The sequence below is a fragment of the Marinomonas piezotolerans genome, assembly GCF_003362755.1.
Taxonomy (GTDB): domain Bacteria; phylum Pseudomonadota; class Gammaproteobacteria; order Pseudomonadales; family Marinomonadaceae; genus Marinomonas; species Marinomonas piezotolerans.
This window is the reverse complement of sequence record NZ_QKRA01000001.1, coordinates 576,714-692,056: the sequence shown is the minus strand read 5'-3', so window position 1 is coordinate 692,056 and position 115,343 is coordinate 576,714. Positions and strand designations below refer to the sequence as shown.

Sequence of the window (115,343 nt, the reverse complement as noted above, 5' to 3'; positions counted from 1 at the left end):
TGCATTTCAATGCTATGAGCTGCCGACTTGTTGAGCTCATCCAGAGAAGATTGTGTAGTCAGAAGGAAAGGGTAACCATCAGCGAATTTGACTGGATGTTCTGGTCGTCGGCTTGTTACGCGTGTTGACTCGGAGCCAAAATGAACCAGTGTGACGTCTTCACCTAGTAGCTCGCTAAACCATTGATCCGCAGAAGAGTGGGTTCTTTGCGCGGATACGGTATTTTCCCATATGTCTACATTAAAATATTCGTTTGAAAAGTCTTGTTCAACAAGCTCTAGTGCTGGTTTGTTGAAATCAGATGACACGCTCCACCCATACTTCGTTTGTGTAACACCTACGAGAGTTAGCTTTGGATGGCTCCGACCAGTTACGAATGCACCCGCCTGATCTACAAGCATAAAACGGCGGTCATTCTTTAGTCCGCTGAAAAGTACTTCAGACTCTGATAATTGTATAGGTTGAGTGGATTTAATGGGATAAATGGAAAGGGAAGACAGAGTAAGGGGCACAGTAATAACTCCAGCGATATGTGTTTCCACATCGTATCAAAAATAAAGGGGCGACTGAGCCCCTTTTCTTTGAATTGCAGAGTGTTAAATGTAGTAAGAAGCTAATGGAGGAAAACCATTAAATTCTACTGCACTGTAGGTCGTTGTATATGCACCAGTCGATAGCCAGTACAGGCGATCACCGATAGCTAAGTTGAGTGGCAGTCCGTATTTGTAGTGTTCGTACATGATATCAGCACTGTCACAGGTTGGACCTGCGATAATAACTTCTTCCAACTCTCCAGTTTTTTCAACATGGATGGGGTACTTGATGGATTCATCTAATGTTTCAATTAGCCCGGAGAACTTTCCTACATCAGTGTAAACCCAGCGATTTAGAGCAGTGTGTGATTTTCGGGAAATTAACACCACTTCACTCACTAAAATGCCTGCGTTAGAGATCAAAGAACGCCCCGGTTCTAGAATGATTCGCGGCATATTATCGCCAAAATCCTCTTCAAGAAAACGGGTAATCTCTTCAGCATAGGTAGCCAAATCGTTTGTCCGGCTAATGTAATTAGCAGGGAATCCACCACCCATATTGATCATTTGAAGCTCTATACCATCTTCATTTTTTAGACGTTCGAAGATAAAACGAACGCTGGCAATTGCCGCATCCCATGCGCCAATATCACGTTGCTGAGAGCCTACATGAAACGACACTCCATACGGCTCAAGTCCTAATTCTTTTGCGAGAATGAGTAGGTCCATCGCCATATCTGGGCGACAACCAAACTTGCGTGATAGAGGCCAATCAGCCGATACCGTCCCTTCAGTTAATATACGTACGTATATACGAGAGCCAGGTGCAGCTTTAGCGATGTTTCGTAAGTCTGCTTCAGAGTCTGTCGCGAACATACGTACACCTTTCTCATAGAAATAGCGCACGTCTGCGGCTTTTTTAATGGTGTTACCATAGCTGACACGGTCAGGGCTAACATCACCAATCGCAAAAAGTTTATCTAATTCATAGCGTGACGCGACGTCAAAATTAGAGCCGCGATCTCGCAGCATCGTTAATATTTCTGGTGCAGGGTTTGCTTTAATCGCATAAAAAATATCTGCAATTGGAAAGCCTTTCTTAAGTTCAGAGTAGGCGTCATCAATCATCTTGGTGTCGATGACGACGAAAGGGGTTTCCTTGGTATCCGCTAGTGCTTTAAGGCGGTTGAATTGATCAGGTGTGTAAAAAGAATGAACGTCTATAGACATAGCGCATTGCTCCTAGTTTTTTGAAAACATAATCCGAAATAAGGCACGTCTTTACCTCCCTCCATCCTACTTTTGGCTGTTACTTATCCGGTCTAAGACCTTAAGCGACTAGCGCAGCAGTTGAAGCGGTGCGGAATATGTTCAGCAACGACGCGAGGCGAAATTTAAGATGCATTCTTATCTACGTCAAGAACTATTTGTAGAATTTTTAAGACATAAAAAAACGGCCCCGAAGAGCCGTTACTATAACGCGTACTAATTTGATTTTCGATGGTTCTGAAAGTGAAATAATGCGGAACCTGCGACAAGAGCTGCCATGAAGTAGGCCCCTTCACTGGGGTTGTTGACAAGTGCAGTAAGTCCAGGGCCAGGGCAATAGCCACTCAATCCCCAACCAATACCAAATAGAGAAGCTCCAATGACTAAGTTATGATCAATGTCTCGTCTAGTGGGGATATACCACTTGTCGGCTAGCCAAGGCTTCTCACGCTTAGAGCGTATCAAGTAACCAACCATGCCTACCAAAACAGCGCCACCCATGACAAAAATAAGTGATGGATTCCAATCTCCGAAAATATCGAGAAAACCGAGTACGACTGCAGGGTTAGTCATCTCAGAAACAGCCAGTCCCAAACCAAATGCTAATCCAGTAATAAATGTTATTAATGCTCGCATAACTTTGCCCCTACTTAGTGATAAATACAGTTAATATCGCCATCGTCATGAAAATCCCTGTGGCGACAAGAGAGCGAGGGGATAGTCTTGAAATACCACATACACCATGGCCACTGGTGCAACCACTGCCTAGGCGTGTTCCGTAGCCTACTAGTAACCCCGATATAATTAAAAGAATGGGGCTTCTCATTTCAGGAAATGGGACCGTCTGCTGTGTGAGCACACCGTAAGCACTGCCTCCAATAATTAAACCGAGTATAAACAGAAATGGTAGATATCGGTCTTTACTGAACAGTGCTTGAGCCAAGATGCCGCTGATACCAATCACTTTTCCGGTAAGCAGTAGGTATGCAGCTGCCGTTAAACCTATTATGATGCCGCCAGATAGCGGATTAACTAAAGATTCCATATGATCCTCTCGTTATCAAATCTATTATATAAGAATACACTAATATAGTTATAAGAATATATCTATTTGTGATTAAAAGGTGAAAAAGTGTTTTATGCTAGCAAGTCAAATGAACACAAAGACAATGACATTCTTGCTACCCAATAGACCGACCTTGCCTCAGGGTGTTGCGAGCTATGATGCCGTTCCTGCTAGCGTGGTTATTGAGTTGAATGGAAATCACTGGCGGAAAATTCTCACAATTATTGCGAAGTTGGTCACAGTTGCTGAGGAAGATTGGCGTATAGTGAGGGATCAATTCCTTTGGGATAGAGTAAAATTAATCTTTGATCCTGATGAAGCAAGTGAAGGGTGGTTGGTCATTGTCAGTAAACAGTTTCATGACGATTTCCCCATCCCTGCAGAGGCTGAGGCAATAGGTGCGAGGCATACAGCGCACATACATCAAAAGCGTATCTGGTGTCCTTATCTAGATTATCGTCAGTTTCCAAATGTGTTGGTAGATGAATTGGTGACCAGAATTAGAAAGTAGGTGGTTTATGATTAATATTCTAAAAAAAATGTTTAGTAATGAAGAAGTGTGCGCCGAGCCAATTAGTTACCAAAGGGCTGTCGCTGCGCTTCTGTTAGAGATAATCATCGCTGATGATGAAATTCATCCTGATGAAGAGCTCAAAGCAAAAGACGCGATAAAATCAGTGAGTCAACTCGGCGATGACGTTGACTCATTATTTGATGAAGTGAAAGCTGGCATCCATGATGTTAATGATTCTTACCAATTTACTAAAGTGATTAATGCCAATGCCTCGGTCGAGCAGAAGCTTGAATTACTAAAAGATTTGTGGCGTGTGGCTTTTGCAGACGGAGATCTTGATGCCTATGAAGATCATCGGATACGCAAAATTAGTGAGCTATTATTTATGCCTCACTCGGAATTTATTCAAACTAAGATTGCGGTGCAAGAAGAGTACAAGCAAAATTCGCAATAATAGCAGCGTGATAGTGGGCATTAGACTGCCCACTTTTAATCAGTTGTAGGTATTATTGTTGCGAGTTGTCGGCATTCTTTTTAGCCTCATGGCTCATGCCGTCGTTTAATCCTGCCTCTCTGTCTACTGCTGCTAGTACACCACGTAGAATGCCAAGTTCCTGTTTTTCTGGTCTAGATCTATTAAAGAATCGTTTTAGCTTGTCGAGTACTTTTCCGGGGTGATTTCGGACTATAAAGTTAATGCCGTATAGAGTTTCTTCTAAGTGCTCGTAAAACAGGTCCATTTCTTTCTTACGTGGATATTCTGGCGTCGACTTTATCTGTACTGATTCATTTTGATGGGCCATCCATATTTCGTAAGCAACGATTTGTACCGCTTGAGAAATGTTTAAAACCGGGTACTCATCATTAGCGTCTATGTACACTTGCCGATGGCACTGAGCAATTTCTTCATTTAGCAATCCCATTGTCTCTCGGCCAAACAAAATGGCAATGTTATGGTCTTTTGCTTCAGGGATCACCGCTTCAGCACATTCGCGTGCGTTCATTATTGGTAGTTGAAACGTTCGGTGTCGAGCACTGGTGCCAATTACTAGGCTGCAATCAGCAATGGCGTCTTCAAGTGAGCTCACGACAGTAGCGTTCTCTAGAAGATCGACTGCGCCAGCGGCACGACTTGTCGCCTCATCAGATGGATAATCGTTAGGGTCGACCAAATAAAGGTTGCTAAGCCCCATATTTTTCATGGCACGTGCAATAGCGCCAATATTACCTGGATGGAAAGTGTTGATAAGAACGATGCGGACATTGCTGAGCATGTGGTTAAAGACTCATATACAAGGGTTATGGATTTACTAAATTCCGAAGCGTGAGGGACTGCTCTGTACTGGCGAAATCGACTTTGTCCAATAGCACCCTAGACTGCTCGTTAAACAGGAATTTGTGGCAGGCGGAATGATACAGCGAACCGCTTTCTAACACCAATCTATAGCTCCCTCTTGGGATGGAATTGGCAGCAAGAGGTTGGCCGGCTTGTAGATAAATAGAAAAGGGGGGCTGGCCGTCAAGTGATTGGAATACTAGCAGTGAAGGCGTAGAGAGTTGATTTAGAATTCTAAGACGGCTACTGCCTTGGACGTTGCCAATAAGCGTCCCATGTCGAGGCGCTAGGCCAGGTTGTCCAATACAACCTGTTTGTTTTGCATGTAGGGCGCTTCCAAAGCCTAAATTTTCTGCCTTGGCCCAGCCTGTCGTATTGTTGTAGGAGAGCGTGAGCCAATCGCTTTCTATTGTCACAACTGTTACATCGGTCATTTTTGGAATGCTGGTTTTTATTGTTGATGTGATGCTGGGCTCTGTGAACAGTCTGGTTTGTTCTAGGGTGTAGCCAGTGCCTTGGCGGAACTGTGGATATAGGCCGCTTATATAGGAAATGGAAGGTTTTGCTGAATTACTGACGGTATCGAAATAATTGGCTGAGTATATGCCTGCTGCAAACACAGTCAAATAGCTACAGGCAACAAATGCTGCTTTGGCTGCGTAAAGTCGATAGGGGCGCGTTGCTGGATGGTCTTCGGTATTCTGTTGTGCATTGCTTGGTCCAGTCTCTCCCGTATCGTATTGGAAATGATGTGCGTGATCGAAGTTGTCAGAAGATGCTTGCGTAAACTCTGTAGGTTGTTCGCGGGCGATTTGGCTATCCGCTTTTCTCATTTCCTCGTACAGAGCTTTCATTCTCCTTTCGTGCAGAGTATTTCTAGCTTTATTAAGCGCTTCCTCTTTGGCTCGTTCTTGCTCTGCATTGCTGCGCTTCATATCCTGATAAGCACGTTGTTGTTCTTTTACATACGCTCGTTGTTTTGCGTCACTTTTGAATTCGAAGCCAGACTCGGAATTCGGGCTAGGTGTCACATGCTCTGTAAAGGAGTAGGGTTGCCAGCTTTGGCCATTTGAGCGCTTAATGGCTTGCAGTACATTTTGATAGGCATCATGAATTCGTTGGAAATGCTCAGTCGTATCAAGGTTAGGATTTTTATCGGGATGATAGCGTCGCGCTAAACGACGGTAAGCAGCCTTTGCTTCCTGCTCGGTAGCATTGGTAGATAATTCTAAAACGTTAAAGTCGTCAATAATGCTCATAGAGAGTTGTCGCATGCATCCATATTAAAGGCATTATGCCCGTTAACCTATTTAATGACAAAGCGGGCTGTTTTAACGGTTTGATTTCAGCGACTGTTTTGCGATTATAGGACCTTTTATAACTGGGTGTTGACGATAATGAGTGAGTCTTTTACGCATTTGGATGATCAAGGTCATGCGCATATGGTCGATGTGAGTGCCAAGCAGGTGACAAAACGAACGGCCACAGCACGATCCTTGGTGGTGATGCAGCCTGAAACATTAACGAAGTTGATGGAGGGAGGGTTGCCGAAAGGAGACGTGCTCGCTACCGCTCGTATCGCAGGAATTCAAGCAGCTAAGAAGACATCTGATTTGATCCCCCTTTGTCATCCGTTGATGCTCACCAAAGTGAGTGTTGATATTAATGTAGTGGATAAGGTTTCTATTGAAATATTGTGTACGTGCTCATTAAAAGGTGTGACCGGAGTCGAAATGGAGGCGTTAACGGGTGTAACCGTGGCTGCGTTGACGCTTTATGACATGTGTAAGGCTGTAGATAAAGGTATTGTGATACAGAATACCCAGCTGTTGGAAAAACATGGTGGAAAAAGCGGTTCTTGGAGTAGTGCAGATGTCGATCGTTAATGTGGTTTTTTTTGGGGCCTTGAAAGATTCAATAGGTCTGCCCAGTGCTAAGTGTGAAGTGCAGAGTGTTTTAACAGTTGCCCAGCTAAAACAATTGTTAGCGGATCAATTGAGCGCTCCACAATTGTTAGAACCTAATATCAAATCATCGATTGATTTCGAGTTTGCGCGTGACACAGATGAGATAGAGCCAACTGCGGTGCAAGAGGTCGCGTTTTTCCCTCCAGTGACAGGGGGGTAGAAAGGATGGAAATCAGTGTTCAACAAGAAGACTTCAATGTTCAAGCTTTGTATGACTCTCTCTGTGTTGCCAACAAAACGGGAGCTGTCGCGATGTTTGTTGGGCGAGTGAGACAGTTTAATGAAGAGGTGGGTAACGGTTCCTTTTTTTTAGAGCATTACCCAGGAATGACTGAACGCAATATTCAGAGCATTGTTGATGAAGCTCGCGCTAGATGGCCGCTATTGGCTGTTAAAGTTGTTCATCGGGTTGGCGAATTATCAATCGATGATCAGATAGTGTTTGTTGGTGTTGCTTCCTCCCATCGAGCAGAAGCCTTCTCAGCCTGTGATTTTATTATGGACTACTTGAAGAGTCGCGCTGCGTTTTGGAAAAAAGAAACGGCGAATGGCCAGTCTAACTGGGTCGATGCCAAAACTATTGACGAGAAAAGCCTAGAGCGTTGGCATCATTCCACGAACTAATGAGGGCGAAGTGTTTTTTTTCGGCCACTTGCGTGTCTTTCTCGATATTCGGTGTCTATATATTTATCCGTTGTCGCCATACTGGAATGCCCTGCGTCTTCTCTGACATGCTCTTTTGGTCTAACTTTAACGTCTTCTGATATGCCTGTATGGCGTAACCAGTGCACTGTCGCAACGCGTAGATCATCCGCATCTGATTTATGGCCATCATCACACATGCGGTAGTACGCTTGATCGAAGCAGTGTTGTACGATATTCCGAACTTGGCGTGAGCTGGTCATGGCGCCTTGTCCGCGGTTTTTGGGAATGACCGGTGTTGGCTCCGCTACGGTAGGTAAGTCAGGTAATTGTCTAAAACGCCGGTAACGTATTAATGCATTGAGCATCTCATCCGAGACGCTGACTAATCTCTCTTTATTACCTTTAGAAAGGACTTTAAACCACCAGTTGCCGTCTGTATCTTTGATAAAGTCGCCCATGGTTGGTGCGGAGCGCTCATCTGCGACCAGTTCTGAGATTCGTAGATACATACCGAGTAACGCATTCATGATAAAAAGAGTGCGCTCGTGCATGGCTGGATCTTCTTCAGCTAATAATTCAGCAGTTTCTATCACGTAATCCCACTGTAAGTTGGAGATTCTTCTAACTTGGCGTCGAGTAACTTCCTTTTTAACAAACTTGCTTTTTTGGCGGATCAGAGCAACTGGGTTTTGCTGCACAGCTTCTTCTTGCATTAGAAAGCCGTAGTAAGAAGACAGTATTGAAAATGTCGCACGTATCGCAGCCTGAGACAGGCTATATTTCTCGGATAAAGGGATTTGGCCATTGCGAAAATCAAGTTTGGACACGTGAGCAACATATGGCCGCCATTCGTCATTAGGGACTCGCTCTCCCATGTGATTTTTGAAACGCGCGACGTTTTTGATACCAATCCAAGATTCGGGCGGGGTGTTGCAAAAATGTATAAACTCTTCTATTTCATCACGCTTAAGTGTGGTTGCGGGTGTGTGTTTGACATACCACGACCAAAGTAAAAGTCTTTCCACTTCTCGACGATAGGAATTGAAGGTGGCTTGGGAGCCGTTGTAGCTGTAGATGAAGCACAGTGCTAATTGAAGGTCGCGCGCATAGTCAGGGTCTTCAAGCTGTCTTACCCCAGCTTTTAGGTTGTTCAAGATGGTTGGGTATTGTGTGTAAGGATTAGGTAAGTGTTCTAAGTTATCGATAAGTGGAAGCGGTGCGTTCATATGTCGACTGTCCAAAAAGCTTGGCCAAGGGCAAGGATTGTACTTTATATCAGTAACTTATCAGTTTTGTTAGCCCAGAGCGATTGCAGAAGCTGACTTCAATACTAGACCAAGACATTCCTACTTGGCCTAGTATTGGCTAGAAGTTAGCCCGAAATACTCTCAAACAACGAAAAGTAGGTAGGGAAAGTCTTGGAGGTACACTCTGGATCATTGATTGTGACCGCCGTATTGGAGAATGCTATTAAAGAGAAGCACATCGCGATTCGATGGTCATTGTATGTATCGATTGCTACGTGTTGAAGGTCTGAACACGGCTCGACCGTAATGTAATCGTCTCCTTCAACCACGTTAGCGCCCAGTTTTTTTAGCTCTGTTGCCATCGCATAGAGACGATCCGTTTCTTTGACTCGCCAGTTATAAATATTTCGAATGGTGGTTGGACCTTCAGCGAATAGTGCGGTGGTTGCAATGGTCATTGCTGCATCAGGAATGTGATTCATATCCATGTCGATGCCGTTTAACTCACCTTTCTCAGCGGCTACCCAAGTTGGGCCATAGGTGATTTTAGCGCCCATTTTTTCCAATACTTCTGCAAACTTAACATCCCCTTGAACACTCTCTGTTCCTACACCATGCACTTTTATCTTACCGCCAGCAATCGCTGCGGCAGCTAGGAAGTAGGAGGCAGATGACGCATCACCCTCTACCATGATCTCGCCTGGAGATTGATAGGTCTGGTTCCCTTTGATCACAAATGCTTGGTAATCAAGGTTTTCAACATTGACCCCAAACTGCTTCATGGCATGTAAAGTGATATCTATATAAGGCTTAGAGACGAGCTCTCCGTCAACATTTATACGTAAGTCCGATTTTGCCAGCGGCGCGCTCATCAACAGTGCCGTTAAAAATTGGCTAGAAATGTTCCCTTTTATCGAGACCTCGCCCCCATTTAGGCCGTTCGCCTTGATTAAAAGTGGTGGGTAGTTTGTTTCTTTTTGGTATTCAATATCAGCACCAAGTGCTTGCAGTGAATCAACTAAATCTCCAATAGGGCGTTCGTGCATGCGCGGTTCACCGTGCAATCGGAACTCGCCTTGACCCAGACACAAAGCTGCAGTTAGAGGACGCATTGCTGTACCAGCATTCCCCAAAAATAGGTCTGCTTGGTTAACGCTTAGAGGTCCGCCATTGCCTTCTAATACACATGTTTGACCTTGATCCTCAAGAGAAAAACGAACCCCCATTTCCTTGAGTGCGTTAAGCATGTGACGAATGTCGTCGCTGTCTAGAAGGTTAGTGATTTTCGTTGTGCCCTTCGCAAGTGTTGCTAGCAGTAAAATACGATTAGAAAGGCTTTTAGATCCAGGTATTTGGATCTCGCCATTTGCGGAGGTTAAAGGGCCTAGAGTAATGGAATTCATTGATGGGGTCCGTTATATCGCTGGGCATGTCGGGTGCTCAACATGCTTAGTTTGTCATTTTATTACAAGTGACACGTAAGATACTTTTAGTGGCGGGGAACTTCAACAATTTTGAATCCGAATTAATAAGGTATGAAAATTTTGTATAGTGTATCTAACGCAGGCATTGCGTATGCGTGAGTTGTGTTTCGGTAAAGAATGGTAACCATCGGATTTAAAGTTGAGGAAGATGTTTATACTACCTTCATTTGCAGCGACCTGTTGGAGAGCAAACTCATGAAAATGGCACCACAAATTATTAAATCTTTATTGGCTGTTGGAGCGGTTCTTGGTGCGGCAGAATCGTTTGCATTAGACAAGCCGAATGGCAGGGTGATACTAAACGTAAAAGGAAATATATCGGTTGCCAATACTGCGTCAGGTGAAGCGGCGTTCGATAAGGCGATGCTAAATGATCTCGGCGAAGTTACCTTGGTGACCAGTACGCCTTGGACGGAAGGAGTCAATACCTTTACAGGCCCCAAGTTGTCGGCGTTGCTCGATGCAGTCGGTGCGGACGGACAAACATTGGTGATAACTGCGCTTAATGATTATAGCGCGAAAATGCCTGTGGAAGATGCATACGAATTAGGCGTTTTGATGGCAATGAATATGAACGGTAAAGCGATGTCGGTAAGGGAGAAAGGACCTATTTTTATGCTCTATCCCTTTGATAGTGATCGTTCGTTAGATAATGAAGTCATTCACAATCGCTCTGTATGGCAGGTTAAATCCATTACGGTTGAGTAAGTTTATCGGCCGTCATTAGAGGGACGTTAATGAACGCTATTAGGACATCCCGTGCTAGGGTTTTTTTATGGGTCTTGGTGTCAACTGCTTTAGTTTTTTTAATAGTGGTTGTGTTGCTGTATTTACAACTCATAGATCGTCAGTCTGAGCTGCTTTCTGCATCCGAAGAAGATGCGTTGTGGGCGTCGTATCAGTTAGACCGAGAAGCGCTGAAATTACATAACGCTGTGCGGCTTTTGGCTGATAGCCCCAATGATCCATCAAGGTTGGAAGAGGCTCAGTTACGCTTTGATATCTTGTATAGCCGATTAAACATCGTTTCAGAAGGCCAGTTGAAGCAGTTATTTAGTCAGGTGCCGAACGCAGAGGTTCGTAGAAAGGAAATTCGTCAACATCTCAACGCGATAGATAGCGAGCTTTTTCTGAATGCTCTTGGCCACATTGATGTTGAAAAAGTCTCTGAGCTAGTTCAGTCCGTTCTAAAGGTTTCTGAACAAGTTGTGTTAGATAATTTAGCCAGTCGATCCGCTGAAAAGGTAGCTGCCCGAAATGATATGTTGCTGAGATTTAGTTATCTAGGTGTGTTGGTAGCACTATTGACGCTGACGATGATGGTTATTATCGCCATGTTAGTTAGACAAGTCCGATTAAGTTTGCATTCGTATCAAAAAACGAAGGCGCTTGCCAATGAGTTACAACAAACTGCGCTGGCTGCTCAGGCAGCAACGAGAGCAAAATCAGATTTTTTAGCGACAATGAGTCACGAGATTCGCACTCCAATGAACGCTATTTTAGGTATGTCGCACCTTGTGCTCGATACGGATTTACAGCCTAAGCAGCGTAGCTATATTAATAAAATTCAGACTTCTGCTAACAATTTGCTGTTAATTATCAATGATATTTTAGACTTTTCAAAAGTCGAAGCGGGTAAAGTTCAATTAGAAAGCGCACCATTCTCCATTGACGACGTGCTTGAATATACCTACGAAACGTGCCGAGCTAGCGCTGAAGAGAAAGGACTGAAGCTGATTGTGTCAAGAGAGTTTGATATCGCATCCGAACTAGTGGGTGATGCCACGCGGCTAAGGCAAGTTCTCGTTAATATTGTTGGCAACGCAGTTAAGTTTACTCATCAAGGCAGCGTAACCCTGCATATGCATTCCGACCAGAACGGTTATACGTTTGTGGTTAGGGACACGGGTATAGGTATTCAAACGGAAAATGACATATTTGCAGGGTTTAGCCAAGCCGATACCAGCACAACACGATTATATGGCGGGACAGGTTTAGGTTTAGGTATTTCTAAGCGTTTAGTTGAATTAATGGGCGGTGAAATTACCTTTGATAGCGAAGTTGGAGTAGGCACAGCGTTTTATGTGAAGGTGGCGCTGGATACGGCTAATAGCCAGCGAGCTGCCGCAAAGTTTCCCCAACTATTTTGTCTGCCTGACGATAGAATTGCTACAGACCAATTAGACTCATTAAATATATCGTTTCAGTATTGGGGGGATTATGCATCACTAAAGGGCCCCAAATTATTAGTGTTAGCTGACGAATATGCACAACAACTTGATCGTTCAGAACAAAAACGATTACACCTTGAATTTGCGGGTCGATTGCTTGTTTTAGGACGTAAGACAGACGAAGTGTTGGCCTATTCTTGGTCACGACTTGGCTTGCTGACGCCAACTAAACTCAATACGTATGTAAAACGGCTATCAAAAGAAGGCCAAGTCGTTACTCAAAAAGACGATGTGCTGGCGCAATATCATGAGTGCGATAGTTTGCTCGGCAGAAAAATACTATTGGCAGAAGATAATGTTGTGAACTCAGAGATTGCGACCGCGCTATTAGAAAAACTCGGAGTTCTCGTTGTAAAGGCTCAAGATGGTGTGGAGGCGGTAGCTGCGGCTGAAAAAGAAACATTTGATCTGATTCTAATGGATGTGCAAATGCCAAATATGGATGGTTATCAGGCAACTCAAGCGATACTTCAGTCTTTGGGTGAACAAAGTCCTCCCATATTGGCTTTAACAGCTGGAGCTTTGGATACGGATCGTGAACATGCGTTGCAGGCAGGAATGAACGATTTTCTTACTAAGCCACTCGATCCTCTTTTGTTGCTTAATAAACTTGAACATTGGCTGGTAGAGCAATCTGTCGACAATTTGCATTCAGAAAATTCACTGAATGTTGCTAAGGTATTTTCTCCTGAGTTAGGTTTATATCGTTTCAGCAATGATGAGAGCCATTATCGCGATATGTTGACGCGCTTTCTTGGTCTGTTAAAGCCTTACACCAGTGCGCGCCAAAACAAGCAAAGTATCCCTACAACTACGTATGAACTTCACAGCATAAAAGGTGCTGCCGCGAATATCGGTGGCGAAGCGTTCGCATTAGAAGTCTCAAAGTTTGAACAATCCCTAGCCGAGGCTCAAGAGGCAACTGCACCTGAAAGTAGTGTTTATTGCGCGCGAATAGAAGAATCAGCTGATGAGCTATGGTCTAAAATTCAGCTATATTTAAAAGGTTCTGAGACACAAGCCGCGAGTGAGCAAAAGGTAGTCCCTTTAATACCAAAAACGAAAAATATTTCCGATGCGTCGTTGGCCGCCATTCAGCAACTTCGCGGTGACTTAGAAATGGGGGTGGCAGATATAGAAGGTCATCTTTTGGCGCTGATGAAGCAGGAGGACATGTCGGGCAGCGCAGAGTTGTTGGAAATACAAGGCTTTATTAGAAGCTACGACTATGATCTTGCGATTGAGAAAATTGATCGGTTTTTAAGCGGGAAGAGCTAGGCCTTAGATTATGGCTCATCACGTATTGTTTTAGAACTCCAAAAACACAGGAGCGTTGGGGTTATGTTCGATTTAGATTATATGAATGAGGCGCTCATTGCTCATGATTCAAATGAGTCGCCGAAAAGCGTCTTAGTCGTGGATGATATGCCGGATAACATTGATATCCTCAGAGGTATTTTATCAAAGCGTTATGAAGTTCGTGTCGCGAAAAGTGGGCCTATGGCACTTAAGAGTATTAGTTCAAAGCTACCGGACCTCATTCTACTTGATATCATGATGCCAGAGATGAATGGTTTTGAAGTATGCGCCGAGATCAAGCGCAACCCCAAAACATCACACATACCGGTCATTTTTATTACCGCCATGACATCGGTGGATGATGAAAAGAAAGGCTTTGAAGCCGGTGCGGTGGATTTTATTACCAAGCCTATCACACCGTTAACGACGCTTGCTCGCGTGAATAATCATATTGCTTTGGCTCAGCAAGATAAGCGCAATAAACTTATCATAGATCAGCGTACTGAGCAGTTGAAAGAAGCTCTGGTCGCTGCGGTCAAAATGCTTAGTGAGGCGGGTACCTATAACGATGAAGATACTGGCTCTCATATGTGGCGAATGGCTGATTACAGCGCATTGTTAGCCAGTAAAATGGGGCTGGATGATGAGGAGGCTGAACGTATTCGGCTCGCTGCCCCTATGCATGATACTGGCAAAATCGGCATTCCTGATTCCATTCTAAAGGCTCCTAGAAAGCTTACCCCTGAAGAATGGGAAACCATGAAGCGTCATCCTGAGATCGGGGCAGAGATATTGGGTAAAAGTCAATCTCCGTTGTTTGATATGGCAGCAGAAATCGCGATGGCTCATCATGAGAGATGGGATGGCTCTGGTTATCCTAAGGGATTGAAAGGGGAGGCAATTCCTCTTACCGCGCGCATTGTTGCATTGGCAGATGTGTTTGATGCACTGACAATGGAAAGACCATACAAAAAGGCTTGGTCAATTGAAGATGCGTATCAGTACATTCGTGAAAATGCCGGCTCGCATTTTGATCCTTCGCTGGTGGAGGTTTTTATTGCTCAAGATGCGGATATCCGTGCCATTAAGAAGCTGTGGGATGCGAAGGGTGATCAATGATCACCCGCAGCACTTTTTAAATTTTTTACCCGAACCGCAGTAGCATGGATCGTTTCTGCCAATTTTATTTTCTTTTGGAATAACATGAGGCGTATTACCCTGAACTTCATGTTCTCCTGCTATGTAATACCAGCTGCCATCATGTTTTTCGAACAACGAACGTTCGCTAAGTCGCCCCGTATTTTTTCCTTCTTTGAAGTGCGCGCTAAACGCAACCATGCCTGAATTATCTTTTTCTGAGCCTTCTTGGACATCTTCAATAGTTAATCGAACCCATTGTGTTGCACCATTGCTGTCTTCAATAGCATCAGCGCTTTGCTTCGGGTCAGATTGTAGTTTTTGTGTTTCGGCAATGTAATCGAACTTGTTCAACGCAAATGCCGTATAGCGTGAGCGCATCAGAGCCTCTGCTGTAGGCGCGGTGCCAGGATTATTATGGTACATTCCACAACACATTTCGTATGGGGCTGCTGAGCCACATGGGCATTGAGCTGGAGGTGATGACATGAATGCTCCTTCATCGCCAAGTTCTTGTCTAGATGCGTATAATACTGAATTTAACCGAAGCGAACAGGAATTATTTGTGAGTAAGAGCGCGACCACCTCATTTTTTTGGTACGACTTTGAGACCACCGGTGTTGATCCCGCAAAAGATAGGCCGATGCAATTTGCTGGCATTCGTACAGACCTTGAGTTCAATCCGATTGGCGATCCCATCATGTTGTACTGTAAGTTAGCCGAAGATGTATTACCGCATCCTGATGCCTGTTTATTGACGGGTATCACTCCTCAAGACGCTAATAGAGAGGGGCTGCCTGAAGCCCAATTTCTCGCTCAGATTGAGGCAGAACTGGCTATGCCTGGGACCTGTTCACTTGGCTACAACACATTACGGTTTGACGATGAAGTCGTTCGACATAGTTTTTACCGCAACTTTATCGATCCCTATGCACGTGAATGGCAAAATGGGTGTTCTCGCTGGGATATTATTGACCTAGTTCGGATGGCATACGCCATGAGACCGGAAGGAATCGAATGGCCGAAGAAAGAAGATGGCAGCTACTCTTTTAAGCTAGAGGATCTTACCAAAGCAAATGGCATCGCCCATGAACAAGCACATGATGCTCTCTCAGATGTGCATGGCACGATCGCACTTGCGAAGCTGATTAAAGCGAAGCAACCTAAGTTATTCGATTACTATTATTCGATGCGAGACAAAGCATCGTTGCAGCAGTTTATTGATCCCATTCGCATGAAACCCTTCTTACACATATCGGGCATGTTTGGGCAGGAGCGAAAGTTTGCAGCGTTCGTTGCGCCTGTAGCGCCTCATCCCACAAACAAGAATGGCATCATTGTTTATGACTTAATGTGTGATGCGCAGCCGCTGATTGATTTATCCGTTGAACAGATACGTGAGCGCGTTTTTAGTTCGAAAGAACTACTTGGTGACGTTGAACGATTGCCGTTAAAAGTGATCCACCTCAATAAGTGTCCTGCTGTCGCGCCCGCGACATTCTTAAAGGACCAAGGTGTTGTAAATAGGTTAGGACTGGATGGCTCAATTTGTCGAGCGAACTTGGCTAAAATAAAGCAAGCCTCTGGGCTGGCGGCGAAACTTACCCAAATCTTCATGCAGGAATACGACCAAATAGACAAAGATCCAGATCTTATGCTTTATAGCGGTGGTTTTTTCTCACGTGATGACAAGCAAAGGATGGAGGAGATTCGACAAACACCAAACGACATTCTTGGTGAGCTTGAGATGACGTTTGATGATAGACGTTTGCCTGAAATGTTTACACGCTATATTGCTAGAAATTGTCCCGAGCAGTTGAATGCGCAGCAGCGAGAAGAGTGGGAAGAATACCGGAGAATACGATTATTAGAGAGTGATGGTAGTGGGTCTATTACTATGCAGGCTTACTTTAATAGGTTAAATGAATTAGCGATGGATGAATCTTTAGCGGACAGCAAACGAATCATGCTACAAGATCTTGCAGATTATGCGCAGAGTATTTATCCCTACTAAACCAGTAAATGCAGAGGCTCTAAGAGGATTAAATGAAAGAAAATAAGGGATTGTTTTGGCTAGTGGGCGTTGCCGCATTTGTGCTGATTATTGCTGGGTTGAAGGCTGCTTCGCAAATCGTAGTTCCTTTCATGTTATCAGTGTTTATTGCGATTATTTGTACGCCTCTACTGGGCACGCTTAGTCGCCGTAATATTCCCACATGGCTATCAATTATCGTAATCGTAGTTTTGATTATGATTTGTTTAACGTTTGTAGGCTTGTTAGTAGGTGCTTCGCTTGATGATTTCACGAAACAATTGCCAACGTATCGGGAGCGTTTCGGCGTTGAAATGTCTGGCTTACTGGAAAAGTTAAGCACATTTGGCATTAATATTTCTTATCAGCAAATTCGTGATTATGCCGATCCTTCGGCGTTGATGAGCTTGTTTACCAATACATTGACGAGCCTTGGAAGTGTGCTGACTAATATGTTTTTGGTCATCATGACGGTTGTATTTATCTTATTTGAAGCGGCAGAAGTTCCTAAAAAACTGGCGTATGCATTAGGTGATGCGACAAATTCCATGGATAAGGTTAATCAGTTTATCGACACGGTTAATCGGTACCTTATGATTAAAACACTTATTAGCTTGGCCACGGGGTTAATTATAGGTCTGTGGCTTTGGTTCTTAGGTGTGGACTTTCCTATTTTGTGGGGAGTGAGCGCATTTCTGTTAAATTTTATCCCGAATATTGGATCAATTATTGCGGCCGTCCCAGCCGTTCTTTTGGCGTTTGTACAGCTAGGGAGCCTTCATGCAGGCTTAACTGGATTAGGGTTCTTAGCAGTGAATCTTATTATGGGGAATTTTATTGAACCCAAATTCATGGGGCGGGGCGTCGGTCTATCGCCACTTGTGGTGTTCCTGTCGTTAATTCTTTGGGGATGGGTCTTTGGTCCTGTGGGAATGCTTTTATCTATTCCTTTGACTATTATTATTAAAATTGCACTGGAGGCTAGTCCACGCATGTATTGGTTAGCCATTATGATTGATTCGAAAGCGCACGATCAAAACAAGGAAACATAGTTGAAATAAGCATGTTTGGTTTTTTGTGTGGATATATGTGTGCTTATACAGTAGAATGCGCGATTGTTTTCTCAGTGCGAATCGCGCACGTCTACCATCCTATTTAAAGGTTACAATCTACATGTCTGACGCTGATATTCAGCCTACTTTTGATTCTTTGGGTTTATCCGCCCCAGTCCTTAAAGCGGTTAGTGAACTAGGTTATGAACAACCTTCCGCCATTCAAGCGCAAAGTATTCCATTTTTGTTAGAAGGGCACGACCTTCTTGGTCAAGCGCAGACAGGTACGGGTAAGACAGCCGCATTCGCTTTGCCACTGCTTTCACGCATTGATGTGGCAAATAAAACACCACAGTTATTGGTGTTGGCGCCGACACGTGAGTTGGCGATTCAGGTATCAGAAGCTTTTCAGAGCTATGCTCGCCATATTCCAGATTTCCATGTCCTGCCGATCTACGGTGGTATGTCCTACGACTCTCAGCTACGCCAATTAAAGCGTGGTACCCAAGTTGTTGTAGGTACACCAGGTCGTGTAATGGATCATATTCGTCGTAAAACCTTGCAACTTGACGGTTTGCAAGCGTTAGTTCTTGATGAAGCGGATGAAATGCTTCGGATGGGCTTTATCGATGACGTTGAATGGATTCTTGAACACACCCCTAAAACACGTCAAATCGCATTATTTTCTGCAACAATGCCTTCTGTGATTCGTAAGGTTGCTAATCAGCACTTAAACAATCCGAAAGAAGTCAAAATTCAGACTAAAACATCGACTGCGATGACGATTACACAAAAATATTGGCAAGTGAGCGGCCTTCATAAGCTGGATGCGTTAACGCGTATTCTAGAAATGAACGAGCACGACGGCATGATTATTTTTGTTCGTACGAAAGCTGCAACGGTAGAGCTTGCTGAAAAGCTAACTGCTCGAGGCCATGCATGTGAAGCGCTAAATGGTGATATTAGTCAGAATTTGCGTGAGCGTACGGTGGAGCGTATCAAGAAAGGTCAAATCGATATTCTTGTGGCGACAGATGTCGTTGCGCGTGGACTTGACGTTGAACGTGTAAGCCATGTAGTAAACTACGATATCCCTTACGATACAGAGTCCTATGTGCATCGTATAGGTCGTACTGGTCGTGCAGGACGTTTAGGTACAGCGATTTTGTTTGTTGGTCACCGTGAACGTCGTATGTTGCAGCAGATTGAACGAGCTACACGTCAAACCATTGAACGCATGCAGCTACCGACTGCTTCAGATATCAATGAACAGCGTATTGCACGTTTTAAGCAGCGCATTACTGACACTATTGATAATCAAGACCTAGACTTCTTTATAGAGTTAATGGAAGGCTACCAGAAGGACAACGAAGTTGATCCAACTAAGGTTGCTGCAGCGTTGGCTTATATGGCTCAAGGTAAAACACCTTTGATCCTTAAAGAAGTAGAGTTTAAACCACGAGAGCGTCAAGAACGCGGTAATGACCGTGGTGATAGAGGCGATCGTGGCGCGCCACGCAAGCCGCGCAATTTAACAAAAGAAGCAATGCCTCTGAAAGATAATCCATCTTTAGAAATGAAGCGTTACCTTCTTAAAGTGGGTTACCGTGATGGCGTCAAGCCTGGTAACATTGTTGGTGCGATTGCCAATGAAGCTGATGTAGACAGTAAGCTAATTGGACATATTGAGATTTTTGAAGATTTTGCGACGGTTGATTTACCTGCGAATATGAGTAAGCAAGTTATTGGTAAGCTTGCTAAGACGCGTATTTGTGGTCAACGATCTGACATTACAGAAGTTGAAAATGTCGATGAGAATGCATTGGAGAGAGCTGCTCCATCTGCTAATACTCGTCGTAGACCAAGCAATAGTGATCGTAAGCCTCGAGCTTTTAATAAAGATCGCAAGCCACGTCCTAGAGCAAAATAAAAGAAACATAAAAAGCCGAGCTTAGCTCGGCTTTTATTTGTCTAAATTTCAGTACATTGTATGACCAAACGATTTGATTTCTCATCCCTAACTAAACTGTGCTTTATTGCTTCCGTTTAGCCGCATGAATTTTTATCATTGCAAGATAAGTATCGTGGATACCTTTAAAAGCTTTCATTTTTACCACTATATAAAACAGGTTCAATATGGATCAGATTACTATTCTTCGGCCAGATGATTGGCATCTTCATTTTCGTGATGGCGACATGCTTCAAGAAACTGTGCCAGCAACGGCGCGTTGCTTCGCGCGTGCTATCGTTATGCCAAACTTGGTTCCACCTGTCACGACAGCAGAGCTCGCTAGCGCATATCGTGAACGCATAGAAGCAGCCATTCCAGAAGGTGTTGAGTTTACGCCTTTGATGACGTTGTATTTGACGGATAAGACGAGTGTAGAAGATATTCGTGATGCTAAAGCGGCAGGCGTAGTCGCTGCGAAAATGTACCCTGCAGGTGCTACGACTAACTCTGACTCTGGTGTAAGCTCTTTGGATTCACTTTATCCGGTATTCGAAGCTCTTGCCAATGAAGGTATGTTGCTACTGGTTCATGGAGAAGTGACGCAAAAACACATCGACATTTTTGACCGAGAAAAAGAATTCATTGATCAGCACTTGGTGAAGATAGTAGATAAGATTCCACATCTAAAAGTTGTGTTTGAACATATCACGACAAAAGATGCCGCAGAATTTGTTATGTCCGCACGTGAAGGCGTGGCAGCAACCATTACACCTCAGCACTTGATGCTTAATCGTAATGACATGTTAGATGGCGGTATTCGCCCGCATAATTATTGTTTGCCGGTACTTAAGCGCTCAACTCATCAAGAGGCACTGCGTGCTGCTGTGCAGTCTGGTTCTTCTCGCTTTTTTTTAGGCACAGATTCAGCCCCTCATGCCCAGCACCGTAAAGAATCTGGTTGTGGTTGTGCAGGATGTTACAGTGCTTGGTCTGCCATTGAGTTGTATGCTCAGGTGTTTGATGAGCTAAATGCTCTAGATAAGCTTGAAGGCTTTGCAAGTCTTCATGGCCCTGATTTTTATGGTCTGCCGCGTAATACAGATACCGTTACTTTAGTGCGAGATGAGTGGGTAGTTCCTGATTCAATTATGCTGCCTTCTCAAGAGTCGATCGTACCTTTCTATGCGGGCAAATCAGTACAGTGGAAATTAAAAGTTTAACGCATGTTGCGTTGAGTGGAATGTAAAAGGGAGCTTCGGCTCCCTTTTTTATGTGCCCATGAAAGGCTAAGAGGATTGCAGAAGTGTGAGAATTAAATATACTGTATATATGTACAGTATATTTGGTTTTGGCAGATGAAAACAATTCAAACTCTAGAGCAACAAGGCATAGTGTGGAAAGCAGGTTATGCCGACGATTTTGCTTCGCACTATGCGGATAGCAACAGATCCACCGGTTTTGATAGTTTGGATCAGGAGTTGTTGATTAAAGGGTGGCCGACTCGTTGCGTGATTGAACTATTGTTGGAAAACCATGGCGTTGGTGAGTTATCGCTGTTTTTACCGTGGTTAGGTAGGATGGCCAAAAGCACAGATAAAAAAGTGGCGTTTATTAATCCACCTTTTTTACCTTCCGTGTCCTGTTTTGTCGCTCAAGGCGTTAAGCCCCAACAAATATGGCTGCTGTCACCAAAAGGAGATAAACAATCTCTTTGGCTACAACAGCAATGTCTACTTGAAGGGCACTGCTTTGCAGTGTTTATGTGGCATAACGATAAGACCTCCGATACAGCACTTCGCAAGCTTCAATTAGCAGCAAAACAAGGCGATTGCTTGGGGATATCGATCAGGTCGCTGCGTGTTAAAGATCAATCGTCACCCGCTCCTTATCGTTTGCTGCTTGAGCACAGAGGTTCTCAACGAGCGCAGATTAAGATCATCAAGCGAAGAGGCGGGTGGTCTAGCTCGCCGATCCCAATCAAATTAGGAGCGCTTATTGATCCAGGCAAAGCAGACACTCCCATACAAATAATAAAGCAGTGATACCTCGATGTGGTTAGCGATTTCATGTCCTTGTATTGAGATGGATGCTTTGTCGGTGATGGGAGTAGAGGCCCCCTTTGTCGTGGCACAAAAGCATGATTCGAAGGTCAGCCAAGCTAATGACGCAGCTAAATCTTTGGGTGTTAACCCCGGTATCCCTTTAACTTTGGCATTTACGCTCGCTCCTACACTCGAGGTCTTATCAAGTGACGCTAAACAGACAAAAGCATTGCTTGAAAGTCTTGCGCAATCTTTGGGGGAGTTCTCGGGGACGGTTTCGATTAGACCGCCAGATTGCGTCGTGATCGAAGTGAAGTCAATGTTGAAATATTTTGGCAGCCTCCAGTCTATTGCAAGATCGGTACGTAGCTGCGCAAAGGATTGGGTCAGTCATCATAATTTAGCGCTGGGGCCAACTGCCTTGTTAGCACAATGGCGATCTCAAGCAGGCGATCAATACGATCTCATTGTGAATGAGAAGCTGACAGAGGTACCTATTCCACTGATCCAATGGCTAGATAAAGTTCCGCTGTCAGCAACACGTTGGGATAAAAAGCAGCTTAGTCGTTTGTCAGGATTAGGTTTAAAAACGCTGGATGAGTTATATCGATTACCCAGTGTGTTGATTCGAAAGCATTTAGGTGATGGACTATATCAGCAGTTTGGTAAAGCGATTGGTACTATCGTTGAGCCGATCGATGTTTATCAGATGCCGGAGTCGTTCCATCGTGAGATCGAGTTCGACCGAGAAGTAGAACATAGTCTTGGATTAATATTCCCATTAAAAAATGTGACTCAAGCCTTGTCCACTTTTCTGCGTCGTCACAGACAAAAGCTCTATGAGCTCACTATAAAGCTCACGCCAGCTTGGACAATAGAAGATCAGGCATCAGAGATTACGCTTGAGATAAAACATGACTTAGGCAGTGATGATGCAAGCCTGTGGCTAGAGCTCATAGAGTTAAAACTCAGTACGCTATGCCTTCCTGCGCCCATTCGAACCATGGTTGTTTTTTCAGGTTCTCTTGAAGCAAGCATTGAAAGCAATCAGGATTTATTCGATACCGTTGCGAACGATCGACAAAGTGCTGCATTGTTTATTAGTCGAATCCAAGCGCGATTAGGCGAAGACGTCATTAAATCTCCTTCTATAACAGGGGAGCACTTGCCCGAGCATTATGCGGAGTACGTGCCTGTTGTAGCAACAGACGTGATCAAACAGCCTTACACACAGAGTAAGCTCCCTTCTAGCCCACATACTTGCAGCCGCCCTCAGTGGTTACTTGTTTGTCCAACTCAGATAGATTCCTCGCAATTCAGGGTTATAGAAGGGCCTGAAAGAGTCAGTACTGCATGGTGGAAAAATCGTGGTCAGCTTGAGCGAAGAGACTATTACAAAGTGCTGTGGGGAGATCAGCGAATCGCATGGGTATTCCGAAATGATAAAGGCCACTGGTACTTACATGGTTGGTTTTCGTAGTCATGAAGGAGTCAACATTCGATTATGCAGAGCTACATTGCCTATCAAATTTCACATTCCAACGCGGTGCATCTCATCCTGAAGAGTTAATTGAGCGTGCTCAATATCTAGGATATCAAGCGTTAGCGATTACGGATGAGTGCTCGTTCGCGGGTCTCGGGAGAGCATACGCCGCATCCAAACAAACCGATTTCCCACTGATTGTCGGCAGTGAGTTTCGCTTTGATACCTTTACGCTGGTGTTGTTGGTGCCGAATATCGCGGCCTATAAAGAGCTCTCTTTATTAATCTCTACTGCTCGGCGTCAGGCACCCAAAGGCTCTTATCTCATACAACCCGATGACGTGCTCAGTTCAATTAAGCACTGTTTAAGTATTGTCATCCCTTCGAGAAAAGTTTGCGCAAACGACTCTGATCAAGTCTTCTTGCCTTTGTTTCAACGCTTCAAACGTGCTTTTGCAAACCGCATCTGGCTTGGCTTACAGCGCCCGCTAATGGCGGATGACAGGGTGATACAAACATACATAGAAGATATCAGGCACTGGCAGGGAATTCCCATCGTGGCCGTAGGAAGCGTTGATATGCATGTTCCAGCGCGGCAGCCACTACGGGATGTTTTGACGGCGATTAAGCTTCGAACCAGTGTAGAGCAATTAGCAGGGCGTCAGGCGAGTAATGGGGAAAGTCACCTGCGTTCACCGAATAAACTAATGAGCTTATATAAAAAAGAATATTTAGATCAAAGTGTGGTGATTGCCAATCGATGCAACTTTTCTATGTCGGAGTTGCGTTATGAGTACCCAAAAGATTTGGTGCCAGAAGGGTGGACGGCGCATGATTATCTTATCAAGGCAATTAATGAGGGAGCGAATAAGCGTTACCCTAATGGCATACCGCCTTTCATCTTACAACAAATTCAACATGAGTTAGATATCATTGCACATTTACGGTATGAGCATTACTTCCTAACGGTTTGGGATTTGGTTAAGTTCGCTCGTTCGCGCGATATTTTATGCCAAGGGCGGGGCTCGGCGGCGAATTCTGCCATTTGTTTCTGTTTACATATTACGGAAGTGAATCCTGAAAATGGCAACTTACTGTTTGAACGCTTTTTGTCTAAAGAGCGCAATGAGCCGCCTGATATTGATGTCGATTTCGAACACCATCGACGAGAAGAGGTTATCCAGTATATTTACCAAAGGTATGGCCGCGAGCGGGCTGCATTGGCGGCTACCGTTATTCGCTACCGAGCTAAAAGCGCGATCAAAGATGTGGGTAAAGCATTGGGTTACGACGAGCATTACTTGTCTCGATTAATACAGCAGTTGGATCGTCGAGATCAAGAGGTTCATTGGCTGAAGCAGTTAAGAAAATTGGGGCCTGATAACAGCGTAATCTACTCTATGTTTGTTGACTTGACTGCGGAGATACTCGATTTCCCCCGTCATCTATCCCAACACGTAGGAGGCTTCGTGATCGCCAGCGAGCGGGTCGATGAGCTAGTTCCCACTGAAAACGCTGCGATGGAAGGCAGAACCATCATTCAGTGGGATAAAAATGACTTGGAAAGCTTAGGGCTCTTGAAAATTGACGTCTTGGCATTAGGGATGTTATCAGCAATAAAACGATCGATGAGCATGCTCTGTGAAAAAACTGGACAAGCTTGGACTCTTGAATGCATTCCAAGAGAGGATGCTGAGACGTATGCCATGTTGCAAAACGGGGACAGTGTTGGTGTGTTCCAAGTGGAGTCTCGGGCGCAAATGAGTATGCTACCGAGACTTAAACCTACTTGTTTTTATGATTTAGTCGTACAGGTCGCTATTGTCAGACCTGGGCCTATTCAAGGCGGGATGGTGCATCCTTATCTCCAACGGCGTAGTGACCCGACCTTGGTGAGCTACCCAAGTGCAGAGGTAAAACGGGTATTAGAGAGAACGCTTGGGGTCCCCATCTTTCAAGAACAAGTTATTAAACTGGCAATGGTGGCCGGAGGATTTAGCTCAGGTGAAGCGGATCAATTACGTCGAGCTATGGGGGCTTGGAAGCGAACAGGGCAGTTAAAGCCATTTGAAGAGAAGTTAAAAGCGGGCATGCTTGAGCGAGGGTACTCTAATGAGTTTGCAGATCGACTTTGTCTGCAAATTCGTGGGTTTGGCGAGTATGGTTTTCCAGAATCCCATGCGGCCAGCTTTGCACTGCTGGTGTATTTTTCCGCTTGGTTAAAATGCCATGAGCCGGTCATTTTTTGTTGTGCCTTGCAAAACAGTTACCCGATGGGTTTTTATTCTCCGTCACAGTTGATTCAAGACCTTCAGCGTCACGCTGGAACCGTGTTGCCTGTCTGTGTCAATGCAAGCTTCTGGGATCACATAGTGGATCATTCTCAAGGAGGTAATGGGATGTTGCGGATAGGGTTTCGTCTCGTGAATGGCTTGAGTAAGCAAGCGGTGCAGTTACTCCTGAATGCGCGTTCGAATCGACCCTTTGAGAGTATCCATGACTTTTTAGACAGAGTATCCATTAACACTTCAGAGCGCGAAGCATTAGCATCCGCTGGAGCTTTTGAAACACTGGCAGGTAATCGACATCAAGTTAGGTGGCAGATGCTTGGGCACCAATTGCCGACGCATTTACCCTTTGAACTGAATCAATCCTCTTCAGAGGTTTGCTTCGAATCACCCACCCCCGTTCAAACAACTCAAGAAGAACTTAGACGATTAGGGCTGACGTTAGGAAGACACCTCATGTCTCTTATTCGAGAGCGAGGGGCTTGTAGGCGTTGCACGCCTTCTAATGAGCTTGCTCAATTAAATCATGGCAGCTTGGTTCGAGTAGCGGGAATTGTCACGGGCCGACAGCGCCCAGGTACGGCTTCAGGCGTGACGTTTATTACGTTAGAAGACGAATTTGGAAATTGTAACATTGTTGTTTGGTTGGCGACCGCCAAGGCTCAACGCCAAGCGTATTTAGGTGCGACGCTTTTAGAGGTACATGGTATTTTAGAGCGTGAAAACAATGTCACACATATCATAGCTGGCCAGTTAATTGATAGAACAGCGGCTTGGCAGAGTTTGCTGAATTCGGAAGAAAGCTCCCAAGACTGGCATGGCTTGGTGCCTTCCAGAGACTTTCATTAGTTTCGTTTATGCAAGACTGACTTCTTATTTCACAAACTTCCTTGATTGGTAGACATTTTTAGCTTTAGCGCGTCAAAACGGGTCAGTATGCTAATAGACAGTATTGATAGATTGGAAAAGGAGTGAATACGTGTCGATTGCGAATGCTTTGAAAATCGGTTTCGCCTCAGTGGTGCTTATGTCTTCGTCTATGGTGTCAGCGGAGGTGATAAAGGTTGCCGTTGCGTCCAATTTTACCCACCCGATAAAAGAAATTGCTAAGAATTTTGAGCAGGACACGCAGAATAAGGTTGAATTATCGTTTGGCTCTTCTGGCAAGTTCTACGCACAAATTGCAAATGGTGCGCCTTACGAAGTCTTTTTGTCTGCTGACCAAGCGAAGCCCAAACGGCTCGCAGATGAAGGAATGGCGATTGCTGACACGCAATTTACTTATGCAGAAGGCCAATTGGTGTTGTGGTCTAAAGATCCTCAAAAAGTAGATCCACTGGGCAAAGTGTTGGATGAAGACAGCTTCAATCGACTGGCGTTGGCGAACCCTAAGTTAGCACCTTATGGGCTTGCAGCGCTTCAGACTCTGGAGACATTAGAGCTGGTAGATAAAACCCGTACAAAGTGGGTCAAGGGCGTTAATATTGCTCAGACGTATCAGTATGTCGACACGTTAAACGCTGATATTGGCTTCGTCGCCTTGTCTCAAATCACTGAGAACCATAAAATCACTCAAGGTTCGGCGTGGATTGTGCCTGATGAGTTTTATCTGCCGATTAAACAAGATGCGATAATAGTGAAAGGCGCTGAACGTAATGCCACGGCACAAGCTTTTTTAGATTATCTGAGATCTAATAGTGCTCAGAAAATCATTCAATCCTATGGTTATAAAATAGAGTAATGGACACTACGTGCATCTGACAGAAGAAGACTTGCAAGCAATTTGGCTCACGCTAAAACTAGCGTCCACGGTTACGTTACTATTACTAGTGATCGCTACGCCACTCGCATGGTGGTTAGGTCGTACATCTTCCAAGTTCAAGGCGCCGATTGCTGCATTATTCTCTCTTCCTCTTATTTTGCCGCCTACTGTATTGGGGTTCTATTTGCTTCTAGCTATGGGCCCCAATGGCTGGGTGGGGCAGTTAACACAATCTTTGGGCATCGGATTGCTGCCTTTTACATTCTGGGGGTTGGTCGTTGCTTCCATTGTGTACTCTCTGCCGTTTGCTGTTTATCCCATTCAGAATGCCGTGGAGCAATTAGGTGACCGCCCGATGGAGGTCGCTGCAACGTTGGGCGCGGGGCCTCTAGATCGTTTCTTCAATGTTGCTTTACCACTTCTAAAACCTGGAATATTTTCCGCTGCCGTACTGACGTTTGCGCATACTGTTGGGGAGTTCGGTATTGTATTGATGATTGGCGGTAACATTCCAAACGAAACACGCGTCATTGCTGTACAGATGTATGACCATGTTGAAGCGCTAGAGTATGTTGAGGCTCATGGCTTAGCGGCATTGATGCTTGCGTTTTCGTTTATAGTTTTGCTGTTGTTATATGGTTTACGTCATAAACGGAATGTTCCACATGGAGCAATGCAATGAGAATGAACCATGAATCGCTGCTTGACGTTGCTTTAAAGCTAGATCGAGCTGGTCACTTCGCTCTTGACGTGTCGATACAAACTCCTCTGGCTGGTGTAACCGTTCTGATGGGGGCGTCGGGCTCTGGCAAGACAACCTTGCTACGATCTATTGCAGGGCTTGAGAAAGCCGCTTGCGGCCATATTCAAGTGGGTGACGTATGCTGGCAGTCTTCAACGTATTCCCTCCCAGTACATAAACGCTCGCTAGCTTATGTGTTTCAGGAGCCTAGTTTATTCCCTCACTTAACCGTTAAACAGAACTTAGAGTTCGCCCTGATACGCTCCGTTGCTAAGAGCTCACTGGATGAGCAAGTTCACTTAATAGGGTTGTTAGGCATTGAAGGTTTGCTTGAGCGACGCCCAGAGCAGCTTTCGGGGGGAGAAAGGCAGCGCGTCGCCATTGCGCGTGCAATTTTCAGAAAGCCTGCTTTGTTGATGATGGATGAGCCATTAGCGGCATTGGATACGCAGCGTAAGCAAGAGGTTTTGCCTTACATTGAAGCGCTGGCCCGCGAAACAGATATACCGATTCTCTACGTAACGCACTCGATTGAAGAGGCGGCTCGTATTTCTGACAGAGTCGTCTACTTACAGGATGGTCGTGTTCAGACGCAAGGGCATATCAACGAGGTTCTTGAGCGGGTAAATATCACCGCGCCGGAATTTGGCCGTTTAGGATCGGCGGTATCGGGTAGCGTGTCTGAGCAGCTAGAACAATGGAAACTATGTCGAGTGACCACGACATTTGGCGATGTTTTGATTCCCAATTGCAATCGCTTAGTCGGTGAACCAACGAAACTCTTTATCCAAGCAAATCAAGTAAGCTTAAGCTTGTCACAACCCGTTGATTCAACATTACTGAATAATTATGTCGGCCACATCACAAAAATCACCTCTGCCTCAGAGTCGGCTCTTGCAACGATACAAGTCAACTTAAAGGGTGTACTAATATTGGCTCAAATTACTCAGATGTCGTTACATGCTTTGCAGTTAGAAACAGGTCTTCAAGTTTGGGTTAGTATTAAATCTGCAGCATTAATGAGTTAAATGACCATGCTCATTGAACTATATTTATGTTGTCCTGTCATATCAACAGATAAAGGAGAGCGAGCATTACCATGGTAGTCAGGAATAAATTGGCATTGAATATTCTGTTGACGCTTATTGTAATAGTGAGCAACATCGTTATGCCAGTGAGCCAACCACACACGATGTCTCCTCATTCTATGCAGGAAGAGTCAGTACTTGTGGCATCCGCATCTTCCTCTGACTGTTGCGATGTCTCCATGCATGAGCCTGCATGTAGCGCATGCATCGTTCATTGTTTGGTGCCTCCTATGGTCTTTGTTCAGACGAACGCAACTTTCTTGCAAAATATAGCGCCGTTAATTAATAACAAGCCTATCAGGCGTATTGAGTCCTTGAGGCGACCTCCAAAAGCATATGAGTCTATTGCTTAATGTCCCTTTTTTTATTTGGAGAAAACTATGAAGACCTTAATTACTCTCGTTCCAACCCTGATACTTTCAATGGCTGTGCTTTTCCCGAAATCGGTTGTCGCCGCAGAAAACAATGCTCATTTAGAGATAAAGACGCATTCTGAGTTGCAGGTCTATAAAAGCCCTACGTGTGGTTGTTGTACGGGCTGGGTAGAGCATATGAATATGCACGGACATCAGACACAAATTCACCACCCTAAAGATCTAAACCAGATCAAAAATGAATCGGGGATTCCTACTAATGCGCGTTCTTGTCATACTGCTATATCCGCATCAGGTTTCATATTTGAAGGTCACATTCCTGCAAAATATATAGAACGCTTTCTTGCAAACCCACCGGCGGACGCAAAGGGGTTGATCGTTCCTGCTATGCCGGTAGGCTCACCAGGAATGGAATATAACGGTCAATTCATGCCGTATTCGGTAATGCAATTAAATACTGATGGTACTTTAAACGTATACGCTCGTGTGAATGACCCCGAAGATCAACTTTAGTGTTAAAGAGGAGCCGGCGATGTCGGCTCCTCTTATTAATAGGGAGTCTACTTGGCGATGTGCCGTTATCAATAAACCATACTGAAAGCTCTATCATTTCACGTTAAATCCCCAGCATCAGCTCCCTTCTTGTTAGAACAACCAGTCTATCTAGTATCCATGGGTAACACGTTTTTAAAAGTTGGTTTGTGACGTTCCATGTTACAACGGAAAAGAATACGATCACGATTTGACCTATGTGTAACACATAAGTTGTATGCTGATTATAAAATAGAAAGATTGGAGGCTTTGATGAAAGTAAGCGATCTAGCGAAAACCGCTAAGGTAACGCCAGAAACGGTTCGCCATTATAGTCGGCAAGGGCTCATTCACGCTCAACGTAATGCACAAAATGGCTACCAAGAATTTGACAACGTGGCACTGCAGCGCGTGCGTTTTATCCAACAAGCCCGCACTTTGGGATTTAGCTTAAAACAGATAGCGCAAATATTTGAACAGTCGGACTCAGGTGATTCACCATGCCCCATGGTCAGGGATTTGTTACGTCAAAAAGTCCCCGAAACGCAAAAGAAAATCGCAGACTTACAAGCACACTTAATCAAAATGGAGGCCGCACTGACTGCTTGGGAAGCGATGGAAGACGGTGTTCCAAATGGCCACTCAATCTGTTGCTTAATTGAAGATTGGGAAACGTCAGATGCGTCGCAATGCTCTGAGGAGAAATAATATGAGTGTTATTGAACAAAATCATGCGCAAACCCTAGATCTTTACGTGTCGGGTATGTCCTGCCAAGGTTGCGTGAGGAATGTTCGTAAGCAACTTGAAAGCCTAGACGAACATGTAGAAGTAACTGGCTATCCCAAAGAAGACCGATTAGTAGTCATTACTCATTTACCCTTAGCTCAAATCGAACAGGCCATTCACTCTGCTGGCTATGAATACAAGGGGTTAAATAGAGCCGTGAATGCCGAGCAGATACCGACGAGGACGTATCACGTTACGGGTATGAGCTGCCAAGGGTGTGTTCGTAATGTGCGCCGCGAGGTTGAAGCGTTAGATGAATTTGCGGAGGTGATTGGATGGCCTAGTGATAATCAACTGATCGTGACTTCGACCTTATCGCAGGATGATATCAAGAAAGCTGTCACGGAAGCGGGTTATCAATTTCAAGGTGAATCCGAACCGACAAAAGAGACAGCCGAAAATGTCGACAATTCAAAGAGTGTTTCGGATGAATTTACCGAACAGAGCGTAGAGCCTGATAAAAAAGTAAAACAATTGAATGATACACCGCTGCAAAGTGAGAGCGTCCAGTTGTCTCTATCAGGCATTACCTGCGCCGGTTGCGTCAACACGATTCAACAAGCGTTAGATACGGTTTCAGGTGTAGACAATGCAGAAGTGAACTTCGCCAGCCGAACCGCTCAAATCTCTGGCAGCGCAGCGCTTGAAAATTTGATTAACGCCGTGACCAACGCGGGTTATGGGGCTGAGGTTATCGAAGATCCAGCTGAGGCCCAAGAAAAGCGCGCACAAAAAGAACAACAAGAATATCAACAGAAAGTTCGCTTTTCGATTGCAGGCCTGATGGTGGGTGTTCCCTTGATGTTATGGGGATTATTAGGCGGCTCAATGCAAGTCGCGACGATGAGGGATCAGCTCATATGGGGAGCCGTTGGTGTCATAAGTGCAATGGTGATGTTTTATTCTGGCCGCCACTATTATCAAAGTGCATGGCGAGCGTTTAAACATCGACACAGCAATATGGATACCTTGATCGCAATGGGGACTGGAGCGGCTTGGTTGTATTCCATGGCCGTCGTTTTCGCTCCAGATTGGTTGCCAAACAATGCTCGTCATTTGTATTTCGAAGCGAGTACCATGATTTTGGGCCTCATTAATTTGGGGCAAGCGCTGGAAGTTCGGGCGCGAGGTAAGACCAGTGCGGCACTTAAACGTCTATTAGACCTTCGTCCTCAGTCTGCTACTGTGATTCGAAATGGCCATGAACAGACGATCGATATCGCAAACATTCAAATCGATGATCTAATTCGCGTCAAATCAGGAGAGAAACTGCCCGTCGATGGCATCGTAACGGAAGGCGCTTCGTCCATTAACGAATCTATGTTGACGGGCGAGCCTGTTCCTATCGAGAAAGGAGAGGGAGATGAAGTGTCCGCGGGAACCATCAATGGTAACGGCAGTTTGATCTATCGCGCGACCAAAGTAGGTGGAGATACCCTGCTGGCACAGATTATTACCATGGTGGGCAAAGCTCAAAACTCCAAACCGCCCATTAGTCGCTTGGCAGACCAAGTGTCTTCGGTGTTCGTTCCAAGTGTCATGATTATTTCGATTGTCGCCGCGTTAGCTTGGCTTAACTTTGGTCCAAGTCCTGTTGCGGTCAACATGTTGGTTGCAGCAGTATCCGTACTGATTATTGCGTGTCCCTGTGCACTCGGTTTAGCAACACCCATTTCCACCATGATTGGGGTCGGTAAAGCCGCTGAATACGGTGGCTTGATACGTAATGGCGATGCATTACAAAAGGCCAGCGAGATCACCACCATCATTTTAGATAAGACAGGAACGATTACTGAAGGTAAGCCGGTTGTTACTTCTGTAGACAATCAACACGAGTCGGAAACGTTGATTAAAAGTGTGGTCGAAGGCCTTGAAATGGGGGCAAACCATCCGCTTGCCCAAGCATTATTAGCGTATGCACAAGATCATGGTGAACCAAAACAAACGGTTGAAGACTTTGAATCCGTTACGGGTCAAGGTGTAAAAGGTGTCATAGGCGGTGTGTCGTACTTATTGGGTAATGAGGCACTGATGCAAGATCACAAGATTGATTTGCCACAAGACGCAAAGCATAGCGTGGGCTCGATCGTATATTTGGCGAATTCAGAGCACCTCGTAGCGACCTTCGTTATAGAAGATAAAATTAAATCCAGCGCAAAAACTGCGATAGATTACCTTCACCGAGAAGGTATTACAGTGATCATGCTCACTGGTGATAATGATGCAACCGCCAAAGCCGTTGCCGAAGCTGTCGGCATTGATCACTATCAAGCTAACATGCGCCCTCAAGACAAATTGGATTACGTTAAAGCGCTCCAAAATAAGTCTGAGGTTGTTGGAATGATGGGAGACGGCATCAATGATGCGCCAGCACTGGCGCAAGCGGATGTCGGTTTTGCTATGGGGAATGGAACGGATGTTGCCATGGAGAGCGCCGACATCACTTTGATCGGACACGATTTAGCGAATATTGCCAAGGTGATCTCGATCAGTCGAGCAACGTTGAACAATATTAAGCAAAACCTATGGGGGGCATTCGGCTATAACTCTTTAGGCATCCCGTTGGCGGCTGGCGTGCTATTCCCTTTTACAGGCTGGCTATTGAGCCCAGTCGTAGCGGGTGCAGCTATGTCATTGTCATCGATTACCGTTGTTTTGAATGCGAATCGCCTACGCTTGTTTAAGCCTAAGCAGTCATCCAATTATAATGCAGAGAGAGACCAATAATGTTGTTATTCATGAACCTGTTAGGAGTCGCATTGATCGCGTTTATCATTTGGTGGTTTTGGTTAGGTAAGCGGCCTAATGGCCGCCGCTGACGGAAACATGTTTGAGTCTTAGCCTGGTAACATAGGAAATCACAACCAGTGCTAAGGCAGCAACACATGCACTCGTGTAAGACGTGTATTGAATGCCAGCACTTTCGATTACAATACTTCCTATCAATGCTCCGGCACCAATACCTACATTAATGATGCCAGAGTAAAGAGACATAATAATGTCAGAGGCGCTTGGATCAAGGCCAAGCGCCCGCGCTTGAAGGGCTAACCCTGTTGTCATGAGCGATGCCCCCCAGATGATCGTGACGATCATCACCAGCCAGGTAACGTTTGCAGCGGCGCCAAGTATGAGTACACAGACCGCTAGCCCCAAACCACTGATGATTAACAAAGGGTTGCTATACTTTTCACCAAAGTACGCAAATGCAGCGCTCCCTAATATGCCTGCCAACCCAAAAAGCAATAATAGAAAAGTGGTAAATTGTTCGGAAATACCCTCGTATTGCTGCAAAAAAGGCTCTATATAACTATAAGTTGTATAGTGTGCTGTGAACGTTAGAAGAATCGCAAAGTATATAATGAAAAGCAGCTTATTCGTGAAAACAGACTTCAGCTTGCTAGCAACTCCAGAGGTCGTCATGCTAGGCAACGCAGGAAGTAGCCGAAACACGGCGACGGTCGTCATCAGCGCCGCCAATCCAATCGCTTCAAAGGCCATCCGCCACCCCCAAGTCTGACCAATTAAACGACCAAGTGGCACGCCCAGTACCATTGCCATACCGGTTCCTGTTGCTAAAACGCTCAAGGCAAAGTTCATTTTGCCGGGAGGTGCAACGCGAATCGCAATAGATGCGGTAATAGACCAAAAAACGGCATGAGAGAAGGCAACTAAGATGCGGCTAATCACCAGACTTTGGAAGTCCCAAGCGATGGCCGACATAGCGTGACTTAATGTAAAGATGCTACATGTCCATAATAAAAGTCGCTTACGTTCTAGACGACTGGTGATTAGCATCATGGGAAGCGACATCACTCCGACAATCCAAGCATAGATCGTAAGCATCCAACCTGTTTGTGAGGGAGCGATACCAAAGTCAGTAGAAATATCTGTAAGCAATCCAACAGGGACAAACTCAGAGGTATTAAAGATGAATGCGCAAAACCCTAGTGCAAACACTCGAAGGTACTGAAGGTGGCGTGGTGCCTCGGTGTTTGTTGGTAGTGAGTTCATGTTGGGGACCAAGCGTGAAATGAGTGGGGTTATTCTTCATACTTCATCAAAAAACAAAAGAATTGAACTATGAATCTATTTCGTAAACGGTGCTTTTCATAGAGCGCGAGTGTAACGCTACACTCAAAATGTTAACGTTAGATTTTATGAACTATCTATTTAAGGGCATGATGAGACAAGCTCACCAAGCATTATCATTCGTCGATATTCGTAAGCATTTTAATTTTAAAAGCATTGAAATGGGTCGTTGGGTGAGTTCGGAGGAAAGAGATCGCGCGGCCGTTCAATTTTACAATGCGCTGTGTGATCTACAGAAAATTCTTACTGCCCCAGAGCTTGTGATTTCTCTACGTGGTAGCTTAGGGTTGCAATACGGGAAAGGTGGTCGACTTGGCGTTTCTGCGCATTATGTCCCTGCATTACATACATTGTCACTTGCCAAAAATGCGGGCGCAGGTAGCTTAGCTCATGAATGGTTCCATGCTTTTGATCATTATATGGGGGAGAAGATGTTCCCCATTGCAGACGAGATGGCATTCGCTTCAAAAATGTGGCTCAGTGAATATCCTACCCGACAGCACCCCCTTAATGAACTGTTGTCTGAGTGTTTTTCTGCAATTATGCTATCGATAGATGGAACTCAGCCGAGTGACTTATTTCAGTGTTCAAAGCAAGCGGACGAACGTCTCGGTATCCTATATTACTCGCGTCCAGAAGAACTTTGTGCCAGAGCATTTGAAGCCTACATAGAAGACTGTACACCCAATAACCGTTTTTTAGTGAGTGGTACAAGGTCTTCGGATGAAGCAAAGCTAGGGCTTTACCCGCAAGGTCTGCAGCGTCAGATGATCAATGAAATGTTCCAGCAATATTTTGGTGTACTGGGTGAGGCGTTATATAGGGAAGCATGAAGGCTAAGTAACTTAGGACTTGGCCTTCACTGAGCATGATCAAAATTAAGCAGACGCCAAAGTAGGGTAGTCTATGTACCCTTCAGCACCCGATGTATAGAAGGTATCTTTGTTAGGAACATTAAACTCTGCGCCCATTTTGGCACGCTCAACAAAGTCTGGGTTCGCCAACATTAACTTACCAAATGCGATAGTTTGAACATCATTATTCGCAATCTCATCATTTGCTTCGTTGACATCATAACCCATATTAACCATTAAATGCCCTTTGTAATGATTGCGTGCAACGCTTAGTACATCTGCTTTTTGTATACCAAGGAAGTCTGCGCGCATTACGTGAAGGTATGCTAAGTCAAATTGATTAAGATAGTTAGCTAAGAACTCAGTCCATCCAATGGGATCGCTGTCACACATGCTTTGAGTGCCATTAATAGGCGACAAACGTAAACCGACACGACCACTTCCAAATACCTCACTGACAGCTTCAATGACTTCACCTAGGAAGCGAACGCGGTTTGCCATGGATCCGCCGTATTCATCAGTGCGTTGGTTGCTACTGTCACGTAAAAATTGGTCAATCAGGTAACCATTTGCTCCGTGGATTTCAACACCGTCGAACCCCGCTAATTTTGCGTTTTCGGCGCCTTGACGAAAGTCTTTTACAATGTTTCTGATTTGGTCTTTAGTTAGCTCTTGAGGGACAGAATAAGGCTGTTTACCTTCGGGTGTATGAGTGACTCCGTCAATAGCGATAGCGCTAGGCCCAAAAGACGGCTGGCCATCATTAAATAAAGGATGCGCAGCACGTCCAGCGTGCCAGATTTGCATGAATATACGGCCACCAGCGGTATGCACGGCATCAGTCGTCATTTTCCATCCAGCGACTTGTTCGTTTGAGTAAATGCCTGGGTCGTTACCAAATGCCGATGTGCCTTCTGACACCATGGTGCATTCCGTGATTAGCAAACCTGCGGATGCACGTTGAGCATAATATTGAGCCATGAGTTCATTGGGTTGGTGGTTAGTGGCACGACAACGCGTTAATGGTGCCATAACAATTCGATTTGGTAATGTGAGGTCACCAAGTTCAACGGGTGTAAAAAGAGATGGTTGTGAATGAGACATTAGCGTTACCGTAAAAATTGTTCAGGATATCTATTAGATAAAGCCAATATCTAGTAATTCAATGTGCGCAAGATTATTTCTAAATGGGTCAAATGCTTAAAACGCAATTAAAGCGCCCTAGAAATGCCTAATATCGTTATTTCCGATAATAACATTTATCGGAAATTATAGAGATATTTTAACTCTCTTTATGTTGATTCTGCTGGCGTTATTTAACGATTATGAGCCAGCCTGTAACAGTGCTAGCAGTTGGTGTAAGTCTGAGACGTTGTACGTTGGCCTGATGTCACCAGATGTAGCGTGATGGTGATTGACCCAGCAAGTGTCTATGCCTGCGTTGATACCGCCTAGAATATCAGACGATAGCGTGTCACCGATCATCAATATTTGGGGTTTGTCTTTGTGGTCGAGTCCGAGTTTCTCAAAGGTGTGATCAAAAAAATGGTGACTGGGTTTGGCGTGACCAACTTCTTCTGAAACGATGACGTGATCAAAGGCAGTCCAAAGCCCCGTTTGCTTTAAGCGACGTTCTTGAAGTGCTGTAAACCCATTGGTCACAATCGTTAAGGACTTTCGATGGCTCATAAGATACTTAATCAGCTCATGGGTGCCGTCTAGCGGCTTACATATAGTGGCCATGCTGTCTAAAAAACGATCATTTAATTCGTTGGCAGACACTCCAAGTGTTGACGCCCACGCGTTAAACCGAGTTGTTTGTAGAGCATCCGCGCTGATGTCACCATTTTGATAGCGAATCCATAAAGGTTGATTAACGGTTTGGTACGTCTCGAAGTCAGATCGGGTAAAGTCGACACCATATTGCGAAAACATGAGTTTTAGCCCAGCGTAAGCGTCGAATCGAAACAACGTTTCATCCGCATCAAATAAGAAATGGCTATAGCGCTGGATCATGCGTAAAACTCACTGTGTAGAAACGGTGCCAGCGCAAGTATCAATGCTTGCATGTAGACACTTTCTCGTGTTTCAAGATGATTTGTGAAAACGCCGATAGCACCGCCCTTTTGTCTTATATTGTGTTGATTGAAAACATCGTCCATGACGTCGGCAAGTTCTTCACCTTGTTCTAGGCGATTGAATATCGTACGGGGCAGCGGCAAGTTTGCGCTTCGGCCGGTTACCAAGGCTCCGTTGGAATCCCGTATTGCGACGTAGGCGAAGGTCGCTGGACCTTCATCGAATAAATCCACGCCACCTTCCATAGCGACGTAATATTGAAATTTTTGCTTCTTGTCTTGATGAGCGCAGTATGTGACACGATTTTGAGCACCGAGTTTCGTGTCAGCTTCTGACATGGGTTGATCTGGCACATTTGATGGTGCTTTCACCATATCGCATCGAATTGCATGACCGGGAAACGCTCTAGAAAATGCTTTTATCGCAGCACCATGTTTGACAGGGTTTTCTGATCCGACTTGTATACGAATAACAGCGGAAGACATGTTGGCCTCCTTGAAGAAGTGATTGTTGTTATAACGTAAAAGGCCGCCACATGGGCGGCCTTTGGCAGATTACTCTGCTAATCCTTTTATTACGGGGGTCATGCATTGCACATCAGCATTTTGACCTCGATCGCGTAATGCATGGTCGATCAGTGTAAGAGCCATCATTGCTTCGGCAATGGGTGTTGCTCGTATCCCAACGCAAGGATCGTGACGCCCTTTTGTAATGACATCGATCTGATTACCTTCACGGTCAATACTCTGACCTGGGATGGTAATACTGGACGTTGGTTTAAGAGCCATATGTACCACGATGTCTTGACCAGAAGATAAACCACCGATAACACCGCCTGCATGATTACTTAGGAAACCATTTGGAGTCATCTCATCACGGTGCTCGCTTCCTTTCTGTTCGATCACATCAAAACCATCGCCAATTTCGACCCCTTTGACAGCATTGATTCCCATCATCGCTTTGGCAAGGTCAGCATCGAGCCGATCAAAAACAGGTTCGCCCAAGCCAGGTTTTACATGCTTCGCAATGACGGTGATTTTTGCGCCAACTGAGTCGCCTTCTCGGCGTAGGTTGGTCATGTATTCTTCAAGAGCTGGGATAGCGTCAGGATCTGGGCTAAAGAAAGCATTCTCGTAGACTTGGCTGAGATCCTTTACCTCTAACTTAATCGGACCGAGCTGGGATAAGAAACCTTGAATTTCAATTCCGTAGCGTTGTTTGAGCCACTTCTTGGCGATTGCACCGGCGGCAACTCGCATTGCCGTCTCGCGAGCGGAAGACCGGCCACCGCCACGATAGTCTCGAAAACCAAATTTCTGGTCGTATACATAATCTGCATGAGCAGGACGGAAGGTGTTTTGAATATTGCCGTAGTCCTTTGAACGCTGGTCAGTATTGCGGATTACGAGACCAATCGGAGTACCTGTTGTTTTTCCTTCAAAAACACCCGAAAGAATTTCGACTTCGTCTGGCTCTCTGCGTTGCGTTGTGTGTTTTGAGGTGCCTGGTTTGCGTAAGTCGAGATCTCGTTGTAGGTCTGCCTCAGTTAGTTCTAGACCTGGTGGACAGCCATCAACAATGGCTCCGAGAGCCAGCCCGTGGCTTTCACCAAAAGTTGTGACTTTGAACAAAGTTCCAAATGTATTGCCAGCCATTTCGTTACGTTACTCTTGTTGTAATGTCATTAATTCTTGTTTGGAAAGAACGAAGACGCCATTCCCACCGTGTTCTAGTTCTACCCACATAAATGGGGTGTCTGGATAAGCTTCTTGCAGCGCAATTTCTGAATTACCGACTTCATAAACTACGATACCGTTATCATGCAAATGCTTTGCTGCTTGGGATAAAAACTTCCGAGTAAAATCTAATCCATCGTCCCCTGATGTGAGTGCAAGTTGGGGTTCGTTATGGAATTCTTTGGGTGCAGTTTGATAATCTTCCGCGTCGACATAAGGAGGATTACATATGATTAAGTCATACTGCTTATCTTGTAAGCCTTCAAACATATCGGACTGAATGGCCGTAACTTGTTCACCCACTTCATGCATCTCGATATTTTCGGCTGCGACGGCGAGCGCTGCCTCGCTGATGTCCGTGATATCAACAGACGCATCTTCAAACGTTAACGCTGCCGCGATACCTAGACAGCCAGTACCAGTACACATATCTAAGATTGCCAGTGGGTAATGTTGCAACCACGGCTGAAATTCGTTTTGTAATAAGGCCATAATAGGCGAACGTGGAATGAGAGTATCCTTCGTTACCTTGAACGGCAGTCCCATAAACCATGCTTCACCCAATAAATAAGGTAATGGTTCGCGTTTATGGATTCGAGTATCGACCAGTTTTAAGATGTGCTTTTTCTCGTTATAGGTGAGTCTGCTGTTTAAGAGATCTTTATCGAAATCAATAGGCAGTGAAAGCGCCCCTAAAACAAGTTGTACAGCTTCGTCCCATGCGTTATCAGTACCGTGACCATAGAATATGTCAGAGCGGCGAAAACGTGAGTAAGTCCAACGAATAAAATCTTGTATGGATTGCAGGTCACGTACGGCAGTTTGATGTTTACTCATTGTACTCAATCTATTCGAAAAGGCTGGTATTATAACGATTTTGGCGCTCTGGCTCTATGCATCGCCCTGCTTGTTACCCAAGGATTTCGTAATATTTCTTAGTTCGGTCAATGTGTCTTTCATGCTTTGGTCATATTGAGAGACATGATTCATCTTTAATTGTGTTAGTTCCGCTTGGGCATCGCGTAACTTAACTTGAAGCGAATCGATCTGATTATCCTGTTTAGCTAGGTCTACTTGCGCTTGGTTTAACTTCGCGTCGCTTTCGTTAAGCTGTTGCTTAAGTAGCCCAAGTTCTGACTCTAAAACTCTATTTCTCGCAAGGATATCCGTTTGATGTTGTTTTAGTTTTTCATTTTCTTCTTCTAAAAATTGGGTTCGTGCGCTCCTTTCACTTAACCTTTCTCGGGTCTCTTGTAGGGCGTCAGTTGTATACGTGAGGGCTTCTGAAAGTGAGTCACTGCGTCCTTCTAATGAGGCTTTGCGCAATGATAAGGCATCCTCGTGCTGGCGAATTTTCTCATCCAATAGTACCGATACCGATTGCACTAAATCTCTGCTAAAGCGTTTAACACTAGGTGCTATGTGTTCAGCCAAGTCCGATAAGTCACTTTCTTGCTGCTCTCGGTACGTTTCTTCCCATTCAGTAATTGCGTTTAATAGGGTGGTGTTTGAGCACCCTCGCCCGTCTAACCGCTTGAAGTACTCAGTTAGGCGCGGGATATTCGGAAAGGTGTTTTGTTCAATAAGAATCCAGCACGCTTCTATAATTTCTTCTTTTGCGATGTTTGCTTTACGTGCCATGGATTATCCTATCTATATGCAATGATAATAATCGTAATTGTATTATCTTTTGCTGCTCTGTCATAGCCTAGGAGCGGAGCTAGGAAACAACCTATAAAAGAGCTAAAACTAAAAAGGGGCTACTGCCCCTTTGGAAATGAAAAGTGGGTTTGTTTGGGTTTTTGAAGTTGATCAAGTGCTTTGTTGGCAATGTCGTAGCCAAAATCAATCAGCTCTTTTGATCGCCAAAACTCATAAAAATTGCAGGTATCCTTGGGAATGGATATAAGCAAATCGGGTGGGTAGCCCGCAACTTTATACTGTGTCAAAGATTCTTGCATTGTCTCAAACATCATATTGATTGTTTGCAAGCGTCCCCAACTTTGCGGTTCATAGCTTTTTGACGCTGTAGTGGCTTCATCTTTGCTTTTTCCGAAAAAGCTTTTAACGCTTGACCACCATTCAGGTTCATCATCTTGCTTGATAAACTCTTCTTCTGATAGCTCACGAGCAGGGCCATTCAGATCTACAGCAATGATGTAATCGGCTCCGGCTGAAACAGACGGAATAATAGGCAGTGGATTGAGTACGCCGCCGTCAACATATACTCGACCATTAATTTGGATAGGGGTGACGATAGAAGGGACCGCAGACGAAGCACGCATTGCTTGTATCAAACTGCCCTTTTGAAACCAAAACTCTTTTTGACTAAGGATATCTACGCCGATTGCCGTATAAGGGACGGGTAATTCTTCGATCTTAATATCATCTATTATTGAAGCAATGGTTTGAAAGTAACGATCACCACTAATATATCCCCCTCGCAGTACCGCCATATCCAGCAGCTTTAATACATGAAACTTATCTAAAGATTCAGCCCAGTCTTGGTATTCCTTGAGCTTTCCTTGTAAATGAATACCGCCAATTATTGCACCGATTGAACAACCTGAAATCGAGACAATTTCATAGCCTTGCTCCAGTACCGCATTGATAACCCCAATGTGGGCGTGGCCGCGAGCAGCACCACTGCCCAACACTAAAGAAACGGTTTTTTTAGTCATTCGAAACCTTTGAACGTACTGTTAATTCGCAATACTGATAAAAATGATGCGATTTTCTCCATAAACTGGATTGCCCATATTCGCTAGGTTAATCATTCTCAACTTTCGCGCTTCATCGGCACTGATGGCATCTTTTATCGCTGTAATATACTGGTCGCCACGCTCGATGGGATTTTCGTCAGAGCTTGCAGCGGTGATAAAAGCAACGATGCGTGTTAGATCGGATTGTTCGCGTAAAAAACTGCGAATGCGGGGTGTGTCGGTAGCGCCTAACTGAGCTAAAATACTAAGTTGCGCGTTACCGCTGCCGTCAGGTATGACCTCGTCTATGCGTACCATAACATCACCCGCGCCGCGACGATTGATGTATAGGATCCTATAATGGCCTTCGCCGTCTAATATCACTTTAAGAAACTGACTTTGATCAGCCCCATACAGCAGGTAATCGTTGAAAAAATTGTTTGCCCAAGCGTTAGAGCTACCACAGGATCTGCTCACGCATTCAAAGAGCGTACTACTGCCGTCTATATTGTTTAAAGCGTTCTCATAATACCGAGTCACTTCCTCAAGCGGCACATTACGTCCAATTTTATATAGTGTTTGAAATGCTTGTCCTTCAACCCGTTTTACCGTCTCGGGTTCCCACCCTCTACCTGACCGATAAATTTTAGCCAGCGGAACTTCAATGACACTTCCTTCTACTGGTTTGCTTTTGATGATTTGTGCCCCACGAAATGTTGGGATATCCGTCGTGGCAGCATGAGAGGTTGTTGATGCAATGATCAAGGACGAAATGACGGCCCCAAATAGTCGAAACATACGAGTGACTCCTAAGCCAATTGGGTACTAATTTTGATCTATAAAGCGCCTAATTTCTTCCGCAACCGCTGAAGCTGTGTTTGGCTCCAAGTGAAAATGGTGATTGCCGGGTAGCCACTTGAGCTTAATCCACGGAAATGCGTTGGCTCTTTTGTTGACCAGTTCAGTGTTGTGTTCATAGACACCAGAATCTGCAACAAGTGCCAGTGTTGGGCATTTTATCGCTTTAATATAGGCCTCGACTGCCAATTCATCCATCCTAAATGGCGAAGGAAAAGCCAGTTTACGATCGCTTCGCCACACCCAAGCTTCTTCTTTTTGCACTGAACCACGCTCAACAAGTGGACGTGCAGCGTCGTATGAGAGTGATGTGAAACCATTCATTCTGGCATGAATCATGTCTTCTTGAGATGGGTATTGGGTATAGCGCCCATTTCTATTTTGAAGCATTTTTTGCACCGCTCTCTGCATGGTTGCAACACGCTCATCTGCTTTGGCGGTCAGTGGGCCCATACTATCCAGAATAATAAGCCCTCGGACTTTTTCCGGTGCCAGCGCCGCGACGAGTATAGCGACCGCTCCTCCCATGCTATGCCCAATAAGCCAGGAGCTTTGTGTTGAGGCGTTGAGTACGCCGATGGCGTCAAGTGCATGTTCCCACAAATGGTAAAAACTACCGTCTTGTTTGTGATCAGAGAGACCGTGCCCTGCATGATCAATGGCGGTGATATTGTACTCTGGTAGACGCAGAGCAAGATTATCAAAACTTGCGGCGTTATCTAGCCAACCATGCAGCATCTGTATGCGCAGCGCGTTTGGGTTAGATGAAAGCCACTGTTTGGCGCCTAGCTTGGTGTAGCCAAGGTTAAATGAAGTTTCATTACACATTGTAAACTCGTTAAAGCATTCTATTGCTGAGTAGGCGAGATTGCCCAACGATATTGGCAACAGGCTGTTGCAAATATCTCCCCTTCCAATGAGGCCATGGTAGCGGTTTGCATCTGAAACGAAACAGGCAACGGCGCATCAGACAATAAATCAACTAACTGATATGCAAAGGGTTGATGCGTAACAATTAGAATTGATTCATATGGCTGATCATTAAGCCAAAGCGCAACATCAATGTCTTTTCCTGTTGGGGTAATGCTGTCGACTGAATGGGGGACGATCTGACTGCCCATAACTTTGACAAACTCATTAGCGGTTTGTTGAGCCCGTAAATACGGGCTCACAAAAATACAATCGATACTTTCATTGCGTTCAGAGAATTGCTTCGCTGTATCGCGCACTTCTTCAAAGCCTCGTTCTGTCAAAGCACGTGAAGCATCATCTTGATAACCAAATGGCTCTGCGTTCCCATGACGGAGAATATATAGTCGCTTATTTTTCACTGTCATTGCTTTCCGGCCAAGGTTGGAAAGGGAAAGGTTTCTCCTCTGTGGTAAAAGCAAGGAAAGACATGATTTGCTTGATAAACATACCGACAGATTTTAACCATGAGGTAAGTGTTACAGGCTCATGTTTGGAGCCAAGACGAATAACACCTACTATGATCAGAAGAAAGCCAAATAGCGTTAGTGCTATGTTTAACAGGCACCAATAAATCAACATGAATAAGATTCGTATCCAGTAATTTTGATCTGCGTAACCTGGTTTACCCATTTTCGTGCTCTCCTACGGTAGCGAATTCTACATCCCACTTTTGCTCGCCGGTCATCAGGCTACCAATAAGAGAGTCTAAACTCGCTTGTTCAAAAATTAGTTTATATAGACCCGTGGCCAGCGGAATGTATAGGCCATGTTTGTTTGCTTCTTCGACGACCATTTTTAGCGTATTTACGCCCTCCGCTACTTCCCCAATCGCACCGATGGCTTTTTCAAGTTCTTCCCCTGATCCAAGTGCGAAGCCTACCCGGTAATTACGGCTAAGTGGAGAGGTGCAAGTAGCGATCAGATCCCCCATGCCCGCTAATCCTAAGAATGTCATTGGGTTAGCACCAAAATGTACGGCAAAACGACTCATCTCGGCAAGGCTACGAGTCATAATCATTGCCATCGTATTTTCACCTACTTTTACCGCTTTCGCCAACCCACAAACAATTGCATAGATATTTTTCAGTGCGCCTGCCAGCTCTACTCCAGCCATGTCTTTATTCTCGTAAACACGGAATGTTCGAGACTTTAAAAGCTCAATGACGGTGTGCCGCAAATCTTGATCGTTGCTAGCGATTACCGACCCGGTCAATTGACCTGCTGCAATTTCTTTTGCCAAATTTGGTCCACTTAATACCCCTACCCGCTTGCTTATATCATTACGAAGCAGAATGTCGCTCATCATTTCAAAGCGATTAGGGTTAAACCCCTTAGTGGTACTAATTAGAATTTTTTCGGGCGTTAGCAAAGGTTTAATGCGCTCGACAACTTGTTCAAATGATTTGGATGGGATGGACACAAAAATGGTGTCACTGGCGCGTATTGCTTCTTCCAAATTACTCGTTGCAAGTAATTCTTGATGCAGCGGAGCGTTGGGTAAGTAACGGCTGTTTAACCCTGTTAGGTTAATTTCTTCCACTTGTTCTTGATTGCGCATCCATTGACTTACTTGATGCCCATTTTGGGCCATAATGTTGGCAAGCGCGGTGCCGAAGCTGCCCCCGCCCAATACACAAACTGAGTGCTTGTCCATAGTACGTCCAATTACCAAATGGTTAGGATGAGCAGCTTACTGCTAAGTGACGCCCCCAACGAGGGGCTTGCATAGCAAGTGCTTCACTTTCAGAGTGCTCATCAAAAGGTTGCTTTAATACAGTTAAAAGGCGCTGCAAGGGTAAGTAATTCCCAGTTTTCGCAGCCTCAATCGCTTCATGAGCGAGATACTTTCGAAGTATATACTTTGGGTTGTGGGTGCGCATAGTTTCTGCGACATATGTTTGATCGCGACCGTCCGATCTGGCCGCCCAATAGCTTGCTAGCCATTGTTGCATAGCCTCGCAGTCTGCGGCTTTATCTAAAATAGTGTCAAAAACCGGCTGCTCTAAATGGCTGAGCAACCGAAAAAAAATCGTATAATCTAAGCGCTCTTTACGTAAGAGCTGGAATAAAGAGCTTAGCAAAGGCTCTAGCTGATCCTTGTTTGAAAGACCGAGTTTGGCGCACATCAAATCATCGTAATGGCTTTGCAGTGTTGGTTCGTAATGCTTAAGGACATCTACAAGTTGTTCCCGCTCGAGATGGCGAGAAAAGCAGCGCATGAGGCAGTTTAAGTTCCATAGACCAATCCCAGGTTGGCGGTCAAATGCATAGCGCCCTTCATGATCCGAATGATTACATACCCAATGGTCATCAAAATCTTCCATGAAGCCAAAAGGGCCATAATCAATGGTTTCACCCAAAATGGAGAAATTGTCAGTGTTCATGACGCCGTGTTGAAACCCAACACTTTGCCACTGTGCAATCATTTTTGCGGTTCGTATGACGATGTCTTTGAGCATTTCGACAATAGGCTGCTCTGAAGTCACTGCCTTTGGAAAATATGTTTCTAAGGTATAGTTGATGAGTTGCTGAAGCTCATCGTATTTTTTGTGGGCATAAAAGTATTCGAAGTGACCAAAGCGGATATGTGTTCGAGCTGTGCGTATGAACAGTGCTCCGGATTCGAGCTGTTCACGATAAACGGCCTCACAACTATCGAACAATGCCAGTGCTCTCGAGGTAGCGATACCAAGCCCATTCATAGCTTCACTGGCTAGGTATTCTCGAATGCAGGATCGCAAAACAGCTCGACCGTCTCCTCGACGGCTATAGGGCGTTACGCCAGCTCCTTTGACATGAATGTCATGCAAAGTGCCGTCGGGAGCTTTGATTTCGCCTAGTAGTATACCTCGCCCATCTCCCAGCTGAGGTGTAAAGCCCCCAAATTGATGACCTGCATAATTCATACTTACAGAATGAGTGAGATGTGTGGCGCCGGAAAGGATGTTCTGAACCTCGATATCTTCTATATCAATACCGAGGTTCTCTGCGAGGTCTTTGTTTACCTCCACCAATCGCTGCTCTTTAAGGGGGTGAATTTGAGTATGCGTCGAAAATTCAGGGCCCAACTGCGCGAATCGGTGGGAAAGCTTCATGAGACCTCGTTATTTTTGCTCGATCATGTATTCACAACGTATCGATGCACCAATAGTGGCCTCTATCTCTGGGATAATAAATGCATCATTTTCCGTCGCAAAGCTTACGGATTTACCCATTTCGCCACCGCGCCCTGTTCGGCCGATGCGATGCACATAGTCCTCTGGATCTTCAGGCAGCGTGTAGTTAACGACAAGTTCAATATTATCGACATGGATACCTCGTCCTGCGACATCCGTCGCAACGAGCACCTGGATGCTGCCATCTTTGAATCTTGCTAATGTTTTAACTCGCTTGTCTTGCGTAACCTCTCCAGAAAGGATGGCACAATTGATGTTCGCGCCTTTTAGCTTTTCATACAGATCACGTGTTTCGTCGCGTCGGTTCGCAAAAATGATGGTGCGCTGGCCGTCATTCCCTTCGATTAGTGTTTTAAGCACTGGCCATTTTTGTTCCGCTTCTACGGTGTAGATTACCTGATCGATATTTTTGTTGGTCGTCTCCTTGGGGACTACTGATACTTCCTTCGGGTAATACGTCCATTGGCGTGCTAAGGCCTGAATATCTTTTGGGAATGTCGCACTAAACAACATAGTTTGACGACGTTCTTTGTGGGGAGTCATACGAATGATGCTTTTTACATCAGGAATGAAGCCCATTGATAGCATTCTATCGGCTTCATCAAGAACAACGCATTCTACTTTGTTAAGCATAACTTTTTTGTTGCGGGCAAAGTCCAACAGGCGGCCAGGTGTTGCAACAACTAAATCAACGTACTCGGTTTCAAGTTGAGAGCGTTGTTTGTCGTAGCTCATGCCACCCACTAGTGATACGACGTTGAGATTGGTGTTTTTGGTCAATTTATCAGCTTCGTCTGCAATTTGAAGCGCAAGTTCTCTCGTCGGCGCAATAATCAACCCTCGAGGAAAGTTATTCGGACGATCTGCATCCGCTGGATAATCCAAAAAGTCACTGATCATCGCGATCAAAAAGGCAGCTGTCTTACCCGTACCTGTCTGGGCTTGCCCGATTAAGTCATAACCTTCAAGTGTTGCTGGTAGCGTGGCGGCTTGAATTTCACTACAGTACTCAAACCCCATTTCTTGAATAGACTTTAGGACACGATCAGGGATGTTGAAATCGTGAAAACGGGATTTACCCTCTGCAGGGGCTACTTGAAACTGATCAATTGACCAAAGCTCACCACTGTCTTTCTCAGTAGTAGCCGGAGCGTTTGCTTTCGTTTCGTTACCACTGTTTTTATTGTGTTTACGACGAGGTCTACGCTGACGTTTTGGGCCTTTTGAAGTTGGGCGCGCGGCTTCTTGCTGTTTTTCCATGTGGGAGTCTTTAGTCTCTTTTCATTGAGTGAGTATTAATGTGCGTCCGAGTGTACCTAAACCACTAGATTTTTTCATCTTTAACTTAGGAAATCTGTTTGTAAGGCGGCAAACTTGTAATCAGCTGCCCACCATAGCGTTTTGTACGCAACCGTTTATCTAAGATGTGGATTTCGCCCTCGTCCGTTTCACTGCGCAAAAGTCGACCGGTTGCTTGAACAAGCTTAAGTGATGCATCGGGAATGGTGATCTCCATAAATGGGTTCCCTCCACGGCGTTGAATCCATTCCGCGAGCGTGGCTTCAACAGGATCATCAGGGACAGAGAACGGGATCTTGGCAATGTAGACTCTAGTGAGATACTTTCCAGGTAAATCAACGCCCTCAGCGAAACTTGCCAAGCCAAACAATAGACTGCCTTTATCAGAATCGATCGCATCTTTGTGAGCATCTAAGATAATGCGTTTAGACTGTTCCCCTTGTATTAGGAGAATATCTTTCAGTGAGTCTTTTAGTCCAGCGGCGACATCTTCCATTTGGCGGCGAGAAGAGAACAGCACCAAGGAGCCTAATTTTGTATCAATGTTATCGTTGAAGTATTGAATAAGCTCTTTAGTGTGCGCCTCTGCTTGGTTGGGTTCGGTACTCATATTTGGAATGATAAGCGAGCCTTTGTTAGCAAAGTCAAATGGACTTAGCACACGCAGATATTCACTTTCTTTGGGGACACCAGAGCGCATATTGAAACGATGGAACTCATTGAGTGCTGTGAGAGTGGCGGACGTCACGACCGCACCAAAACATTTGTCCCATAACTGCATGCGCAATGTGTGGGACGCCAAAATGGGTGAGCCACCCAGTTCAATGTCTTGTTCGAGCCCTTGTCCGACCAATATTAGCCATCTAGCGTTCGGTGGGTAGTTTTGATCGTCTATCGTAGAGTAAAGTTTCCACAGCTCAACACTCGCCTCTAAGCGGCCTAATATCACGCCTAGAATAGGAAGCCAGCTTTCTGCTGTGTCCTCTGTTATTCCCATCCCCTCATTTTGTTTTACTTTTTTGCACTCATCTTGAATGGTTTCGATTTGCTTAAATAACTTCTGATAGGACATCGTTAAGCTATAAGCAAGTTGACGTAATTCATCAGGGATAACGCCAAATTCAAAGCGATGCTGTCGAGTTTCCTCGTCTAGGCCCAGCCCTTGAATGAACGGAGAGATCCCTTGCTGTACATATTGAATAAAGTTAATTGTGCTTTGAATTTGCTGAGGAATCTTAAGCAAAATTTGCCCTGACAAGCTGACGTCGTCGGTGAGTTCTTGCCGGAGATTTATGAGGTTTTTATCCAGCTGTTTAAGCCAACTAATGCTTTGCTGTAACCGAACTTCGTGTCGAAAGTGCCCAATCGCTTTATCTGGAAGATGGTGACCCTCATCGAAAACGTAAATGGTCTCTTTTGGATCAGATAAAATAGCTCCGCCCCCTAAAGAGAGATCGGCTAAGACAAGATCATGGTTCGCAACGATAACATCGGCCACTTCGAGCTCGGCGCGCGCCTTAAAAAATGGGCAAGCTGAAAAGTTTGCGCAATTGCGGTTAGTACACTGCTGATGATCAGTTGTTAAACGGCGCCAATCATGTTCGCGAACGATGCCTTCCCAGTTGTCTTTGTCTCCGTCCCATTCGCCGTCGCGTAATTTGTCATCCATTTCCTGATACAAAGCAGTATTCACATCATCTGCTGTCAAATGCTGCTCAAACAGACCTGCGAACATGTCTTCCGTGGATTGCTCTTCAGCACCAAGAAAACTCTCTAAGTTATTAAGACAAAGATAACGCCCACGGCCTTTTGCTAACGTGTATCGAAAGCTATAGTCAGTGTGCTCTAAAAGATTCGGCAATTCTTTATGCAAAATTTGTTCTTGAAGAGCGACAGTTGCAGTCGAAATAATGAGCTTTAAGCCTTTATCTTTAACAATAGGGATCGTCGATAGGCAATAGGACAGCGTCTTGCCCGTACCTGTCCCAGCCTCGACCACGGCAATGTGCTTTTCACCTAAGCGCTCACCTTCGCTGCCTTGTTTGATGCTACCGAGCGTGCGGGCGATGGTCGCTATCATGTGGCGCTGACCTACACGAGCTTTGTGCCCTTTAGCTTCAAGGTAGGCACGGTAGGCTTGTTGTATTTGATTTTTAATAGTGTCTGAAAGCATTTATTTAGTTGAGCTATAGAAGGTTAGCTGTATATAATACCAGTAACTGTATAAACAAACAGATAGCCATATGATTAAATTAACAAAAAGACAATCTGATGTCTTAAATACAATACGTGAATTCATCAGCGAGACTGGTTTTCCACCTACCCGTGCTGAAATTGCCGCTCGATTGGGTTTTAAGTCACCCAACGCTGCTGAGGAACATCTAAAAGCACTCAGTAAAAAAGGTGCAATAGAGATGCTCTCAGGAGCATCACGTGGCATCCGCTTAGTTGACCAAGAGCCCGAAAGCGCTAATGACGAAGACGGTACATTACCTATTATCGGTCAAGTGGCAGCAGGTTACCCTATCCTTGCCCAAGAAAACATTGATTCTCGTATCAATGTGCCCTCTGAAATGTTTTCACCCAAAGCCGACTACCTGTTGTCCGTTAATGGAATGAGCATGAAGGATGTTGGCATTTATGATGGTGACTTACTTGCCGTTCATAAAACTACAACCGTCAGAAACGGACAAATTGTTGTGGCACGTATTGGCGACGAAGTGACCGTAAAACGCTTTCAGAAAAAAGGCAGTGTTGTACGCTTAATCCCCGAAAATGAAGAGTTTAACGATATTGTCGTAGACCTAGAAAGCGAAGAATTTGCAATCGAAGGTTTGTCTGTTGGTGTGATACGTCGAGGCATCTAATACAAAACTCGAATAACAAAAAGCCTAGTGGCGTTGAATGATGCCACTAGGCTTTTTGTTAATGCAAAATTCTTGGCATAAATTCTTCGTCATGTGCATCGAATCCATCTGATGACTCAAAGTCTTCAGAGTAGACATAATCGATACCCGCATGAAACATGCATTTTGCGAGCTCAAAGTAACGGTCTTTCAAAAACTCTTTTGTATCGTCTGATATTTTTAGGGTTGCCAGAGGTTTTTGTTCTTCCTCTTCTTCCCCTGCTGGTCGGAGAACAATGTCTCCATTGTCTAGTTCGACTATTTCTAAGTAAGTGTCTTTCATGATTAATATTCTGCTGCGTCTTCACGAAAGCGCAGCACAATCTCCACTAAGGAGTTGAGGATGTATTTTGTTGACGTGCCAGAATCAGAGCCTGTAACAATTAGATTACTAGAAATACCAACAGCGCCTGCGGCTTTGTTGGGTCTACACTCAAATGCTATGTCATAGGCTAAATTCAATTGCGACAACCAGGAATTTTTATCGGCTTGCAACAAATCTAACTCTTTCAAAACAGGAACGGTAATGCCCTTTGTATTTCCTTCCTCCAGCAATGAGGTAACGTCAATATCAGCTGCGAGCTGGTACATTGACTTTACTTCTTGCAGCAATCCATTCAAAGCACTGCGGAGCTGAAATATGGATGAAGTTTCGAAGCTTGGAGTAAGCCAGTCTTCATCCGCATGTTGGCTTTGTGCCAGCATACGGCGGGCAGCATCAAGTCGCTGATTTGTGGAGCTAGCTAAGCTTGAATTGCTCATTTCTTTTTCCCTTGCTGAATATCCCACCTTCCATTCACGTAGAATGCTTTCCATCCAGTAGGTTTCCCTTCAACTTCTGTCATAATATATTGCTCTTTCGTTTTACGGCTATATCGAATGACAGTCGGGTTTCCTTCTTCGTCTTGCAACGGAGCAGTATCAAAATAGTGGTATTTCGGATCAATCTGATCCATATAGGGTTTTAGCTCTTTTACAAGTGGCGGCCTTGTTTCTCGCTTACGAGGGAATTGGCTTGCTGCTAGGAATAGCCCTGTTGCACCGTCACGTAACACGTAATGATCTTCGACCTTTTGACAAGCCAAGTCAGGCATTGGAACTGGGTCCATTTTCGGTGGCGCAACTTCACCATTCTTTAGTAGCTTACGCGTGTTTTTGCAATCCTCGTTGGTACAGCCAAAATACTTACCAAAGCGGCCTGTTTTAAGCTGCATTTCTGAACCACATTTATCACATTCGATGACAGGGCCATCATACCCCTTGAGTTTGAATGTACCATGTTCGACTTCATATCCAGGGCAAGATGGGTTGTTACCGCAAACGTGTAGTTTGCGTGTTTCATCAACCAAATAACTATCCATCGCTGATGAGCAGATACTGCATCGACGTTTATTAATTAGTGCTTTGGATTCGCCTTCGTCATCGTCGACCGCTACGACTTCGTCACCGCTTACGAGATTGATCGTGGCTTTGCAGCGTTCTTTCGGTGGCAGAGCGTAACCAGAACAGGATAAAAATACCCCAGTGCTCGCTGTGCGTATTTGCATTGGTCGGCCGCATTTTGGGCATTCAATATCGGTTGGTGTTGGCTCATTTGGAGCCATGCCACCGTCTTCCGCTTCAGCCTTATTAAGCGTTTCACTAAAGCTGGTGTAGAACTCGTTTAGGGTTTTGATCCAATCGCGTTCACCTTCAGCTATATCATCCAGCTCTTCTTCCATTTCGGCGGTAAAACTGTAGTTCATTAACCCACTGAAATTTTGTACTAAGCGATCAGTTACAATGTCTCCCATTTTCTCTGCATAAAAGCGGCGATTCTCAACGCGCACATAACCACGATCTTGGATGGTAGATATGATCGATGCATAGGTAGATGGGCGGCCGATACCGCGTTTTTCAAGCTCTTTTACCAAACTGGCCTCACTATAACGTGCAGGCGGTTTAGTAAAATGCTGTTCAGGTAATAATTCCTTGAGGGCCAAGGTATCACCTTTTTGAATGTCTGGAAGAATAGTGTCTTCGGCTTTTTTGCCTACGGGGTTGATGACACGAGTGTAACCATCAAATCGCAAAATACGGCCCTTTGCACGCAGTTCATAATCACCCGCCATAACAACAACTGTCGTTGATGTATATTCTGCTGGGGTCATTTGACACGCGAGGAACTGATTTCGAATAAGGTCGTAAAGGCGGTGAGCGTCTTTGTCCATGCCTTGAAGCGTATCTTGGGTCACAGTTACATCAGAGGGACGAATCGCCTCGTGAGCTTCCTGTGCACCTTCCTTGCTTGAGTATCGAATGGCCTCTTTAGGGAGATAAGCATCGCCATATCGTGTTTGTATAAACTCTCTCGCTGCTTCGACTGCTTCTGAGCTAAGGTTGGTCGAGTCGGTACGCATATAGGTGATGTAGCCTGCCTCGTAAAGGCGCTGTGCTAACATCATTGTTTTCTTGACGCCAAAACTCAATCGAGTACTAGCTGCCTGTTGCAAAGTAGATGTAATAAAAGGCGCTGATGGCTTAGAGCGAGTTGGCTTATCTTCCCGACTGGTTACTTCAAAAGGACCCGCCTCAATTCGCTTAACGTGCTCATCGGACTCGGACTGAGACGATGGACGGTATTCGTTGCCGTTGTACTTTACCGTAGCAAATTTAATTTCTGTCTTATCTTTTGTGGCAAGATTGGCATCTAATTCCCAGAACTCATCTGGTATGAATGCTCGAATTTCTTTTTCTCGCTCGACGATTAGACGTACTGCGACCGATTGAACTCGGCCAGCAGATAAGCCTCTTGCAACTTTTGCCCATAGCAACGGAGAAACCATAAAGCCAACCACTCTATCCAAGAAGCGGCGGGCTTGCTGGGCATTAACACGGTTTAAATCAAGTTCAGAAGGTGTTTCAAAGGCTGATTTGATCGCATTTTTGGTGATTTCATTAAACACAACACGCTTGTAGCGGGAATCATCGCCTCCGATTGCCTCGCGCAAATGCCAAGCAATGGCCTCCCCTTCTCTATCCAAATCGGTTGCGAGATAGATAGTGTCAGCATTTTTTGCGAGTCGACGTAACTCTTCAACGACTTTCTCTTTGCCAGGTAAAATCTCGTAATGCGCGGCCCAATTGTTCTCTGGGTCGACTCCCATGCGATTGATTAACTGCTTACGAGCCTTGGTACGTTTATAGATGGCCTTTTCTTCAGGGCTCATCTTACGAGTTAAAGCTGCTTGCTGCGCGCGCTCTTTGGGTGTAGAAGTTGATGTAGTCCCAGTAGGAAGATCTCGGATATGACCAACACTCGACTTAACCACATAGTCGTTGCCGAGATATTTGTTAATTGTTTTCGCCTTAGCGGGCGATTCCACGATTACCAGAGATTTAGCCATTTGGTTGTTTGAGCCTTAATACAAAAAGTTTGACGAGCAAAGAGTTTAGAGTGCTGTATGGGGCGCAGATATTAAGCAAAGCGCCTATATATGACAAGTAATCCCTTAGGAGATTATCAACATTCCTATTGCCGACTTCCACATTTGCCCTTTAACATACTGAAATCATTTACAAAGGACAATCATGGCCACGCTTCAAATATTAACTATAGTCATTCTTTTCATAATCGTACTTGTTTCTGTTGTGATCGGTTCACGTGCTCATCAGAAAGAAAAAGAAATAAAAGAACGACGCTTTAAGTATCTTCAACTTCAGAACCGTGCGGATCGGATGGAGCAGCACATTATTGGTCTCAGTGATGTGCATACTGACACGATCGTAAGCGACGTTTTTTACGATTTTTACCTGGAAAACTTGCGCGAGTTGCTGTCGTATACTGATGACCCTGAAAAAGTTGAGTTGCGTATCGCTAAAGCGGAAGAAGAGCGTGAACGTGAGCTTGCAGAGCTTGACGTGGAACCGGCTGAATTAAGTTTTCACGAAAAAACAAAGTATAAAGAACGGCTTACCAAAGCTGCAAAAATGTTGCTGTACCTGCGTCGTAAAGGGCGCATTAGTAATACGCACTATAAGCTCTGTTATACCTACCTAAGATGGCTTAATCTGTGGATTCAGCTCAACCGTCAGCTCGTTCAAGCTAATAAAAATTTTCATGCTGGCGATATGAGAGTTGCACAAACTTTATACGGAGTCATTCACTCTCATTTAAAGTCAAACAACATAGATCGCCCTGAAAAGAAGACGTTGGAAAAATATGTTGATTCACGCATGCAGGAAATTCTTGCGCCGCAACTCATGGCAATTCAGGATGCTGAAAATCCAGAAGAAGCACTAGCGGATCTGATGTTGAATCTCGAAGAACTACCCGACGTCGAAGGATTAGATGACCCTAACGGTGTTCCAAAAGAGCCTCTATGAGGTCGTTAAGGTCATCAACGGTTTCTATAGTTCCTTTTTCTTGCCAATATAAACTCACACCATTGGGTGTCACTTCAATCCCATTAATGATGCCTTGGTTTTTTTCTAAAAGTTCTAGCGTTTCGGGAGCGATTGCCGTTTCCGCGTTAGCATACCAACCAGAGCATATGTTTGCGTGTTTCCAAACTTCATACGGTAACAGTTTAAAGTCTGCAAAGTCTTTTAGAGGTTTCGCGTGAAATTTATGGTAAGCGCAGACACTCTGTCTAGTCGTAACTTTATCCCATCTATCAGGTAGGTCTATCGATTTAAGTTGGACAGTGATACCGTGGCTTCGCGCTTGCATCCGTAAAGCCATTTTGTCACGCTCTCGGCGGGAAGGCATGATCCATAAAGCCGATCCCATCAAGGAAAGGGTAATAAATACTACAATTAGCGCTGTCATTGTTTTACTCTTGATGTATTAATATAAAGTAATGGAATCCAAGAAGTGGAGGTATCCCATGCCCTACCAACATATTGTTTTAGCAGTTGATTTAACTGATTACAGTATTCAAGTCGCGAATAAAGCGGCTGCACTTTGTAAATCATTTGGTGGCAGTTTAACTGTTATTCATGTCATTGAGTCGTTAAATTACGCCTATGGTGGCGATGTTCCAATTGATATTACTGATATACAAGAGCAACTTGAAACGACTGCTAAAGAACGCATGTCGGTACTGGTTGATCAGTTGGATATTCCAGTGCAAGACACCATCATTACTCAGGGCGGCATCGAAAGCGAAATTCATCGTATCGCGGAAGAAAACAGCTCTGATTTAATCGTTGTCGGTAGTCATGGTCGCCATGGCTTGGCATTATTATTAGGATCGACTGCTAATGGCGTACTACATGGCGCGCCTTGTGATGTTTTGGCAGTGCGAGTTCATAAGTCTTAATGCCTTATTAAAAAGGGAGACATGGTGTCTCCCTTTTTAATGGATTGGTATAGAGCTGATCACGTCAGTCGCGGGTCCATGTAGTACCTTCTCGACTATCTAGCAATGTGATACCTTGTTCAGATAGTAAATCTCGGATCTCATCACTGCGTGCAAAGTTCTTGTCTTGGCGTGCCTGCGCTCGTTCAGCAATATAATCCTCAATATCTTCAGCAGATAAGCCACCACTAACGGTGCTGTTTTGCATAAAGTATTCGGGATCTTGGTAAAGTAGCCCTAATACTTCAGCAAGTGATTTCAATTCAGCTGCCATTTCTGGCGCGACTACATTGTTTTCAGCTCGTGCTTTATTAAGCTCTCGAACTAATTCAAACATTACCGACAGTGCAACAGGTGTATTGAAATCATCACGCATGGCGTCTTCAAAACGGGTTGTGAACTCTGTCGCAGTAAAGCTAGAAGCAATCTCCTGGCCACGCAAAGCCGTGTATAAGCGCTCAAGGGCGGTTTTAGCGTCTTTTAAGCTTGAATCAGAATAATCGATACTGCTGCGATATTGGCTAGATACCATTAAATAGCGCACAACTTCAGGGTTGAACTGCTCAAGCACCTCGCGAATTGTGAAAAAATTACCGAGTGACTTGGACATTTTCTCATTGTTAACACGCACGGCTCCACAGTGCATCCAGTAGTTGACGTATTGTTCACTGGTAGCAGCTTCTGATTGAGCAATTTCATTTTCGTGATGCGGGAATTTTAAGTCGGGACCACCACCGTGGATATCAAAATGATTACCTAGGCAATGAGTTGACATGGCAGAACATTCAATATGCCATCCTGGGCGACCTTTCCCCCAAGGTGAATCCCATGATACCTCCCCCTCTTTTGCAGGCTTCCAAAGTACAAAGTCTGCCGCATGCTCTTTGGCAGCTTCAACTTCTATACGGGCGCCTGCCAGCATCTCCTCGAGCTTGCGATTATTGAGTTTGCCATATTCAGAGAATTTACTAGCGCGATAATAAACATCGCCAGTGGTTCCTTGATACGCAAAACCTTTATCTACTAACACTTGAATCATATCAATGATCTGTTGCATGAACTCGGTGGCTTTTGGCTCTAAGTCAGGCAGTTTATTGCCAAGCGCTATTTCATCTTCATGCATCGCAGCGATCATGCGTTCAGTGAGGGCTGTTGTGGTCTCTCCATTCTCTTCTGCCCGCTTGATGATTTTGTCGTCCACATCGGTAATATTACGCACAAAATTTAAGTCGTAACCGATGTGGCGTAAAAATCGAGTGATGATGTCAAACGAGATCATCGCTCGGGCGTGGCCGATGTGGCAGTAATCATAGACCGTGATACCACACACATACATTTTTACTTTACCTGCTTCGATTGGCGTAAATTCTTCTTTCTTACCGCTCAGCGTATTGAATATTTTCAACATGTCCAGAGTTAACCTTTTGCTTCGAGTTTCGCCCAAGAGTCGCGCAGTGTTACCGTGCGATTGAAGACCATCCCTTCTTCTTTTAAGTCACGGCAAAAATAGCCTTCGCGCTCAAACTGAAAACCGACACCTGGTTTAGCGTTAGCGAGAGATGACTCCAACTTCGCGTTTTCCGCAATTTTGATGGATTCTGGATTAATAAAATCTAGAAATGTTTTGTCTACATGCCTTGCGTCCGGCGCCTCTTCGTTGAATAAGCGGTCGTATAAGCGCACCTTGGCATCAACCGCATGCTTAGCGCTCACCCAATGAATAACGCCTTTTGGCTTGTAACCTTCAGGGTTGACCCCTAATGTCTCGCTGTCATAACGGCAGAGTAACTCAACAACATTGCCATCGGCATCTTTGATCGCTTCATCACAGGTAATCACGTACCCACCGCGAAGACGCACTGCATTACCAAGACTTAGGCGTTTCCATTTGCGTGGTGGGATCTCTTCGAAGTCCGCTGCATCGATAAACAGATGCTTGCTAAAAGGAACTTCTCGTGTTCCGGCTGCTTCATTCTTGGGGTGATTTGCGACGGTGAAAATTTCGTCTTTGTCTTCAGGGTAGTTTGTCAGCGTTACTTTGATTGGATTTAAAACTGCCATCGCACGATTAGCATTTGCATCTAAGTCTTCGCGAATGGCATGCTCAAGCATACCAAAGTCAACCACACTGTCAGATTTAGTGACGCCAATGCGCTCACAGAAATTGCGAATAGACGCTGGTGTGAAACCACGGCGACGCATACCGGAAATGGTTGGCATGCGAGGGTCGTCCCAACTATCAACATGCTTCTCATCAACGAGCTGCTTAAGCTTGCGTTTACTCGTAACCGTGTAGTTTAGGTTTAGGCGAGCGAACTCTATCTGTTGTGGATGGAAGGTGTGCGCTGCGTCAACTGTCCAATCATAAAGTGGACGATGGTCTTGGAACTCCAAAGTACAGATTGAGTGCGTAATACCCTCAATTGCATCTGATAGTGAATGAGTAAAATCATACATTGGGTACACACACCACTTATCACCAGTTTGGTGGTGATGAATATGGCGGATACGATAAATGATAGGATCACGCAAATTAATATTAGGGCTAGCCATGTCAATTTTTGCGCGCAATACTTTTTCACCGTCGGCATATTTTCCTGCACGCATTTCTTCAAATAGTGCAAGGTTCTCCTCTGGTGTGCGATCACGAAACGGGCTGTTTTTACCTGGCTCTTTTAATGTGCCTCGATACTCACGCATTTGCTCACCATCAAGCTCACAAACGTAGGCTTTGCCTTCTCGAATCAAGTTGCATGCAAAGTCGTATAGCTTATCGAAGTAATCTGATGCAAATTTCGGTTCACCGGCCCATTCAAAGCCGAGCCATTCAACATCACGCTTAATCGACTCGATATATTCAACACTTTCTTTTTCAGGGTTGGTGTCATCAAAGCGAAGGTTACATTGGCCCTGGTAACGCTCTGCAATGCCAAAGTTAAGACAAATCGATTTGGCGTGACCTATGTGAAGATAACCATTTGGCTCTGGCGGAAAGCGCGTCAGCACCTTGCCGCCGTGCTTGCCAGTTTCGTTATCTTTATCAATGATTTGGGTAATGAAGTTCCCAGTTTTTGACGCTTCTGACATGTTATGTGTGAATCCCGATTGGTGTTCGTGTAACGGTTAGAAAAATTAGCGTCCAAGTATATCTGATTTTAATATGCGATGGGTACGCTGCAAAAAAGTTTTCTAGTTCCCTGTTAGGAGCTTTGTGATGAAAAAAGTTGCAACCCCTACGCATATCGTTAGTAGTTGATGCTTAAAAATCAAACCAACTAGAAAAGCAGTAAGGGCTCCCACAAACCAAGGGTTGGATATGGCTAGGTTAAGGCCGGAGTCATCTGTGACAGACATAGGGGCTATAATGGCAGTCAACACGGATACAGGCACATATTTGAGTCCACTTTCTAACCATTTTGGCATCACTGCCTTATGAGCAGAGGCGAAAAGCACAAAGCGAATACCAAAGGTAACGACAAACATACCGATGATAATTAGGGTGAAATATGTATTAGGCATATGCATGTTCCGTTCTGGTATGTCGCTCTAAAATTATGCCAGTTATAACGGCTAATACCGTTGCGGCTATTAACCCAGTATTGTTAGGTAAGTCGCGAAACACGACCGATGCCATCAGCGCAACGGCAAATGCCCCCCAGTAAGGCGTAGATTTCAAATAAGGCGTCACAATTCCGATAAAGGTTGCAACCATTGCGAACTCCAATCCCCACTCACTAATTCCAGGAATATATTCGCCCGCGAGTGCTCCGATAATCGTTGTTATGTTCCACATAGTATAGAAAGCTAAAAAGGAACCTAGATAAACTTGGTGTCCGTTTGATAGGGATACCACTCCTCTATCGTACATAGGTCGAACGGCAGCATATGTTTCATCGGTTAAGCCAAATGCCATAATGGTTCTTAGGGGGAGAGGTAAATGTTTGACGAATCTAACGAAATCAGCGGCATATAGTATGTGACGAAGATTAACGACGAACGTTGTGGTTACTATGATCCATAGTGGCGCATCGGCCGCAATTAGACCGATTGCGACGAATTGAGCTGAACCCGCAAAAACAATACTCGACATGGCGATAGCGAAGCCAATACTCAAGTCATTTGCTGAGGCTAGAGACCCAAATAGAAGTCCAAATGGTGCACCACCGATAATCATGGGTAAGGATGCAAGTGCTCCGCGGCGGCCGTTTTCAAGAACTCTATTCATAATGAATTTTCTCCCCGTCAGACAGAGGTAGATATAATTTTATGTTGGCTCGCGGAACACTGAACAGTGGTGGTGTTTCGTAAGGTTTAAAACCAAATTTTTGATACAGCGACATGGCAGCTTTTAATGATGTGTGAGACTCCAAGGTTATCTTGGTGGCGCCCATGTTTTTTGCTTGATCAATAGCGTGTTGAACCAGCTTCTTACCTATTCGAAGGCGTTGGAAATCAGGAGCAACAGCAAGTTTGCAAAGCTCTACTTCATTGTTCTGAATGGGCTTCAGTAAATAGGTGCCAATGCACCGAGATTTGAATATGGCGCAATAAACAGCTCCACCATCATGAATTACGTGAGTAAAAGGATCAGACAGAACGTCGATGTCTTGCTCATAGATATCCGTTGGGAAATACTCTTTCAGCCACCGCATATTGATTGATTGAAAAGACTCTAACAAGCTCATATCGAGTGGCGTTACTTGAACTTCATGGGGGTGTAAGCGTAACAACACCCGCAGGGCATACGGTGCTTGGAGTAACGATTGTTCAAGCTGACTAAGTTGCTCCAAAAACTTACCGCTTGTGGTGTCCAAATAATATTCAAGCTCCTGCCCGATTACCTTGAGTACGGGTTCCACCTGAGCCATTTGATTAATGCAAAACTCAGACAAGTGTAGTACCGAGCGGCGTTGATCTTTTGAATCAGTTTGTTTGATGAGTAATTCGTCCTTGAGCATCTTTGTTACCTGTTTGCTAACAGCAGGATGGGAGAGCCCTAGCTGGTCAGAGATTTCTACGACTGATAGCCCTCCTTGATATTGAAGTAACCTCAAAATGGGAAAGTAGGTTGATGAGATCGCTAAGGACTCGTTTAAGTAAACCGATTGAACTTCATTGTATAGGTAGTCGCTAAGTCGTTTTAAACGACTGCCTAAGGATAAAACGCCAAACTGCTCCATACTGCTTCTCTTAATGTGCGTAACTGGTTACGGATATTAATTAAGTGATCTAAGATTTCAATAGCCTGCACTATTTTTTACGATTTTTAGGTGTTCTATCTTGGGTTTTGTTACACTGCGCGGCTTAAACTTGGAGGGTAATTTAATGACTGAAAAAACAAGAGCGGTTGTCGTTTTTTCTGGTGGTATGGATTCTTTTACCGTACTCAATAAAGCGCTGATCGAAGGCCGTGATGTTTATGCTATTTCGTTTAATTACGGGCAACGTCACAGCAAAGAGTTAGACGTTGCAGCACGTGTGTGTCAAAAACTTAACGTGCCACACAAAGTCGTGGACATATCTGCCATCAACAGCCTTATGGCGGGCTCTTCATTGACCAGCGATGTAGAAATACCTGAAGGTCACTATGAAGCTGATAGCATGAAGAGCACGGTTGTTCCAAACCGCAATATGGTATTGCTGTCTATGGCGATTGCTTACGCCGTTTCTTTGGAGGCTCCTGAAGTGCATTACGGCGCTCATTCTGGTGATCATCATATCTATCCCGACTGTCGGCCTGAGTTTGTTCATGCAATGAATGCCGTGTCGAATATCGCAAACTACCAACCTGTCGAAATAGTAACGCCATTTTTAAACAACTCTAAAGGTGAAATTCTGGCCGCGGGCTTGGCGATGGGGCTGGACTACGCGGATACGTGGACCTGTTACAACGGGCGAGAGCATGCATGCGGCAAATGCGGTGCTTGTACCGAACGGTTAGAGGCATTTGCTAATCAGAATCAAACAGACCCCTTGCAATACGAGCAATAATACAACCTAGCCTTACCTGCTTTCGCCAAGCGATTCGCAGGTCATTGTTAAGTCACATCATCCCCGACTGTTTTCGGGAAGTTGAAGGTACTAACCTATGTATAAAATTAAAGAAGCGTTTTATTCCCTCCAAGGAGAAGGCGCACACGCTGGTCGCCCTGCTCTCTTTTGTCGGTTTACTGGGTGTAACTTGTGGAGCGGCAAAGAAAGTCAGCGTATGGAAGCACAGTGTCAGTTTTGTGACACTGATTTTGTCGGAACAGACGGTCAAAATGGCGGCAGGTTTAATACAGCGGCGGCTTTAATGAGTCACTTAGACACTTTATGGCCAGAAGGCGCGGCGCATAAATATATTATTTTTACTGGTGGGGAGCCTGCTTTGCAGCTTGATGATGCTTTGATTGCAGCAGCAAAGGCACTTCAATACACCATTGCCATTGAGACAAACGGAACGCGTCCACTTCCAAGTGGCATAGATTGGATTTGTGTTAGCCCTAAAGTTGCTGCGCCTTTGGTGGTTAATGAAGGACACGAGCTAAAGCTAGTATTTCCGCAAGAGCACTTACCTCCTGAGAGCTTTAGTCATTTATCTTTTGATAATTTTTTTCTGCAACCAATGGACCAATCGGCGTTGCCTAGTGATAGGATTGCGCTGGAAGATACACAGACGCAAACACTTCGATACTGTTTGCAGAATCCACAGTGGCGTCTAAGTTTGCAAACACATAAAATGCTCGGTATCGATTGAGATTGTTTTAAACCTAACTATTAAGGACTGTTACATGATCGTTTTTCACACCAACTACGGTGATATCACCATTGAACTTGATTACGAAAAAGCGCCTAAGTCAGCGAAAAATTTTGAAGAATATGTAACCTCTGGTCACTACGATGGTGTTATCTTCCATCGCGTAATCAATGGCTTTATGGTGCAAGGTGGCGGCTTTGAACCAGGTATGAAGCAAAAAGAGACGCGTGCTCCTATTGAAAACGAAGCTGACAATGGTCTTGAAAATAAAGTCGGTACATTGGCGATGGCTCGTACAATGGATCCGCATTCAGCTTCCGCACAGTTCTTTATCAACGTTGCAGACAATAGCTTCTTGAACCACCGTAGTAAAACACCAGATGGTTGGGGTTACGCTGTGTTCGGTAAAGTGACGGCAGGCATGGACGTAGTGAACAAAATGAAAGAAGCGCCTACTACCGTCAAATCAGGTCATCAGGATGTTCCAGTTGAGGATATCGTAATTGAGTCTGCTGAGTTAGTTAAAGACTAAGCCAATGACTCGATTTTTAATCTCAGATTTGCATTTGAGTGACAAACGCCCGGATCTGCTCCGGGCGTTTGTGTCTGTGTCGGACGAAATTTTAGCATCCTACTCACCATGCCAGCTGTATATCTTAGGTGATTTCTTTGAAGCGTATATTGGGGATGACTTTCAGCCAAATTGGATACAAGACTTAGATGCTCAACTGCAAAAACTCACCTTTGGCGGGGTGGATACCTACTTTATTGCGGGTAACCGTGATTTTTTAGTGGGTGACGAGTGGTTTGAGCGCACAGGCGTTAAGTCTTTACCAGAGCAAACGATAATCTCAGTTGGTGAGGCGGAGATTATGTTAACGCATGGCGATGAGTACTGCGTAGATGACGACGCATACCAGTCGTTTCGAGAGATGGTTCGTCAGCCTGCTTGGCAACAACAAGTCTTATCAATGCCACTAGACCAGCGAATCGAACTCGCACAGAAACTACGCGATGATTCCAAGTCTATGTCTGCAGATAAGTCTTTGAGTATTATGGATGTTAATTTACAGGCCATAGATCAGGCGTTGCCAGTGGGTACCTCGCTTTTGATTCACGGGCACACACATCGTCCCAACCTTCATCAAAACAAACCAACCCCGAGATTGGTGTTGGGTGATTGGGATACGAAAATATGGCTGGCCATTTTGTCTGATTCGGGCATAGTGCAGGCGAGTTTGGAGGCAAACGCAGAGATTAAGCCTATAGATCAATGGCCTATTGTTCATCAATTAGCGTTTAAATGATCAATACAAAAAAAGAGCAGCTTTGCTGCTCTTTTTACAAATGTAATAGCTCTCTTACCCAGTCTGTCTCCGCTCGGTTGCGCGAGCGCTGATACTCAATATTTCGGTCATGTAGCACAGCAATCGCGCGAAAAAAGGCGTTGTTTACCGTAACGGGGCTTAACTCCACTCCGTAATTTGACCACCAATGCTGTTGGGCTTTGCTGGTTAGTACTTGATATAGATAATCTAATTCCACTGTGCCTTGATAGACTTGCTCAAGGTCAATTCCAGGTTCGCTTTTAGAAATTTGTAAAGTAAGCCAATACGTTACATCAGGTAGCAAATCATTCGTTTGAGTGCTCATCATCACGCCCTCCTCTTATCAGAGCAGTTAATTCGAGTGTAGCACTCCAAACGAGTTTGTGAAGGAAAAAGTCACAAACGTTTGTCTTTAAAAGGTAATGTAATGTAGTCAGGTGTAATACTAGGCCGCTTTTGGTGGCCCACTGTGCATTCTAAATTCTTCATCGGGCTCAATAATGAGTTGGTGCTCTAGGTCACGAAAAAACTGAACTCGATCATCAATCGGATGCCCTGCATATTCTTCTGCGAGTGTTAAGTAGTCTTTAAAGTGACGCGCTTCTGATTTGAGCAAAGACTGATAGAATTTAGCGAGTTCGTCGTCTAGATGTGGTACTAATGCTGCAAATCGCTCACAAGATCGAGCTTCTACAAATGCACCAATAATTAACGTATCCACTAAGCGTGCAGGCTCATGAGTACGGATATGCTTACGTAGACCATCCGCATAGCGAGCAGCAGTCATATGCTCGTATTGGATACCGCGATTGCGCATGATTTTTAGCACCTGCTCAAAATGCAGTAGCTCTTCACGTGCGAGTCGTGACATTTTGTGTAAAAGATTTTCCCGATCAACGTAGCGATACATTAGGCTCATCGCGGTAGAGGCTGCTTTTTTTTCGCAGTGAGCGTGATCAGTTAGTAGAGTCGCTTCATTTTCAAGCGCCCAATTTATCCACTCATCGGGGGATGCGCATGGTAAGAATTCAACTAACTCGGGGTAATCAGTTAACATCAAGGCTACCTTTTTTATACAAAAAAACCGATTATACTCTGGATAACTCTCATAATCAGCACAAGCAACGCATTGATTTGGATGTCAATTAGCCAATGAATCAGTATTACGATGTTACTAAGTTAAGCATTGGGCAGCATGTAGGCGTAGAAGTTGACCCCTACGTGCTTAACTACCCTTTAAGTGACGATAAAAGTGTATGGGTTGCAGACCAAGGTGGCCGTTCCTTTGTGTTGCGTTTTTATCGAGCGGAACGAGGTGATGTGAATGAATTTCTTTCATTGGCACGCAAATACGCCAAAGTAAAGCATTCAGCGATTACACCTAACTACCCTCCATTTTACTCTACATTATGGGTTTTCTCCTGTTCTGCGTTGTGCGGTGGAGAAAGGCTTTATAGTTACCTGGGAAAGCATCCCGATGGTGCGCCTTTAAATACCGTCTTAAGTGTATTTGATCCTATCGCAAAGGCATTAGATCAAGTTCATGATCGTGGGTTTGTGCATGGACATATGGATCTCAATAGCGTGCATGTGGTCAATGGCGCTGGTGTGCTAACAGGGTTTGGTACACATCATTGGTTGACTCAAATTACTGACCAAGATATGGACCCTAGGTTCATTCCGCCAGAATATAAAAAACGGAATTCCTCCAGCACAGTAGCATCTGACAATTATATGTTTATGCGATTGCTGGTGGCGATGCTTATCGGCGAATCGTGGCTGGATAACAGCAGTGTTAAGAGTTTGCCAACGAGCATTGATTCCCTGAGTAACGCTACTTGGCACAAAATAAAGCAATGGCTGAGACCCGCAGATCGTCATCGCCCGAAATCGTTAACCGAAGTTATGCGTTTATTACGGGCAGACCTTTTTGTAAGCAACGCCACGCCCATGAATGAAAGTAGAACGACTCGTCGGGACAACAGTACACCACGAATGCCGGCGGTAACGCGATGGGCAATCGGAGGAGCAGGTATTGCGGCGGCAGGCGTTCTGGGTGCAGCCCTTTTCTGGCCATCAAGCGACCTTGAGCGTTCAGATGTTGAAAAAATTGAAAGTACGGCTACTACGTTTGATGGGTTGCCTCAGACTTTAGAAGAGCCTTTGAAAGATGGAGGCAAGGCGCCAAAAGTGGAAAAGCTTGCGCCTAATACCTTTCAAATGGGTGATTTAAATGGTGTTGGTGACGATAACGAACTACCAGTACACGAAGTTTCGATTCCAACGGGCTTCTATTTTAGTAAGTTCGAAGTGACGTTCGCCCAATATGACCGTTTCGCTAAAGCAACAAATAAAGTCCTCCCCCCTGATAATGGTTGGGGCCGAGGAAATCGACCAGTGATAAACGTAAGCTGGTATGACGCAAAAGCCTACACTGCATGGCTGTCGGCGCAGACAGGGTCAGAATATCGCTTGCCTACTGAAGTGGAATGGGAATATTCCGCGAGAGCGGGTTCCGACACCTCATTTTGGTACGGTAATGAAGTGAAGCCAGGCTATAGTGTGTGTGATAGCTGTGGTAGCCAATGGGATGGGGTCTCTACTGCACCGGTTGGCTCCCAGGCGAGCAACCCACTTGGGTTATTTGATATGCATGGTAACGTTGCCGAGTGGGTGGAGGATTGTTATCACGATAGTTACGACGGAGCACCGTCTGAAAACCAAGTATGGCTATCTGATCAATGTACTGGACGCGTGTTACGGGGAGGGTCTTGGTTTGATTCTCCCGCCGTTGGACGCAGTGCAACACGATATCGAGCAGAGCCCACTTTAAGAGCCAGTAATTGGGGGTTCCGAGTGGTGAGGCTCATTAAGTGAAAATATCGTGATATGTATACTATGTTAGAATAAGTAAGGTAAATATCACCTATTCTAAATTTGTATGGCGAATACCAGCCCAGCCCGTACATTTTTCTATAGAATGTGAATACGGATAATTTTGCCAGTGCCTTGCTCTATCTATTCGCTCTTATCCGAGTGGTTAGAATCCAAGAGCAGACGCTTAAACAACATCAGTTAAATAGATTGATGTCAAAAAAAGGGGATCTATTGTGTTAGAAGCATATCGTAAACACGTCGAAGAGCGTGCTTTAGAGGGTATTCCTGCGACGCCACTTGACGCGGAACAAACAGCAGCATTAGTCGAGCTTCTTAAAAACCCACCTGCCGGTGAAGAAGAGTTCATTCTTGACCTGTTCAAACAACGTGTACCAGCGGGTGTAGATGAAGCCGCTTATGTTAAAGCGGGCTTTTTAGCCGCGATCACAACAGGTGAAGCGAACTCACCGCTTATCGACAAGTCTCAAGCAACCGAAATTCTTGGTTCTATGTTGGGTGGTTACAACATTCAGCCTTTGATTGCGTGTCTTGATGATGCCGACATCGCACCAATTGCAGTAAAAGCGCTTTCTCATACGCTTTTAATTTTTGATGCATTTCACGATGTTGATGAGAAAGCTAAAGCTGGTAACGAATTTGCTAAACAAATTATTCAGTCATGGGCCGATGGCGAGTGGTTTACTAGCAAGCCAAAATTAGCAGAGAAAATCACTGTTACTGTTTTCAAAGTACCTGGTGAAACCAACACCGATGACCTTTCTCCTGCCCCAGACGCTTGGTCTCGCCCAGACATTCCGTTACATGCTAACGCTATGCTTAAAATGGCTCGTGATGGCATCGTTCCAGATAAAGATGGCGAAATTGGACCGATTACTAAGATCAATGAACTTAAAGAAAAAGGCTTCCCACTGGCTTACGTTGGCGACGTTGTGGGTACAGGTTCTAGCCGTAAATCTGCAACGAACTCTGTTTTGTGGCACATGGGTGATGATATCCCATTCATTCCAAACAAGCGCGCTGGTGGTGTTTGTATTGGTAGTAAAATCGCTCCTATTTTCTTCAATACAATGGAAGATGCCGGTGCGCTACCTATCGAAATGGACGTTGATGGTATGGAAATGGGCGATATTATCGACATTTTCCCATACGAAGGTGTTGTTAAGAAACACGGTACAGACGAAGTTATCACTACGTTTGAATTGAAAACGAAAGTACTTCTAGACGAAGTCCGTGCTGGTGGTCGTATCCCACTGATTGTTGGTCGCGGTCTAACAATTAAAGCACGTGAATCCCTAGGCCTTGGTGAAACAGACCTATTCTTGAAACCTGGCGATGTTGCAGAGTCTACTAAAGGCTTTACATTAGCTCAGAAAATGGTTGGTAAAGCATGTGGTGTTGCAGGTGTTCGTCCGAACACTTACTGTGAGCCAAAAATGACAACTGTTGGTTCTCAAGATACGACTGGTCCTATGACTCGTGATGAGCTGAAAGACCTTGCATGTCTTGGTTTTACCTCTGACCTTGTAATGCAGTCTTTCTGTCACACAGCGGCATACCCTAAACCAGTTGATGTGAAAACTCACCACACTCTTCCTGATTTCATCATGAACCGTGGCGGTGTTTCTCTACGTCCTGGTGACGGTATCATCCACTCTTGGTTGAACCGTATGTTGCTACCAGATACTGTTGGTACGGGTGCAGACTCTCATACCCGCTTCCCACTAGGTATCTCTTTCCCTGCGGGTTCTGGTCTTGTTGCTTTTGCAGCAGCAACGGGTGTTATGCCGTTGGATATGCCTGAATCAGTTTTGGTTCGCTTCAAAGGTAAAATGCAGCCAGGTATCACTCTACGTGACCTTGTACATGCAATTCCTTTCCAGGCAATCAAAGAAGGCCACCTAACGGTTGAGAAAAAAGGTAAGAAGAACATCTTCTCTGGTCGTATTCTTGAAATCGAAGGTCTTGAGCACCTAACAGCTGAGCAAGCATTCGAATTATCTGATGCATCTGCAGAGCGCTCTGCAGCAGGTTGTACCATCAACTTGTCAGAAGAGTCTGTTGCTGAATATCTACGTTCTAACATCGTTATGCTACGTTGGATGATTTCTGAAGGTTACGGTGACCCACGTACACTAGAGCGCCGTGCTAGCGCAATGGAAGAATGGCTAGAGAATCCAAGCTTGATGCGCGCGGACGCTGACGCTGAATACGCTGCCGTTATCGAGATCGATCTTGATAACCTTAAAGAGCCTGTTCTTTGTGCGCCGAACGATCCAGATGATGCTCGCCTACTATCTGATGTACAAGGTGAGAAAATTGATGAAGTATTCATCGGTTCTTGTATGACAAACATCGGTCACTTCCGTGCCGCAGGTAAGCTACTAGAAGCAGCAGGTCAGGTTGTACCAACTCGTCTATGGGTCTCTCCACCGACTAAGATGGATCAACAGCAGCTAAGCGCTGAGGGTTACTACAGCATCTTCGGTAAAGCCGGTGCTCGTATGGAAATGCCTGGGTGTTCTTTGTGTATGGGTAACCAAGCACGTGTTGCGGATAAGTCTACAGTTGTGTCGACTTCAACGCGTAACTTCCCTAACCGTCTAGGTAATGGCGCGAATGTTTTCCTAGCGTCTGCTGAGCTGGCTGCAGTCTCTTCTTTGCTCGGTAAACTACCGACTCCAGAGGAATATCTAGAGTATGCGAACAAGATCAACAGCATGTCTGCAGAAGTTTATAGCTACCTAAACTTTGACAAAATGGGTGATTACGTTAAGAAAGCATCGACTGTTATTGCAACGGATGCTACAGCATAATCATGCTGTAATAGCGGCATAGACGCTGTTATTGAAAAAGCCGATGTTTTACAACATCGGCTTTTTTTGTGCCTATATCGTGTCTAATTGACGCTTTTGCCAAATATGATCTGCGAGTTCAAGGCATTCTTGATGATTTGATTTTTGGAAAACCAATCCCACAACAGAAGCTAATGTTTGCCGAACAGCTTGCTCTCCAAATGGATCAATAACCTCTCCGCGCCAATGTAGGATTAAACGCTCCAGCGAAAGGTCATTTTTGAGGCGCTTTTGGTTTTGCTCGGCTTTCGGCCAAGTTTCCCAAGTCTCTTCATTATCTTGTAACTTACCTAGCGTCACATCCCGCTCTGGATTGACTTCGACTTCGCCGTTCCCTCCCCTGAATACGAGCACGGATTTATCTTCTAAGAGTTTTGATGAGGCAACATGTAGTTCGTCATAGCCCTTATGGAAGACACCGTGAACACTGTGCTGAGCGTTAAATGGATTCATCATGCGTACAACGGTATTAACTGGAGAGCGAAGCCCAAGCGTGTATTTTAAATCCATCATTTGTGCGAGCTTGGGGCTGACACTGTTTAGAGGCATATAGACGAAGTGATGTGTTTGCATTACATCGTCTAACGCTTCGCTAGTGAGGCAGATGGGTAATGCTAGGGCCGATATCACTTCGTCAACATAGAGTCGCTGTTCGCCTTCGAACGAGTGACCATGCATCAGCACTTTTACACCGTAATTGGCGAGCGCTAACGCGGCGAGTAAAAACCAAGGGAGCTCATTCCGTTTACCTGCGTAGGCTGGCCAGTCTAAGTCAACCGAATGGCTTGTTCGCATTTCTTTTAGATACTCCCTAACTGCTTGAGTAAATCCGACCGTTTCATCAACGGTCTCTTCTCGTATGCGGATAAGCATCCAGAAGGCACCTATTTGTTCGGGGGCGGCTTCCCCAACCAGCATCATGCTCATTGCTTTTTGGGCTTCTTCGGTCGTAAGCGAGCGTGAGCCTCGATTACCACGCCCCAAGATCTTAATAAAGGGTGCAAAGGCTAAGCTCATGATTTCGCCTCCTCTAAATTAGACGACACGATCGCTTTCAATTCAGGAAGGCAGGAGCCACAGTTTGTGCCGCATTTTAATTTTGCTCCAAGTGCCTCGGCGGTCTTAGCACCTTCTTTGATTGCTTGAGAGATTTGTTTGGTTCCCACTTGGTAGCACGAGCATACAATTTCGCCTTTGTCTTCTACATCGACAGGCTGACCAACAAGCAATGCCATGCGCTCTGAGTCTGATAATGATTGCGTCGGTGATAGCTTAGAAACCAACCAGTCGGTCGTGGAAACGTCAGGAGCCTCACTGAGGTAGATTACGATTTTTAGTTGATTATCGTGTATGCCAGCCAAACGAATCTGGCTGTTGAAAGGGTTGGTGTATTCAAGCCATTGCAGCGGAGCCGAAGATCTCGCTCCAAACGTCTGCTTTAACGATTCAATAGAGACTGTTTCGGGCCATGCGACTTCATACCGATGACCGTAATCACTCGTCACTTTGCACCAGTACAAGCAATCATCAAGCTGCAGTTGTGTGTCAGATATCAAAGAACCGTAAGTAGCGTTTTTAATAGGCTCTAATGCAGCACGAGCGTGTTTTGATTCAGGCTGCCCAGACAGCGCATCAACCACGGGAGGAATGAGTGCCGAGACAATGGATGCATTGGCAAATTGTTGTGTCCAATGAATCGGTACAAACAGCGACCCTGGTGCGGTCGCTTCGGTTACTTTTGCTTTAAGCAATGTTTGTCCTTTCGCCGAATACACTTTTACCAGCGTTTTATCGCAAATATCATGTTTCTTGGCGTCATCGGGGTGAATTTCGACATACGGCTGCGCAATGTGCTGGGATAACGATGCGGCATCTCCTGTACGAGTCATCGTGTGCCATTGATCTCGTACTCGCCCTGTATTGAGTGTGAATGGGTATTGGTCAGTGGTATTGGCGACCGGCAACTTCGGTTCTATGGGAATAAACTTTGCTCGACCATTGGGCGTGAAAAAGTGCTTGTCTACAAACATACGCGCAGTACCCTCCGGTGAGGATTGCGTAACAGGCCATTGAATCGGTAGCAGCGCATCGTATTCAGTTTTCGTAATATCTTGGAACGCCCCAATGTTGAAGTCACGTTGCCCGTTATTTTCAAACGCTGACAATGCAGCATGTTCTGCGAAGATTTGGTGTGGACCAGAATAATCAAACGCATCGTGATGCCCCAATTTCTTTGCTACCTCACAAATGGCTTGCCAATCGTGTTTTGCTTCCCCTAGAGGCGATAGCAGCCCTCTCTGACGTGATATCCGGCGCTCAGAGTTAGTCACTGTGCCATCTTTCTCACTCCAACCCGTTGCCGGTAACAAGATGTCAGCATACTTCGTCGTGTCGGTATGCGCCTTAATATCACTCACAATTACCAGCTCGCATTTCTCTAATGCGCGTTTTACTTGGGATGTATTCGGTAAACTCACCATGGGATTGGTGGACATAATCCATATGACTTTTATTTTGCCTTCTTCCATGGCTTGAAACATGTCGACGGCTTTGAGTCCATTTTCTGTTGCCATATTAGGGGCTTGCCAAAATCTCTGAACTAGATCTTGAGCCCCCAGTGTCGCAAAGTCCATGTGTGCCGCTAATTGGTTAGCAAGACCACCTACTTCTCGCCCGCCCATCGCATTGGGTTGACCTGTAATTGAGAAAGGGCCTGTCCCTGGCTTACCAAGTCGGCCAGTAGCCAAGTGGCAGTTAATGATAGCGTTGCATTTATCGACGCCAGACGACGATTGGTTGACTCCTTGCGAGTAGAACGTAACGCTCTTATCCGTGTCACACCACCAATCACAAAGTAGCGCCAAGTCGTCCTCAGTCACACCACAAAATTTTGCTGCAGACGATAAATCAGGCGTTGAAGCCTTCGCTTGAGCCAGAGCACTGTCGAATCCGTCGGTATGGGATGCAATAAAGTCTTGGTCAAGGAACCCTTTTTTCCCCGTTGCTTGAAGCAAGTAGGAGAAGATTGCTGCATCCGACCCTGGGGTGATAGCGAGGTGTAAGTCAGCGATATCACAGGTTGCGGTACGTCGAGGGTCGATCACGACGACTTTCATATGCGGTCGCTGAGCTTTCGCTGCCACAATGCGCTGATACAGGACAGGGTGTGTCCATGCGGCGTTTGAACCCACCATGATCAGCAGGTCACAACATTCCAAATCTTCGTAGTTGCAAGGTACGGTGTCCGAACCGAATGCTCGTTTATAACCCACTACGGCAGAGGCCATGCATAAACGCGAATTGGTATCGACGTTGGCGGTTCCGATATAGCCTTTTGCAAGCTTGTTCGCCACATAATAGTCTTCAGTTAATATCTGACCAGATAAATAGAAAGCAAACGCATCTGGGCCGTATTTTGTTGTCACTTCCTGTATTTTTTGACTAATGATATCGGTGGCATTGTCCCACGTGGATGCTTCACCATACACGCTTGGAACTATTAAGCGATCATCTGAGGTGATCGTTTGAGCAAGACTGCTACCTTTCACACATAGACGACCGAAGTTTGCAGGGTGTTGTTGGTCTCCCGTGACGGGGGTGATAGTAGAGTTCGTCGCATTGCTCGAACAAGATAGATTGACTCCGCAGCCTACTCCACAGTAAGGACATGTGGTTTGGACAGTTGTAACGGACATACGAATTCTCCTGAAGCTATGGCAATAGCCATGTATTACAGGCATAAAAAAACCCGCCCCTTTCTTGTGAAAAGGGGCGGGCTTCGTTGCCTTTTATGATATCTGTATGCTTTATGTGTAAACCATCATCGGTTCAAAGTGCTACAGTTAATCATATTAAAGCAATACTCAGGCCAACTTTATAGAATTGGCCTGAGTGCGCTGTATCAAGGCTTTTTGTGGCATTTCTATTTACATAGCGTTAGCGAAGCCCCGTTAGGATGCACCAAAACTTTCCGCCGTTTGTAATGACGCACTCATTTACATCGTCATATTAATATAAACCGAATCACCCTCTATCTTTGTTTGCCACGTATTGATTTTGATTTCTTCTTCTAGGCAGGCGCCAGAGATAAGTGAGAAGTGCTGTTTGTAAAGCGGGCTTGCTACCACCCACTCTCCCTGTAAATGGCCGACAATACCACGCGATAGAACATTTGCTTTGCCAAATGGATCCCAGTTTGAGATGGCAAATATGCGCTGTTCTGCTTCTGGTACTAGAAATAACGCTAGCTGCTTACCCTGTACTCGTGCTGCGACACCTGCACCGGCAATTAGATCACTTGTCTGACATACTTTTGTCCAATTCATAAGAGTATCTCCTAGCCTGCTTTCGCGATTAATTGGGATTTTTCTTCAATTGTTGCGGGGCGAATTTGATCGCGCTCTTGAACAAACACGATGTTTTCATCTGCTGATTCGTGGTTAACAAATTGGCGGAACGTTTTCAGTGCAGCTTCATCTTCGAGGGTCGTTTTCCATTCACATTGGAACGTATCGACGACATGATTCATTTGAGCTTCAAGCTCATCACATACTCCAAGTTTGTTGTTTATAACGACATCTTTTAGATATTCTAGGCCACCCTCTAGATTCTCCATCCAGACAGACGTACGTTGTAATCGATCTGCAGTTTTGACGTAAAACATTAAAACGCGGTCGATGTATTTCACTAGCGTTTCGTCATCTAAGTCTTTTGCAAACAAATCACCATGGCGTGGCTTCATGCCACCATTACCGCACACATAAAGGTTCCAGCCGCCCTCCGTAGCAATGACACCGATATCTTTGCTTTGTGCTTCTGCACATTCGCGGGTACAGCCTGATACCGCAAATTTAATTTTATGAGGTGCACGTAGGCCTTTGTAACGATTCTCAAGTGAGACGGCCATTGAGAGGCTGTCATTTACACCGAAGCGGCACCAAGTGCTTCCGACGCACGATTTCACAGTACGTAGGGATTTGCCGTAGGCTTGACCCGTTTCAAAACCAGCAGCAATTAGTTTCTCCCAAATCTGAGGCAATTGATCAACGGTCGCACCAAATAGGTCGATACGTTGTCCGCCCGTTACCTTGGTATACAAGTTATACTCTTTCGCAACTTGACCTAACACAATGAGCTTATCAGCCGTTATTTCACCGCCTGGTATACGTGGCACGATTGAGTAGGTGCCGTCTTTTTGCATGTTTGCTAGGAAACGGTCATTGGTATCTTGTAGAGAAATGTGTTCTTTCTTAAGGACGTAATCGTTCCATACACTGGCTAAGATAGAACCCACTGCGGGCTTACAAATTTCACAGCCATGTCCCTTACCATGCTTGTCTAAAAGCTCTTGGAAGCTTTTAATACCTTCTACTTTCACTAAGTTAAAGAGGTCCTGGCGGGTATAGGCAAAGTGCTCACAGATGTCCGTGCTCACTTCAACGCCTAACGCAAGCAACTCATGGTCGACACATTTTTTTAGTAGCGCTGCACAACCACCACAACCACTGCTTGCTTTCGTAGCCTGCTTAACATCACCTAAACTCAAAGAGCCAGAATTCACCGCGTCGCTGATATCCTGTTTGGTTACATTGTGGCAACTACATATAGACGCCGTCGCGGGTAACGCATCCACACCTAAGCCAACTGGCGCGTTACCTGTCGCGGGCAGAATCAAAGACTGAGCCTGCTCAGGCAAATCAATCGCATTCAAATAGTATTGCAACAAGGTATCGTAGTAGCTGTTATCGCCAACGAGAACGGCGCCTAACAGTTTCTTGCCGTCTTCAGATACGACCATTTTGCGGTACGCATTGCTAAGCTGGTCCTGATAAACAAAGACTTTGCTGCCTTGAGTCGTAGCATGAGCGTCACCAATGGAGCCCACATCGCACCCTAATAGCTTGAGCTTGGTGCTCATATCCGCACCCGTAAATACGGTTGCTGCGTCATTTAGGAGATTCGCAACTGCCGTTTTTGCCATGGTGTAGCCAGGCGCAACGAGACCAAAGATGCGATCGTTCCAAAGCGCACATTCGCCAATGGCATAGATATCAGGATCGCTCGTTAAGCAGTGATTGTTGACACAAATGCCGCCGCGAGTCCCGATTTCTAAGCCTGATTGCTTTGCTAATGCATCTTGCGGGCGAATACCAGCAGAGAATAAGATGAGGTCCGTTTCAATGTGCGTACCATCTGCAAAGTTCATGCGATGGTAAGCGCCCTCACCGTCTACGATTTCTTTTGTCGCCGTGTCAGTATGCACTGTGACGTCCAACGCTTTAATCATATCCTTTAGAACCGCGCCACCTTGTTCATCGAGCTGAACAGGCATTAGCCGTGGTGCAAACTCTACAACATGTGTTTCCAATCCAAGACTTTTCAGAGCATTGGCTGCTTCTAGTCCTAACAGCCCGCCGCCAACTACTGTCCCAGTTTTTGCGGTGGCCGCGCACTCACGAATCGCGTCCAAATCTTCAAGTGTTCGGTAGACAAACGTGTTGTCCCGTTCATGTCCCGGAATGGGGGGAACAAAAGGATAAGAACCCGTTGCGAGAACAAGTTTGTCGTAGGAGATTGTTGTACCGTCTTTTAGCGTTAACTGTTTTGATGCGCGATCAATGCCTGTTACTAAGCAATCGGTGACATATTTAACGCCATTTTCGTCATACAGTGCGCCATCGGTCATCGCTAGCTCAGCAGCGCCCTTTCCTGTGAAATACTCACTTAGGTGAACGCGGTCATACGCTAGGTGAGGCTCTTCACCAAAAACAGTTACGTTAAAATCATTGTGTCCCCCTTGTGCAATGAGGGATTCGATAAAGTGGTGTCCAACCATACCGTTACCCACAACGACTAGGTTCTGTTTGCGTGTTAATGTCGTCATTGTCTATTCCTCACCTTTGGTGATCTCAAAGCGATAATTTAGTAAATGGCTCTTACTGGCTACGCAGCATTCTGGCGGCAATAGGCTTCGCCGAATATCAGGGTATCTAGCCAGCAAGAGACATCTGTTTTGTTTTGGATCAGCTGGAAGTACCAGCTACCATCGGCTACGTTGCCGTAAAGAATTGCGCCCACGAGTTGGCCGTCGTTGACCATTAACTTGCGGTAGTGGTTAGTGGAGATATCGGTGTAGCAAATGCAAACATCTCCAGTATCTGGCGAGATCTTTCCAACTGAGAAAAGGTCTACACCTGAGACTTTTAATTTGGTGGGTACAGCCTCAATTTGAAATGTCGAGGTTTTATCATTGAGCACCTGTAGTAATACTTTAATTTGATCCCAAATCGGTGCTACCAAACCGAATGTTTGGGATTCAAACTCACAACACTCTCCCAATGCGTAAACATCTGTATGAGAGGTACGCATTTGGGGATCGACCGTAATGGCTCGACTAGTCGCAATACCTGCGCGCTCTGCCAACGTAATCTCAGGCGTAATGCCCGCCGCCATGACAACCAAATCGGTGGGTTGGGTATGATCGTCGCATTCAATAGCAACGACTTCACCGGAGCCATCTTGTAATAAACGATTTGGTGATGTACTTAATTTAAAATCTACGCCATAGCTTTCTAGCTTAGCTTGCAGTAAGTGTGCTGCAGTACTGTCTAATTGACGATTCAGTAACCATTCAGAGCGGTGGTAGACAGTGACTTTGTGGCCTTTTTTGGCTAAGCCAACGGCTGCTTCTAAACCTAGCAAACCTCCACCGATAACGCTTACATGAAGCGAACTACATAGCTCCGTAAGCATTTCCGTGTCTTGCCAATTACGAAATCCGATAACATTTTTAGCATCGCTACCTTCAAGCGGTAAAATGCTTGATCTTGAGCCAGTCGCCAATACCAACTTGTCATATTGAATTTGAGTGCCACTGGCTAAGGTAATGGTGCGCAGGTTTACATCAAGTATCACTGCAGGATCTCCTGCAACAACTCTTACACCAGCGTTGGCCATTTTGGTCACGTCAACTAAAGGCATGTCTTCCTTGCTGATATCCTTTGCTAGCAAAGCCGAAAGCATGATGCGGTTGTATCCGACTTGTTCTTCCTCACTGATCAATGTGACTTGGTAGTTTAAGCCCAATGCGTGAACATCATGCGCCAGTTTGCTGCCAGCCATCCCACCGCCAACAATGACAAGGTTAGGCTGTGAGGAGGCTTCGTAAGTACTAACCATTGACGACTTTACCCTTCGTTTTTTTGTTGCTTGGTGCGGGAGAACTAATCGGCTCTACTTTGCGTTGTTTCTCATACAGGAAGGTCAGCACTTGGGCACGGTAATCAACGTATTTAGGGTCGTTTGCCAATGAAAGACGGTCACGTGGTCGCTCAAGATCAACATGCAGTATTTCACCTACTGTAGCCGCTGGGCCATTTGTCATCATGACAATGCGATCAGATAACAAAACAGCCTCATCGACATCGTGGGTAATCATGATGACGGTGTTGTTGAGGTCTTTTTGAATTTCCATTAAGGAGTCTTGAAGGTGGGCTCGTGTTAGAGCGTCTAATGCGCCAAATGGCTCATCCATCAATAGCACACTGGGTTCCATTGCAAGCGCCCTTGCGATGCCAACGCGTTGTTTCATCCCGCCAGAAATTTCGTCTGGACGTTTGTCGGCCGCGTGTGTCATATGCACTAATTCCAAGTTATGCATAATCCAATCGTGCATTTCTTTTTTTGTTTTTGTTTTTCGAAACACTTGCTTCACGGCCAGTTCGACATTCTCGTAAGCACTTAACCAAGGTAGAAGTGAGTGGTTTTGAAACACAACAGCACGCTCAGGACCGGGGCCTTTTACCTCTCTACCATCTAGCAATACACCGCCAGCGGTCGCATCGTACAAGCCTGCAACGATGTTTAGGACAGTTGATTTACCACAACCTGAGTGGCCAATGAGCGAGACAAATTCGCCTTTGGCTATTTTTAAGTTAACACCGTCCAGCGCTTTGAAAGGCCCTTTGGGTGTCGGGAATTCGATGGATACCTGACTGATGTCTAAATGTGTCGCCATGATTGTCTCCTTAGGTTGGGAAATGAATTAGCGAAGTACTTGGGTTTTGTCCCAAGAGACGTAGCGTTGAACGGTAAGCATGAGTCGATCCAATACAAAACCGATGAAACCAATCATGAGTACCGCGACCATGATGCGTCCCAACGAGTTGGAGCTACCATTTTGGAATTCATCCCAAACAAACTTCCCAAGCCCCGGGTTTTGCGCCAACATTTCTGCCGCGATGAGTACCATCCAAGCGATACCTAATGACAGACGTAAGCCCGTAAACATCAAAGGAATCGCAGATGGGATAACGATCTTGATGACGTGCGTGACCCAACCAAGACGCAACACTTTGGAAACGTTTAATAGGTCTTTTTCGACGGCTGCCACCCCTACAGCAGTGTTAATAAGCGTTGGCCACATGCAACATAACGTCACTGTAAACATCGACGTCAAAAACGATTTTGAAAACATTGGATCATCAGATACGTAAGATGCGCTGACCACCATTGTGACCAGTGGCAACCACGCCAACGGTGAAACAGGCTTGAATACTTGAATCACTGGGTTTAACGCACTGTACACTGAACTATTTAAGCCGATTAATATGCCGACAGGGATTGCAATTAATGTCGCTAAGCCAAATCCAGCCAATACGGTGTATAAGCTAGTAAAAATCTGATCGAAGAAAGTGGGTTTACCCGTGTAGCTGCGGATTTTGCCGACATAGCTAGGGTCTTTTGCTTGGCGTGCTTCGATGCGCTTCTCTTGGCGCTCATAAAACTGTGATTCTTTTGTTCGCTCGCGTTGATGATCATCAATGAGGCTATTCCATTGTTCATAGACAACGACAGGACCAGGAAACGTACCCAAAGAGGTATCTACTCGACTGGCTCCAACTTGCCATAATGCTAAGAACACCAACACCCCTATCACTGGGAACAGCGCCTTCTTAATGGTGAAGGTCGACAACCAGTCTTTAAGCGATGCTTTAGATAGGTTTGATAACGTCATGCTTCTCTCGCTATTTTATAAAAAGGATTGATTGGCAAGGGTCATATGACCCTTGCTATTTGGTACAAAGAGCTGAACGTTATATTTGCTCGTCGCCTTTTAGACCGATTTCGAATTTATTAAGGTATTCATTAGGGCGTTTGCCGTCATAAGTCTTACCATCGATAAATCCTGTTTGTGGTGGCTTGAAGCCATCTTCCGTAGCGAAGTCTGGGAATTCATCCGCTTCCATTAAGCCATCTTCGATCAACGCTGTTGCTGCTTGCTCGTAGATATCTGGGCGGTAAACCTCTTTCGCGGTTTTCATGTACCAGTCGTCTGATTTGCCCTCAGCAATCTGACCCCAGCGACGCATTTGCGTTAGATACCAGATTGCATCGCTGTAGTAGGGATAAGTCGCGTTATGACGGAAAAATACGTTGAAGTCAGGAATGTCACGCTTGTCACCTTTTTCATACTCAAACGTCCCCGTCATACTGTTTGCAATAACGTCGTAATCAGCACCGACGTATTCACTACGAGACAGAATTTCGACGGCTTCGGGTCGATTAGCGTTGTCGTTTTCATCTAGCCATTTAGCGGCACGTATCATGGCCTTCACAACACGAATATGAGTGATGGGATTTTCTTCCGCCCAATCACTGCTCACACCAAAGACTTTTTCTGGGTTATTTCGCCAAATTTCGTAGTCAGTAATAACAGGAACACCAATGCCTTTGAAAACGGCTTGCTGGTTCCAAGGCTCACCAACGCAATAGCCTGAGATCGTCCCTGCTTCCATCGTTGCTGGCATTTGTGGTGGGGGGGTAACAGATAGGTAAGCATCGGCTTTTAGTTGGCCGCTTGTGTCACCTTTTGCTGGTGCATAAAAACCTGGGCTAATGCCACCCGCCGCAAGCCAGTAACGTAGCTCGTAGTTGTGAGTAGACACGGGGAACACCATTCCCATGTTGAAAGGCTTACCTTCGGATTTGAATTTCTCGATTACGGGTTTTAGCGTACTAGCACTGATCGGGTGTACTGGCTTGCCATCAGGGCCCTCAGGGATGTTAGGCTTCATCATGTCCCAAACATCATTAGAAACAGTAATGCCGTTTCCGTTTAGATCCATGCTGAATGCGGTGATGATGTGCGCTTTAGTACCGTAGCCGATTGTCGCTCCTAGCGGCTGACCTGCAAGCATGTGAGCACCATCCAGCTGACCATCAATAACTCGGTCTAAAAGTACTTTCCAGTTCGCTTGAGCTTCTAGAGTCACATAAAGACCTTCGTCTTCGAAGTAGCCTTTCTCATACGCAATCGCTAAAGGCGCCATATCAGTTAGTTTGATGAAACCAAACTTTAGCTCTTCTTTTTCCGCGTAACCTAATTCTGCGTGAACGCTTCCAGAAAGTAGTCCCGCTCCAAGAATGACCGCACAAGTTAGCTTTGTCACAGCATGATAATGTGTTTGGGGTAACGCAGCGGTAAGGGCTCTTAATGTCATATTCAAACTCCAGTTTGGGCTTCTTAAAAACAAAAAAAAGGTGCATGCGAGCACAAAAAATGTGATCACAGGCACCTTTGCCAGTCATTAATGGTTCAACATTGAAGATTAATGACTTAGGCGACTTCCCCGTCAATGGGGATCGCCGAAATGTTAGTTACTGGTTCTTGTAAAGCATTTATTATGCCAATAAATTAAAAACCCCTATTTTCAACGGTTTGAATTAGATTTACTTCACTAATCAAACACAGAAGTAGATCTATTTGCCCTATTGATAGGCACCACTTTAGTTCTGCTGCACTGTATTAATTCATTTCCTAAGGTTTGTATAAAACTGTCGCTAGGCGTTTGCAGCAGCTATTACAGGGGCAGATGGGAATCAATGTATATCGTAGAGTGATGAGCTAAGTAATCTGTGGGCATAAAAAAACCCGCCTCAGCGGGTTCTTTTTTTGAGTGATTAATGAACGTTAGACAACGTCACGGCGTTCTAACTCATTAAACTCTGCTTGTTCTTCTCGCTCCTGTTCGGTTTCTACATCACGAGCGTCTGGGTGATGTTTACGACCCTCATGTTTAGATTTATGTTTCAGAAGTTGTTTCTCTAGTTTTTCTACGAGCATATCAACCGCAATCGCCAACTGTTTATCGGTGGTTACGGTTGCGAATAAATCATGGCCTGGTATGTGTACTCTCGCCTCAACGATTAGCTCGCTTTTGTTGTGATGGTTTTCTGAATTGACAATAACTTTGATAGAAGTGATGTGGCTGTTGATTTCAGCTAACTGATCCATTCCCTCTTTGATGGTAGCTTGAACTTCTTCAGTCGTATGAACGTGGTGACCGCTGATATCTAGTGTATACATAAGTGTTGATTCCTTATTCCTATCCCCTCGAAATTAGGGACGTTTAGCGTTTTATTGTCACATCTATAAACCTAAGGGCCATTGCGTCCTTTTTCAACTACTTCATTGTAAAAAGACGAACAAATAATTGCAGGTATTGCACAGAATCACCTTTTAACCTATTTGCTTCCAAAGAATTATCATTAAAGTTAATTATGTCAACCACTTATGAGCGTGGCTGCAACGAATGCGCGCACCATGGTCGTATTGGGTAACAATATGACTGGTTTTTGAGGATAGCTGTGTATTTTGTGTTCACAAATTAGGCCTAGATAAATTAGACGGTGGGTTACATACCTTTTTAGCCCTACGCTATTGTGTTACGACACCAAGCATCCGATACTCGCAGTCTAGAATCATTACCCTTCATAGTTTAGGGTAATGAGCAATCACCATGTCTAAAAGCATTCGTATTGTCTGTCGTTTGCCCCCCACAATAGGAGCCACATGAAAGTCCCTAAAAGAATTCAACCACTGATTGAAGATGGATTGGTTGATGAAGTCATCAGCCAATTAATGAGTGGCAAGGAAGCAACCGTTTATGTCGTGCGTTGTGGTTCAGATATACGTTGTGCGAAGGTTTATAAAGATGCTGGTAAGCGCAGCTTTAAACAGGCAGTGCAATATCGTGAAGGTCGCAAAGTCCGTAATAGTCGTCGTGCACGAGCGATGGAAAAAGGCTCCAAATACGGTCGTGAAGAACAAGAGACTCTTTGGCATAATGCGGAAGTTGACGCACTGTTTAAACTGGCCCAAGCGGGCGTACGAGTCCCTACTCCATATGGTTGTTTTGATGGCGTACTGTTAATGGAGCTTGTCACCGATGATGATGGTGACGTAGCCCCTCGTTTAAACGACGTGACCCTTTCTGCTGAGCAAGCACGTGCTGATCATGATCAGATTATTCGCGACGTTGTTCGTATGTTGTGCGCAGGAATCGTGCATGGGGACTTGTCCGAGTTCAATGTACTAGTTGACTCCAAAGGCCCCGTTATCATCGATTTACCGCAAGCGGTTGACGCTGTCGCTAATAACCATGCCGAATGGATGCTAGAACGCGATGTTAATAACATGCGTGATTACTATGGCGCTTTTGCCCCAGAGTTGCTTGATACAAAATATGCGAAAGAGATCTGGTCGATCTACGAAGCCGGTAAGCTCAAGCCTGATACTGAGTTAACCGGACATTTTGACGAGCCTGAGGAAGCCGCAGACGTGGATTCCGTGTTAACAGAAATTCAAGCGGCATTTGAAGAAGAGCAGGATAGATTAGATCGTATTAAAAACGCTAACGACGAAGATTAGCGCTTATTAGCGTGGCATCATTGATATGGCATGGAATAAACATGATCAGTCCATGCCGTATTAGTGTGCCAATAACTCATACGCTGCCCTCTTTTTCTACCACTAAGATCCTTGCTTCGCCCTGTGGATGGGCAACATGCTCAGTACCGATTGATGCGTAGAAAATATCGCCTACCGTAAGTAATGTCGAGAGCTCTAAGCCATCCTCTTTGTACCGCATTTCAACCGTACCATCTAACACGACAAACACTTCTTCACCATCATTGATATGCCATTTATAAGGTTGGTTTGTCCAATGTAAGCGGGTCGTTATTCCCCCCATATTGGCGATTTCTTTAGCGCCCCAAGCACGGCTTGCAGTGAACTCACGACTTCTAATAATTTCCAATGTTGATGCCTCTACTACATGGCTGATTTGTTTATAAACTGGCTAGAAACTTGAATTTGGCTGTTCAAGAAAAGCAGCTTCTTCCGCTGTCGATACACGGCCTAGAATGGCATTTCGGTGCGGATAGCGGCCAAAACGATCAATAATTGCTTTATGCTGCTTTTCAAAATGTAGGGAGTTCTCCACACCAAGCGATTCAAATAAGCGCAACGCTTCTTGATGAATCAGTTTAGATTCACTGTGCATGAATGGCATATACAGGAAGGTTCGATAATTAGTCGTTAGCTCAACATCAAAGCCTTTTGCTATCGCAAACTGAGCCAAGGATAACGCCAAGGGATCACTCGCAAACGATTCTGGCTGGTCGCGATATATGTTGCGACTGAATTGATCTAAAACGATGACCTCCGCCAGTGCTCCCTGCGCAGTATTGCGCCAACCAACGAGTTCTCCCGCCTTCGCTCGATCATGAAGTACTCCAAATCGAGACTGGATCAAAGCATCAAACGCTAAATCTTTTTCAAACCATTGCTTCGGTTCGATTTCATTGAACCAGAAGTCAATCACCTGTTGCTGAGATAAGTCCATATGGCCTCCTTTTCACATTCGTAGCACGGTATTCGCGCGACACTAATGGACTTATCATAGATCGCTTTTAAAACAGGTACATCTATTTTTTGGCGAAGTCATTGGAGTGCCTATGGCAAGTAACAGACATTTTCCCTAAAGGTTACTTGCCATTGTTTTAAGTTGTTGAGTTAAAGAGACGAGCCGTCGTTTCGTAGTACTCCATTGGTAATCACCATTTTGTCTCCAGTATTGCTGTACAGTGTGCCACTGTAGGTACCTGAGTAAACGCCATTGGCATAGACTACGTCGACCGTACATGAGCCAGAATTGTTGGAGGAATGACCTTGGTAGGACATGGCAACGCGCCGATATGCATTTGGGCCTTGACCACAAGTATACGAACCACTTTTACCTTCAGGAATCATATTTATTTGGAATGTAGGCGTGTCGCCAAGCGTTAGATAGTCTGCTACTTGTCGATCCGCGCCGTCTAAAGCTGGCACATTGTTGACTGTGACATTCTTACCGTTGACGTCCATGCTATAGCCAAGCTCGCCTTGCCCTAATCCATTACCCGCAGGAGTTTCTGGCACTTTGTAACGGAAGTATCCATCTGAAACCGTACTAAAGGAGGTTTTGTTGCTACCTTCTAGTGCCACTGCAAATCGACCTTCTACTTCCGTTGTACTCACTGATGTCACCTCGATTTTGCACGAAGCTGACAAATACGGAACACCACTTAACGTGAGAGAAATAAACGGAGCGGTACCACCGCCGCCACACTGATAAGTGCCAAGTGTGGTTGGGAACCCATAAATGGTCCATTTGGTGAGTGCGTTGGTACCATCGTAAGCCGTAAAGAAGCCAGTTTTAGTGGTTGGAACAGATGAATACAAAGGACTGCCAGCGACGGGGTGCCCAGTATAGGTATACGTTGTCTTGTTTGCGGTTCCCGTTGCTCCACTCCCTCCTGCTAACGCGGCTCCATCACCCGTTAAGTCTAGAGTTACCGGATCACTGGCCTGCTTAACCAACGTAAATTGACCATAAAACGGCTTAGTCCCAGAGCCGAACACATTCACTTCGTTAATAGCGTTATTCGATACCGACAGCGCATACTCAAGATTATTAGTGGCATCGCTCCAAACGTATTCGTTACCTCGAACGGTAAAGCTTTTGGCCACTAGAGTGTATTGGTCTGTGAGCATCAAGCTACCACTGCTACTGAAAGAAAATAGTACTTTATCTCCATTGGCATACGGCGAGCCCGTGGCAGCGCTGTTATATTCCATCGTGACGATTTTTCCTGAAACAAATGAAGGTAGCGAACTGTTACCTGCTCCCTGTTTCAATAGGTCTTTAACGTCCACAGTTTTTGTAATGGCGGCATAACCACTCAAAGCTGATTTTAGATCCGCTGCGCCATATTTCGTTGCGAAAGTTGTTAGGTGGCTGTCTAGTGTGGACGCTAATGTATTGGAGTCATACAGTAGACCTGAGATAGCGTTATCCGATGACTTTCCGTCGATGACTCCATCAGCCATATCTTGAGCGAGCTGCTCAGCAATGCTCAATGCAGGGCTTGCATTCGACGCTCCCAGTTGTGCGAGAGCTGCTAAGCGCAGCGCATAACGACCGGCGTCAGTGTTTTTTAGATCTCCTGCTGTGATTTTGTCGTCAAATAGGGTTGGCGGTTCAATAATGCTGAGTATTTCAGGCGCTAGGGCTTTACGCACGCGCTCATTGAGTTGGTCAACCGACTGATCAGTAAGGGCGATACTGTTGTTAAGGGACAATTGATAAGCCACTTCAGTCAGCGGCGTCACCCCAGTTGTTTTAGTCCCAGAAGGCACTATCGCTCGCAGCAACTTTCCCGCACCAAACGAAACAGTTGTGTTACTGGCCTCATCAAAGTAGACAGCGTCGCTGTCCCCTTTTACCGCTACAATGATAGGACCACTATAGCTACCGCTGTATGAAATTTTGATGGTGCCATCGTCTGCAAGCTCGCCCCGTGCTAATTGAGTAGAGCCATCACTTTGAAAGAGTATAACTTCTGCGTTGCTAACTTTGCCCAATGAGGGCGTAATGCTTAGCTCCGATGATGAGTCGTCTGATTCGCTCGATCCGCCACCGCACCCCGCCAATAACAAGGGTAAAGTGATCAATATAGGTGTCACAACGTTTTTAATATTCACAGCTTGATCTCCTAGTAAGCAATAGATCAGACACTACGAGTATCTGCCATATATAGGCACCCCCTCATTAGGGGGGCTAAGATGACGCTGAAAACATGCCAAACTAGTAAGGAATTGGACTACTATGAGTTAATAAGTGCATGGGTAAGTGTTAAAACCATATGAATCAAGCGCCCCCTCAATCGCTGCAGCCTACGATTGCTTTACGCTTTGCGCCAAGCAAAGTCATCATATCGACATTAATGTTGTTGTTTGTCTTTGCGGTTATTACCGTGTTTTATGCCACTCAATTGCCCAGTGTGACAGGTCAATTCAGTGTTGAAGAGCAGCGGTTAACGTACTCTGATCAAGGTAACCGTCATATTGTGACGGCGATATCAGGCATCCCTGATGAGTGGCTCCAGTTATCAGCCGTGGATTTAATTGAAGAGCCTGACTATTTGAATGATTACCAGCGGTACAATGCTTTTTTTGAAAAGCAAAGTGCGCTTTTTCACCACTTGTCGCAAAGCCATGTGTTGCTCAAAACAGAAGACGGCGCCACCCTAAAGGTGAATACGGGCTATCGACATTGGTATGAGTTGCCTTTCAACTTTTGGGCTCAGTTAGTCCCTGTTGCCATTGCATTGATCATCGGAGCATGGCTATGGTCATTTCGGCAGAATGATCCCGCCGCCACCCAGTACTATATATCAGCAATATTTATCGCGGTGACAATATTCCCAGCAGCGATCTACAGCTCTCGCCCGCTCGCGGTGTCGGGTGAGGTATTTCATTTTTTGTCAGTTATGGATCATTTAGGGTTATATATATTCTGCGCCGCGATGCTCTCGCTAAATTGGTTGTTCCCCTACCCTATTTCAGCTCTTAAAGTGCCACGTTACCTATACATTGGTTTTGCTTCGTTATGGGTACTCAACACCCTACAGTGGTTACCCAACTTTGATGTCAGTATCCGTTTGGTCTCTTGTGCTACATTGATTGGTGTTATATCGATGGTGTTGATCCATTGGTGGCGCAGTCGAACTCAACCTCAGTTTCTAATACTGATCAAGTGGTTTGCACTATCTACAATCTTTGGCCCGAGCATCTTTGTCGTGCTCATCTTTTTACCCCCAATATTTGAAATAGAGCCCCTTATTTCTCAGAGCTTTGCATTTGGTGCGTTTGCTAGCATCTATTTGATCATGGCGATCGCAGTTTCCCGTTATAAATTATTTGAATATGAAAGGTGGTGGTCTGAGAGCCTTATCTGGTTCGCATTTGGCTTATTAGTGATTGGTCTTGATGTTTTATTTATCGTGCTATTAGACATTTCATATCAGCAAGCGAGCTGGCTTGCGTTAGCGTTGACGGGGTGGGTCTATTTTCCAATTCGGCAGCGGTTATTGCACAAATTAGTATTGAGCAATGAGCAGAAACTTCAATCATTGTTACCCGATATAGTCTCGGTTATCGCAGGGAGCGCCAATCACTCTCAGTTATCGAGTGGCATGCAAGATTGCCTAGTGAAGCTATATGATCCCCTTTACATCAATTCTCTACCGCAGCGTTTAGATAAAGTGAACGTCTCCAGCGATGGTAGCCAATTGATGATTCCGTTACCTGATAAAGACAGGCGATTAGAGTTACTTTACGCGGATCGTGGCAAGCGCTTGTTCAATAGTCATGATCAAAAAACGGCCAATGCGTTGGTTAATTTGTTTAACAATGCGGTGACTGCCAGTAAGGCAAAAGAGGAAGGTATTCAGTTAGAGCGCAAACGTATCCGTCAAGATATGCACGATACGTTAGGCGGCTACTTGCTTTCGATAATGCACCAAAAACAGGACCCACAAAGTGCTTTGTTGGCTCGTTATGCCTGGAATGAGCTGAGAGATATCTTATCCGCTCTAGACGATAATATGTCCCCGCTTTCAATGAATTTGCTGCGTTGGAAAGGCGCATTAGAGAAACTTTTCACGGGTGATGACTTAGCGTTTAATTTCAACTTACATAGCTCCGCGATTGAGGTTGAAAGCCAGTTAGGAGGATTGCAACGACTGAATTTAGGGCAGGTTTTAAGAGAGGCTGTGACGAATGCTTTTCGTCATGCTGCGCCAACTTTTATCAATGTCGACATTCAATATGACACTGGCGACCTATTGATCCGGATCGAGCATGACGGACAGGTCGCACCTCCAGATAGTTGGAAACCTGGCAGAGGGTTGACGCATATAAGAAGTCGCGTGGCTCAGCTGCAAGGGGTCATCAACTGGCAAATGTCTTCAGTAGGACATCTTGTGATGACGCTGAGCGTGCCTATCGTTTTGAAACACACTACACAACAGGGGCGCGTATGAAAAACATCGTCGTACTAGAAGACCACCCAGACGTGCAGCAATGGGTGGTGAAACTCTGTAAGCGGGTATTTCCTCAGGCTGTCGTGGTGGGCATCTCTACCGTATCGGAAGTTCATGCTTTGGATATTTGCAAAACGGATTTGATGATGGTGGATTTAAATCTTCCTGACGGCCGCGGCGATTCAGTGATTTCTTATATCAAAGCTAGAAAAGCATCGGTTCAATGTATTGTCCTCACCAGTTTTGATGACGACGACTATCTTTTCAGCGCATTGAAGGCCGGTGCAAACGGCTACTTATTAAAAGATCAGCAAGAAGACGAATTGGTTGCTATGCTCCAAGGTATCGTCTCGGATAGGCCTGCCCTATCGCCTCTTATTGCTATGAAACTTTTGAATCAATTCCACACCACTAATCCACTCGAAGGCCAGCGTCCTGATCTAAACGATGAAGAAATCGAAGCAAACCTATTGCATCTGACGCCTAGAGAAAGCGAAGTACTGCGCTTGATCGCCAAAGGTTATAGTGTCAAAGAGTCCGCCAAGCTTATGGATATAAGTCATCACACCGTCTCTGGTTATATTAAAGAGATTTATCGCAAGCTACACGTAAACTCAAGAGCAGAAGCTGCGAGCCTTGCTACTCGCTTAGGGCTAAATTAGTGTGTCGAGGCTAGGCAAGTTACATCGTTCAATGATGTTAAGTTCAATCCGCTGTTTTAAGTGTTGACCAAACGCTTAAACTCAACCAGAATCAATGGTTCAAGTTCACTGTTAAGGAGATAGTTGATGATTGTTTTGTACTCGACGCCGAATCAGGCAGCAAAGAGTGACATATCTTAGAACTACGTTAATTGTAAGTCGATAGCGTTTTCGAACCACTCCTCTATACGATCTTGCTCCAAAGATCCCTCCTGTCTCATCCGGCGTTCACAGCGTTACCTAACGAATTTTTTTGTTACCTTAGCCGGAGTTTTTAAAATTGAATATCTCTAACTTACAGTCTTTAGGCTGGAGCCATTTTTATCTGCAACAATTAGATGCGCACGCATTTGAGAAGCTACAATCCAATGAATGGTTTGCTTTTCGAATCAGCGCTATACATCGATCAATCATCAAAGGCGTAGGCCATCAATGGGACGACGGAGAAGTTGAGTTGCTCTGCCCTGATCGATTTAAACCCATCAGTGAGCACTTGTGTGTCGGTGATTGGGTGATCGCAGAACAAGTCAATGAGCACTATCGAATTGTTGACGTCTTGGAAGCTAAAAACCAACTAGAGAGATTTAGTAATCAAAAGCGTCAAATGATCGCAGCCAATATTGATTACCTCTTTATCGTTACCAGCGCTAACCGTGATTTCAATATGAAGCGGTTAGAGCGCTACTTAGCGATGGCGTACGAAAGCTCTATTGAACCAGTGATTGTTCTCAATAAAATCGATCTGACCGAAGATCCAGAGGTGTATCTAGACGAGATCTGTACTCTAAAGGCCCACAATGTGATCGGAGTGTCCATGCGACAGCCCGATACGTTGTTGGCGTTTAATCACTTTCTTTACGCAGGAACAACCATCGCAATGGTGGGCTCCTCTGGTGTCGGTAAGTCGTCTTTAATCAATGCGCTATTTCACTCTACTTCTACGCCTAACGATGTTAATCAGGCCGTCATTCAAGACGTAGGAGGAATTCGTGAGGACGATGATAAGGGCAAGCATACGACGACCTCGCGGCAGCTAATCATCAATGAGCAAAGTGTATTATTCATTGATACGCCAGGCATACGAGAGTTGAAGTTGCTCAGTGCACAAGACGGTATTGAAGAAGTGTTTAGTGACATTGTGCAGTTAGGTTTACGCTGTAAATTCACTGATTGTACTCATCAAACTGAACCTGGATGTCAGATCTTAAGAGCGTTAGAGGTGGGAGAGCTTTCCATCTCTCATTGGGAAAACTATCAAAAGCTGCTCAAGGAAGACGCGTTTAATGAGCGTTCAGCACAAGGTGCTTATGCACAGCGGCAACATATGAAATCGTTTAGTAAGCAGATTTTAAGAACGCAATCGAAGAACCGCGAAGCAAAAGGGAAATAAAACTGTGTGATGTGAGTCATCCGCTAGTTAGGGCCTTTAACGACTCTAACTAGCGGTGCTCTTTATCCATCTTATAACGCTATTGCGCTACTTGTCATCGAGTTCAAAAATCTCCAGTGTCGACTTGTCTCGGTTGGGCGTGTCAAATGTCGCTGCCCCGACAAGCGCTTTGGAGCCGTTCATAATGGCCTGGATATTTGTCGTTTGCCCGCTTAAATCCAGTTCAGTAATCGGGCCAAACGTCTTGGTCGTTAAATCAAACCATCTGTATTCTGCTTTGTTTGGATCGGTGATCAATGAGACAGACGTTACACCCACTACAATTCCCTTGCTGGAGTCTAAGGCCGTCCCCACTTGGACCGTGTCACTGATCGAGCCAGAGTTAGCCGAATCAAACAGTGTTCCGTTATCCCATGTGTCGGAAGACGCATCAAAGAACTGTGCAACCAAAGGCTTACCGTATGCGGCTAAGATATTGCCTTCGTTATTGAGCGAGAATTGCAACCAGCTTGTTGTATTCCGCTTGCCTGTTTGGTCGTTATGTTCAATGGTGCCTAGCTGCTCGACTTTCTGCCATGTGTTATTTTCATAACGAATGGCCCAAATGCTGGCATCGCTTTGCTGAGCGGTTTCGCAGCTACTGGAATTCTTAAAAAATACCCCCACAACGGCTGTTTTTCGGTCAGGAGACTCAGCAACCGTTAGGCTATTCCCCAAATAGCCATCGGGGTTCGCACATTTAAAATCTTTCTCCCCTGAAGCATCCAAACTAATGATGGCGGGTGTAGACCAAGTGGCATTGGTCTTATCGAAGGTTGAAGCAAACACTTTATGCTTGGAGTCCCCTGTCCCATCAACAATCATTTGCACCGTCTGGTCGCCACCGATTAAACCCACATCGTGAGCCATAAAAGAGGTGCACCCTGCACATAAACCACTCACGGTTTGTTTCGTTGACCAATTAGTACCATCGAAGTAGCTGTATTCAACTGTGCTGGTTGTCGCGGCTTTTCGTTTCCACACCGCAACTGCTTTAGTGGTCGCACCATCTCTCCATGCCGTAACACGAGGAAAGTAGATTTCATGTGTCGTATCGTTATGGAGCGTTGCGGGTGTGGATGCCGTCTGATTTGAGGATGTCCAAATGGACGCTAATACATCGGCTTGGAATCTATTAGTAGGTTGCGCCCACGCCATTATGACATCACCGTTTGATGTCATGTCAGTGTCGTACATCTTGTTCCACGTGTAAGAATTGTTATTACCGTAGTACAGATTTTTGGAGCTTGTATCAATCGCAACAGGCTCTGAAAACCCAGTGCCTAAGTTAAACGTTCCAACAAGGTCGTCACTGAATGCGGCATTCAAGCCGATATTAGACACTGCGGCAATCGCTGAACCATTTGTGACGAACTCTACAAATGTTGCTGATCCGCCTTTATTGTAGGTTCTCTTTAGCAATGATGTCTTAGTCGTTGTCGAGCCATTCGTAGAGCCGCCAGTATTCCCTGATGTACCAGAAGTGCCGGATGAATTACCCGTTGAATTCGTTACATTGCTTGATGTATCGGTGCTTTTTTCGTCTGAGTCTGAGCTTTCTTGGCAAGCGCTAAGTGTCAGTACCAGAAAGCTGATAAAGACGTACTTAAGTGGTTGGGAGAACATGTTCTTACCTCATATAGACTATTTCTATATAGAAAAGGTAAGGAACGTAAGGCTGGCCAACAATCCCCTAATTGGGGGGGATTACGTGAACTGCTATCTAAATGGCGATGTGTGCTGTTCCGCATTCACGAACGATTCGTCTGTTAGGCTGTTTAAGAAGCTGATCAACGCTTGCTTGTCATGTTGTGAAAGGCTGAATGGCTTTATATTCACATCGCGTAGCGGTGAAGGATCACCGTGCATAGCCGCTCGGCCTCCTGCTGCGTAATGATCAATTACCTCCTCTAACGTTGAGATTGAGCCATCGTGCATATAAGGCGCACTAAGGGCAATATTGCGAAGCGTAGGCGTGCGGAATTTACCCATGTCTAAAGGGTTCTTCGTAATGTCGTATAATCCTTGGTCTGTATCAGGGTACGCTCCTGCACCGTCGACATTATATAGTCCCGTATTGTGAAAACCGGGCTGATTGGTCGCATCGGAGAAATGAACGCCAGAGTGACAATTGGAGCACCCCAGATCGTCGCTAAAGAACAACGCCATACCGCGCTTTGCCTCGTCTGATATGGCATTGTTTTGATGCTCATACTGGAAGCGATCAAACGGTGAGTTGTAGCTAATCAGAGTACGCTGGAACGCGCCCAACGCTTTTAAAATGCGATCAAACGTGATGTCAGGCGTACCAAAAGCAGCCTCAAACATATTAGGGATAAGTGGGTGGTGCTGGTAATAAAGTAAAACACGTTGCTCGTGGTTTTTGGTGCCCATTTCAACGGGGGAGTGACCGAATAACGGTACTTTAGCCTGTTCCTCAAACAGTATTTGATTGGGGTTTGACCACGTTAGGGATGTCATATAGGCACTGTTGACGATTGCTTGGGTGTTGCGTCGATGGAACTCCCCATTCAGGCCAACGGCGACCGTTCGATTCTCGGCAAACCCATTGCTGGGTAAATGGCAAGTCGAGCAAGAGACATAGCCAACGCCAGACAAGTTAGAGTCAAAAAATAGTCGCTGGCCCAACGCAACTTTCTCAGAGGACATCGGGTTGTCTTTGGGAACGGGGGGCGGTGATAGCCAATCGGGTAACTGCCATTCAAATGCCGAACAGAACGGTACGGAAACGCTAATAAGTAACAGTGTTACAAAACGCCATTTCATGATCGGGCCCACTTAAACCGTTTATCAAATATGATGATATTAATAGCGCTATTTCATTTCGGAATCTACTGTCTTGCTGCTCAATACCAACACTCAATTGTTGTGTTATAAAAGATAAAATACGTAATTAATCTATGATTAATATTTTATCTAATAAATCCTCAGACTAAATCAGTTTAATCTTTTATAGTGTCATCATATTCCGTAGTCGCGCTCTACCTTGGAAATGCGAGTTTTGAATGTTGAATACCATTTGAGCATAACCGCTGTTATCGTCGGTTAACTGGGATTTGAAAATTACGGCGTAGTAAGGTGGTAGGGGCTAAGCGAGTCATCGCCTCCCTTCCCTTTTGTCGTAAGCATTCAAATATTTAATGTCGTTACAACCTTTTGTCATTCGAACTTCAACGCTAACCTCAGTACACTAAGCAGCTTTGGCTTGGTTGAGGTTTTTCATGGTACAGGTGTGTAAAAATATAGGCATTGTCGCTCATGTCGACGCAGGTAAAACCACCTTAACCGAGCAGCTTTTATTCGCATCAGGCGCAACACGTAAAGTCGGTAGCGTAGATGATGGCACCACGGCTACCGATTCTCTTTCGGTGGAGCGAGAGCGTGGTATTTCGGTCCGATTAGCGACCGAAACCTTCTTTTGGCAACACCAGCAAATCAACCTTATTGATACGCCGGGGCACGTGGATTTCAGTGCTGAGGTAGAGCGTTCACTACGTGCGTTAGATTGCGCAATACTTGTCGTGAGTGCTGTAGAGGGTGTACAAGCGAATACCAGTAGTATTTTTGATGCTCTACAACATCTTAATATCCCGACTTTGATTTTCATTAATAAGCTTGACCGCGCGGGCTCTGATGTTGAGCGAGTGATGGCGGACATTCATCAGGAATTAAGCGAGCATGCGGTGCTGCTTCAACAGCCGATAAACCTGGGCCAAAGCAATGCGGGGATTGGTGAGAAATGGGATGCAGCAAGCGTTTCCGACACATTCGTTGCGGACGAACAGGCTGCTTGGGTACAGCCCTTGTTTGAACGGTTAACTGAGCTGGACGATGAGTTGTTGGAAGCAGTCATTGAGGGATCCCCCGTTGCTTTTGAGAGCATAGACCAACAGCTTTCTACTGCCATATCTAACAACCAAGTGTACCCTGTCCTAACGGGGGTCGCGAAATCAGGAGTGGGTATTCGTGAACTTCTGAATGCCGTGAGTCAGTATTTACCAAACGCTACGAGAGTGATGGAATCCCCCTTGTCAGCCGTGGTATTCAAAATAGAGCACGATCCGCGCATTGGTAAGATGGCTTACGTGCGAGTTTTCGAAGGCGTGTTGCATGCGCGCGATAAGGTGCATAACGCAACACGCAGCCATGCCGAGCTGTCAGTCGAAGACAAAGCGAGTCAGCTTAAGCGCGTAATTCGAGGGAAATATCACGATATCGACCGCATTGAAGCAGGAGACATTGGCGTCGTAAGTGGGCTTCAATCAGTGAAAATTGGTGATATATTGGGTCGAGGCGATGCCGTGCCCGATGCTTATCAACTCTCCGCTCCATTGTTAACGGTACAAGTGATTCCCGATCAGGAAAAAGACTTTAGCACGTTGGCCAGTGCTTTAAGTGAGCTTGCTGATGAGGATCCTCTGCTCAATTTAGAATGGTTGACCGATCAGAGAGAGTTGCACGTCAACATCAACGGTTGGATCCAAGTCGAAGTACTCCAATCATTGCTCTTACAGCGATTTGGTCTGGCCGCGACGTTTCAACAGCCAAGTATCATCTACAAAGAAACCCCTGCAAAAGCTATTGAAGGTTACGAGTGCTATTGGATGCCTAAACCATGTTGGGCAATAGTACGATTTTTAATTGAGCCCGCAGAACGTGGCTCAGGAATACAGTACAAGTCTAATGTCAGCGTCAATCAAATCGCTGCAAAATATCAAAATGAAATCCAAGCGAACCTTGATAAGGCACTAAAACAAGGGATTAAGGGCTGGAATGTAACCGATGCGAAAATCACCCTCATTGACGGTTCAGACCATGTGCAGCACAGTCGTCCCGGAGATTTCATCATTGCCACACCGATGGCGATTATGAATGGACTGAATGAAGCGGATACGGATTTGCTTGAGCCCATCTTAGATTTTCAGATTCAAGCAGACAGTGAGTTACTAGGGGCCATTACCAGCGATATCACTAAAATGCGTGGTCGTTTTGATGCCCCAGAGTTTCAGGGTGGTCGTGTTATTATTCGGGGCAAAGTACCAGCGGCGACTTCCTTAGACTATCCGATCACTCTTGCGTCTCTAAGTGGCGGACAGGCAAAGCTCAGTACGCGTCTATCAGGCTACGAAAAATGCACACTAGAACAAGGCCAAATTATTCCGTATCGCGGTGTCAGTCCGTTAGACCGTGACAAATACATTCTATGGGCCCGAGGTGCGTTGCAGTGAATAAGCGCCAAATTGACCGGTAATGGAAAGCAAAAAAGCCCAACAAATCGTTGGGCTTTTATGTAGCTAGATACCTGCTAGATGACAAAAATTGTTTGCACTTACTGCTAACTAGGCATTTGGTAAGGTAAACGTTGAGGTCGCTTCTTTCGTTTGCTCGGCAGCACCCGTTAAATCATTCGTAAGCTGGCTTAAGCGTTGTGACGTGTGAGCATTGTTTATGGTGACTTCAACGATATGAGTCACATTACCTTCTATCTCATTTACTTCCTCTTCTTGTTGCTGAGCAAGTTTGGTCAGATCATCTAGGCTGTTGAGAGATTTCTCCGCATCGATTTCCAAACGATTTAAAGGCTCAACCACATTTTCGATTTGGATAACGCCTTGGCGCATTTTTTCTTGGCCTTGAACCATCTCATCCGAGATTTTGACGGATAAAGATGCGATCGAAGTAATGACTTGGTCAATCGATTCTGTGACATCTGCGGTATTGGTAGCAAGGTTGCGGACTTCATCTGCGACGACAGCGAAACCGCGGCCACTTTCCCCTGCTCTGGCCGCCTCAATGGATGCGTTTAACGCCAACAGGTTGGTTTGCTCGGCGATGTTACGAATGTTGTCGACAAACTCAGTTACCGTTGTGGCACTCTCTTTAAGCTCAACAACGGATTGTGAGGTTTCTTCAATGTATGCGGCCACCGAGGTAATATCACGCACCGCACCAGTGATGGCTTCGCGACCATGTTTGACAAGGTCGTGCGCGGCTTCCGCTTGATTGCGCGACACACCTACATGTTCAGTGATCACTTTTACGCCATTGGATAGCTCGCCAATGGATTCTTTGATCTCGTTGGCCATGGACTCTTGTTTGTCCGATCCGCTTTTCATATCAACCACGCTGGTGCTGATATTGTCTACCGAGGTCACTACTGTCTTTGCACTGGAATCAATTTTGGTAATTACCGCCACGAGACTTGTGCGCATGCTTTTCACGCTGTCTACCAATTGCCCGATCTCGCCCTGCTGTTTGATATCAATGCTCTGAGATAAATCTCCTTTGGCGACCCGGTCCAATAGCCCTGCTACTTGTTTCAGTGGTGTAACGATACTGCGGGTAATCAGTTGAGACATGATAAGGCCAACGACTAATGCCAGAACCCCCACTCCAATAATCATCAATGTCGCACTATACGACTCAGAAATGATCGTTTGCTGACGAGTCTGCATCATGCTGCGTTGTTCTTCAGCCATAGCGGAGGTTTGTGCTAAGAAGTTTTTAAGTTCATCTTGGGTACGGCCAGCCATCAATTTTTTGGCTTCTTCTTCCTCACCAAACTCTATGGCTTCGAGCGTTGCTTGGCGGGCTTCTTGATACACGGCTCTTTGCTTTTTGAGGTTTTCAATGGCTCGCTTGTCTTTATCGGACGTAACCAGTGCCAGCATTGCTTCAAGGCTTTGATCCATTTCTTTATTCAAGCCGTCAATGGTTTTATAAATATTAATGCGGTCTTCGCGTTCCTTTAATACAAAGAGCAGTAAAAGATTGCTTGCCAGACTTTCTGCATTAACATTTAGCTCGCCCGTTAACTCCACTAGCGCAGCGTTTTCATCCACGATTTCTTCGATGCTGTTCGACAAAATATTGAAACGCGACACTGACAGGGTCAGCACCGCGATTAGAAGTACCAACAAAATAAAGTAGCTGGTCTGTAGACGACCACGGATACTCGAGAAAACCCGCATAAACACCCTCACTTTCTATTTCTATAAGAGAACTAAGACAGGCTAGGAATAGGTACCTGTCTGACCGCAGTCATCGCAGACGCATTATCCGTATTTGACGAATCATAAGATCACTTTATTACAGATAGCGACAACTAAATAGACAAAAACGCCATGGATTCGAGTCTTTTACTATGGCTCACATATTTGGTAGCCTCACATCATAAATTTTCTTTACCCAGCCAATGGCACTTTTTCACAAGGATATCAGATGCATAAAACCGTCCGTCGATGGGTATATCGCGTTGAAAGGCGTTATGACAAATTAAAGCATCGCTACAAACGTTGGCGTGGTTACTCACCTGTCATCGTGCAGCCTTACATGACCTATGGGACAGAAAAGGAGCTATGGATTGCAGGCAGACTGCTCGAAGCGAAAGGGATTCAAGGTAAAATCGAAGACAGCCGCTGGAGAAACCTGCTGCATATGATCCGACGCTATCAAAGCGCTGAAATTCCGTTCACTGAGATTCAGTTAACGCTTGGCCCTGATAAACGGACGGTATACACAGATGGCAATGGTTACTTTCACTATCGTTGGCCGACGCCTGCCCGCAGCAATATTCAACAACCTTGGACTAAGCTAACACTACAACCTGCGGATCCTGAGCTTCCAAAAGCGCTTCAACACACGGTTGCCGAAGTATCAATACCGAATGATAGTGTCGAATTTGGCGTAGTGAGCGATGTAGACGACACCATCATGCACACAGGTGCGACTAATTTTTTCCGACACGCCCAAACTGTGCTGCTCAATAATGCTCACAGCCGAGAGCTACTAGCGGGAACGTCTGAGTTTTATAGTGCGTTACATAATGGCGCGTCAGGCAACGCAAACAACCCGTTCTTCTATGTCTCCAGTAGCCCTTGGAATATCTATGACCTAATTGCCGAATTCATTCATCTCAATAACCTGCCTAAAGGCCCGGTTTTATTGAAGGATTTCGGATTGCGAGAAGATCGCTGGTTTAAAAGCGGCCACGAGACGTACAAGACGGATCGAATTGAAACCATTTTAAAAACGTATCCGACGTTAAACTTAGTCTTGATTGGTGATTCAGGGCAAAAAGATGTTTACGCCTACTTAAAGGTCGTAAAAGCCTATCCTGATCGAATTTTAGCGGTCTATATTCGAGATCTAAAACCGAATGATCGCTCGCAGAAGATGACCTCAGCCGCAAAGGAATTTGCGGACTACCAAGTCCCCTTTGCATTCATTCAAGATGCGGGTGATGCTGTGACACATGCTCAATCACTCAATTTGGTGACAGAGAAAGCTGCTGAAAAAGTAAAACACGACGCAGGGCTAGCTCAGGCCGATGGCCATAAACAGTCTACTACACAGTAGATATAGCAATCTCACGCGTTTTTGAACCCACCGAGTCATCAATAAGCCAGTTCTGATCAGAGCTGGCTTATAAAATTACAAAGCCCACTTCTTTCACTTCACCCTCTATTTCTCTTATTGAGTAAATGGCGAGAAATTCATCTCTGACTTTATCGCTTGTTTGCTTCCACACAATACTTGCTGTGCCATCTCTACGAAGAATGGTTAACACTTCCCTGTCTGTATTAAGAGACGATAAGAACTCTTGTTGTTCCCATTGCCTAAGAACATTCTGTTTGTTGTCTGGATCATCGGCTTCTTCCGCCGTTTGATACATTGAAAACGCCTCCCAGTCCTTGTTATTAGACGCTTTGACAACATCGTCGACCATCGGCATGGCTATCGCAAGGAGCTCATCATCGGTTTTCAAAGTGATATCAGTCAAAATGTATTCCTCATTTTAAATATAGGTATCGCGTCCCAGAGAACTCAGCGATTACGAATGCCTGTTATCGGTTTTTCGGTGTTATTTCCCACCAGCAATGTCGATAAAGGAACCGGTAACGTAAGATGCCTGATCCGATAATAACCATACAATAGCCTCTGCGACTTCCTGAGCCGTTCCACCTCTCTTCAATGGTATCTGCGAGCTCAATCTAGAAACTCTATCTGGTTCGCCACCATCGGCGTGTATATCAGTGAGGATAAAACCGGGGCGAACAGAGTTGACTCTAATGTTTCTAGACGCAAGTTCCAAAGACAACCCTTTAGTAAACGAATCCATAGCGCCTTTTGATGACGCATAATCCACGTATTCAAAAGGCGCACCAGAGCGTGACGCAGCAGATGAAACATTGACTATTGCGCCATAATTGGAGTTTTGTTTTACGAATGCTTTCGAGCAGAGAAAAGCACTAAGAACATTGGTGTTTAATACCTTGGTAAAGCGTTCAGCACTCATATTAACGAGTTCTGTTTTTTCAAAGAGAATCCCAACGTTGTTGACTAAATGAGTCACTTCACCAAGATTTTGATTAACGAAAGTAAACAAGCTTTCAACTGCAAGCTCGTCAGAAACATCAGCTTGGTATGCGATCGCAATACCACCCGACGAATTGATGGATGCACAAATACGATCTGCTGCATCCTGATTCTTAAGATAATTTACACAAACCTTATAACCATTTTTGGCGAGAGTAAGCGCGGTCGCTGCGCCAATTCCTCTGCTGGCTCCTGTGATTATCGCGATTTTATTCAAAATTCCGTCCTTGTCGTGCTTAACGTCGCATTATTAAATTTCCACTCGGTAAACACCAGATCTGCACCCAGCAAAGCCAGGCTATGAACCCCGTCGTCTTAAATATTAAAGCTGAATCAAACTGAAAATGCCACGTACTAAACGTCAGAATAAAGGCCGCCAATCGCTTGGCGGCCTATCTGGTTTCACTGGTCATAGTAAATGCCTATGCTTTTTGATGCGCTCTCAACAATGGTATCAACTCGCCTGCCGCTATTTTTTCAATCTGACGACCTCTGCGAATTGTCAGCGTATCCGAATCCGCTTCTTGCTTACCGATAATGACGATATTGGGAATCTTTAGCTCGAAGCTGCGTTTTATCTTACGTCCCACGGACTGATCACTGAAATCACACACAACATGGATTCCTTGTCGGTGGAGTTCGTCTCGTATACCACTAGCGTAGTCCAAAGAAGACGCATCAACCGTGAGCAGTACCACAGGATTAGGATGAATCCATTCTGGCAAAGTACCTTGCGAAACCTCCAACAATATACCGATCCAGCGTTCTATCGAGCCGTAAACCGCTTGATGTAGAATAACGGGCTGTTCACTCTCGCCTTGGCCAGTATCGAATTGTAGATTAAAACGCTCCGGCAAATTGAAATCCAATTGCACCGTGCCGCATTGCCACACGCGACCAATGGAATCCTGCAACGAAAGCTCGATTTTGGGACCGTAAAAAGCGCCCTCACCTGCTTGAATCTCAAACGAGACCTGCTCAGCGATACACGCATTTTGTAATATTTCTTCTGCTCGCGCCCACGATGCCTCATCACCTAAGGCTTGGGCTGGCTGTGTCGATAGTTTGACCGAAAGTGATTCGTAGCCATAATCGCTATAGATTTGTTTTGCTCGCTGAAGAAATTGCATGACCTCTGATTGAGCTTGATCCCACCCACAAAATACATGGGCGTCGTCCTGCGTGAACTGGCGCAACCGCAAGCAACCATTTAACGAGCCAGAGGATTCATTTCGATGTACCACGCCAAACTCAAAAAGCTTCAGTGGTAAATCTCGATAACTGTGTACGCCACGTTTATACATTAATATGTGAGCAGGACACGACATCGGTTTTAGTACATAGTCAGCGTCAGCATCTCGGCCACCGCCAAAAAACATATCTTCGGCGTACATATCCATGTGACCTGATGTCTGCCACAGCTCCTTTTTCATAAACTGAGGTGTGCGAATCTCCTGAAACGCATGCTGACGGTAGCATTGGCGCATATGATCTTGTATCGACTGGAATAGCTGCCAACCGTTTGGGTGCCAGAAAAGCATTCCCGGCGCCTGTTGCTCGGAGTGGAATAAATCGAGTTGCTCGGCAAGCTCGCGATGAGTTTTCATATCTTTCTCCTTATGAAAGATGTTTGATTAAAACTCTGAGCGAACAACAAGAAATAGACACAAAAAAAGCCCTCTAGCGATTCGCTCAGAGGGCTTTTCTTAATAAATAGCAGCTACCCCCCAAACAACCGTGTGGTTGTGGTGGTAGAGGTGCTGTATTGAAAGAAACATAATAGTGAGTTCATGGTTCAGTTTTACCACTTGATATTACGTTTGGCAAGGATAGCTGAGCGAGGACATCCATTCCAAAACCGCTCAACATTAGAACGAAAGTCTCAGGGACTTTTTATAAATTAACGCTCTAATTCACTCTGTGATAAGAGCCAATGAATATTTAAGTGTTTATGTCATTTGCCGGTTCGTTAGTGCTAGATTTAAACAAGCCTTCGAACCTTGTGTTGTAGGCCTTCAAGAAAGCATTGCTTAAGGTGTTTTTAATGGTTTGCCATGTGCCAACTTCAGGATCATCCAGTTGTCCGGAGAAATCCAATCTGGTTGCAACTTTTCGGCTATCGCTATTCGTTAAAATTCCAGCCACACCGCCACCAATGGCTTCCCACGCTATTTGAAATGGATTGTCGTTCTGATCCTCAACATCTTGCTCCCAAGCAAAGATATCTACATTCTTAAATAGAGGCTTAACATAGCCGCTTAAAGCTCCATCCTTCGCTTGTATTTCACTCACTAACTGACCTGTACCGCCGTTGAAATCGAGGCCCGCATAAGCCCTAGACAGGTCATTGAACATAGGCAAACTTAATTCTTCACAGCGTATGGCGACAATAAAATCGTCATCGACGAATGGATCTATCTCGGCGTTAACTATCATTTTTGCATCATTTAATGCATTGGCCGTCACATCCAAGGTAGCCACCCTGCCTTTGCCTCGATCGACATTGGTTAAATTATTAAGCGATGCTTCGATATTGTTAATTTGAATGTTAACAGGTGGATTGGATTCAAAGTTTCGAAAAGCAACCGTGCCACCATGAACCTCTACTTTGTTAATAACGATAGGCGATAGATCATTAACCACTTTGCGCCAATCAGCGCCTTGACCAGACTGGCTTTGCTGTTCGGACTCACCATCAACGAAATTAACTTCTGGCCTTTCAAAGACGAAATCAGCAACCACAGCGCCTTTAAATAACGCTCTCCAACTCAACGAAATATCAATTTCATCTACCCGCACAAAAGGAACCTGCTTCGTACCATCGATCTTTACGATGGATAGGTCATGAAGCTGGTAGGCGCCTGTGTATAATTGCAGTGATACATGATCAATATGCCCTTTGTAGCCTTCCATATTCTCAAGCCGTTTATTCAAAAACTTCGTTAACCAGTAGGGTAACGCGAGATGAATTACCAGCAAAAGTAGAGCAATAACACCCACCCAAATCAGGGTTCCATTTAATCTTCGCTTCGTCATAAAAAATCCCTCTTGTGCCATCACATTAGAGGGATCGGGTGTATCCAAGCAACTGAGAAGGCTAAAAGCCTCAATTAAGATGAATTATTTGCACATAACGGAGCTAAACACCTTTCTTATTGGCGAGAGAGCAACTTGTCTAACTACTACTAAAACGCCGGCTACAAACGAAAGCTAAAGATCAGCAAAGCGAAACAGCTACTCGCATAAAGCCACATCATCCACTCTGTTCTATATTGCTTTCCTTGCAAGGTGTTCACTCGCCTTTAATTCGCAAAAATCTACGAAATAGAACCCTTCTACGTCAATTTATATGCAAAAAAGCCAGTTCTGGTTAGAACTGGCTGATTTTGTAGAACTGATGAAAACTAAGCTGTGAGTCAGTTTTTAAGGTGGGTGTCCTGATTAACTGCTGCGGCGACCAGCGTTTATTACTCATCGCCCGCGCCATGGTGAAACACCCTCCATTATTGATCCTAGACGAACCTTGCCTCGGCCTAGACGACATGAACCGCCAGCTCGTCCTCGCCCTAATTGAGAAAATTTGTGAAGGAAAAGAAACCACCGTGCTCTACGTCAACCACCACGCGGAAGACCAGATCGAAGGGATAGAGAACTACTTGGGGTTGAAGAAGAATAACTAAGCTTTTAGCAGGTTCTTTGCCTCAGACAGAAAACCGTGTGACGCTTCATACTCGAAACTGCCGCCTACCTCACATGAAGCGTCACACTTGTTTTTAAAAGCTGATATATTTAAAGCATTCAGGGTTAACTCACCTACAAAAAACTGTCGCAAAAGGACATTGCTGTGCCAACGAACCATCCATTTACTACTTATGAAGAAGTACAGCTAATAAACAAATTTGAAAAACTAAATAAAAAGCTATATCTATTCTTACAGCCCGTTGCGCATTACGATGTCTTCCATTATTAGCAGTAAAAAAAGACCCAAATGATTATTTCCCATATTGGCCAGATGAATACCAAGCTCGATATCTATTGTCAATTTGGCGGGTATCACTAACTACTACCAACAACTATAATAAAGCAGTAAATAAAGAAAACAGTACATCAGTCAGTTTTGACAAAGAATCGTTATATAAAGCCGCAGATGCAGTCAATAAATTTTCCAGCGAAAACTTTGGCAATACAAACCTATCCTTCTCAGCTTATGCTGCTGCAGAAACTGATGCTGCAGCCTTCGCCGCCAACACCTTTCTAAATATAACAAGCTCTGCTACTTTTGATTACACCTATACCAATGCCGTTAATGCGGCAGATGCTGCCCTAGAAGCTAATATCCCTTTTCCAAACATTAAGGTGGAGTTCGAGTCAGATTTAATATTATTAGAAAAAAGTGAAATCTATCCATTCCGAAATACACCTCTATGGCATAAACCAAATATAGATTATAAAAATTGGATGACAAAACATCTTAAGGAAGCATTGTACCGACTATCAATAAGGCAAAGCCATTCAAAAACTCAAACCCTCATTAATGATATTTGGCCTATCTATAAAGGGATTTTCGATGGCAAGCCAGATCAGAAAGCAATAGATAACACACTCAATCAACTGGAAGAATATTTTTCCAATAAGAACATTGACGAAACAGAAAACAATAAGCTCCACTATGGTAAAGATGATGAACCATTTTATGGGGAGGACAACGAGCTAATTTATAAAAATGGAAATGAGCCGCATTCTGAAGCTGATCCAGCGCCCAAACCCAAAGAGACAGAACATGACATTGAAACTATCGCGGGTAATCGCCATAGCAGCCATCAATATGCGGTGGAAGATAAGCTCAATCGCCAGCATCTAGTGAATACCTTAGCGGCTTTACTGCAAAACCAAAATAATCATCACCATCAGACCATTGGTTTATTAGGCCATTGGGGAGTGGGGAAAACCTCCGTTGTTGAGCTACTTAAAACCGCCCTGCAAAAGAAAGAAGATAAAATATCTATAGCTAAACGGCTAAAAGACATCCTACTACACTGTCAAACTATTGGTTTACTGAAATATTGTAGAGTTATCAAATCTTCCATTGCCAAACGGCTTAAAACAGCCCTACAAACGGAAAAACAAACAAACGAACCAAAATTTCTATTTGCCGAATTTAATGCTTGGGAATACGAACACACAGACAACCTACAAGCAGGTATTGCTCAAGAAATGATTAAAGCGTTGTCTAGTCCAGAACCCAAACCTAATCGTTGGGAAAAGTCATTTTGGCCTTTCCGAAAAATCTTGCTGACATTACGGTTTGCATGGAGCTTACATGGCTGGAAGATATTAGCGCCTTTATTTCCTCTTGTTTTCGCCCTTGCACCCATTTGGTTTTTATACTTTTTCAAAGAACAATTTGATCAAATAAATGAATCGCTGATATACATTTTTTCAACTACTTGGTTCTTCGGTTTTTTGTACCCAACGTGGAAAGAAATTAAAAAGGTGTTAGCAGGACCACTAGCAAAAGAGTTTTTGACCTATTTGAAATTACCCGATTATGGAGAACACTTAGGCACGATTCCGGTAATGCGTGAGCACATCAAAAAGCTCACCAAGGTACGTTTGGGCAATGAAAAACGCTTGCTGTATGTAGTGGATGATTTAGACCGCTGTGGACACAAAGGGATTGTCAAAGTGCTCGAAGCAGTGCGAATGGTTCTGGATTTAGAGAATGTAGTTGTTGTAATTGCCGTAGATCAGCGGATTGCCCTAGCGGCATTAGCGCTTAATTACAAAGAACTCGCCACACAACATCATATTGAAGATCCTAGACTCATCGCCCGCGATTACTTGGCGAAAATCATCCACCTTCCTATTGTGCTTACTGAGCCAGATGAAGCATCTGTGTCCAGTTACCTTGAACACCTTTGGGAACAAACCAGTTCACCGGAAAGTAAAGCGCTAGGCGAAAAAGCAGCCCCCTTACCCCAACAGGATGAAAACTCTATTAAAAACAACACCAGCAACACAGATGAAGCAAACCAGACAAATACTATTGGGCAAAAAGTAAAGACTGAGCAAGAAGAAAGTGATCCTCTACTGAATACTGAAAATTCCAACACAGAAACGACCGAAATTGACTTTCCAGTAGAGCAAGAAACAGCAGAAACACCCAAAGATGTTAAACAAGTGGAACAACTCACCGAGCCACAAAAACTAGCCTTTGCCTATTGGCTAAAACATTTTGAGTTATCAAACCCGCGGCAGATAAAGCGCTTGAATAACAGCTTTAACCTACTTCGAAACTTTTATCCTGACGATAAAATTTCTGAAGAAGCAACAATCGAAGAGACAGGAAGTGAACATGCCTTCCCCATGATGGTGACATTATTTGCTTTTGAATACCTAAACAATCTTGATGATATGCAAAAGCGATACACCTTGAAAAAACTGATTAATGTTAGAAACGCTACTTTCACCGAGGAACAAAAAAAATACCTAACCGATAATAAAATAACGCCATTAATAATTGAGCTGGCAAACCTTAGCTTAAAAAACACCACCATGATCCTAGGTATTGAGCCCTTCGTCCTTCCAGGAATTGATATGGTCGATAAAACAGCAGAAAAAAACAGAAAGTAGCTAATCACGCACGACTACGCTATCTAAACCCGTTTAATAGCATTTTTATAAACCTCATTACGCTCCCGTTTTCCTACTGCAAGAACAGTGACAATAATTACATCATCCTGCACTTCGTAGACAAGGCGATAACCTGATTGACGTAATTTTATCTTGTAGAGGTTGTCAGCGCCTGAAAGCTTTGAAGCAAGAACATGTGGATGGTCTAAACGCTCGATCAGCTTCTTTTTGAATTGCTGCTGTAGCGTGGCTCCAAGTTTTTGCCATTCTTTCAGAGCGCTCTTTTTGAATTCGAGTTTATAAGTCAGCGATGCTGACTGAGATACTTTCTTCATTGGCGCGTTCCTTCGCGAGTGCTATCAGTTCCATATCTTCCAATTTATCCATTAAGGCTTCATACGCTTCGGCAGGGACACAGTAAAACGCAGGTTCATTGCGATTTAATACTGCAACCGCCTTACCGTGTGCGCTCGCGGCAACTTTCATTGGGTTGGCTTTAAATTCCGTAATGCTTGCAGCCACATCGGAAAGGATTCTAGAAGTCATTTTAAAGCACCTTTAATCGACCTAATAAAAGGTCATTTTAATTTGCGGTTGATCATTTATCAAGCAAACAGATGCTGAATATGCCTTGACGACTCCTCTCTGCAAGAGTAAAAATAGAGATATGAAAAACGTATCCCTTACTCAACAACGAATTATTATCATCATTCCTAGGAGTGGTGGGTTCGTTGTTGAGTAAATAAAGCAAACCCGCCCAAGAGGCGGGTTTCTTTTTTCGGCTTCTTGGGTCTTAACAGGAAGCCGATATGAGTACTCAAGACTCCCCTTCGCATTTAGCCCCCGAGGCTGACAATCCCTCTGCATCTGAGCGTTTTTCGTTCGTGGATGCGGAACATTCTGTGCTGACATTTTGGCGGGACAAACAGATTTTTAAGCGTTCCCTTGCCGCGTCGAAACATAAGCCTGAGTATGTGTTTTACGATGGGCCGCCGTTTGCAACGGGGTTGCCCCATCATGGTCATCTGGTGGCATCAACCATCAAAGACATCATCCCGCGTTACTTTACGATGAAAGGATTCCATGTAGAGCGACGTTTTGGTTGGGATTGTCATGGGTTGCCCATCGAGCATGAAATCGATAAGTCTCTTGGTATGTCCGCCAAAGAAGCGGTTGATTCTCTAGGTATTGCCCGTTACAACGCGGAATGCCGTGGCATTGTTCAGCGTTATGCCAGCGAGTGGGAAAAGACCATCACGCGCCTTGGCCGCTGGGTAGACTTTGACAACGATTATCGCACCATGGAGCCTTGGTACATGGAGTCCGTTTGGTGGGTCTTTAAACAATTGTGGGACAAAGGACTCGTCTACCAAGGAGACAAGGTTATCGCCTACTCCACAGAGCTGGAAACCGTATTATCCAACTTTGAAGCCAGTTCTAACTACAAGGACGTTCAAGACCCTGCGGTCACTGTGTTGTTTAAACTCGTAGAGGAAGACGCCTATTTTGCCGCTTGGACAACCACACCTTGGACACTGCCTTCAAACCTTGCCCTGTGTGTTGGTCCAGACATTCCTTATGTCAAAGTCCATGATAGCACTATCAACCAGACCCTTTGGCTCGGCGAGGCGCTACTAGAATCTGTGTGCAAAGGCCATGATGTAGAGGTGCTTGATAGAGTTGTGGGAGCCGACTTGAGTGGGAAACGCTATGAACCGCTTTTCCCCTATTTTAGCCACTTAAATGAATCCGGCGCTTTCCAAGTATTTGCCGATGATTTTGTCTCGACTGGCAGTGGTACAGGCATTGTTCACATGGCTCCCGCCTTTGGTGAAGACGATAACCGCGTCTGCAAGGCCAATGGTCTACATGCCTCAGTTTGCCCTTTGGACAGCCGTGGCCGCTTTACCCATGAAGTGACGGACTTCGAGAGCGTGTATGTGAAAGAGGCCGATAAAGCCATCATGCAAACATTAAAGGCGCGTGATCTTTTGTACCGTCAGGAAACCATCACCCATAGTTATCCTTTTTGCCCTCGCTCCGATACGCCCATCATCTACCGTTCTGTGCCCTCTTGGTACATCAAGGTAGAGCCAATGCGCGCAGAGCTACAAGCCAACAATGAACAGATCAATTGGGTGCCAGAGCATATTCAGCAAGGCCGAATGGGAAAATGGCTAGAAGGGGCAATCGATTGGTCGGTGTCGCGTAACCGCTATTGGGGCACTCCGCTGCCAATCTGGGTAAACGATACAACAGGAAAACATTTGTGCCTTGGCTCCATAGAAGAGTTAAAAAGCTACACCGGCGTAACCGTTGACGATTTGCATCGTGATCATGTTGACGAGCTGACTTTCTCCCTTCCAGAGGAACCGGGGACTTATCGACGCATTGCGGAAGTATTCGACTGCTGGTTTGAGTCCGGCGCCATGCCTTATGCACAAGTGCACTACCCCTTTGAAAATAAAGCGCAATTTGAGCAAAACTTCCCAGCGGCATTTATCGCAGAAGGCGTGGATCAAACACGAGGCTGGTTTTATACATTACAAGTTCTCAGCCAATGTTTGTTCGGGCGACCAGCGTTTAAAAACGTTATCGTCAATGGCATCGTGATGGCGGAAGATGGCAAGAAGATGTCCAAACGCCTCAAAAACTACACGCCCCCTGATACTCTGATGGAGCATTACGGAGCGGATGCTTTGCGCCTCTATTTGATCAACTCTGGTTTGGTTAAAGCAGAAGAGCAGCGTTTTTCTGATGCGGGCGTACAAGACATGGTGCGTCAGGTCTTGTTGCCTTGGCTCAATGGTTTTCGCTTCTTCTCGACTTACGCCCAGATCGACCAATGGCAAGACTCAGGATCGGACAAATCCTCTGATAACATCTTGGACCAGTGGATATTGTCTCGCCTGCAAACCTTAACCACCAAGGTCAATCAGGAGATGCAAGCCTACCATCTCTACAACGTGGTACCTGCACTATTTGAGTTTATCGAAGATCTCACCAATGGTTATATCCGTTTGAATCGAGCCCGCTTTTGGCAAAAAGAAATGAATGAAGACAAACAGCAGGCTTATCACACTTTGTACTCTTGTTTGGATACATTCAGCAGGCTAATGGCGCCTTTTACGCCGTTTCTTGCGGAGCATTTATACCAAGAGCTGTTGCCTTTTTCCGCTAACGAAAGGCCAGAGTCAGTGCATTTATGCGACTACCCCACGGCAAATGCAGCGTTAAAAGACGAAGACTTAGAAGCCAGTGTCGCTCGTGTTCAGCACATCTTGGTAATGGGTCGTCAACTGCGTAACGATTTGAAAATCAAACTAAAAACCCCGCTCAAAACGCTGACCGTATTGCATAAAGAGGCTCAGGTACTCAACGACATCGCTCGTTTGACGGATTACATTCAAACCGAGCTGAATATCAAAGACGTGCTCTTTAGCCAACAGGAAAGTGACTACATCGACTTCTACGCGAAAGCGAATTTCCCGGTTTTGGGCAAACGCCTTGGCAAGCAGATGAAACACTATGCCGCACGCATTGCGCAACTCAATGCGCAAGAACTGGAGCATCTAGAAACCCAAGAGCAAATCGAGATAGATGGGCAAGTCTTTAACCAAGAGGAGATTCATGTCTACCGTCAAGCCAAAGCAGGCACACATACTACGTCCAACCGTTTTGTGTCGATCAGCATCGACCCAGAACTGACAGAAGAATTGGTGGCAGAAGGCGCCATGCGAGAAATTGTTAGCCACATACAGAAAATGCGCAAACAACAGGGCTACAAGGTCTTGGATCGTATCGACATTCGCATTGAAGCGAGTGACGTACTGACACATTGGTGCCAACATCACCTTGATTACATCAAGACAGAAACCTTGGCTAATACGTTGAGTTTTACCAAGGTATCTGAATCGGGCTCACGCTTGAGCACCGATTTAAGCGAGGTAAAAGCCGTCGTTGAGCTAAGTAATAAATAATAAACATAAATCATCGGTCTATTGGCCCCTTTCGTGCCAGTAGATCGATGAAGATGGCTCTTTACTCACTGGTCAATCGATTCAATGCTGCAAGGCCAAGTGCCTGACTACTTACAGCCATTACTGGATGCAACGGTTGAAACTTACCGTCAGCGACTGATGGACATCAGCTGGTTTCTGAGAGAATTGAATGAAAACATCGCACGGCAAGCCAATTTCGAAGATTGCTGTACAGGTAGATTTTGGGAGGGACGCTTTAAATCTCAAGCACTTTTAGATGAAGCCGCACTAATCGCCTGCATGGCATATGTTGATTTGAATCCAGTAAGAGCGAAGATTGACCAAACGCCCGAGACATCCAAGCACACCAGCATCAAAAAACGCATTCACTCTGCGAAACATAACCAGCAACCGAAAACTCTTTATCCTTTTTGTTGGAAACCTAAGGAAAGACATGCCAAAGGGGCTTCCATTTCGCTTAAAAGATTACCTAGAGCTTGTCGACCTGACTGGCCGCATTGTACGCCAAGATAAACGCGGCAGCATCGACCTATCCTTTGCACCGATATTACAGCGCCTCAACATTCCATCCGAAAACTGGCTCACCATTGCTACTGAGTTTGAGCAACATACCCACGCAGCAGTGGGTACAGAGTTAATCTTGTCTAACTACTACCAAAAAACAGGCTATAAACGAAGGCCAAAGATCAACAAAGCCAAACAGCTACTCGCATAAAGCCACATCATCCACTCCTTAAAAAATTGCTTTCCTTGCAAGGTAATCGCACGCCCTTAATTCGAGAAAATCTACAAAATAGAACCCTAATGCGCCAATTTAAATGCAAAAAAGCCAGTTCTGGTTAGAACTGGCTGATTTGGAAGAGCTGATTAGAATTGAGCTACAAGCCACTTTTTAAAGTGTGTGTCCTGATTAAATCGCCCTTCGTTTCTGTTTGGCTTACCTACTACCCATTCAATCAGTAAAATAGACCAAATAGTGTACTGCGGTGTTGATTGAAGGGGCTCAAAAACCAGTCATATAGAAAAGAACTCAGCATCCAATTTTGGAGCTATAATTGGATGCTGAGGGGTTACAGATATAGAATTACTGTCTTGGTGGTTTAGACGCGATCTCTGGCTTCACTAACCATTCATGACCTTTCAACATGCCTTCCCAATATACCCAAGGAAGACTTTTCTCTTTTAATAACCAAGCCAAGTAAGATGGCTTCGTTCCATCAATAAACCATTTCGGGAACGATGGTTTTACCTTGCCGCCATAAATAAACTCAGCCAACACGATCTTGCCGCGCTCTACTGTTAGAGGGCACGAACCATAACCGTCATATACAGCACGTGGCGATTGTTTCACTAATAAAGACAACACATACTCAGCAACCACTGGTGCCTGTGCTCGCACTGCGGCGGCAGTCTTCGCATTCGGCGTATTTGCACCATCGCCCAAGCCAAACACATTCTCATAGCGCTTATGTTGCAAGGTATCAGGATACACATCCAACCAACCCGCATCATCTGCTAAAGGGCTGTTTTTAACAAAATCCAACGCGCATTGTGGTGGGCATACATGCAACATATCAAAAGATTTCTCGACACGTTGCTTTTCCCCATTCGCATCCGTCACTTCAAACGTTGCAAGTTGCTTATCGCCGTCCACTTCCACGAGGTTCTGATTCAAGTTCAAGGCAATATCGTATTTATCAATATAACTCTGTAAAGCAGGTACATAGTCTGCGACACCAAATAGCACAGCGCCAGCGTTACAGAACTCTACGTCAATATCTTTCAAACGCCCTTGAGATAGCCATTCACTACAGGCTAAATACATCGCTTTTTGCGGCGCACCAGCACATTTTATCGGCATCGGTGGCTGCGTAAAAATTGCGCGCCCCTTTTTAAGCTTGGTTACATTTTCCCAAGTATAAGGTGCCGTTTCCCACTGGTAATTCGACGTTACGCCATTTTTACCCAAGGTTTCTTTTAAACCAGGAATCGCCTCCCAGTTAAGTTTCAATCCGGGAGAAACCACCAAAATCGAATAATGCAAAGCGTCACCATTCGCCATAGTCACGGTCTGATTGTCAGGATCAAACTGCTCTACTGCCTGCTCATAATGCTTAACCTTACGAGGCACGACAGATGTCATCGAGCGACGAGTCTGTTTAATGTTAAAAACGCCCCCTCCGACAAGGGTCCAACCAGGCTGATAAGAATGCTCCTTGGCTGGATCAATCACGGCAATATCCAAATCAGGACGACGTTTCAATAAACTAGCGGCAACTGACAAACCACCGGCACCAGCACCAACAATCACAACCTCATGATGTTTAGAATTATTTGATGAACTCATGGGGACTTCTCCTATAAAGCAACACGCTCAATCAGACCAGACATGTTATAACCAGCATTTTCAGCTAAATTAAGCAGCTCTTCAGCGGATTTACCTTCTGGATTTGCCAATGTCCAAAGAGACAAACTACGTGTACCAGTACGGCAATACGCCAGTGTTTTCCCCTCCACCGAGGCTATCAAATCAGCAAACTTGTCAACCAGTTCTTGCGGAAACTGCCCTGGAGCTGTGGCAAGTAGCTGAAACTCAATGCCAGCATCCGCAGCAGCGGCCTGTATTAAGTTAAAATCAGTCTGCCCTTCTGCTTCATGATCAGGTCGGTTACATATAATCTGACGAATACCAGCTTCAACCAGTGTTGGAATATCATCTGGCATTAGCTGCTCTGCTACATAGAATTCTGATGTAATGTGTTTCATGGTCTGCTCCGCAGTGCTCTCTCATACAGATAACTCTTGTACTGCCTAATCTAGAGTTTCCGTGTTTTTAAAAATGATACGCTATAAATAACCAAAAGGAATAACCTTATAACATATTAGATTTTCATAATAATCCATACTTATAAAAAATGACAGCAACCATAACGAAAAACTACATACCATTAATGACACTTATGAACCGAGTGTTGCACAGTGGCGTGTGCAACATCGGCAGTGACAGGCAGCGAAAAGCTAGATTTCACAGAAAACCATTGGTCATGTGGAATGTGGTCTCTTACCAAAGTGGAGATATAAAAAAAGATTAGGAGTAAGCCATAAGGGTTTATGGCTAAAATCGACGAAATAGCACCCTTCTATGCCCATTAAGACACAAAAAAAGCCAATTCTGGTTAGAACTGCCTGATTTAGAAGAGCTGATTAAGGCTGAGTGGCGAGTCACTTTTTCAGGTGGGTGTCTAGCTTAACCCGCCAAAAAACAGGTTATAAACGAAGGC

99 protein-coding genes and 2 pseudogenes (1 of these 101 only partly in view) are annotated in these 115,343 nt (G+C 45.0%); 41 read left to right on the top strand and 60 right to left on the bottom strand.

Annotation, left to right across the window (positions count from 1 at the left end; all coding sequences use genetic code 11):
- The 4 genes from DN730_RS03245 to DN730_RS03230 form a co-directional block, all read right to left on the bottom strand.
- Positions 1 to 512 carry the 5' portion of an MOSC domain-containing protein gene (locus tag DN730_RS03245; protein ID WP_115466655.1) on the bottom strand. The gene continues 322 nt to the left of window position 1, outside the view, so the window shows 512 of its 834 coding nt (coding positions 1-512); it begins with the start codon at positions 510 to 512; its stop codon lies beyond the left edge, outside the window.
- An 84-nt stretch (positions 513 to 596) separates the two neighbouring features.
- The gene (locus tag DN730_RS03240) at positions 597 to 1,763 is read right to left on the bottom strand and encodes a type III PLP-dependent enzyme (protein ID WP_115466654.1); all 1,167 of its coding nucleotides are present in this window, start codon (positions 1,761 to 1,763) and stop codon (positions 597 to 599) included.
- A 255-nt stretch (positions 1,764 to 2,018) separates the two neighbouring features.
- Complete coding sequence (locus DN730_RS03235; protein ID WP_115466653.1) at positions 2,019 to 2,438, bottom strand: DUF6691 family protein; 420 nt, start codon at positions 2,436 to 2,438, stop codon at positions 2,019 to 2,021.
- 10 nt (positions 2,439 to 2,448) lie between these two features.
- Positions 2,449 to 2,847, bottom strand: a complete 399-nt coding sequence (locus DN730_RS03230; protein WP_115466652.1) for a YeeE/YedE family protein — start codon at positions 2,845 to 2,847, stop codon at positions 2,449 to 2,451.
- Between the two features lie 94 nt (positions 2,848 to 2,941).
- Here DN730_RS03230 and DN730_RS03225 point away from each other — a divergent pair, with 94 nt between their 5' ends.
- Together DN730_RS03225 and DN730_RS03220 are read left to right on the top strand one after the other, a co-directional pair.
- A complete protein-coding gene (locus DN730_RS03225; RefSeq protein WP_115466651.1) occupies positions 2,942 to 3,379 on the top strand; it encodes a DUF6942 family protein in 438 nt (145 codons plus the stop codon).
- A gap of 7 nt (positions 3,380 to 3,386) precedes the next feature.
- Positions 3,387 to 3,836: a tellurite resistance TerB family protein gene (locus DN730_RS03220; protein WP_115466650.1), complete on the top strand. Its 450-nt coding sequence runs from the start codon at positions 3,387 to 3,389 to the stop codon at positions 3,834 to 3,836.
- A 52-nt stretch (positions 3,837 to 3,888) separates the two neighbouring features.
- Here DN730_RS03220 and trmJ read toward each other — a convergent pair whose 3' ends face one another.
- Both trmJ and DN730_RS03210 read right to left on the bottom strand, forming a co-directional pair.
- A complete protein-coding gene (gene trmJ, locus DN730_RS03215) occupies positions 3,889 to 4,656 on the bottom strand; it encodes a tRNA (cytosine(32)/uridine(32)-2'-O)-methyltransferase TrmJ (RefSeq protein ID WP_115466649.1) in 768 nt (255 codons plus the stop codon).
- 25 nt (positions 4,657 to 4,681) lie between these two features.
- Positions 4,682 to 5,977, bottom strand: coding sequence for a DnaJ domain-containing protein (locus tag DN730_RS03210; protein WP_115466648.1), 1,296 nt, complete (start codon positions 5,975 to 5,977; stop codon positions 4,682 to 4,684).
- A 138-nt stretch (positions 5,978 to 6,115) separates the two neighbouring features.
- Here DN730_RS03210 and moaC point away from each other — a divergent pair, with 138 nt between their 5' ends.
- The 3 genes from moaC to DN730_RS03195 are packed head-to-tail and all read left to right on the top strand — an operon-like array spanning position 6,116 to position 7,309.
- Positions 6,116 to 6,604 (top strand): cyclic pyranopterin monophosphate synthase MoaC, encoded by a 489-nt coding sequence (gene moaC, locus DN730_RS03205; RefSeq protein ID WP_115466647.1) that lies wholly within the window; start codon positions 6,116 to 6,118, stop codon positions 6,602 to 6,604.
- On the top strand, positions 6,591 to 6,845 hold the full coding sequence (locus DN730_RS03200; RefSeq protein WP_115466646.1) for a MoaD/ThiS family protein: 255 nt from the start codon (positions 6,591 to 6,593) through the stop codon (positions 6,843 to 6,845). The genes moaC and DN730_RS03200 overlap by 14 nt, the downstream gene beginning before the upstream one ends.
- A 5-nt stretch (positions 6,846 to 6,850) precedes the next feature.
- Positions 6,851 to 7,309 carry a molybdenum cofactor biosynthesis protein MoaE gene (locus DN730_RS03195; RefSeq protein ID WP_115466645.1) on the top strand — a complete coding sequence of 153 codons (459 nt, stop codon included), beginning with the start codon at positions 6,851 to 6,853 and terminating at the stop codon, positions 7,307 to 7,309.
- Here DN730_RS03195 and DN730_RS03190 read toward each other — a convergent pair.
- The gene (locus DN730_RS03190) at positions 7,306 to 8,556 is read right to left on the bottom strand and encodes a tyrosine-type recombinase/integrase (protein WP_115466644.1); all 1,251 of its coding nucleotides are present in this window, start codon (positions 8,554 to 8,556) and stop codon (positions 7,306 to 7,308) included. The genes DN730_RS03195 and DN730_RS03190 overlap by 4 nt on opposite strands.
- A 146-nt stretch (positions 8,557 to 8,702) precedes the next feature.
- Positions 8,703 to 9,980 (bottom strand): 3-phosphoshikimate 1-carboxyvinyltransferase, encoded by a 1,278-nt coding sequence (gene aroA / locus DN730_RS03185; RefSeq protein WP_115466643.1) that lies wholly within the window; start codon positions 9,978 to 9,980, stop codon positions 8,703 to 8,705.
- A 276-nt stretch (positions 9,981 to 10,256) separates the two neighbouring features.
- Between aroA and DN730_RS03180 the strand changes: the two genes are divergently transcribed.
- The 3 genes from DN730_RS03180 (at position 10,257) to DN730_RS03170 (ending at position 14,710) form a co-directional block, all read left to right on the top strand.
- On the top strand, positions 10,257 to 10,769 hold the full coding sequence (locus DN730_RS03180) for a putative pterin-binding protein (RefSeq protein ID WP_245957877.1): 513 nt from the start codon (positions 10,257 to 10,259) through the stop codon (positions 10,767 to 10,769).
- A gap of 77 nt (positions 10,770 to 10,846) precedes the next feature.
- Positions 10,847 to 13,570: an ATP-binding protein gene (locus DN730_RS03175; protein ID WP_158541167.1), complete on the top strand. Its 2,724-nt coding sequence runs from the start codon at positions 10,847 to 10,849 to the stop codon at positions 13,568 to 13,570.
- Positions 13,571 to 13,633: 63 nt separating this feature from the next.
- Positions 13,634 to 14,710 (top strand): HD domain-containing phosphohydrolase, encoded by a 1,077-nt coding sequence (locus tag DN730_RS03170; protein WP_211313813.1) that lies wholly within the window; start codon positions 13,634 to 13,636, stop codon positions 14,708 to 14,710.
- Here the strand turns inward: DN730_RS03170 and DN730_RS03165 are convergent, their stop codons facing one another.
- Complete coding sequence (locus tag DN730_RS03165; protein ID WP_245957876.1) at positions 14,711 to 15,217, bottom strand: YchJ family protein; 507 nt, start codon at positions 15,215 to 15,217, stop codon at positions 14,711 to 14,713.
- Between DN730_RS03165 and sbcB the strand changes: the two genes are divergently transcribed.
- The 10 genes from sbcB (at position 15,216) to modC (ending at position 29,108) form a co-directional block, all read left to right on the top strand.
- On the top strand, positions 15,216 to 16,742 hold the full coding sequence (sbcB, locus tag DN730_RS03160) for an exodeoxyribonuclease I (RefSeq protein ID WP_115466641.1): 1,527 nt from the start codon (positions 15,216 to 15,218) through the stop codon (positions 16,740 to 16,742). The two genes, DN730_RS03165 and sbcB, sit on opposite strands and share 2 nt — an antisense overlap.
- Before the next feature lie 32 nt (positions 16,743 to 16,774).
- Complete coding sequence (locus tag DN730_RS03155; RefSeq protein ID WP_115466640.1) at positions 16,775 to 17,812, top strand: AI-2E family transporter; 1,038 nt, start codon at positions 16,775 to 16,777, stop codon at positions 17,810 to 17,812.
- A 121-nt stretch (positions 17,813 to 17,933) separates the two neighbouring features.
- Positions 17,934 to 19,742 (top strand): DEAD/DEAH box helicase, encoded by a 1,809-nt coding sequence (locus DN730_RS03150; protein WP_115466639.1) that lies wholly within the window; start codon positions 17,934 to 17,936, stop codon positions 19,740 to 19,742.
- A gap of 206 nt (positions 19,743 to 19,948) precedes the next feature.
- Positions 19,949 to 20,983, top strand: coding sequence for a dihydroorotase (gene pyrC, locus DN730_RS03145; RefSeq protein WP_115466638.1), 1,035 nt, complete (start codon positions 19,949 to 19,951; stop codon positions 20,981 to 20,983).
- A 135-nt stretch (positions 20,984 to 21,118) separates the two neighbouring features.
- Positions 21,119 to 21,805: a translesion DNA synthesis-associated protein ImuA gene (imuA, locus tag DN730_RS03140; RefSeq protein WP_115466637.1), complete on the top strand. Its 687-nt coding sequence runs from the start codon at positions 21,119 to 21,121 to the stop codon at positions 21,803 to 21,805.
- Positions 21,806 to 21,812: 7 nt separating this feature from the next.
- The gene (locus DN730_RS03135; protein WP_115466636.1) at positions 21,813 to 23,285 is read left to right on the top strand and encodes a Y-family DNA polymerase; all 1,473 of its coding nucleotides are present in this window, start codon (positions 21,813 to 21,815) and stop codon (positions 23,283 to 23,285) included.
- 2 nt (positions 23,286 to 23,287) lie between these two features.
- Positions 23,288 to 26,425, top strand: coding sequence for an error-prone DNA polymerase (locus DN730_RS03130; RefSeq protein ID WP_115466635.1), 3,138 nt, complete (start codon positions 23,288 to 23,290; stop codon positions 26,423 to 26,425).
- A 130-nt stretch (positions 26,426 to 26,555) separates the two neighbouring features.
- Entirely contained in the window at positions 26,556 to 27,317 is a 762-nt protein-coding gene (modA, locus tag DN730_RS03125; RefSeq protein ID WP_245957875.1) for a molybdate ABC transporter substrate-binding protein, read from the top strand.
- A 10-nt stretch (positions 27,318 to 27,327) separates the two neighbouring features.
- Positions 27,328 to 28,020, top strand: a complete 693-nt coding sequence (gene modB, locus DN730_RS03120; RefSeq protein WP_115466634.1) for a molybdate ABC transporter permease subunit — start codon at positions 27,328 to 27,330, stop codon at positions 28,018 to 28,020.
- On the top strand, positions 28,017 to 29,108 hold the full coding sequence (gene modC / locus DN730_RS03115; protein ID WP_115466633.1) for a molybdenum ABC transporter ATP-binding protein: 1,092 nt from the start codon (positions 28,017 to 28,019) through the stop codon (positions 29,106 to 29,108). The genes modB and modC overlap by 4 nt, the downstream gene beginning before the upstream one ends.
- Here modC and DN730_RS19045 read toward each other — a convergent pair.
- A complete protein-coding gene (locus tag DN730_RS19045; protein WP_158541166.1) occupies positions 29,105 to 29,269 on the bottom strand; it encodes a hypothetical protein in 165 nt (54 codons plus the stop codon). The genes modC and DN730_RS19045 overlap by 4 nt on opposite strands.
- Before the next feature lie 279 nt (positions 29,270 to 29,548).
- Here DN730_RS19045 and DN730_RS03110 point away from each other — a divergent pair, with 279 nt between their 5' ends.
- The 3 genes from DN730_RS03110 to DN730_RS03100 all read left to right on the top strand — a co-directional run bounded on the left by DN730_RS03110 (position 29,549) and on the right by DN730_RS03100 (position 33,587).
- Positions 29,549 to 30,055 carry a DUF411 domain-containing protein gene (locus DN730_RS03110; RefSeq protein WP_115466632.1) on the top strand — a complete coding sequence of 169 codons (507 nt, stop codon included), beginning with the start codon at positions 29,549 to 29,551 and terminating at the stop codon, positions 30,053 to 30,055.
- 291 nt (positions 30,056 to 30,346) lie between these two features.
- Positions 30,347 to 30,781, top strand: a complete 435-nt coding sequence (locus tag DN730_RS03105; RefSeq protein WP_115466631.1) for a MerR family DNA-binding protein — start codon at positions 30,347 to 30,349, stop codon at positions 30,779 to 30,781.
- Between the two features lies 1 nt (position 30,782).
- Positions 30,783 to 33,587, top strand: a complete 2,805-nt coding sequence (locus DN730_RS03100) for a heavy metal translocating P-type ATPase (RefSeq protein ID WP_115466630.1) — start codon at positions 30,783 to 30,785, stop codon at positions 33,585 to 33,587.
- A gap of 75 nt (positions 33,588 to 33,662) precedes the next feature.
- Here the strand turns inward: DN730_RS03100 and DN730_RS03095 are convergent, their stop codons facing one another.
- A complete protein-coding gene (locus DN730_RS03095) occupies positions 33,663 to 34,871 on the bottom strand; it encodes a sugar transporter (protein WP_115466629.1) in 1,209 nt (402 codons plus the stop codon).
- Positions 34,872 to 35,017: 146 nt separating this feature from the next.
- On the opposite strand from DN730_RS03095, the gene DN730_RS03090 reads away from it, so the two are divergent.
- A complete protein-coding gene (locus DN730_RS03090; protein WP_211313812.1) occupies positions 35,018 to 35,782 on the top strand; it encodes a CLCA_X family protein in 765 nt (254 codons plus the stop codon).
- A 45-nt stretch (positions 35,783 to 35,827) separates the two neighbouring features.
- On the opposite strand, the gene DN730_RS03085 is transcribed toward DN730_RS03090, so the two are convergent.
- The 15 genes from DN730_RS03085 to dinG all read right to left on the bottom strand — a co-directional run bounded on the left by DN730_RS03085 (position 35,828) and on the right by dinG (position 50,798).
- Entirely contained in the window at positions 35,828 to 36,907 is a 1,080-nt protein-coding gene (locus DN730_RS03085) for an alkene reductase (RefSeq protein WP_115466628.1), read from the bottom strand.
- 219 nt (positions 36,908 to 37,126) lie between these two features.
- Positions 37,127 to 37,819: a pyrimidine 5'-nucleotidase gene (gene yjjG / locus DN730_RS03080; protein WP_115466627.1), complete on the bottom strand. Its 693-nt coding sequence runs from the start codon at positions 37,817 to 37,819 to the stop codon at positions 37,127 to 37,129.
- Positions 37,816 to 38,367, bottom strand: coding sequence for an inosine/xanthosine triphosphatase (gene yjjX / locus DN730_RS03075; protein WP_115466626.1), 552 nt, complete (start codon positions 38,365 to 38,367; stop codon positions 37,816 to 37,818). The genes yjjG and yjjX overlap by 4 nt, the downstream gene beginning before the upstream one ends.
- Positions 38,368 to 38,436: 69 nt before the next feature.
- The gene (gene aroC / locus DN730_RS03070; protein ID WP_115466625.1) at positions 38,437 to 39,537 is read right to left on the bottom strand and encodes a chorismate synthase; all 1,101 of its coding nucleotides are present in this window, start codon (positions 39,535 to 39,537) and stop codon (positions 38,437 to 38,439) included.
- Positions 39,538 to 39,546: 9 nt separating this feature from the next.
- Positions 39,547 to 40,455, bottom strand: a complete 909-nt coding sequence (prmB, locus tag DN730_RS03065) for a 50S ribosomal protein L3 N(5)-glutamine methyltransferase (RefSeq protein WP_115466624.1) — start codon at positions 40,453 to 40,455, stop codon at positions 39,547 to 39,549.
- Positions 40,456 to 40,509: 54 nt separating this feature from the next.
- Positions 40,510 to 41,259: a DNA-binding protein gene (locus tag DN730_RS03060; protein ID WP_115466623.1), complete on the bottom strand. Its 750-nt coding sequence runs from the start codon at positions 41,257 to 41,259 to the stop codon at positions 40,510 to 40,512.
- Between the two features lie 119 nt (positions 41,260 to 41,378).
- Complete coding sequence (locus DN730_RS03055; protein ID WP_115466622.1) at positions 41,379 to 42,299, bottom strand: patatin-like phospholipase family protein; 921 nt, start codon at positions 42,297 to 42,299, stop codon at positions 41,379 to 41,381.
- Positions 42,300 to 42,320: 21 nt separating this feature from the next.
- Positions 42,321 to 43,118, bottom strand: coding sequence for a DUF4892 domain-containing protein (locus DN730_RS03050; protein ID WP_115466621.1), 798 nt, complete (start codon positions 43,116 to 43,118; stop codon positions 42,321 to 42,323).
- Between the two features lie 27 nt (positions 43,119 to 43,145).
- Positions 43,146 to 44,006, bottom strand: coding sequence for an alpha/beta fold hydrolase (locus DN730_RS03045; RefSeq protein WP_115466620.1), 861 nt, complete (start codon positions 44,004 to 44,006; stop codon positions 43,146 to 43,148).
- A gap of 20 nt (positions 44,007 to 44,026) precedes the next feature.
- Complete coding sequence (gene sixA / locus DN730_RS03040; protein ID WP_115466619.1) at positions 44,027 to 44,515, bottom strand: phosphohistidine phosphatase SixA; 489 nt, start codon at positions 44,513 to 44,515, stop codon at positions 44,027 to 44,029.
- A complete protein-coding gene (locus DN730_RS03035) occupies positions 44,499 to 44,780 on the bottom strand; it encodes a DUF4389 domain-containing protein (RefSeq protein ID WP_115466618.1) in 282 nt (93 codons plus the stop codon). Before DN730_RS03035 ends, sixA begins: the two co-directional genes overlap by 17 nt.
- Positions 44,773 to 45,804 (bottom strand): NAD(P)H-dependent glycerol-3-phosphate dehydrogenase, encoded by a 1,032-nt coding sequence (locus DN730_RS03030; protein ID WP_115466617.1) that lies wholly within the window; start codon positions 45,802 to 45,804, stop codon positions 44,773 to 44,775. Before DN730_RS03030 ends, DN730_RS03035 begins: the two co-directional genes overlap by 8 nt.
- Positions 45,805 to 45,826: 22 nt before the next feature.
- Entirely contained in the window at positions 45,827 to 47,245 is a 1,419-nt protein-coding gene (locus DN730_RS03025) for a protein adenylyltransferase SelO (protein ID WP_115466616.1), read from the bottom strand.
- A gap of 9 nt (positions 47,246 to 47,254) precedes the next feature.
- Complete coding sequence (locus DN730_RS03020) at positions 47,255 to 48,586, bottom strand: DEAD/DEAH box helicase (protein ID WP_115466615.1); 1,332 nt, start codon at positions 48,584 to 48,586, stop codon at positions 47,255 to 47,257.
- A gap of 85 nt (positions 48,587 to 48,671) precedes the next feature.
- On the bottom strand, positions 48,672 to 50,798 hold the full coding sequence (gene dinG / locus DN730_RS03015) for an ATP-dependent DNA helicase DinG (RefSeq protein WP_115466614.1): 2,127 nt from the start codon (positions 50,796 to 50,798) through the stop codon (positions 48,672 to 48,674).
- Positions 50,799 to 50,868: 70 nt separating this feature from the next.
- Here dinG and lexA point away from each other — a divergent pair, with 70 nt between their 5' ends.
- The gene (gene lexA, locus DN730_RS03010) at positions 50,869 to 51,492 is read left to right on the top strand and encodes a transcriptional repressor LexA (RefSeq protein ID WP_115466613.1); all 624 of its coding nucleotides are present in this window, start codon (positions 50,869 to 50,871) and stop codon (positions 51,490 to 51,492) included.
- A 58-nt stretch (positions 51,493 to 51,550) separates the two neighbouring features.
- Here lexA and DN730_RS03005 read toward each other — a convergent pair whose 3' ends face one another.
- The 3 genes from DN730_RS03005 to topA are packed head-to-tail and all read right to left on the bottom strand — an operon-like array spanning position 51,551 to position 54,917.
- On the bottom strand, positions 51,551 to 51,814 hold the full coding sequence (locus DN730_RS03005; RefSeq protein WP_115466612.1) for a hypothetical protein: 264 nt from the start codon (positions 51,812 to 51,814) through the stop codon (positions 51,551 to 51,553).
- Positions 51,815 to 51,816: 2 nt separating this feature from the next.
- On the bottom strand, positions 51,817 to 52,293 hold the full coding sequence (locus DN730_RS03000) for a DUF6586 family protein (protein ID WP_115466611.1): 477 nt from the start codon (positions 52,291 to 52,293) through the stop codon (positions 51,817 to 51,819).
- Positions 52,290 to 54,917: a type I DNA topoisomerase gene (topA, locus tag DN730_RS02995; RefSeq protein ID WP_115466610.1), complete on the bottom strand. Its 2,628-nt coding sequence runs from the start codon at positions 54,915 to 54,917 to the stop codon at positions 52,290 to 52,292. Before topA ends, DN730_RS03000 begins: the two co-directional genes overlap by 4 nt.
- 184 nt (positions 54,918 to 55,101) lie before the next feature.
- Here topA and DN730_RS02990 point away from each other — a divergent pair, with 184 nt between their 5' ends.
- A complete protein-coding gene (locus tag DN730_RS02990) occupies positions 55,102 to 55,896 on the top strand; it encodes a DNA topoisomerase I (protein ID WP_115466609.1) in 795 nt (264 codons plus the stop codon).
- Here the strand turns inward: DN730_RS02990 and DN730_RS02985 are convergent.
- The gene (locus tag DN730_RS02985; protein WP_115466608.1) at positions 55,868 to 56,341 is read right to left on the bottom strand and encodes a hypothetical protein; all 474 of its coding nucleotides are present in this window, start codon (positions 56,339 to 56,341) and stop codon (positions 55,868 to 55,870) included. The two genes, DN730_RS02990 and DN730_RS02985, sit on opposite strands and share 29 nt — an antisense overlap.
- Before the next feature lie 58 nt (positions 56,342 to 56,399).
- Between DN730_RS02985 and DN730_RS02980 the strand changes: the two genes are divergently transcribed.
- Entirely contained in the window at positions 56,400 to 56,834 is a 435-nt protein-coding gene (locus DN730_RS02980; protein ID WP_115466607.1) for a universal stress protein, read from the top strand.
- Positions 56,835 to 56,898: 64 nt separating this feature from the next.
- On the opposite strand, the gene cysS is transcribed toward DN730_RS02980, so the two are convergent.
- The 5 genes from cysS to DN730_RS02955 all read right to left on the bottom strand — a co-directional run bounded on the left by cysS (position 56,899) and on the right by DN730_RS02955 (position 62,053).
- Positions 56,899 to 58,281, bottom strand: a complete 1,383-nt coding sequence (cysS, locus tag DN730_RS02975) for a cysteine--tRNA ligase (RefSeq protein WP_115466606.1) — start codon at positions 58,279 to 58,281, stop codon at positions 56,899 to 56,901.
- Between the two features lie 8 nt (positions 58,282 to 58,289).
- Entirely contained in the window at positions 58,290 to 59,960 is a 1,671-nt protein-coding gene (locus tag DN730_RS02970; RefSeq protein WP_115466605.1) for a glutamine--tRNA ligase/YqeY domain fusion protein, read from the bottom strand.
- Between the two features lie 102 nt (positions 59,961 to 60,062).
- Entirely contained in the window at positions 60,063 to 60,392 is a 330-nt protein-coding gene (locus DN730_RS02965; protein ID WP_115466604.1) for an AzlD domain-containing protein, read from the bottom strand.
- Positions 60,385 to 61,098, bottom strand: coding sequence for an AzlC family ABC transporter permease (locus DN730_RS02960; RefSeq protein WP_115466603.1), 714 nt, complete (start codon positions 61,096 to 61,098; stop codon positions 60,385 to 60,387). The genes DN730_RS02965 and DN730_RS02960 overlap by 8 nt, the downstream gene beginning before the upstream one ends.
- Complete coding sequence (locus DN730_RS02955; RefSeq protein WP_115466602.1) at positions 61,091 to 62,053, bottom strand: bifunctional helix-turn-helix transcriptional regulator/GNAT family N-acetyltransferase; 963 nt, start codon at positions 62,051 to 62,053, stop codon at positions 61,091 to 61,093. The genes DN730_RS02960 and DN730_RS02955 overlap by 8 nt, the downstream gene beginning before the upstream one ends.
- A 145-nt stretch (positions 62,054 to 62,198) precedes the next feature.
- Between DN730_RS02955 and queC the strand changes: the two genes are divergently transcribed.
- The 4 genes from queC (at position 62,199) to DN730_RS02935 (ending at position 64,919) form a co-directional block, all read left to right on the top strand.
- Positions 62,199 to 62,864: a 7-cyano-7-deazaguanine synthase QueC gene (gene queC, locus DN730_RS02950; RefSeq protein WP_115466601.1), complete on the top strand. Its 666-nt coding sequence runs from the start codon at positions 62,199 to 62,201 to the stop codon at positions 62,862 to 62,864.
- A 97-nt stretch (positions 62,865 to 62,961) separates the two neighbouring features.
- A complete protein-coding gene (gene queE, locus DN730_RS02945) occupies positions 62,962 to 63,612 on the top strand; it encodes a 7-carboxy-7-deazaguanine synthase (RefSeq protein ID WP_115466600.1) in 651 nt (216 codons plus the stop codon).
- A gap of 34 nt (positions 63,613 to 63,646) precedes the next feature.
- On the top strand, positions 63,647 to 64,144 hold the full coding sequence (locus tag DN730_RS02940; RefSeq protein WP_115466599.1) for a peptidylprolyl isomerase: 498 nt from the start codon (positions 63,647 to 63,649) through the stop codon (positions 64,142 to 64,144).
- Between the two features lie 4 nt (positions 64,145 to 64,148).
- Positions 64,149 to 64,919: a UDP-2,3-diacylglucosamine diphosphatase gene (locus DN730_RS02935; protein ID WP_115466598.1), complete on the top strand. Its 771-nt coding sequence runs from the start codon at positions 64,149 to 64,151 to the stop codon at positions 64,917 to 64,919.
- Between the two features lie 34 nt (positions 64,920 to 64,953).
- Here DN730_RS02935 and DN730_RS02930 read toward each other — a convergent pair whose 3' ends face one another.
- Both DN730_RS02930 and DN730_RS02925 read right to left on the bottom strand, forming a co-directional pair.
- Positions 64,954 to 65,268, bottom strand: a complete 315-nt coding sequence (locus tag DN730_RS02930; protein WP_245957874.1) for a hypothetical protein — start codon at positions 65,266 to 65,268, stop codon at positions 64,954 to 64,956.
- Positions 65,269 to 65,385: 117 nt separating this feature from the next.
- Positions 65,386 to 65,997 carry a MiaE family protein gene (locus DN730_RS02925; RefSeq protein ID WP_115466597.1) on the bottom strand — a complete coding sequence of 204 codons (612 nt, stop codon included), beginning with the start codon at positions 65,995 to 65,997 and terminating at the stop codon, positions 65,386 to 65,388.
- Positions 65,998 to 66,092: 95 nt separating this feature from the next.
- On the opposite strand from DN730_RS02925, the gene DN730_RS02920 reads away from it, so the two are divergent.
- Positions 66,093 to 67,817 carry an SUMF1/EgtB/PvdO family nonheme iron enzyme gene (locus DN730_RS02920; RefSeq protein WP_115466596.1) on the top strand — a complete coding sequence of 575 codons (1,725 nt, stop codon included), beginning with the start codon at positions 66,093 to 66,095 and terminating at the stop codon, positions 67,815 to 67,817.
- Between the two features lie 233 nt (positions 67,818 to 68,050).
- Positions 68,051 to 70,651 carry a bifunctional aconitate hydratase 2/2-methylisocitrate dehydratase gene (gene acnB / locus DN730_RS02915; protein ID WP_115466595.1) on the top strand — a complete coding sequence of 867 codons (2,601 nt, stop codon included), beginning with the start codon at positions 68,051 to 68,053 and terminating at the stop codon, positions 70,649 to 70,651.
- Positions 70,652 to 70,723: 72 nt separating this feature from the next.
- On the opposite strand, the gene DN730_RS02910 is transcribed toward acnB, so the two are convergent.
- The 9 genes from DN730_RS02910 to hpf form a co-directional block, all read right to left on the bottom strand.
- A complete protein-coding gene (locus DN730_RS02910) occupies positions 70,724 to 71,707 on the bottom strand; it encodes a glycosyl transferase family protein (protein WP_115466594.1) in 984 nt (327 codons plus the stop codon).
- Positions 71,704 to 74,385: a nitrate reductase gene (locus DN730_RS02905; protein ID WP_115466593.1), complete on the bottom strand. Its 2,682-nt coding sequence runs from the start codon at positions 74,383 to 74,385 to the stop codon at positions 71,704 to 71,706. Before DN730_RS02905 ends, DN730_RS02910 begins: the two co-directional genes overlap by 4 nt.
- 300 nt (positions 74,386 to 74,685) lie before the next feature.
- Positions 74,686 to 75,015, bottom strand: a complete 330-nt coding sequence (gene nirD / locus DN730_RS02900; RefSeq protein ID WP_115466592.1) for a nitrite reductase small subunit NirD — start codon at positions 75,013 to 75,015, stop codon at positions 74,686 to 74,688.
- A gap of 11 nt (positions 75,016 to 75,026) precedes the next feature.
- On the bottom strand, positions 75,027 to 77,573 hold the full coding sequence (gene nirB / locus DN730_RS02895; RefSeq protein ID WP_115466591.1) for a nitrite reductase large subunit NirB: 2,547 nt from the start codon (positions 77,571 to 77,573) through the stop codon (positions 75,027 to 75,029).
- A 59-nt stretch (positions 77,574 to 77,632) separates the two neighbouring features.
- On the bottom strand, positions 77,633 to 78,868 hold the full coding sequence (locus tag DN730_RS02890) for an NAD(P)/FAD-dependent oxidoreductase (protein WP_115466590.1): 1,236 nt from the start codon (positions 78,866 to 78,868) through the stop codon (positions 77,633 to 77,635).
- Complete coding sequence (locus tag DN730_RS02885) at positions 78,861 to 79,706, bottom strand: ABC transporter ATP-binding protein (protein WP_115466589.1); 846 nt, start codon at positions 79,704 to 79,706, stop codon at positions 78,861 to 78,863. The genes DN730_RS02890 and DN730_RS02885 overlap by 8 nt, the downstream gene beginning before the upstream one ends.
- A 27-nt stretch (positions 79,707 to 79,733) precedes the next feature.
- On the bottom strand, positions 79,734 to 80,705 hold the full coding sequence (locus tag DN730_RS02880; protein WP_115466588.1) for an ABC transporter permease: 972 nt from the start codon (positions 80,703 to 80,705) through the stop codon (positions 79,734 to 79,736).
- Positions 80,706 to 80,784: 79 nt separating this feature from the next.
- Positions 80,785 to 82,191, bottom strand: a complete 1,407-nt coding sequence (locus tag DN730_RS02875) for a CmpA/NrtA family ABC transporter substrate-binding protein (RefSeq protein WP_115466587.1) — start codon at positions 82,189 to 82,191, stop codon at positions 80,785 to 80,787.
- Between the two features lie 470 nt (positions 82,192 to 82,661).
- Positions 82,662 to 83,057, bottom strand: coding sequence for a ribosome hibernation-promoting factor, HPF/YfiA family (hpf, locus tag DN730_RS02870; protein WP_115466586.1), 396 nt, complete (start codon positions 83,055 to 83,057; stop codon positions 82,662 to 82,664).
- A gap of 486 nt (positions 83,058 to 83,543) precedes the next feature.
- Here hpf and DN730_RS02865 point away from each other — a divergent pair, with 486 nt between their 5' ends.
- On the top strand, positions 83,544 to 84,401 hold the full coding sequence (locus DN730_RS02865) for a PA4780 family RIO1-like protein kinase (protein WP_115466585.1): 858 nt from the start codon (positions 83,544 to 83,546) through the stop codon (positions 84,399 to 84,401).
- Between the two features lie 76 nt (positions 84,402 to 84,477).
- On the opposite strand, the gene DN730_RS02860 is transcribed toward DN730_RS02865, so the two are convergent.
- The 3 genes from DN730_RS02860 to DN730_RS02850 form a co-directional block, all read right to left on the bottom strand.
- Positions 84,478 to 84,789, bottom strand: a complete 312-nt coding sequence (locus DN730_RS02860) for a cupin domain-containing protein (RefSeq protein ID WP_115466584.1) — start codon at positions 84,787 to 84,789, stop codon at positions 84,478 to 84,480.
- A gap of 42 nt (positions 84,790 to 84,831) precedes the next feature.
- A complete protein-coding gene (locus DN730_RS02855; RefSeq protein WP_115466583.1) occupies positions 84,832 to 85,377 on the bottom strand; it encodes a DUF924 family protein in 546 nt (181 codons plus the stop codon).
- Between the two features lie 170 nt (positions 85,378 to 85,547).
- On the bottom strand, positions 85,548 to 87,557 hold the full coding sequence (locus DN730_RS02850; protein WP_115466582.1) for a hypothetical protein: 2,010 nt from the start codon (positions 87,555 to 87,557) through the stop codon (positions 85,548 to 85,550).
- A 161-nt stretch (positions 87,558 to 87,718) separates the two neighbouring features.
- On the opposite strand from DN730_RS02850, the gene DN730_RS02845 reads away from it, so the two are divergent.
- From DN730_RS02845 to rsgA, 3 genes are all read left to right on the top strand, one after another.
- Entirely contained in the window at positions 87,719 to 89,899 is a 2,181-nt protein-coding gene (locus tag DN730_RS02845) for a sensor histidine kinase (RefSeq protein WP_115466581.1), read from the top strand.
- Positions 89,896 to 90,561, top strand: a complete 666-nt coding sequence (locus DN730_RS02840) for a response regulator (protein ID WP_115466580.1) — start codon at positions 89,896 to 89,898, stop codon at positions 90,559 to 90,561. Before DN730_RS02845 ends, DN730_RS02840 begins: the two co-directional genes overlap by 4 nt.
- A 319-nt stretch (positions 90,562 to 90,880) precedes the next feature.
- Positions 90,881 to 91,990, top strand: a complete 1,110-nt coding sequence (gene rsgA / locus DN730_RS02835) for a ribosome small subunit-dependent GTPase A (RefSeq protein ID WP_115466579.1) — start codon at positions 90,881 to 90,883, stop codon at positions 91,988 to 91,990.
- 87 nt (positions 91,991 to 92,077) lie between these two features.
- On the opposite strand, the gene DN730_RS02830 is transcribed toward rsgA, so the two are convergent.
- Positions 92,078 to 93,655: a hypothetical protein gene (locus DN730_RS02830; protein WP_115466578.1), complete on the bottom strand. Its 1,578-nt coding sequence runs from the start codon at positions 93,653 to 93,655 to the stop codon at positions 92,078 to 92,080.
- 93 nt (positions 93,656 to 93,748) lie between these two features.
- A complete protein-coding gene (locus tag DN730_RS02825) occupies positions 93,749 to 94,816 on the bottom strand; it encodes a methanobactin export MATE transporter MbnM (protein ID WP_115466577.1) in 1,068 nt (355 codons plus the stop codon).
- A gap of 455 nt (positions 94,817 to 95,271) precedes the next feature.
- On the opposite strand from DN730_RS02825, the gene DN730_RS02820 reads away from it, so the two are divergent.
- On the top strand, positions 95,272 to 97,278 hold the full coding sequence (locus tag DN730_RS02820) for a GTP-binding protein (protein WP_115466576.1): 2,007 nt from the start codon (positions 95,272 to 95,274) through the stop codon (positions 97,276 to 97,278).
- Positions 97,279 to 97,389: 111 nt separating this feature from the next.
- On the opposite strand, the gene DN730_RS02815 is transcribed toward DN730_RS02820, so the two are convergent.
- The gene (locus DN730_RS02815; RefSeq protein WP_115466575.1) at positions 97,390 to 99,021 is read right to left on the bottom strand and encodes a methyl-accepting chemotaxis protein; all 1,632 of its coding nucleotides are present in this window, start codon (positions 99,019 to 99,021) and stop codon (positions 97,390 to 97,392) included.
- Positions 99,022 to 99,271: 250 nt separating this feature from the next.
- Here DN730_RS02815 and DN730_RS02810 point away from each other — a divergent pair, with 250 nt between their 5' ends.
- Positions 99,272 to 100,408, top strand: coding sequence for an App1 family protein phosphatidate phosphatase (locus DN730_RS02810; RefSeq protein WP_115466574.1), 1,137 nt, complete (start codon positions 99,272 to 99,274; stop codon positions 100,406 to 100,408).
- 67 nt (positions 100,409 to 100,475) lie between these two features.
- Here the strand turns inward: DN730_RS02810 and DN730_RS02805 are convergent, their stop codons facing one another.
- From DN730_RS02805 to DN730_RS02790, 4 genes are all read right to left on the bottom strand, one after another.
- The gene (locus tag DN730_RS02805) at positions 100,476 to 100,832 is read right to left on the bottom strand and encodes a hypothetical protein (RefSeq protein WP_245957873.1); all 357 of its coding nucleotides are present in this window, start codon (positions 100,830 to 100,832) and stop codon (positions 100,476 to 100,478) included.
- A gap of 81 nt (positions 100,833 to 100,913) precedes the next feature.
- Complete coding sequence (locus DN730_RS02800; protein WP_115466573.1) at positions 100,914 to 101,645, bottom strand: SDR family oxidoreductase; 732 nt, start codon at positions 101,643 to 101,645, stop codon at positions 100,914 to 100,916.
- A 205-nt stretch (positions 101,646 to 101,850) separates the two neighbouring features.
- Positions 101,851 to 103,056 carry a threonine--tRNA ligase gene (gene thrS, locus DN730_RS02795; RefSeq protein ID WP_281270487.1) on the bottom strand — a complete coding sequence of 402 codons (1,206 nt, stop codon included), beginning with the start codon at positions 103,054 to 103,056 and terminating at the stop codon, positions 101,851 to 101,853.
- A 313-nt stretch (positions 103,057 to 103,369) separates the two neighbouring features.
- Entirely contained in the window at positions 103,370 to 104,464 is a 1,095-nt protein-coding gene (locus DN730_RS02790; protein WP_158541165.1) for a DUF748 domain-containing protein, read from the bottom strand.
- A gap of 416 nt (positions 104,465 to 104,880) precedes the next feature.
- Between DN730_RS02790 and DN730_RS02785 the strand changes: the two are divergent.
- Positions 104,881 to 105,108 (top strand): annotated as a pseudogene (locus tag DN730_RS02785) (molybdenum ABC transporter ATP-binding protein); the annotation flags it as partial.
- Positions 105,109 to 105,463: 355 nt separating this feature from the next.
- Entirely contained in the window at positions 105,464 to 108,061 is a 2,598-nt protein-coding gene (locus DN730_RS02775; RefSeq protein ID WP_115466569.1) for a KAP family P-loop NTPase fold protein, read from the top strand.
- A 23-nt stretch (positions 108,062 to 108,084) separates the two neighbouring features.
- Here DN730_RS02775 and DN730_RS02770 read toward each other — a convergent pair whose 3' ends face one another.
- Both DN730_RS02770 and DN730_RS02765 read right to left on the bottom strand, forming a co-directional pair.
- Positions 108,085 to 108,396, bottom strand: a complete 312-nt coding sequence (locus DN730_RS02770) for a type II toxin-antitoxin system RelE family toxin (RefSeq protein ID WP_425452690.1) — start codon at positions 108,394 to 108,396, stop codon at positions 108,085 to 108,087.
- A complete protein-coding gene (locus DN730_RS02765) occupies positions 108,359 to 108,607 on the bottom strand; it encodes a type II toxin-antitoxin system Phd/YefM family antitoxin (RefSeq protein ID WP_110575925.1) in 249 nt (82 codons plus the stop codon). Before DN730_RS02765 ends, DN730_RS02770 begins: the two co-directional genes overlap by 38 nt.
- Positions 108,608 to 108,870: 263 nt before the next feature.
- On the opposite strand from DN730_RS02765, the gene ileS reads away from it, so the two are divergent.
- Positions 108,871 to 112,041: an isoleucine--tRNA ligase gene (gene ileS / locus DN730_RS02760; RefSeq protein WP_115466568.1), complete on the top strand. Its 3,171-nt coding sequence runs from the start codon at positions 108,871 to 108,873 to the stop codon at positions 112,039 to 112,041.
- A 138-nt stretch (positions 112,042 to 112,179) separates the two neighbouring features.
- Positions 112,180 to 112,777, top strand: a pseudogene (locus DN730_RS02755) (transposase); the annotation flags it as partial.
- A gap of 369 nt (positions 112,778 to 113,146) precedes the next feature.
- On the opposite strand, the gene DN730_RS02750 reads toward DN730_RS02755, so the two are convergent.
- Positions 113,147 to 114,409, bottom strand: a complete 1,263-nt coding sequence (locus tag DN730_RS02750; RefSeq protein WP_115466567.1) for an NAD(P)/FAD-dependent oxidoreductase — start codon at positions 114,407 to 114,409, stop codon at positions 113,147 to 113,149.
- An 11-nt stretch (positions 114,410 to 114,420) separates the two neighbouring features.
- The gene (locus tag DN730_RS19215; RefSeq protein ID WP_115466566.1) at positions 114,421 to 114,828 is read right to left on the bottom strand and encodes a protein tyrosine phosphatase family protein; all 408 of its coding nucleotides are present in this window, start codon (positions 114,826 to 114,828) and stop codon (positions 114,421 to 114,423) included.
- Positions 114,829 to 115,343 lie beyond the last annotated feature (515 nt).

Excerpts from the sequence above, each read along its gene's own strand:
- DN730_RS03060 (WP_115466623.1), bottom strand. The coding sequence starts at position 41,259 with ATGGCACGTAAAGCAAACATCGCAAAAGAAGAAATTATAGAAGCGTGC.
- DN730_RS02750 (WP_115466567.1), bottom strand. The coding sequence starts at position 114,409 with ATGAGTTCATCAAATAATTCTAAACATCATGAGGTTGTGATTGTTGGT.
- DN730_RS02965 (WP_115466604.1), bottom strand. The coding sequence starts at position 60,392 with ATGCCTAATACATATTTCACCCTAATTATCATCGGTATGTTTGTCGTT.
- dinG (WP_115466614.1), bottom strand. The coding sequence starts at position 50,798 with ATGCTTTCAGACACTATTAAAAATCAAATACAACAAGCCTACCGTGCC.
- DN730_RS02990 (WP_115466609.1), top strand. The coding sequence starts at position 55,102 with ATGGCCACGCTTCAAATATTAACTATAGTCATTCTTTTCATAATCGTA.
- DN730_RS02840 (WP_115466580.1), top strand. The coding sequence starts at position 89,896 with ATGAAAAACATCGTCGTACTAGAAGACCACCCAGACGTGCAGCAATGG.
- trmJ (WP_115466649.1), bottom strand. The coding sequence starts at position 4,656 with ATGCTCAGCAATGTCCGCATCGTTCTTATCAACACTTTCCATCCAGGT.
- DN730_RS02810 (WP_115466574.1), top strand. The coding sequence starts at position 99,272 with ATGCATAAAACCGTCCGTCGATGGGTATATCGCGTTGAAAGGCGTTAT.
- DN730_RS03100 (WP_115466630.1), top strand. The coding sequence starts at position 30,783 with ATGAGTGTTATTGAACAAAATCATGCGCAAACCCTAGATCTTTACGTG.
- pyrC (WP_115466638.1), top strand. The coding sequence starts at position 19,949 with ATGGATCAGATTACTATTCTTCGGCCAGATGATTGGCATCTTCATTTT.
- DN730_RS03150 (WP_115466639.1), top strand. The coding sequence starts at position 17,934 with ATGTCTGACGCTGATATTCAGCCTACTTTTGATTCTTTGGGTTTATCC.
- DN730_RS03200 (WP_115466646.1), top strand. The coding sequence starts at position 6,591 with ATGTCGATCGTTAATGTGGTTTTTTTTGGGGCCTTGAAAGATTCAATA.
- DN730_RS03190 (WP_115466644.1), bottom strand. The coding sequence starts at position 8,556 with ATGAACGCACCGCTTCCACTTATCGATAACTTAGAACACTTACCTAAT.
- aroC (WP_115466625.1), bottom strand. The coding sequence starts at position 39,537 with ATGGCTGGCAATACATTTGGAACTTTGTTCAAAGTCACAACTTTTGGT.
- DN730_RS03165 (WP_245957876.1), bottom strand. The coding sequence starts at position 15,217 with ATGTCATCACCTCCAGCTCAATGCCCATGTGGCTCAGCAGCCCCATAC.
- DN730_RS03170 (WP_211313813.1), top strand. The coding sequence starts at position 13,634 with ATGTTCGATTTAGATTATATGAATGAGGCGCTCATTGCTCATGATTCA.
- DN730_RS02855 (WP_115466583.1), bottom strand. The coding sequence starts at position 85,377 with ATGGACTTATCTCAGCAACAGGTGATTGACTTCTGGTTCAATGAAATC.
- DN730_RS03105 (WP_115466631.1), top strand. The coding sequence starts at position 30,347 with ATGAAAGTAAGCGATCTAGCGAAAACCGCTAAGGTAACGCCAGAAACG.
- DN730_RS02770 (WP_425452690.1), bottom strand. The coding sequence starts at position 108,396 with ATGAAGAAAGTATCTCAGTCAGCATCGCTGACTTATAAACTCGAATTC.
- DN730_RS02980 (WP_115466607.1), top strand. The coding sequence starts at position 56,400 with ATGCCCTACCAACATATTGTTTTAGCAGTTGATTTAACTGATTACAGT.
- DN730_RS02765 (WP_110575925.1), bottom strand. The coding sequence starts at position 108,607 with ATGACTTCTAGAATCCTTTCCGATGTGGCTGCAAGCATTACGGAATTT.
- DN730_RS03180 (WP_245957877.1), top strand. The coding sequence starts at position 10,257 with ATGAAAATGGCACCACAAATTATTAAATCTTTATTGGCTGTTGGAGCG.
- DN730_RS02955 (WP_115466602.1), bottom strand. The coding sequence starts at position 62,053 with ATGGAGCAGTTTGGCGTTTTATCCTTAGGCAGTCGTTTAAAACGACTT.
- DN730_RS02815 (WP_115466575.1), bottom strand. The coding sequence starts at position 99,021 with ATGCGGGTTTTCTCGAGTATCCGTGGTCGTCTACAGACCAGCTACTTT.
- DN730_RS03000 (WP_115466611.1), bottom strand. The coding sequence starts at position 52,293 with ATGAGCAATTCAAGCTTAGCTAGCTCCACAAATCAGCGACTTGATGCT.
- DN730_RS03225 (WP_115466651.1), top strand. The coding sequence starts at position 2,942 with ATGCTAGCAAGTCAAATGAACACAAAGACAATGACATTCTTGCTACCC.
- DN730_RS02865 (WP_115466585.1), top strand. The coding sequence starts at position 83,544 with ATGAAAGTCCCTAAAAGAATTCAACCACTGATTGAAGATGGATTGGTT.
- DN730_RS02985 (WP_115466608.1), bottom strand. The coding sequence starts at position 56,341 with ATGACAGCGCTAATTGTAGTATTTATTACCCTTTCCTTGATGGGATCG.
- DN730_RS02790 (WP_158541165.1), bottom strand. The coding sequence starts at position 104,464 with ATGACGAAGCGAAGATTAAATGGAACCCTGATTTGGGTGGGTGTTATT.
- DN730_RS03155 (WP_115466640.1), top strand. The coding sequence starts at position 16,775 with ATGAAAGAAAATAAGGGATTGTTTTGGCTAGTGGGCGTTGCCGCATTT.
- DN730_RS02935 (WP_115466598.1), top strand. The coding sequence starts at position 64,149 with ATGACTCGATTTTTAATCTCAGATTTGCATTTGAGTGACAAACGCCCG.
- hpf (WP_115466586.1), bottom strand. The coding sequence starts at position 83,057 with ATGTATACACTAGATATCAGCGGTCACCACGTTCATACGACTGAAGAA.
- DN730_RS02970 (WP_115466605.1), bottom strand. The coding sequence starts at position 59,960 with ATGTCAGAAGCGTCAAAAACTGGGAACTTCATTACCCAAATCATTGAT.
- moaC (WP_115466647.1), top strand. The coding sequence starts at position 6,116 with ATGAGTGAGTCTTTTACGCATTTGGATGATCAAGGTCATGCGCATATG.
- DN730_RS03240 (WP_115466654.1), bottom strand. The coding sequence starts at position 1,763 with ATGTCTATAGACGTTCATTCTTTTTACACACCTGATCAATTCAACCGC.
- ileS (WP_115466568.1), top strand. The coding sequence starts at position 108,871 with ATGAGTACTCAAGACTCCCCTTCGCATTTAGCCCCCGAGGCTGACAAT.
- DN730_RS02875 (WP_115466587.1), bottom strand. The coding sequence starts at position 82,191 with ATGACATTAAGAGCCCTTACCGCTGCGTTACCCCAAACACATTATCAT.
- DN730_RS02830 (WP_115466578.1), bottom strand. The coding sequence starts at position 93,655 with ATGTTCTCCCAACCACTTAAGTACGTCTTTATCAGCTTTCTGGTACTG.
- aroA (WP_115466643.1), bottom strand. The coding sequence starts at position 9,980 with ATGAATTCCATTACTCTAGGCCCTTTAACCTCCGCAAATGGCGAGATC.
- DN730_RS02825 (WP_115466577.1), bottom strand. The coding sequence starts at position 94,816 with ATGAAATGGCGTTTTGTAACACTGTTACTTATTAGCGTTTCCGTACCG.
- DN730_RS02880 (WP_115466588.1), bottom strand. The coding sequence starts at position 80,705 with ATGACGTTATCAAACCTATCTAAAGCATCGCTTAAAGACTGGTTGTCG.
- DN730_RS03110 (WP_115466632.1), top strand. The coding sequence starts at position 29,549 with ATGAAGACCTTAATTACTCTCGTTCCAACCCTGATACTTTCAATGGCT.
- DN730_RS03230 (WP_115466652.1), bottom strand. The coding sequence starts at position 2,847 with ATGGAATCTTTAGTTAATCCGCTATCTGGCGGCATCATAATAGGTTTA.
- DN730_RS03045 (WP_115466620.1), bottom strand. The coding sequence starts at position 44,006 with ATGTGTAATGAAACTTCATTTAACCTTGGCTACACCAAGCTAGGCGCC.
- DN730_RS02885 (WP_115466589.1), bottom strand. The coding sequence starts at position 79,706 with ATGGCGACACATTTAGACATCAGTCAGGTATCCATCGAATTCCCGACA.
- DN730_RS03005 (WP_115466612.1), bottom strand. The coding sequence starts at position 51,814 with ATGAAAGACACTTACTTAGAAATAGTCGAACTAGACAATGGAGACATT.
- modC (WP_115466633.1), top strand. The coding sequence starts at position 28,017 with ATGAGAATGAACCATGAATCGCTGCTTGACGTTGCTTTAAAGCTAGAT.
- DN730_RS03050 (WP_115466621.1), bottom strand. The coding sequence starts at position 43,118 with ATGTTTCGACTATTTGGGGCCGTCATTTCGTCCTTGATCATTGCATCA.
- DN730_RS02930 (WP_245957874.1), bottom strand. The coding sequence starts at position 65,268 with ATGATGAGCACTCAAACGAATGATTTGCTACCTGATGTAACGTATTGG.
- DN730_RS02845 (WP_115466581.1), top strand. The coding sequence starts at position 87,719 with ATGAATCAAGCGCCCCCTCAATCGCTGCAGCCTACGATTGCTTTACGC.
- DN730_RS03090 (WP_211313812.1), top strand. The coding sequence starts at position 35,018 with ATGAACTATCTATTTAAGGGCATGATGAGACAAGCTCACCAAGCATTA.
- DN730_RS03210 (WP_115466648.1), bottom strand. The coding sequence starts at position 5,977 with ATGAGCATTATTGACGACTTTAACGTTTTAGAATTATCTACCAATGCT.
- sbcB (WP_115466641.1), top strand. The coding sequence starts at position 15,216 with ATGAATGCTCCTTCATCGCCAAGTTCTTGTCTAGATGCGTATAATACT.
- queE (WP_115466600.1), top strand. The coding sequence starts at position 62,962 with ATGTATAAAATTAAAGAAGCGTTTTATTCCCTCCAAGGAGAAGGCGCA.
- DN730_RS02905 (WP_115466593.1), bottom strand. The coding sequence starts at position 74,385 with ATGTCCGTTACAACTGTCCAAACCACATGTCCTTACTGTGGAGTAGGC.
- DN730_RS03030 (WP_115466617.1), bottom strand. The coding sequence starts at position 45,804 with ATGGACAAGCACTCAGTTTGTGTATTGGGCGGGGGCAGCTTCGGCACC.
- DN730_RS02925 (WP_115466597.1), bottom strand. The coding sequence starts at position 65,997 with ATGTTAACTGATTACCCCGAGTTAGTTGAATTCTTACCATGCGCATCC.
- topA (WP_115466610.1), bottom strand. The coding sequence starts at position 54,917 with ATGGCTAAATCTCTGGTAATCGTGGAATCGCCCGCTAAGGCGAAAACA.
- DN730_RS03220 (WP_115466650.1), top strand. The coding sequence starts at position 3,387 with ATGATTAATATTCTAAAAAAAATGTTTAGTAATGAAGAAGTGTGCGCC.
- nirD (WP_115466592.1), bottom strand. The coding sequence starts at position 75,015 with ATGAATTGGACAAAAGTATGTCAGACAAGTGATCTAATTGCCGGTGCA.
- prmB (WP_115466624.1), bottom strand. The coding sequence starts at position 40,455 with ATGAGTAAACATCAAACTGCCGTACGTGACCTGCAATCCATACAAGAT.
- DN730_RS03195 (WP_115466645.1), top strand. The coding sequence starts at position 6,851 with ATGGAAATCAGTGTTCAACAAGAAGACTTCAATGTTCAAGCTTTGTAT.
- DN730_RS02820 (WP_115466576.1), top strand. The coding sequence starts at position 95,272 with ATGGTACAGGTGTGTAAAAATATAGGCATTGTCGCTCATGTCGACGCA.
- DN730_RS03035 (WP_115466618.1), bottom strand. The coding sequence starts at position 44,780 with ATGGGTAAACCAGGTTACGCAGATCAAAATTACTGGATACGAATCTTA.
- cysS (WP_115466606.1), bottom strand. The coding sequence starts at position 58,281 with ATGTTGAAAATATTCAATACGCTGAGCGGTAAGAAAGAAGAATTTACG.
- DN730_RS03055 (WP_115466622.1), bottom strand. The coding sequence starts at position 42,299 with ATGACTAAAAAAACCGTTTCTTTAGTGTTGGGCAGTGGTGCTGCTCGC.
- DN730_RS03130 (WP_115466635.1), top strand. The coding sequence starts at position 23,288 with ATGAAGGAGTCAACATTCGATTATGCAGAGCTACATTGCCTATCAAAT.
- DN730_RS03025 (WP_115466616.1), bottom strand. The coding sequence starts at position 47,245 with ATGAAGCTTTCCCACCGATTCGCGCAGTTGGGCCCTGAATTTTCGACG.
- sixA (WP_115466619.1), bottom strand. The coding sequence starts at position 44,515 with ATGACAGTGAAAAATAAGCGACTATATATTCTCCGTCATGGGAACGCA.
- yjjG (WP_115466627.1), bottom strand. The coding sequence starts at position 37,819 with ATGATCCAGCGCTATAGCCATTTCTTATTTGATGCGGATGAAACGTTG.
- DN730_RS03085 (WP_115466628.1), bottom strand. The coding sequence starts at position 36,907 with ATGTCTCATTCACAACCATCTCTTTTTACACCCGTTGAACTTGGTGAC.
- DN730_RS03135 (WP_115466636.1), top strand. The coding sequence starts at position 21,813 with ATGTGGTTAGCGATTTCATGTCCTTGTATTGAGATGGATGCTTTGTCG.
- imuA (WP_115466637.1), top strand. The coding sequence starts at position 21,119 with ATGAAAACAATTCAAACTCTAGAGCAACAAGGCATAGTGTGGAAAGCA.
- lexA (WP_115466613.1), top strand. The coding sequence starts at position 50,869 with ATGATTAAATTAACAAAAAGACAATCTGATGTCTTAAATACAATACGT.
- DN730_RS19215 (WP_115466566.1), bottom strand. The coding sequence starts at position 114,828 with ATGAAACACATTACATCAGAATTCTATGTAGCAGAGCAGCTAATGCCA.
- DN730_RS02890 (WP_115466590.1), bottom strand. The coding sequence starts at position 78,868 with ATGGTTAGTACTTACGAAGCCTCCTCACAGCCTAACCTTGTCATTGTT.
- DN730_RS02940 (WP_115466599.1), top strand. The coding sequence starts at position 63,647 with ATGATCGTTTTTCACACCAACTACGGTGATATCACCATTGAACTTGAT.
- queC (WP_115466601.1), top strand. The coding sequence starts at position 62,199 with ATGACTGAAAAAACAAGAGCGGTTGTCGTTTTTTCTGGTGGTATGGAT.
- DN730_RS02960 (WP_115466603.1), bottom strand. The coding sequence starts at position 61,098 with ATGAATAGAGTTCTTGAAAACGGCCGCCGCGGAGCACTTGCATCCTTA.
- DN730_RS02920 (WP_115466596.1), top strand. The coding sequence starts at position 66,093 with ATGAATCAGTATTACGATGTTACTAAGTTAAGCATTGGGCAGCATGTA.
- yjjX (WP_115466626.1), bottom strand. The coding sequence starts at position 38,367 with ATGTCTTCCGCTGTTATTCGTATACAAGTCGGATCAGAAAACCCTGTC.
- DN730_RS03095 (WP_115466629.1), bottom strand. The coding sequence starts at position 34,871 with ATGAACTCACTACCAACAAACACCGAGGCACCACGCCACCTTCAGTAC.
- DN730_RS02910 (WP_115466594.1), bottom strand. The coding sequence starts at position 71,707 with ATGAGCTTAGCCTTTGCACCCTTTATTAAGATCTTGGGGCGTGGTAAT.
- DN730_RS03235 (WP_115466653.1), bottom strand. The coding sequence starts at position 2,438 with ATGCGAGCATTAATAACATTTATTACTGGATTAGCATTTGGTTTGGGA.
- DN730_RS03020 (WP_115466615.1), bottom strand. The coding sequence starts at position 48,586 with ATGGAAAAACAGCAAGAAGCCGCGCGCCCAACTTCAAAAGGCCCAAAA.
- nirB (WP_115466591.1), bottom strand. The coding sequence starts at position 77,573 with ATGACGACATTAACACGCAAACAGAACCTAGTCGTTGTGGGTAACGGT.